The organism is Pseudoalteromonas byunsanensis (assembly GCF_001854475.1).
In the GTDB taxonomy this organism is placed as follows: Bacteria; Pseudomonadota; Gammaproteobacteria; order Enterobacterales; family Alteromonadaceae; genus Pseudoalteromonas; species Pseudoalteromonas byunsanensis.
Window position 1 is genome coordinate 95460 of the sequence record NZ_MNAN01000035.1, and the last position, 115343, is coordinate 210802.

The window sequence follows — 115343 nt, forward strand, 5'->3', positions numbered from 1 at the left end:
GTTCATCTCCAGTACGACCCACCATTTAATCACAATCAATCTCTTTTTCTAATCCCTTCCTAAATATCTATTACCAAGCATCGCCACCCTTTTAACTAAAAGGCGAAGCTCACTGGTTCATCTCCAGTACGACCCACCATTTAATCACAATCAATCTCTTTTTCTAATCACTTCCTAAGTATCTATTACCAAGCATCGCCACCCTTTTAACTAAAAGGCGAAGCTCACTGGTTCATCTCCAGTACGACCCACCATTTAATCACAATCAATCTCTTTTTCTAATCCCTTCCTAAGTATCTATTACCAAGCATCGCCACCCTTTTAACTAAAAGGCGAAGCTCACTGGTTCATCTCCAGTACGACCCACCATTTAATCACAATCAATCTCTTTTTCTAATCACTTCCTAAGTATCTATTACCAGACATCGCCGCCCTTTAAATCCTTAAATCCTCTATCATTTGTGGGTCCGTTATAAACATTTCTACGCTTTACTAAAACACCGTGTTTTATGTGCCCAGAGTATTTATGAGTTCTAGCTCGTCGTGGAGTGAAGCTCATTAAACATAAAAACTAATACTTTTTAGTGATTTGCTTTCATCAAATTACTCTAAATATTTTAAATCCATGGATAAGCGTCTAGACTTGGAACAGGTCTTTCATCAGAAGTAGCTTTAGTAAGTGAGTATTCAGCCCTTTGTTAATTCCAAAATTTTGATTGTTGAAGAGCAGCCACTCGCATTGAGTTACATGAGACGCTCCCTAGAACAATTAAGTTTCAGAGATATGCAGTTTGCAGAAAATAGCGCTGTTGCTAAAGAGCTCTGCAAGACTCATAACTTTGAACTGATCATCTGCTCATTTGACTTAACCCACGGGCAGGACGGTTACCAACTCTACGAAGAACTCAAGCATAAAAAGCTGATTAAAAAGACCACAGCATTTATTTTCGTTTCTGCCGAAACCAGCCCAACCGTTGTACACAGTATTTTGGAGCTTAACCCTGACGAGTTTTTGGTAAAACCATTTTCAATTAAAGAGCTAAAAACACGAATAGACAGAGTGCTTAGGCGTAAAAATGCTCTCAAAAACATCTATGCATACATTGATGACGGTAACGATGCCAAAGCGCTCAAGCTCATCGATAATGACTTAGACAAACAAGATCATGCATATAGTCCCATCCTATTGAAGTTAAAAGGAGAGATATTACTGCGCCTGAAACGCATTGATGATGCTAAACACTTTTATAAGTCAGCGCTGGAGCTACAAAAGTTTACATGGGCAAAAGTGGGCTTGATAGAAGCGCTTGTCATGAACAACGAAGACGCTATTGCACAAAGAATGCTTGCCAGCTTGCTAGAGCAACCAGAAACTCGCCTCGTTGCCCTAGATTTACTGGGTAGGCTTGAAATAAAATTAAATTTACTAGAGCAAGCGCAGCAACGACTAAAAGAAGCCTCACTCATTGCACCACGTAATATTGATAGACAAAAATCGCTGGGGCGTGTGGCATCGCTTAACCATGATTATGAATGTAATTATAATGCGATGAAAGACATAGCCCACTACGCTAAGAATTCGATTCACGATGGGCCAGAGGTATATTTAAACGCAGCTAGGGCCGGTATTGACTTTGCATTAACAACGGATCAGGCCGAGTTAATTAACCGTATTACGAGGCAAACCCAGCAATATCTTGGGGATTTAAAAAAGCAATTTCCAGATGCCACAAATCAAGAGCAGATTGATGTGCTCCATGCACGTATTCACTATTTAAAAGACGAAAACAAAAAAGCTCGTCAGTTAATAGAACAGTTAGATGATGAACCAAGCATTCGCTCTGTTGATGCAGCTTTAGACAAGGCTAAAGCTTTTCATGAGCTTGGTTTTCACTCCAAGGCACAAGATTTGTTCGGTCAAATAATCGAACATTGCAAGCGTCACAGGCAAGTAAGTGACCCCATCACCATGCGTTACATACAGCAGCAACAAGACGAACGACGCGACATTACCATGGGCCCTAAAGAGCTTAATAACCACGCCGTTACTCAGTTTAAAAAGGGTCAATTGGAAGTAGCTATGGAAGCTTTTGCACAAGCATTTAGAATAATGCCAAAAAACCCCAGCATAGCCTTAAACCTGCTGCAATGTATGTTAGATCATACGGGAAAAAGTGGACAAACTTTTAACTCTGCACTGGCTAAAAAATGCTACACCACATTAAGTAGCATGTCGCTTGATGCCGAACAACATACTCGCTTCGCAAAAATACTCTCACATATGCAAGAGCTAGGCCTGACGCTTGACTAAAGCTTCTTCATAGACAACGCATTCACACAATAACGCAAGCAACTTGGCGGAGGCCCGTCTGGAAATACATGCCCTAAATGCGCATCGCACACATTGCATACTATCTCAACACGTTGCATACCATGGGAACTATCACCGATATAAGCAATGGCATTACCTTGCGCGGGTTGCGTGAATGAAGGCCACCCCGAACCACTTTCGAACTTTTCGTCACCATCAAATAATACATTGCCACAACACGCACATGCATACTTTCCTGATTCAAACACACTACAACTACCACTACTAAAAGGCCTTTCAGTCCCTTTATGACGGGTAATATAGTAAACTTCCTCATCAAGTTCACTTTGCCACTGCTGTGGTGTTTTCTCTACTCTGTGACTAGGTTCGGGGTTACCATTGTTGGCAAAATTTAAAATATCGCGCCATTTAAGCATAACGGTTCCTTATTTTGTCTTACTTTGCTGCTCAGGCTCAGGCCAGTCGTTAAAGAAGCAGCCCAAATATTTGCTTTTTAGTAAGTATAGGATGACCCAAACTAACATCACCATTTGCACCGCAATATACATTGAAAATTGATAATGGCTTTGTGATGCCTGCATCGTCAGCCAAGTTAAATCCGCTATCGCAGTAAACAACAGTGGCCAACGCATATAACGCCAATATTTAGCGAGCTTTTGTGAACTACTAGGGCGACGCAGTGAAAAAAACACCGTCGGCACCAACGCTATCGCACCAATACCTAAAGACACAAAAAAATGCGTTTTTGATTGGAAAAACAAAGACATTAAATCTAAATCAGGGCGACGCGCAAGCGCTGAGAAAACCCAAAGCAAATAGGCTCGCAATAGCACAACCAAAGTTAAATTAAATCCTATCGGTGTACGATACACTCCGTACTTATCCCAGTATTCTGGGCCATACTGCTTCATTTTGTTCTCCAACCACCGACTCGTATTCAATTTGAATGTACTATTTTAGATTAATCCGAAATGGAGGCTTTTTTAACATTATTCAAGGCCATAATATGATCACTTTACCATTTATGGTTACTGATGACGAAAACTTCCCACTGGCGTAATATGAGCGCTCTCTAAGTAACGACTTTCAAATGAATATTCGGTTGACTCCTCCAAGACTTAGCCATAATGTTTGTAACCATGTTTGGTATTAGCACAAAGTTACCAAATCTGAGCACTGTAACCTTGGAGCGCCTTTTTGAAAATAGAACTATCTACCACCCCCACACCGCAACAGCTCTGCGCTATTAGCAAAGGTATCGCTGCGTTTAATGCTCAATATATGCAGTGTGATGGTGAGTTTGACTCTGGGTGTCGTTTTGTCATTACGGTGCAAAATGAAGCAGGAGACATCATAGGTGGACTACAAGCCAGTATCATCTGGAGTTATTGCTTACTTGAACTATTGTGGCTGTCAGAACACACTCGCGGGTTAGGTATCGGGTCAAAGTTGATGCAACGTTTAGAAGAGTTTGCCAGCAGCAAAGGCCTGCACCAAATCCGCACCGAAACATTAGACTTTCAAGCCAAACCCTTTTACGAAAAGCTAGGTTACCAAGTGTACGGTGAGCTTGCAGACACCCCGCCAGGACACACCAGCTACTTTTTAGTTAAGAACCTATGACCAAAACAGCCATTGAAAGAAACCCCTTCTTTTATGCTTTGCGGGTAAGCTTAAGTGTCGGCCTGTCGTTACTACCATTTTTTTGTGATCGTTGATTACTTTAAATCAGGTGAGTTAGAGGTAGCTCGTTCTTTTACAGGGAATGTGATGACGCTGACTGCATGTACCGTAGTCTGTTTCTGTGCGGGGTTAATGACAAAGTATAAAGATGCTAGAGTCACCCGCCAAAAAATGAATGAGCAACAGAAAAATTGGTATCGATTCAAATTCACCCTACTACCTGTGCTAAGTACAGTGTTAATAAACACAGTAGCAACATATGAAAATGAGTTTGGTCATACCTTAGCCCCTTTTACCATAACCGATTTCATAATTTGGTTTATGGTTGTAAATAGTGGCTTCTTTGTTATTTTTTCAGCTCTATTTTGGTATCTATCAGGAAAAGCATGGGAAGAAAACAATCACCAATAAAGGTTACTAACCCTTGCGAGGGCTGGTACTAAAAAGTGCAGACTGGGCCTTCATGCTATGCGCTTAACAGATCCTGACCTTCGTCAGGAAGACGAGATGCTTGTTTGAGCAATGCCGTCTTCCTAATGGGTCTTGCCATTGTGAACTTGTTTCAGGATCTCATCACCTTAAGCGAGTAGTGTTAAGAGCGTGTCTGCACTTTTTTAAAGCGCTCTTCGTTACTCATACTGTGCAAATAACGCTATCAGTGCATCTTCGTCGAGCACATCAATACCCAACTCTTGCGCTTTGGTAAGCTTGGAGCCGGCCTTTTCGCCAGCCACCAGCGCATGTGTGTTTTTAGATACACTGCCAGAGACTTTTGCGCCCAGCGCTTGTAGCCGCGCCTTTGCATCATTTCTGTTTAGCTGGTTTAACGTTCCCGTCAATACATAGGTTAAGCCCGCCAGCGGCTGTTGCTGCTCAGATTTTTGCTCTATGTCTGGCCAGTTTAAACCAACTTCCAACAGTGCGCTCACAACCTCTTGGTTATGTGGTTCGTTGAAAAACGCATGCAGGTGTTTAGCCACGATAACGCCAACGTCACTGACCTCTTGTAAGGCGTCTATCGAGGCACTCATCACCTTTTCAAGGGTCAAAAAGTGATTTGCTAAATTCTGTGCCGTAGCTTCACCCACTTCGCGAATACCTAACGCATACAAGAACTTGGCTAACGTAGTTGTTTTCGCAGCTTCTAGAGCCTCCACAAGGTTTTTCGCTGACTTGGGCCCCATCCGCTCAAGAGATTCAAAATGCCCTTGTTTTAACACGAATAAATCTGCGGGAGTATGCACCAGCTCTCTATCCACCAATTGCTCGACAATTTTGTCACCAAGGCCATCCACATCCAATGCCTTACGAGAGGCAAAGTGCTTAATTGCCTGTTTACGCTGTGCCTGACATACCAAACCACCGGTACAACGTGTGACGGCTTCGCCTTCGATACGCTCCACATGCGAATCACACACCGGACACTGCTCTGGAAACTCAATGTCACGGGCATGCTCAGGACGTCGGTCGATGACCACCTGTGTCACCTGAGGGATCACATCCCCTGCTCGGCGCACAATCACGGTGTCACCAATTTTTACCCCCAAACGGTCTATTTCATCGCGGTTATGTAAGGTCGCATTCGATACGGTCACACCACCTACAAACACCGGCTCAAGCCTTGCTACAGGCGTAATTGCCCCAGTTCTGCCCACCTGAAACTCAACATCTAACAGTTGCGTGATTTCTTCTTGGGCTGGAAATTTAAATGCAATCGCCCAACGTGGCGCTCGTGCCACAAAACCTAATTGTTCCTGATAAGCCTTATCATTGACTTTGATAACCACACCGTCGATTTCATAAGCCAGTTCTCCACGACGTGTTAAAATATCTTGATAATATTCAAGTACCTGCTGTGTTCCCTCAACGAGGCGAGTCTCAGGGCACATGGGGAAGCCCCACTCGGTAAGCTTTTTGAGTTGTGCAAAGTGCTCATTAGGCAATTTCGCCCCCTGCACCACTCCCATCGAGTAGGCATAAAACATCAAAGGCCGCTTAGCGGTAATTTTTGAGTCTAGTTGTCTCAGGCTACCCGCCGCTGCGTTACGTGGGTTCGCGAAGGTTTTATCACCTTTTGCTGCGGCGGTTTCATTTAACCGCGCAAACCCTGCGCTATCCATAAACACTTCACCACGCACTTCTAACTCTTGAGGAATATCCTCACCACGCAAGCGCAGTGGAATATTACGAATGGTTTTAACATTCTCGGTAATGTTTTCACCCACTTGGCCATCGCCTCGGGTTGCCGCCTGAACCAACACCCCATCACGGTATAAAATCGATACCGCCAAACCATCCAGCTTAGGTTCACAGCAAAACGCTAACTCTTGAGTACTTAATAAGCGCTCTTTGATGCGTCGATTAAATGCCGTAAATTCAGCCTCATCAAATGCATTATCTAGAGACAGCATAGGTACTTGGTGCTGGACCTGCTCAAACTTACCCAATGCTTCTCCGCCGACTTTTTGCGAAGGAGAGTCCGCAGTTAGCAACTCGGGATGGGCCGTTTCAAGGGCAATAAGTTCTCGCATTAGGCGGTCATATTCTGCATCCGGCACCGTGGGGTTATCCATCACATAATATTGGTAATTATGTTCTTCCAACTGCGCCCTTAGGCTGAGGATTTGATTATTAATTGACTCTGACATTGGCACCTCTAAAACACAAAAGCCACGAACGCACTTCAAGGCTTCGTGGCTTAAAAAATAATAACTTATAAATAATCGGGATTATGAAAATTCACGCACCCTTTCAACATAGGCGCGCACAGTGTTCACACTCAAAGGCTCACGATTGCCGTCTAAGACGGTTGCACCAAACTCATCGGCTAGCTTCTTGGCCGCACCATGTAACATGTTAAATGCAGCTAATCCATCACCGTCGCACGGCAACGTCATAAACAAACTAACCCCTGCGGTACTGAACTGTTCCATATTATCAATATCAAACGTTCCTGGATTAAACATATTTACCAATCTGAACAATACAGGGCCGTTGCCCGAAGGCTCAACATGGCGGTTAAAAAAGCCTTCTTCTGAATATTTAAAGCCTAGGCTTAGTACCGAAGGCAATAAGCGAGAGCCTGCCATGGTCAGCCCTTCCGGCATCTCGATGTGCAAAATAATAAAGTCTTGAGGCTCTTGTGCAGGCGGTGCCTGCTCATCATCTGCTTCATCATGTTGAACCGCTTGCGCTTCATTCGCGGTGGCATGTGTTAAATTGCCCTCTTCATGGTGAGGTTCTTCGTCCGTCGCAGCAAAGCTTAATTCTCCGATTTCAGGTTCATCATCAAATGTTGCTTTGGCTGTGTTTGGCTCATCGCTAGGCTCTGCTTTGCTTGTTGGCTGCATAGATTCTTCGCTGCCTTTTTTGCGTACCGACCAAAGCCCATGGATCAACAGTCCACCAATCACCAACGCGCTGATCACAATTAACGCCCATCTTAATTCTGTGGCCATCACTCACCTTTTTTATTATTACGCTTGTGCCATTTGCACTGCTTGTTCAATATCTACCGCAACCATACGAGAAACTCCAGGTTCTGCCATGGTTACCCCGGTCAACCGTCCAGCCATTTCCATGGCTATCTTGTTATGGCTAATATATATAAATTGCACCGTTTGCGACATTTCTTCAACCAGACGACAAAACCGTCCAACGTTGGCATCATCAAGTGGCGCATCAACTTCATCGAGCATACAAAATGGTGCAGGATTAAGTCTAAATATAGAAAACACCAATGATAATGCGGTCAGCGCTTTTTCTCCACCACTTAACAGATGAATTGTCGAGTTTTTCTTTCCTGGAGGCCTTGCCATGATAGAAACGCCACTTTCAAGCAAGTCGTCACTGGTCAATTCTAGGTACGCACTGCCTCCACCAAACACTTTGGGAAACAACTCTGTCAAGTCTTCATTAACTTGATCAAAAGTTGATTTGAACCGTGTTTTGGTTTCTCGGTCGATTTTTTTGATAGCCCCCTCAAGGGTATCCAATGCCGCTGTTAGGTCCGCCAGTTGGGTATCTAAGTATTCTTTTCTATGTTTTGCCTGCTCAAACTCATCAATCGCAGCAAGGTTAACTGCACCCAATTCAGACAAACTTTGGCTAACTTTGTTTAACTGTGTCTGGTGTGTTCCGTGTTGAGCATCATCACTAAGCTGATCCAACACACTTTTTAAGTTTTGTTGGAGCTCCTGCAAAGGTTCTAATGCTGCCTGTGCTTTGATCATTAAACCTTGCTCATCCAATTTAAGCTGCTGTAATTGTTCATTTAGTACTTGAACTTCAGACTGCGCATTTTTCAAACTGGCTTGTTTTTCTTGCAGTTTAGCCTTTGCCTCTGTGAGCTGTTGTTGCAACTGTTCAAGCATCTTTTGCTGCTCTTCATGAGTTGCTAGTAGTTGAGCAATATTTTCATCGGCTTCGGCCAGTGGCTCTTGCAACATCATCTGCTCTTCCAACAACTCTTGCAGACGAGTTTGTCCCTGCTCAAGACTCTGCTGAAGATGCTCAGCTTTTGATTGGCTCAACTGCCAGTCGCTGTTAGTTTGTTGCTGTACGAGCTTTGCATCATGCAAATGCTGCTGTGCCTTTTGTTTGGCGGTTGAAGCAAGCTGCTGGGCATGTTTAGCCTGCGCAAACTGCTGTGCAAAGCTCTCAGCTTCTTGCTCAAGCTGCGCCAAGTGTTCATCACATTGCATTAACGCTTGCTGACAGTCCTGCTGTTTTTGTGCCTGTAACTCTTCTTTGGCTAACGTTTGTTGCTGTTGCACCTGCAATACTCGGCATTGCTCTTGCCATTGCACAACTTGTTCGTTGAGCATATCAATTCGAGTTTGTGAGCTGGCCATATCTTGAGCTAGCTGGTGAATTTGCTCTTTGTTTTGCTGTTGGACACGCTCGCTTTGTGCAAGTGTCACGTTGATCTCACTGAGTTCATTTTGTACTTGTTCTTGCTGACGCTCAAGCTCTGGCTGTTGGTGCTCAAGATCTCGCAACTTGGCATGTTGCAATAGTACGCTACTTCCCTGCTGAGCTTCCTTTAGACTTGCTCGCCAGTTTTTCCCGTACAAAGTACCTTGCATATCAACCGCCATTAACCACTGACCATCAGGTTGATAAGGTTGACTACCTTCAAGCAACTGAATGTGATTTAGTAAAGCAGGATAACAGCCAGAGTCTACCACTTTAGCCACACTACCATCTGGCAACTCACCTTCGAAAGGCCACACCGCGTCCTGGCTTTCATAGGAGGTTTGCTTAAGCTCTGTAAGACCCATCAATGCTCGCTCAACGATGCTTTCGTAGCCTGGCTGCACGCGCAAAGAAGTCAAATAACTCTCTCCATCACTGCCGCTTTGTTCCGCCAGCACTTGCGTGAGCGCATTAATATTCGCAGTACAATTTGCATAGTCGGATTGGCAACTCTGAAAGCGTTGCTGTAGCTGCTGCTGTTGAGTTTGTAACTGAGTAAAGTGCTCAGAAAGCTCTTTTGCTTGGGACTGTAAACGGGCCATACTTTGCGCTTTACTGCTATAAGATTGACGCTGTTGCTCCAATTCCGCTTCTGGGTTTTGCAGTTCAAGCTGCGCAAGTTGCTCTAAACAGACCTGATACTTTTCTTGTTCATGGATCACAGACTGTCGAGCCTGTGATAAATTCTGCTGTGCTTGATGTTGCTGCTGCTGAGCCTTTGATTGCTTTGTTTGCAAAGCCTGCTGACGCGTTTCAAGTTCACTATAGCCCTCTAACAAAGATTGGTGTCTTTGTTCACATTCTTGGTACTGTGCTTCGTAGAGCAGTACTTCTTCAACACTTTGCTGTAGTGTATCGTGATACTCATCGACCCGCTCTTTTTGCTGTGCTAGTAAGTGTTCTGCTTCTCGATAGGCTTGCTGCTGTTTATCTACCGCTTCTTGTAACGAACGCAATTTATCCATTAAATGAATTTTTTGCTGCTCGCTACGTGTTAATTCGGTATGGGTAGCATGGATGCTTTGCTGTTGGGCACTAACCCCATCGGTGATGTGTATCACTTGCCCCTCAAGGCTTGCCAGAACATCATCATGCCCACCATGGGCATTATTTAAAAAATCCAGTTCTTGTGTGAGTTTCGCAATTTGTTCAGACTTTTGCTGTTGCTTTAGGTGTAACGTTTGCCACTTTAGCACCGCAAGTTCACCCTTTAAGGTACGCTCTTGTGCTTTTAAGCTGCGATACGATTTAGCATCCTCAGCTTGCAAAGCTAATTTGTCTAACTGTATCTGCAATTCCTGTCGCATATCCAACAAGCGCTCTAGGTTTTCTCTGGTGCTCTTGATTCGAGTTTGTGTTTCTCTGCGCCGCTCTTTGTATTTAGAAACACCAGCGGCCTCTTCAAGAAAGACTCTCAGTTCCTGTGGTTTACTTTCAATGAGCCGAGAGATCATACCCTGCTCGATAATGGCGTAGCTACGTGGGCCCAACCCTGTGCCTAAGAAAATATCAGTAATATCTCGCTTGCGACACTTACTGCCATTTAAAAAATAGAGTGACTGTCCGTCTCTGGTAACCAACCGCTTTATCGCAACTTGATTTCTATCAGCCAAGGTTCCCGGTAACTTTCCAGCTGCATTGTCAAAAACCAGCTCTACTGAGGCTTGAGAGATGGCTTTACGATTAGTAGAACCGTTAAAAATAACATCGGTCATTGCATCGCCACGCAGATTTTTTGCTGAGCTTTCACCCAGCACCCAACGCACCGCGTCAATCACATTGGATTTGCCGCAGCCATTGGGGCCGACCACACAGGTCATTGGATCTGGAAATGGGATCTTGGTGGGCTCAACAAAGGATTTAAAGCCCGCCAACTTGATACTGCTTAACCGCATATTGTTATTTTTATCCGCTACTTAAATGAAAGATAGCAAAGTACATGATAAAAATTAACTACCACGCTTAATGTTATCCAAAATAATGCCCGTTGCCATAGCAACATTTAGAGACTCAGCTCCACCAAACGCAGGAATGGTGATAGGTGAATTAACATATTTACCTACTTGTTCGCTAATACCATGAGACTCGCTACCCATGACCAAAACGCCTTTGGCCTCAAATTGAGTGTTGTGAACACTTTTTCCGTCTAGATAGGCACCATAAATTGCGCCATCATAATGCGCTAAAAACTCGACCAGATTAGTTCGTACTACATTCACTCGGACAAACGACCCCATTGTTGCACTGATCACTTTTGGATTAAGGTGATCAGCACATTCCTCGCTGAGCACAACTTGCTTAAACCCATACCAATCAGCAACGCGAATGATAGTCCCTAAGTTGCCAGGGTCTGATACACCGTCGAGCGCTAAAATCATGCCTGAGTTATCAACCGGTTGCGTGTCAGGAAATTTTACCACCGCAATTGCAGCATTGTTACTCGTTAACGTACTGGCTTTGGTTAAGCTATCACTATCCGCCTCAATGACGTTAACACCTTCTAACCGTGAACGGTATTGGGCGATGAACTCAGCGCTGGCATACAGCTGCTCGGCTGGCATATCCGCTGCCAGCAACTCCAATACATTCTTCTCCCCTTGTACCAGATACAAGCCGTGTTGTTTGCGATATTTTTTCTGTGCTAGAGCACGCAAGAGTTTTAGTTGATTTTTAGAGATCATAACAGCCCCGATAAATGAACAACGAATTATACCTGAGGCAGAGAAGATTGCGAGAACTCAGCACTACGTTCACTTTTTGAAAACACTTAATAACTTACGCCGTTGCATACATAAAAAGTCGACACCAATAGTGAGCTCTCGCTGATTCAACCTCAAATCAAAAGTAGAGATAAAAAATTAAAATTTTATTGACCCTAAAAAAGCAACGAACAATCTAAAAATGACAAAAAACCTATATAAATGAAAGCTCACTAAAAACTATTTAATTAATCAAAACAATTAATTCCTGTACCCAAAAAACATACATTGACGAACTAAAGTCAACGCGTTATTGTCCTGTGGAATTTTTTAAAAGGAGAATTAATCATGAAAAAAACCAGTATCGCTATTATTTTGTCAACATTAGCATTTTCATCATTCGCAAACGCTGCAGCTTTAGATGTAAGCATCACTGAAAAGCCACGCCCAGGTTTACCTCAGGCAAGATGGACTGATGTATATGTAGGCGAGCAAGGCACAGGTAATGCAAAGTTTGATTACACTGTTTCAAACTATTCGGTGTCGTTCAACTGGGTAACGAACGAAGGTGTAAGTGGCGGCTGTAATATTTATTATGATGTAAACAGAGACAGTTCAACTGACTTTGCTTATCAAACAGCTAAAAGAAGATATAACAACACCAAGCAAATATTAATGAATCTAAAAGCGGGTGATCATTTATTTATTCAATCTGCCTTCAGTAGTAACACTGCACCATGTGAAGTTACTTTAAAGCATAAAATTGGTCATTAATTTATTGACTAGAAAAGCGAGGCTGTGAGCCTCGCTTTTTATTTTTCTGTTATCTACAAATAATACTATCTATAAGTTATCTAAAAGTAGCAGTTACTTCTTCTGAGCAGATGTTTTCACCAACACAAATCTTATAGACATACTGCTCTTGCGTGGCTTGACGAATGAAGTCACGGTATGTGCCTGTATTATCGGTTGTATCTATCTGCACACCGTCACGGAACACATCTACAGTCTCAGATGTCGCACCTTGATACGATAGCTCAATGCGCGCGTAGCCAAGACGTGTTTTGTTGGTACGCTTCACTTTAAGTTCTAGTGCCGCATCAGCAACAGTCACTGACTGAACGAGCGTGCTTGTTCTGCCACCCTCATCTGTTACGCTAAGCGATACATCATACGTGCCCGCTGCCGCATATGAATGCATAGGGTTTTGCTCATTAGACGTGTTGCCATCACCAAAGTCCCAAGCCCAACTTGCAATATCGTTATTTGCATCTGTACTGCTGTCAGTGAATGTTACATTTAACATATCTGCTGCATAGCTAAAGCCAGCTACAGGTTCAGCAGGTGCAACATCACCTAAGCCCGTTAACGTTAATGACCATTGGTTTAGCGTACCCACATCTTGAGCATAAGTATCTTCTACACGTAACACCCAGTCACCCGTCGCCACTTCACCATTGAATGCATCTGATGCAAATGATTGATTGATGTCATCAGCACTACCACCAGCTTGATTATGCAATACCGCAGTTGTGCCCGAAGGGGATGTTAAGCTAACGATCAAGTCGCCAATATAAGTATGTGTGATGTCTAAGAAGGTGCTTGAACCAAAAATAGTTACCTCATCTGCAACCGTGATCACAGAAGTAACCCCTGCAGGGTCGTTATCTGGGATATCTGTGCTGGTGTCATTGCTGTAGTTAAACTCGCTAAGGCCCTGAGGATAGACGTATACAGAAACGGACTTAGTTTCTACTAGTTCACCACTAGTTGCTGTAACCGTGAATGTATAACTACCCCATTGTGTATCTTGTGTGGTTGGTACCGTTAGTGCAAAACTTTGTCCTGGTTGAACGATTTCTGAGGACAACATTGCACCAGGCAGCTCACTTTCTACCGTCAACGCAATCTCACCAGTCCAATCTGCTACAGACAACACATCGAAGTTGTAGTTTGCGCTTTCACCAGCGGTGATATCTTGCGAGCTTGGAGTCGCAGACAATCTAAATCCTGGCTCTGGATCTGCCGCTTCGAGGGCATTCGCCACATTTAAACGCTTACCTGAAACAACTTTACCGTTAAGCGCTGCATTGTCATCTCCTGAGTCCATTAACACAGCTTTTAACTCTGCAGTTGTAAGCGTCGGATTGACTGACAAGGTCAATGCAGCTGCACCAGCAACATGTGGTGTCGCCATAGATGTACCAGAATAAGAAGAATAACCGCCACCTGGTACTGTCGACAAGATAGCAGAACCAGGCGCACCTAAGTCAACACTGGTTAGGCCCCATTGTGAGAAACTAGACATATCATCGGTATGCGTGGTGCTTGCTACAGCTAATACTGACTCATGTTCATAACTTGATGGGTAATGTGGTGATGCATCATTATCTACCGCGCTGTTACCCGCCGCCGCAACAAATAAAATACCAGCTTCTTCAGATGCTGTAAGGGCATCAGCCAATGCTTGGCTAAAACCACCACCACCCCAGCTATTGTTTGAAACGCGAACATCAACACCCGCCTCACGCAAACCAACTAGATAATCAATACACTTGATTGCATCAGAAGTTGAACCACTGCCAGAGGCATCTAAGAATTTACAACCAACAATAGAAACTTCATGGTTTACACCCACTACACCCGTGCCATCATTACCTACCGCACCAATGGTACCGGAGACGTGTGTGCCGTGACCTTGGTCATCCATAGGGTCACCAGCGCCAGTGATAGCGTTAATGCCGTGAACATCATCAATATAGCCGTTGCCATCATTATCAATGCCATCTCCAGCAATTTCATTTGGGTTGACCCACATGTTAGCTGCAAGGTCTGGATGCGTGTGATCAACACCCGTATCAATCACACCGACGATAACATCACGACTACCAACAGAAATATCCCATGCTTCCGGCGCATCAATATCAGCATCCGCTGTACCACCTGTTTGACCTGTGTTGTGTAAACCCCATAGCTCGTCAAATCGTGCATCGTCAGGAATACCCATAACGCTAACTTTGTAATCTGGCTCAGCATATTCAACAGCAGGGTGCTTACTTAGCATTGCAATTGCTTCTTTATGTGAACGCTTTTTATCTAATTTAAATTTGGCTAAACGACCTTGTAAAACATAGCGATATGTATCGTCGATTTCATCATTGTTAAGGTCAGAGATTTTAGCTGCGACTAGTTTTCGCGCCGAAATACGCTGCTCTTTTGTCGAGTCTTTTTTGTATACAACGATAAGTGCATCTTCAGCGGCTGTGATCGACGGCTGTGTGTCCATTGAAACTGTCGCTTGTGAAAGACAAGGGATAAGTGCAAGTGTTAAAGCAGATAATTTTAATTTCATTGTTGGGATCCATAATAAGTTATAGTCGTTCAGCATTGGCTTTTGCCAAAGGCTCAACATCTCATGTAGCCTCAGTGACTGAGCCTACAGTTCATGAATTCCCACTTATCTAAAAAGTAACTATGAGTACTTGTGATCACTTCGTACGCACAATACTCAGTAATCAAAACATTAATTAAGCAACCTAATCAGAAAACACCAAAAATAGTGGTTCTGCAAGTACTTAGTCACAAAATCACAAAAACAGGTTAAAAACTTAAAATAAAACACAAAATTAACAATAATGTATTATGAATATTTGATGATGACTCACACTTTTTCGCCAGATTTCACTAAACAAAAAAAATGAAAAATATAAAGCGTTGATTTAAAACAGTTAATAATTCATTAAAATTTCGTATTTCTTATTTGGGAACACTTCTCTAATGTGAGGTACAAGGTTTGAGAATGAAGCAAAAGTGAAACAAAATGCTAACAAAAGAAAAACCCTGTTATTTAACTAAAGCGCATATCCACAATGGTGCCTTTTGTATAATCACAGCCCTTTTCCTTTGTAGCCAGTTAAGTTTTGCAAACACTTCAGACCTAGTAGAGTCCCCCTTATCTTTGAGTATAAGCCCATCGTTGCAGGTGCATGCACAGCTACAAGCAACGATTAAGCAAAATGGAACATTAAATAAAGCAACGATAAATCAAATAGGCGACGACATAAACTTGGTGTCCCTTGTGCAATTGGGTTCAAACAACTTGGCCGATATAACACAAGCGGGCGCTAACAACAGCGTTAACTTAATTCAGTATGGCGATAACAATTTTACCTCCATAGTGCAGCAAGGTGACGCCAATATCGTCAATTTAACGCAACTTGGTGAGCAATCTTTGCTGATCCATCAGCTTGGTAGTGACATGGTGCTCAACATTAGCGTTACAAAATAATAATGATTAACGAAGGAAACTATCATGCTTAAAAAGTCTCTCCTTACCTGTGCCATTGCGATGGCACTAGGTTATGGTAATGCTGCGCTCGCGACTGAGCAAACCAGCAAGAAAACTCAAAGCGCTATACAATCAGATTTTATGGCAGGTGCTCAACACAATCGTGCTGAGATAACACAAAACTCGTCAGGTGGCGCCGTAGGCAATGAAATAAGCCTGACTCAGGGCGGTGAAACTAACGGTGCCCAACTCTCAGTAACTGGTGATGCCAACACGCTAAGCAGTGAGCAAACTGGAAATCGCAATTTACAACTTACTCAAGTCAATGGTTTAGACAATCAGATCAGCAATAACCAGTCTGGAAATGATGCGCAAACCCAGTTATCCGTGACAGGGGATGCCAATATGCTCTCTCTTTCACAAAGTGGTAATGCTGGATTAGGTGACATTGGTAACGAAGTCAAAATCAATGCACAAGGTGATGCCAATACCATAAACATAAACCAAAGTTCGGGCGGACACTGGACCTATATCGATGACTTACAAGGTCATAATAATGAAATAGCTATAGAGCAAAGCGGCGAGTGGAATGAAGCAAGAATTATCGAAGCTATCGGCGATGCTAATGAATTTGAAGTTGAGCAAACTGGTTTTTGGAACATAGCTGATGTAAATGAGCTGACCGGAAATGATAATACTCTGAAAATAAAGCAAAATGGCGACCAAAACAACTTCCAAGTTGACCTGCTCAATGGTGACGATAACCGTTTAAATACAGAGCAACATGGTAATAATAGCGCCATCACATTTGCTATCATTGAAGGTGAAGACAATAACTTAGCGGTACAACAACGTGGCGATGATAACAGCTTTACCAGTGGCCTAATCGTTGGTAATGACAACAGTTTAAATGGCCAACAAAGCGGTAATGAAAATACGCTTGAAGTGGACATGGTTGGTAATGACAATTCATTCACATCACTACAAATGGGCAATGCCAATACCGCTTATATGGGTGTGATTGGTGATGACAACCAATTCACCAATACACAACTTGGTGATGGCAATGAGAGCCACTTAGCCAACTTCAATGGCTCTGATAATGTTTTTGCTATCAATCAGGTAGGTGATGCGAACCACGCAATGATACAGACATCTCACCCTGATACTAGCTTAACTACTTCATCAAATGACATTACACTTAATCAAATCGGTAACGAAAACGATACTAGTGTAACACTAAGTAGCGAAACCAGTAGCCAAAACAACACGCTTGACTTGGTTCAAGAAGGTAACCTCAATGCCATTGATCTTATGCTGGAAGGCTCAAATAACAGCATCGATATCGCCCAAACAGGAGATATGAATATGGTCGTTGGCGTCGATCAAGGTGCATTTGTGGTTGCCGGTAATGACCTAAGTTTGAATATTACCCAAACTGGAACTGGTAACCTAGTTGAAGGTGGTATGTCACAACTCAATGGAGATGTGTCTGTCACCCAGAACGGTGACTACAACACCACCACTATTGTACAACAATGATTCTCCAGCCAAACAGGAGTGGCGATTAATGCGCCCTCCTCATTTACTTCATCCATTGTGTAATCAAGCAGTTTGGCGGCATCGTAATTGTTTATGCGAGTAGTTAGTTCTATGCATAAGATGATAAAAATTTTAGCAATTATTATTGTATTTGGTTTCAATTTCACAGCCAAGGCTGAAGATATTAGCGGCTTTTTGCTGGACCAAAGTATCAGCCGTTCAGGTCATGAATTTTACCGACAACTGAGTATATTGTGGCAGGATATCCCGTCTACAGCTGGTGCTACAGTCACAATAAAAGAAGCCTTGCTGCCAAAAGCTGGCACAGTTTTAAGCGTAGAACTAAATCATCAAATTGTGTACACCACATATTTGGGAAGACGCCTATCCCCCATAGATGAACAAGTGGAGCAAGCAGCACTTATTCTTATCAAGGTACTTGCCAGTAATAACTTCAGCAAGTTTAGTGATGACTTATCAAGCAGTGGTCTTTAACTATGAAAAAATACGTACTCTTAATGTTGGTTTACTGCCAACACAGCTATGCCAGTGAATTGGTTTACACACCTATCAACCCTAGCTTTGGCGGTAACCCTCTAAATGCAAGCATGTTGATGAACAAGGCACAGGCACAAAATAAACACAAAGCACATGTAGAACCAAAAAGTTATGCAGAAAAAATGCAAGAGTCTCTGGAGCGAGCCTATATCAACAGAATCGTAAGAGAAGTCACCGACCTCGCTTTTGGCGAAAGTTCGGATGAGAATGTATTTGGACAAGACTCTGTTTTTACCAGCGGTGATTATCAAATCCAATTACTCACAAGTAACGCTGATAGCATTACCATCCAGATCACACACCTTATTTCTGGTGAAGTCACAACAATAGAAATACCGAGGTTTGGCTAATGAATATGCGAAAACTCACGACTACAGGTCTGATCTATCTGCTCCTAGCAGGATGTAGCCACATCAGTAAAACCTTGCCACCAGAGATCACACAAGCGCAAACCTTAGAACAAACAACAACCTTTTCACAGTTAAAGTCGTTACCACAGCCAATGGGTAGCATTCCTGTATCTGTCTACTCATTTCGTGACCAAACTGGACAATACAAACCCATCGCCAATGTTAGTTCGTTTTCTACCGCTGTAACTCAGGGGGCATCGGCTATTTTGGTACAGGCTTTAAGTGAAACCGATTGGTTTGTGCCAGTTGAGCGAGAAGGATTACAAAACATCCTCACTGAACGAAAAATTATCCGAGCAGCACAAGAGAGCGATAACAATAGCAACCAACTTCCTCCCCTTACTACGGCTAAGATTATTCTTGAAGGGGGCATTATTAGTTATGACTCAAACACCAAAACAGGTGGTTTAGGAGCAGAATATTTTGGGATTGGCCTATCTGAACTATATCGTGAAGATGTGATTTCAATCTATATGCGCGCTGTTGATGTGCGTACTGGCGTCGTTTTAACCTCTGTCGCCACGACTAAGAAAGTACTTAGCGTAGAAATGCGTGCTGGCTTTTTCAGATATGTAAGCTACAAACGACTAGCCGAAGCTGAAGGCGGATATTCCAATAATGAACCTATGCATATTTGCGTCAAGCAAGCCATTGAAAAGGCACTAGTAGACCTTATCAATAGCGGTATAGAAAAAGGCCTATGGTCGGCCAAACGCACTACTCTGAATAAGAGCGAGTCAGGGCATCCGGGAAAAACTGTCGAGCCCAGTTAAGTAGCTCTATACGGTTTCTAGACTTGGTCTTGCGGAATGCGCTGTACAAATGTGTTTTTACAGTGTGATCGCTAATATGTAGCTTATTGGCAATTTCTTTATTTTGCGCACCTTCGGCAATCAGTTTAACAATGGTTTTTTCTCTTTTTGTTAAGTTAAAAGAACCATCGTCCTGCTTTAACGTTGGCGTTGGTGTGCTAAAAATCGCGTGCTCTACCAATAGCTCAGAAAAAGTGCTACTGATAATACTACGCCTAAACCACAGCTCTCCGTCTTTGATGGCTTTAATGCCTTTGAGCTTTATATCCGGCTCATCCTTTTCGTATATCACCCCCTTAACACCCGAAAGTAATGCACGACGTTCGTCAACCTGACCTTCTATTGCATTGAATAGCACCAGTGACTTTCTTTTAGCTAGTACCGCCATATCAAACGAAAAGACTTCTTCACAAGTGAACCCTGTCAGATCAACAAAGACCAACTGTTCATCGGGTAATGCGACAAATGACTTCTCGCAACGTACAATGCTGCATGGCATTTGCAAAAGCTTAAGTAAGCTTTTAATACACTCTAGACTCTGCTCCTCTCCCCCATGTAAGGTTCGAGTGACTATTGTCGCTTTACAATTCACTTTGACCATGTTCAATCCTACTATACCTAGTGACAAGCCCCGTTTGTGCCTGTCTTGTTCCCATGAATCTCCAAGCTACACAAAATCCGCTTATATGTAAATATTATGTTTTATAACAAAAGCAAAATATTAACATTCCATTAAATATAATTATTAATTTCATAATATTACATGTTCTTAGCGAATTGGGTAATTAGCATGAAATTTTAACAACTTCCCTATCAGTAAGGTTAAAGTGAACTCAGCGACACCGCCTCTTTGGAAATAAATAATCATTTTGTACTAAAGAAAACTATGCATTGGCCGATTTGATGTATAGTAAAAAATCTCTGCTACCAGGTTCTCTACACGGCATAACCAAGAGTATGCCTAATATAAAAGTAAACGTGTTAGTAAGCCTAGCAGGTAGCAATAATTAGAAGTAGGCCAAAGCAGTTATGGGAATTGAATTTAATGTGGTCGTATTAAATATGATCGTTCTCACTATCGCATATGGGTTAGTCTATCCATATCGCGCAAACACTTTAAAAAAGATATCGATTCAAGACAGCATCGCGGCCTGTGCTTCGCTTAGCGTAGTAGGTTCAGTATTTTATAACACGGATATGCGCTTTAGTTTTATCGTGATGGATGTTAACTGGTTTTGGTTTACACTAGTGACTTTCTTATTGCTCGAAGTACCACTGTTTATCTGGTACGCAAGGCGCTACCACCTGCCCTTTCTTGAGCATTAAAAAAATTGCCGAGCTTGACTCGGCATTTTTTATAAACAGACTTATTTTATGGCCTATGCTTTACTGCCCAAAGGTGTAATAACTCATGTGCGATGGTCGCAGCCGCTATTGCCGTGAGTTCACTTTGATCGTACGCAGGAGATACTTCAACTACATCCATACCGATCATGTTTACACCCTGTAACGCTCGTAAAATTTTCAAGACTTTGTCACTGGTTAAACCTCCACACACCGGTGTGCCAGTACCAGGTGCAAATGCGGGGTCTAAGCAATCAATATCAAAAGTCAAATAAACCGGTAAGTCGCCCACTCTTGCTTTTATCTGCTCAGCAATTTGCTGCGCACTTAAGTCATTTGCTTGCATGGCATCAATAACATCAAAGCCATGATTTTCCTGATTATATTCTGTTCTAATACCGATCTGTACAGAGTTCTCTAAACTGATCAAGCCTTCCATCGGCGCATGATAAAACATCGTACCATGGTCATATCGAGAACCTTGGCTATATGTATCTGTATGCGCATCGAAATGAACTAGCGCCATTTTGCCATAAATTTTATGGTGCGCGCGCAAAAGCGGCAGTGTCACAAAGTGGTCACCACCTAACCCAAGTAAGGCTTTGCCTTGGGAAATTATTTGCTGCGCAGCCAGTTCAAGCTGCGCGGTAAAATACTCAGGGTCTCCAATTGGGTATGTAAAGTCTCCCGCATCGGAAACACTTAGCTTATCCCACAAAGAAAATGTCCATGGATATTTCTTCGATTCCCAAGCCAGATGCACTGATGCTCTTCTAATTGCATCAGGTCCCAAACGTGCTCCTGGTCTACCTGAGGTCGCCAAATCAAACGGCAATCCCAACACCACTACATCGGTGTCAATCTGGGTCATATCTCGCACCATCGGTTGGCGCAAGAATGTCATACCATTTGAGTACAACGAGTGATCTGTATGATCAAACAACTGGCTCATAAATTAAACATCTTCCAAATAAGTGTAACCATCTAGCCCTTGCTCTAGCTCAGCAAGACACATAGCTTGCTCAGCTTTTGGCAGTTTACTTCTTACCAGTTTCGCGTAGTTCGCTTTAAACTGATCTACATCTAAGTGTACATAGCGCATCATATCTGCGACCGAGTCACCTACATCAACATCACTTAAATGCAATAAACCATCATTGTCCAAGGTTGCAATCACGCTATGTGTATCACCAAACAAGTTGTGCATATCTCCTAAAATCTCTTGATAGGCGCCAACGAGGAAAAAACCCAATAAATAAGGTTGATCCGCATGATACTCTGGTACTGGCAAAGTGCTTTCAATACCCTGACCATCAACATAGTGCTCAATCGTGCCATCTGAGTCACAAGTAATATCCAATAATACGGCACGCTTTTTAGGCTCGGCAGTCAAACCACTTAACGGCAACACTGGAAAGACCTGCTCAATTCCCCAAGCATCAGGTAAAGATTGAAACAGTGAAAAGTTAACAAAAAACTTATCTGCCAGCTTCGCGCTTAATTCATCAATAATTGGACGATGGAAACGGTTCTTGTTGTCCATGCGTTGATTAAGTTCATAACACACTCTTAAGTTTATTTGCTCAGCCCATGCTCGTTGCTCAAGGTTCAATAGCCCCATTGCAAATTGACTGTGTACTTCAGAAAGATCACCTTGCGTGTCATGATAAATCTCTATCAAAGCACGGTCATCACGCTGACCATTAAGGGCTTGCCACGAACTCCACATGTTGTGCAATAAGCGTGGTGCTCCTTGAGCTGGCGCAACCACAACTTCTGGTTGATAACTCTCTGTGCCGATGACATCCGTTATCAACACTGCATGGTGTGCCGTCAAAGCTCGCCCAGACTCAGAAATGATTCTTGGCATTGGTTGCTGGTATTGCTTACACGTATCACCTATGGTGTATACGATATTATTAGCATATTCAGCCAAACTATAGTTCATTGAATTATGAGACTGACTACGTGTTCCATCGTAATCAACTGCTAAACCACCGCCCACATCCAAACACTGTAGATTAGCGCCTAGGCGACGTAGTTCACAGTAAAAACGCGCCGCTTCACTCACGCCAAGTCTAACATCTCGAATGTTAGCCATTTGCGAGCCAAGATGAAAATGCACTAATTGTAGTGCATTTAGCAACTTGGCCTGCGCTAGCTGGTTTATCACCGCCAAAACCTGTGACGCTGACAGACCAAACTTAGACTTTTCACCACCACTTGCTTGCCACTTACCCTTACCCTGCGATGCAAGTCTAACGCGCAGGCCTAAGCGAGGAGTCACATTCAGCGCTTCCGCTTGCTCCATAACGATATCAAGCTCGGAGCGCTTTTCTAAAACGATGTAAACCTGATGACCTAACTTTTCACCCAGCAAAGCTAAACGCACATACTCTTTATCTTTGTAACCGTTACATACGATCACAGCTGAAGTCTGTTCACTCATCGCCAACACAGTTAAAAGCTCAGCCTTACTACCCGCTTCTAAACCAAGCTGCTTTTTGTCGGTGCTCGCTTGGCTGGCTATCAAGCCTTCGACTACTTCACGCTGTTGGTTTACTTTAATCGGATACACAAGCAGATAATCTTCTGGGTATTGATAGTCCGCTATCGCTTTATTAAAAGCGTCACAAATACTGTGTACACGTTGACTCAATATTTGAGGAAAGCGTACTAACGCAGGCAAGGTATATCCTTGCGATTTAATTTGCTCGGCAATGCTTACCAAAGTTACTGCATGATCTGGCTGTGCCAGCTTAGGCATCGCAGTAACCTCTCCCTGATCATTGATACCATAAAAGCCTTGGCTCCAATGACGCACGTTATAGCAATCACGCGCGTGTTCAGAAGAGATGTTTTTGGCCATTCAAGTTCCTTAAAAAATTTAAAGTGTTCAGTGTTTATTTTTGCGCATTAGAAATAAATCATGCCCCTGTGTCTAACAAAATATTTCACTCTTAAAGAGTAATAATTTCACTCGTCCTTAAATGAATTCTGGCATGAAAAAGGCACCTTGCGGTGCCTTGATTTTCATTAACTTTATTTCATAGGAGCATCTAATTTGCTCGCTGAAAATTGACAGCAAACAAATTGGAATTTGTTTAAATTTCTGCGTGGTGCCAAAGGCTGTCGACTATTTCACTGAACGAGCCTGCTGGTTTGTATTGATTCATTACCTTGCCCGTCATACGGCTGATATCAATAAGATCAAAATAACCGCATACGCGAGCAGGAATTTGGCTAACAACCAACAGATGTTCATGACCCGCCGCTTCCATACTTTTCATAATGTCACCCACTCTAGCTGTACGTAGCGTTAACTCATTAACACTATTGAGTGACGATAAGGGGATCATGACATCAGCAACACTCATTTCTGAGCGGTTTATACCCTTTTTCGCAGAAACTCTCAGAACATAGCTACTGGTTAATCTCGCCTTAGAGATAATTCCTAGCATATTTTTTTGCTTATCTACCACAAAACTGATGCGCATATGAGTTTGCTCCATGATAAGCAAAGCATCATTCACGCTTGTACTTGTGTCTATGAGCTGTGGAGGAACCTGATGAAAGCCGTGCATGACCGCCGAAGCTGGACTGTCCAGCGAAACGATAGCATTGCAATCCAACGCGGTATCAAAGCGTGTATCAGCGGCGAGCGCTTGACTGCCAATAGTTTGGTATATAGACATAACAAAACCTGTTTTCAAATATAAGCTGACGACAAAAAGTGTGTATTTATTTGTACTTAATTGGCTTATAAAACAGGCGGGGCACGAATACTAAAGTGCAGCGATGTGTAGGAGCAAAGATGACTATCCTTGCATATGATAAGACTCGCGCCTGCAACATGAAAGTTATAATCCAATGAACCAACTAACGGCTCTTGCGGATCATGGTCTATGGGGTCTGCATCAATATAGATTGATTGTTGCTGTTCATAGTGGTTTTCAATATTGGCATAGCTCAAAGGTGCATTGATCACGCTAAGGAACAACACACACAAACAAGATATGACAAACCACTTACTAAACCGCATTTTATCTCCTGACGACTAGGCGCTATATAGCAGCGCCTAATTTTCAGTGTATGGGCACGTTAAAAAATAAGCAAGGGTTAAAGTGTGAATTCCACACTCCCTTCTTTGTGGCGGCTTACTAAAAGCTGTTCAACCCTAACCCCTTCAATATCAATAGCCTCAAATTTATAACCATCGCAAATAACGTGATCAGCGCGCTTAGGTAAACGCTTTAGGCGATAGATTAAAAAGCCCGCGACTGTTTCATACTGGTTCGTTTCTGGTACTTCTTCCCAGCCCAACACACGACATAGGTCAACCATCGGCGTCGCGCCATCCACCAGCCAAGATTCGCTGTCGCGTTGCACAATTTGTTCTTCGCCGTGAAAGGTCACTAAATCCCCCATAAAACTGCTCATCAAGTCTTTGATGGTCACAATGCCAACAATCAAAGCATATTCGTTCACCACAACTGCAAACTGTTCACTTGCCGACTTAAAGGCATTAAGTGCTTCAGACAGAGTAAGCGTTTCAGGCAAATAAAACACATCCTTCTCAATTATTTGCTCATTCAAATGCACAGGTTCTCCACGTAACAGCTGCTTTAGGAGCTGCTTGGTATCTACAAACCCCAATAGCTTATCGAGATGACCATCACACACCAAAAACTGATTATGTGGATTATTTAAAATCTTCTGATTAATCGTATCACTGTCATCTTCTACATCTAAAAATACGATTGACTCTCGGGTCGTCATGGCCATGGGTAAGGTACGACACTCCAAATCCAACACGTTCCCTATCAGTTGATATTCTTGTGCCTGTAAACTGCCACTTTTAGCACCGGCATCCATGATGGCAACAATTTCTTCAGTCGTGACTTCATCCTTACGCTCAGTTGGAAAGCCAAAAATTTTGAGCACTAAATTTGTCACGCCATTGAAAAATAGCACCATAGGTTTGAACGCTGTGGTGATAGCATTCATCAAGGTTACGACTCTTACGGCAACCGCCTCAGGCATCAACATTGCGATCCGCTTAGGCAACAGATCTGCAAACAGAATAAACAGCGAGGTAATTGTTAAAAACGACACAGCAAAGCTTATCTTATCGAGCATAGGCCCTTGATAAACCAAACCGACATAATAACTTACAGATTCTGTAAGCGCTTGCTCTCCCAAAATACCACCTAAAATGGCTATGGCATTCAAAGCAATTTGAACCATGGCAAAAAACGCGCCCGGATGGGCCTGCAACTTAAGTACTTGTTCGGCGCCATGATGTCCTTCATCCATCATAATTTTGAGTTTTATTTTGCGTGCAGCCGCAATCGCTATCTCAGACATAGCAAACAACGCACTGATCAGGATCAGGCACACAATACCAAGCAATTCGCTCACTTATTTTCTCCACAAGAAATGGGTTAGTGCTTTAAGAATCAGTCAAAAAGCGAGCAATTGTAGCGCAATCGACATGCTAAGCAACAAATATAAAACCTTTAAATTCAATAATTTAAAATATATATTTTTAGGCGATAAAGTTATGCAATAGTTTGTTACGCATTTTCATTTATTCATCCACCTATGCGGGCTTATACTATGGGCAAATTAACCATGTTATTTGAGGTATGTTGTGCAGTTGACTCAAGGTATAGAGTACTTCCTTTCAGGCTTTTCTCTTATTACGCAAAAAGGATTGAAGCGTTTTGTTTTTATTCCTCTGTTGATCAATGTATTACTATTCGGAAGCTCATTGTTCTTCCTTTACGATTGGCTAACGCAAGGATTCAATTACCTAAATAATCTTTTGCCTAGCTGGTTAAGTTGGCTTGAATGGCTTATGTGGCCCATTGCCATTATGGTGATTTTGTTTAGTTACAGTATGGTCTTCACGGTGATCACCAACTTTATTGCGGCGCCGTTCAACGGCTTACTGAGCGAAAAAGTTGAAATGCATTTAACTGGTCAGAAAATTAACGATGATGGACTAGCTGACTTGCTCAAAGATGTACCACGCATGTTAGGCAGAGAGTGGACTAAGCTATGTTACTACTTGCCTCGTGCTATCGGTTTCTTCATTTTGCTTTGGGTTTTACCGTTAATTGGGCAAATACTCTGGGTGATGTTCACCTGTTGGATGTACAACGTGCAATACAACGATTATCCATTCGATAATCATAAAATTCACTTCAAGCAAATGAAGGCTGATTTGAAAACTAAGCAAGGCTTGTCTTATGGGTTTGGTTTTGCGGTGTTTGTTTTGACTTCTATACCAGTCGTAAACCTTATCGTCATGCCCGTAGCTGTCTGTGGCGCAACCCGTCTATGGGTTGAAAACTATCGTCAACACTATCGCTAATAAGATATTCAAATAAAACAATAGAGTCATAAATCTAAATTGGCTCTATTGCCTTACTTGTCATAGAGTTATCATTCTATTGTCATGTTTCTAAAGTAGCATTTGTTTTCTATTTATAAACAAGATGATGTAAACAAATGAAGTTCAAACTATTACTCTCTATCGCCGCATTCGCAGCATTAAGTGGCTGTGACGACACGGAAATTAAAGAAGTTACCAAAGAAGTGGTAGTGGAAAAGCCCGTTACCATCATTGAAAAAGTTGAAGTACCTGTGATCGTTGAAGTACCAAAAGGGTCAGCAAACGATGTGCAATTGGGTACCAGAGTACAGTTCTTAGTGAACCAACTTGAACAGAGCGCGCTCAAATCAAAACTTCAAGCTTGTCAGAATGGGCCTTTTTACAAGACTGACTTTTCAATTGGTCACCGCGGTGCGCCGATGCAATACCCCGAACATACCAAAGAATCTTATGTTGCAGCAGCCAAGATGGGAGCTGGCATATTAGAATGTGACGTCACCTTTACCAAAGATAAAGAATTAGTGTGTCGTCATTCACAATGTGACTTACACACCACAACCAATATTCTAGCAATCCCAGAGTTGGCGGCTAAGTGCTCACAACCGTTTACACCTGCTGACGAAGCCTCGGCTACTTTAGCCAGCGCCCAGTGTTGTACCTCGGATATCACCCTCGCAGAATTTAAACAGCTCAAAGGCAAAATGGATGGTGCAAATCCAAACGCTAAAACAGTAGAAGAATACTTACAAGGCACAGCCAACTGGCGCACGGACCTTTACTCCAGTCAGGGTACACTATTGACGCACAAAGAGAGTATCGCGTTGTTTAAATCACTCAACGTTAAAATGACGCCTGAACTAAAATCAGCCAACGTCCCGATGCCATATGAAGGTATGACTCAAGCCATGTATGCACAGAAAATGATTGATGAATATAAAGCGCTTGATGTCGCTCCTGATAAAGTATTTGCGCAATCATTTAATCTAGACGATGTGAAGTACTGGATAAACAACGACGCGCAATTTGGTGCTCAAGCAGTTTACCTTGACGATAGATATGATATCGCGGGTTTCAACCCCAATAACTCCGAGACTTGGCAACCCACTATGGCCGAGCTAAAAAACGACGGCGTACAAATTATCGCGCCACCACTTTGGATGCTAGTAACACTGGATAACAACAGCAACATCATCCCATCCGAGTATGCAAAAGCCGCTAAAGAGGCTGGTTTAGATATTATCACATGGACCCTAGAGCGCTCAGGTCCGCTAGCAAACGGCGGTGGCTGGTATTATCAATCTATTAGCGATGTGATCAACAGCGATGCTGATGCACTGGTACTGCTTGATGTGCTGGCTAAACAAGTTGGCGTCATTGGAGTATTTAGTGACTGGCCTGCTACCACCAGTTTCTACGCTAGTTGTATGGGTATGGCACCGAGCATTTGACGAAGCTGGAGCTTCAAGACAACCATTAAGTAATGTCAGCTCCTATTTTAGGAGCTTTTTATTTTTAAGCGCTCCAGCGTAAGACTAAAACACAAAGATACTTAGGTTGACGAATTGGATTCAATCGCATACCGTGACCGAGATAAAACGCCAGAGACACCGTGCTTAGCCTCTGTAAAATAAGGAAATAATATGAGTATATTGACTTGTATCGCAAAGCTCACTGCAAAGTCTGAATACAAAGAAACCGTCGCATCAGAACTTCGCAAAATAGTTTTACCTACCCGCAGTGAAAATGGTTGTATTAATTACGATATGCATATCGACAATGAGAATGATGTAGTATTTGTGTTTCATGAAACTTGGCAGTCAGAACAGGATTTAGATAACCATTTACAGTCATCACACATCAAGCAATGCTTTGAAGTAATAGGCGACATGCTAGAGTCTGTTGAAATATCAAGACTTACAAAGGTCGTAAGTTAATTACCTTAAACCTCAAGTCAGGTTCGGTTACATTAACTCCATATTTAGTGTAGCCGTGCCATTTAAACCACAATTACCGCAAATCCATACCATAGATGGGCCTTTGTAAAATCCCCTTACAATAAGCTAAACACCCGTAACATCAGCGGCATTTACCTACGTAACTAAAAGTTTATAATAACCTCATCTGTGACAATAAGAACCAACACATGCTGGTAGAATTTGATAAGTTTCGTTTTAATACCGACAATGGGTTATTAACCTGTGAAGGTAAGTCCATCTACCTAAAACCCAAGCAACAAGCATTATTAACCTTTTTTATCGAACATGCAGGAACAACACTCAGCAAAGAGCGTATCTTGGAATCTGTATGGCAGGAACGAATTGTTTCCGAGCAGGTTGTGTTTCAAACCATAAGTCAGTTGCGAGCTATCATCGGCGAACGAGCAGTTCAAACATACTCCCGCAGGGGTTATAAATGGAATCTACCAGTCCAGCAAGTCACCTCAGATTCACCACCTATCCCCGCTTTGAAAAACCAGATAAAGATGCCAAAACGCACACTTATGACCGTTATTGCCCTTGGCATTTTTACACTCTGCCTCTGGCTGAGTAGAAACTTACAGCCCGCTCCCGAGTCTATTCATGTGTTACCTTTTAATGGTATCAGTGAAGTTGCGCTAACTAACAGTAGCTATGATTTTGTCCCTGCAGCTCACCCCCCAGCCTTTGCTTCTGATTTCCTAACAATGCCAATACTGGTATGGCATGAGCTCTTTGCCGACAAAACTCATTGGCTGCTTGGCGGTCGCGTTTATAGGCTAGACAAAGGCGCAGTATTGGAGTTTCGTCTACAAAACGGTGACCAATACTGGCATGACTATATTTTTAGTCTCGACCCAACACAATTCGGCGTTTTATTAAATAAAAAAATGACAGAACTACAAAAGCTTGGGTTATTTAAGAAGAACCAAACATCTGCACATTGGGTCAGTTTACTAAGAGAACAAAGCGCACACGCTTCTCAGGCGAGCATCGATTTATTTTTAGCTAACCACTTTAACGAGTTAGGACACACCGACACGGCTCTGGCTTATTTAAATAGCATTCTAGCGTTACCGAAAACGGTTGAAGATACACCTATTTATGCAAGAGCAGCATTACAAAAAGCGCTCATCTATAAGCACAGTGGTCAGTACGATAGAGCACTTGAGACCTTAAATGATGTTGATGCTAAAACAGATTTCATCGCACTAATTTGGCCACTTAAGCTTGAGCTTATCAAAGCCCGAGCATTTTTAGCCTATGCCATGCGCGACTCTGAGCAAGTAAGCGCACAGTTGAACCTTGGGGCAGCACTTGCGAAACAAAATATTGATGCCATAGGTCGTTTCCAATTGCACATTCTAGACTCAATACTGTCCGCTAAACTGGGCTTGAATGAGCGCAAGTATGTACAATTGAACGAGGCCCAGCAACTAATTACAGAGCAGCGATTACATCCTGCTAATTTGGCCTTTATCTATTTACACTACGCCTTATTCGCCAGCGATAATGATACGGTAATTAAGTATCTTAATAAGATTATTGAGCTACCTCGCACACAAAACAACTTTTGGGTATTGGATGACGCCTACGAACGACTATTTGATCTATACATTAAAGCCGATATGCTCACACAAGCACATGCCTTGTTAGTGACCAAAAAAATACAAACGGTTAATCATAACCTACTTCGTGCAAGACTCTTGCTTGCACAGAATCAAACCCAACAAGCTATTGCTGTACTGGAACAAAGTTACCAGCAATCGCAACGCGAATTCGATAAAAACGGTAGTATCAATGCTGCTCGCGCGCTCTATCAATATTTAGATAAACAAGACAGCAAGCGACAGCTCTATCATGATTTTTTGCAACGTAACGGAGAACAGAAATGGTTAGAGCGCCAGCATAATGAACAAGGCTAGCACTCTATTTGGGAGGTTTTGAAGTCTCTGTAAAATGAAAGTGGCAGACCACTTTCACTAAAAAATAACCAGCCTTGATACAATCAAGTTTTAATCAGCACCATAGTCTTTATTTGAACTCTAACCAATCAAGTTCAAACCAAAATGGAGTATCCATGCGGATTTCTAACGGTGCTTTACTCGCAACAAGCGTAGCCGCACCGGAATAAGTAGCTAACTTGTCGCCTTTTGGAATGTCATACCGTCCCACTAAGTGTGCCCCCTGCCACAATTCAAAACGCGTTGCTTGATCTGCCTGAGCTCTAAATGTTAACACTGCAAGTTTACTTTGCTTGACCTCAAAACCAAGTCTCACCCACGCTGGTTTGTGCGGTTTAATACCAGTTGGAAAATGATCGGGATTATCACTAAAGCCTGCGACTGTTGCCGTATCTCGTTTACTAATCCAATAATATTGGCCGTCAAAGAAATGCTCCGCCTCTATACGCTCATTATCTTTGAATATTTTTGCTTTACCATGAGCCACGATTTGACTACCAAGGCCTTCGCCTTGATCATTGTAAGAGAACACTTGATAGCGAACATATGCCTGCTCAGGCACAGTAATATCTGTATATTCAGGTGACTTAAGTTCATCAGCAAGTAAAGTAAAGCGCGTCGCATGGCCGTTAGCTGGATCACTGATAGCTCGATAAACAGCATACTTAACCCCATCACCTTCGACATCTAACCAGCTAATATTAATGCTTTTATTATTATCAGACCAAACCTTTACACCTACCGGTGTGGCGGGGATCATTTTCAGCTTATCAAGATGCTGGCGCTGCGCATGTTGCGCGTTTTTAAGTTGCTCTGAAAACTTCATGGTCGCTGCCGATACACTACCGTGCCCATCAGCCTCCAACACCAAGCGGATCCCCTCGAGGCCTCCTTGGAAGTCTCTGTCTATCCAATCTTGTACGTTCGCACCTCTTGGCTGCCAGTGCCATGCTTCACCTGCGACGACATACTGCTTACACTCTTTGCGCTGTGAGTCAGTATACTCATGACAGGTGCGTGTAAACTCCCTTACATTTCCCATCATGTCGTATAAACCAAATTGATTAGGCCGGTACATGCCCACTACAGTGTGGTAAATAGCACCATCATTACAGTCAGCACTGCGTTTATAACGTACTTTGTGGTGTTTTTTAAAACCTGCTATGTTGGCAATATCTTCCGTATTTTCATACTCGCAAATTTCTGTTTGCTTAAAGTCATCGGCAAAGGCCATGCGCCCGGTTTTGCCCGCTAACGCAGCGTAGCGCCACTGCGATTCACTAGGCAACTTATATGGCTTTTTGGTTTTTTCCGCTAGCCATTTAGCATAATCCAGCGCCCCTTGAATACCAGTACAGACAGCGGGTCGATATGGATTTTTGATGAATTCAGGTAAATCCCATGATGCGGGATTTTCAGGGTCGGGCCAACGCTTATCAGTAAATGCCATACAATTTTTTGGCACCTGATAGCCCGTATCCGCAACGAATTGAGAAAACTGTGCCACCGTGACTTCATACTTACTCATATAAAAGTCATGGCCTTTTAAGCCTTCACTTGCTGGAATGCGCTGTAATATTGGTTCAATAACATCATCTTTGCTCATCGCGTGAACACTCGACACACCAGTGCTTGCGGTAACAATTAAAGTTAAAAGAAAGTGTTTCATAAATGCTCCTGTGTAAATTCCTAAACACAGTATGCAATCAACGATGTGGGGTCTTATTGAACTTCTATTTTTTGAGAAATGTTTTTTTAATTTTATTATTCAGTACGTTAGGTTAGTTTCTATTTTTCTAACTTACCGCAAAGGTAATCTCACAAATGTGTGGGTTGCTGATCGTGACTGTCAATTTGAAGATATCATCAAGCACAACCAAATGTGTTTGCCCATCATGACTCAATTGTATGCACTCCTGGCGAGCCTCGTTGCGCTTTGTATCGACAGCGATACCTGACACTACTTGGCCTGTTTTTAAAGTTAAGCTAATGGGGTATTGATACATACAGACAATTTCAATGTAGTCATGCTCATCACAACTTAGCACAAACCACCTCCCATTGACGTTTACCTATGGCCAAAAAAGTCAAACCCCAACCGAAGTTGGGGTAGTGTACAATGACTAACTGTATAGCTTCTCAGGTACACGATTGACCTTGATGTGCACCGTTACTTCTTCGCGGTCATGGTACAAGTGTTTTGCCTGTAATTGATAATCCACTTCATACTTAGCTAATTCCTCATGGATCAACGTCAAGCACTCATAAACACTGTCAAAGCGCTTTTTCATCGGTAACTTAAGGTTAAATATCAGCTCTTTGGCAAAAGCATTTACTATCCAATCCAACATTAAATTAGTCACCTTCAACGGCTTTTCAACCATATCACATACTAACCAATTGATATTACGCTTCTCAGGTAAGTATTTAAAGCCATCTTCTGTGAAGTGCTTCACTTGTCCTGATTCCATCAAAGCTTCATTCATAGGACCATTATCAATGGCAGAAACGAACATACCTCGGCGCACCAACTGATAGGTCCAACCGCCAGGGCAAGCACCTAAATCCACCGCTCGCATGCCAGGTTGTACACGCTTTTCCACTTCATCTTTAGGAACGAATACATTAAAGGCTTCATCCAATTTCAAGGTAGAGCGACTCGGGGCATCTCCAGGCATTTTAAGACGTGGGATCCCCATAAAAAATGGAGAGTTATTGTTACTAAAAGAATAACCCACATAAGCTGTATCATTGGCTAAAAACAGAACATGCAACACTGGCTTTGACGGTTTGTGCTCTCGTGTTAGCTTGTTAAACTTCTCCAAGCTTTTTGCCAATGGAGTCGAAAACTTTTTACAGAATTTGGACAGCTCTTTTCCCTCGTTGGTATCAGGGGTTTCAACGCGCAAGTCACCGCACAGAGGAAAGTCACTAACAGCAGCTTTTACCTCACTCACCCTGTCTTCAATGGGCATATTACTGAGGAGTACGCCTGCAAACCACTGACGCGCAAACACCAGACTTTTAAAATCCACCTTCTTGATAAGCTCCTGCGCATCATTCGGTGAAAAGCACTCAAAAGTCACAAAGCCTGTGTTTGGTTTAGCTTTAACATAACCCCCTACGCCTTGCAAAGCAGCGTGATGGTTAATTTCAGCAGCGGCATCGTTTTCAAATCCACTGCGACAATAAATTACAACACTCGACATTGGTGCTCTCTTTTAAAATGTGTGTTTACTGATTTTAACGATCAAAACTAACCAAGCGGCAATAAAGCATAAGCCACCTATTGGCGTGATAGCTCCTAACCATTTATACCCTGTTAGCGCAAGTAAGTATAAACTACCGCTAAAAAGCATAATACCCGCTATTAACAACCAACCTGATAAACCGACCTTAACACCCCATTTTAATAATAAGGCGACCGCTATCAACGCCAAACCATGGGTCATTTGGTAATCGCTAGCCGTTTTAAAGATACTCAAAGCATAATCATCCAAATGACGCTTTAGACCGTGCGCGGCAAAAGCACCAAGCATGACTGACAACATACAAAAGCTGCTGCCAGCTAAGAGGAATACTTTAATCATTGGCATGTTCCCGCATAAATTCAGTAGCCTGCTTAGCCGCTTCAAGTAAATGCTCAGCTTCACTGTAACCGCTTTTTTTACGAGGCTTAAGTGAGTGGTCACCATCTTCAAAAAAGATGAATTCTGGAGATTTATCCAGTTTCATCTGCGCTAGCTCAATTTGATTACCAAAGGTATCACGCTCTCCTTGTAAGACTAAAAATGGGCAAGGGATATCCGAAAAATGATCAATTCTCAATTTCTCGGGTTTACCTGGTGGATGAAATGGATAACCCATGGCAATCACACCTTTTATTGGATATTTCCCTTGAGTAGCTAACATTGAAGCCATTCTTCCTCCCATTGATTTCCCCCCAATAAATAGCGGAAGTTGTTTGTTCGCTTGTTCTAACTGATTGGCAAAGCAGGCTAACAATTTTGGGGCTCTATCTGGTGGGCGACGTTTACCTTGTGCTTTAGCTTGTTGCATGTATTCAAAATCAAACAGGCCAACTAAAATGCCAAGCTCACTCAAATGTTGTGCGATAGTTTGCATAAATGGCGAGTCGCTGCCAGCCCCCGCACCATGGGCAAAAATAAACTGAGCGACGGGTTTGTTTGGTTTGAACCACTGTATTGTCATTACAATTGCTCTTGTTCTACAAGACTGAGCATCCAGTCTCTAAATGATACGATTTTACCTAATTCCGCTTGCGATTCACGCAGCACTAAGTAGTAGGCGTTTTTACTCTCTAGAACGTGGTTAAAGGGAATAATCAAACGTCCGGAGTCTAAATCAGGCTTTGCCAATACACTATTACCCAACGCCACCCCCTGACCATGCACCGCAGCTTGCAGCACCATTGATGAGTGGCTAAAGATTGGCCCCTGATTCACCTGTACATTTCTAACTCCCGCTGTTTTCATCCACGCCTTCCAGGCCTTTCTTGAGGTGTCATGAAGTAAAGTATGATGAGACAAATCACTGGGTTGATCTAGTGGCTTAGGACCATTGAGTAACAATGGACTACATAATGGTACTAAGTACTCCGTATGTAACTTATGAGTTTGTACGCTACTCCAATGCCCACGGCCATAGTAAATTGCCACGTCAACATCATCAGTTAGGGAATTTTCATCATGATCCTGCGCTTTGATCCGCACATCGATCTCTGGATGAAGTTCATTAAACTGGCTAAGCCTTGGTACCAACCATTGAATCGCAAAACTGGGCGTTAAACTGACCGTCAACGACCCCTTAGCGCCGCGAGCTAATAGTTTTTCAGTGGCATCAATCAACTGAGAGAAAATTTCTTTAATATCTAGAAAATAGCCCTGCCCTTCCTCAGTTAGCAATAGTGAGCGGTTCTTACGAAGGAATAACTTTAGTCCCAAATGTTCTTCTAATATTTTAATTTGGTGACTAACCGCAGCTTGTGTAACGTATAGCTCTTCTGCAGCTTTAGTGAAGCTCAAATGCCTGGCAGCTGCTTCGAACGCTTTAAGCGCATTCAATGGAGGAACTCTTCTGGACATAGCTAAAATGCCTTACACGTTAAGCCATCACGGCCCAGCAGATGCTGGGCTACCTGTTTGGGTTATAAGTCACTAGCACTGGTATCAAGTGCAGGGAAGCTCTTGACCAGTTCATCGACCGCTTTCATTTGCTGTAAGTAGCCTTCCAGCTTAGCCAATGGCAAAGCACAAGGCCCATCGCATTTAGCTTCATTTGGATTCGGATGAGCCTCAATAAATAGCCCAGCCAAACCAAGTGCCATACCACTGCGGGCCAGCTCAGCGGCCTGAGCTCGACGTCCATCAGCTGAATCACTACGTCCCCCCGGACGCTGCAAAGCGTGGGTGGCATCAAAAATCACCGGTGCCATATGTTTCATATCATCCATGCCCAACATATCGACGACTAAGTTGTTGTAGCCGAAACTGCTGCCTCGTTCGCACAAAATAACCCGTTCATTCCCAGCTTCTTTGATTTTCTTTAAAATGTGGCGCATCTCATGAGGTGCTAGGAATTGTGGCTTCTTAACGTTGATCACCGCGCCAGTTTTTGCCATTGCCACGACTAAATCTGTTTGACGTGCCAAAAACGCTGGTAACTGTATGATATCCGCTACTTCTGAAACAGGCTGCGCTTGGAATGGCTCATGCACATCTGTGATGATTGGAACATTAAAAGTCTGTTTGATCTCCGCAAAGATTTTTAGACCTTCGTCCATCCCCGGACCACGGTATGAGCTGATAGATGAGCGGTTTGCTTTATCAAAAGACGCCTTAAAAACATAAGGAATGTTTAGCTTCTGCGTTACTTCAACATAGTGCTCAGCAATGCGCATCGCTAAGTCACGCGACTCCAGTACGTTCATCCCACCAAACAAAACAAACGGTTTATCGTTTGCGATTTCTATGTTAGCCAGACTGATCGTTTGTGTATTCATATTTCTTCCAATTTAACTGCCAATGATACGCAGCAACTGTCCACAGAGCCACGCCATATACGTACCTAGCGCATAACCAAGTACTGCTAATAATACCCCCACCGGAGCCAATGCGGGGTGAAATGCTGATGCCACAACTGGCGCAGAAGCGGCCCCACCAATGTTTGCTTTGCTACCCACTGCGACGTAAAACACTGGCGCTTTAATGAGCTTTGCTACCAAGAATAATAGTCCAATATGGATCGCCATCCAAATAACACCAATGATCATATACTTAGGAGCTTCAACAATTTTAGTTATATCCATATGCAAACCAATGGTAGCAATTAAGATATACAGAAAGCTCGCGCCTACCTTTGAAGCGCCCACGGCTTCATATTGACGTGCTCTGGTAAATGAAAGCGCCAAGCCTATGCTAGTTACTAAAACAATGATCCAGAATAGTTTACTGTGTAAAGAGAACTTTTTCAGACCTGGGTAATATTCAACAAACAAAGGCACCAATATATCTGCGGCAAAGTGGGCAAGCCCCGTTGCTCCAAATGCCAAAGCTAGCATGATCATGAGATCACTAAGCTCAGGTTTTCGCGCATGCTGAGCTTCAAACTTCTGAACTTTATCAATTAACCGATCAATTGAACGGGTATCAGCACCCGTTCTTTCATCTATCTCTTTATGTTTTGCGGCGAGCATTAACAAAGCGGCCATCCACAAATTGGCAACCACAATATCAACTGTCACCATCACTGTGAAAATCTCTCCACCAGCACCATATATCTCTTTCATGGCGAGCATATTAGCGCCCCCACCAATCCAACTTCCAGCTAAAGCTGCCATACCGCGCCACAATGCCTCGGGTCCAGCTACGCCAAGTAATTCAGGCATGATACTTGCGACAATAAGTAAGGCAATAGGCCCGCCGATAACTACCCCTATGGTACCTGTCAAAAACATAATGATGGCTTTTTTACCCAAACCAAAAATAGCTTTGAGATCAATGCTAAGTGTTAGCAATACCAAGCATGCGGGTAATAAAAAGTATTTAGCAACGGTGTAAACATCATTGTTGTTGCCATCGACGATACCAAAGGTGTTAAGTAATGATGGCAAAAAATAGCACATTAATAAGGCGGGTACGTACTTATAAAACTTGGCCCAAAAGCCCTGCTTTAAATTTGATGTATAAAACACAAATCCAAGAATGAGCGCAAGTAGGCCCAAAATAACGGCATTATTTGTGATTAAAGCTGAACCTTCTTCCATAGCAGCCCTCGTTATTAATTTTTTTAGTGGAGTATGTTGTTATGATCGGCAAGTTCTGCGATTTGGTGCTGAATAATCTCTATGGTTGGATCATCTGGGCACTCGTCAACAAAGAATTGTAGATCTTCCTTTGCCATTTTTGGGCAATTCAGTTGGTTGAGTAAATAACCTCTATCGCGGCGTTCGTAAGGATCATCACCTATCAAATCCATCAATAACTCAACACAACTTAATGCATGACTAAACTTATCCGCGGCAATAAAGGCCCACTTTTGTTGTGCTAGATAGAGCTTAACGACTTCATCTCCCATCACAAGTTCTAATGGTTCTTCATTCTTATCCGCTTCGGTTTCATTTTCAGGTACAATATACCAGTTTTGCTGCCCATTACTTGGGTCAACCAGATAGCCTTCATCATTGCTTATAGCAACATGAATCACGACCTCGCCCTCACTTAAAGCTAAATTCGCATCAAACTCAGCACGTTGTAAGAGATAACTGAGTATCATGGCGAGCGCCGTAGGAGAGCCACTGCGCATGTTAAGTACGTAACATACACTGTTGAGCGCATATTCAGGAATATTTTGATCACTGCCACTAAATAACCAAACAGTATAAAAGGCATCTAATAATTTATCTAAACGCTCATGTTGGTGCGAGTATTGGGCACAAATTTTATCTACCAGCAATTCTAACTCTGATAGCTGACAAAAGCTGGTTTCTAGCTTGGCTTGCGCATCCCAATGCCTCTCCGCCTTTATACAGCGAAATAGCGGATCCTGAGGTATGTAATCTGTACTACCGTCTTGTTCTTCGAACCAGATATCAGTCATATATACCGAGTTAACTCACAATTTCTAATAAACGAAAGTCTAGTCTACCACTTTTTGCTACAGACCCAAATAGCGATGCCATAAGCTGCATACTTTTAATTACCACAGTCGATTAGTAGTGTGTGACAACAGCTTATTGACAGAAACTAAAAAAAGCGCATGAAAGCGCTTTTTTAACACAAACCTGTGGCGTTTAGATTACAAAATAAATGCTGATTTTGTGCCTGCTAAATAGCCTATACCCAACAGCGAAATTGTAACCCCTACAAAAGTCGCTATTTGCGTTTTTTTGCTTTTAGATTTTGCACCTATCACACCAAGCGCAATGTAAGCGATGACCAGTACTATCTTTTCTAGCAACCAAGGTTGCCCGAAAGGGTTAATACTACCAACCACTAACAGAGCTATTGCCGACACCAATAACAGCGTATCAACACTATGACTGACAATAAAAACTCCTTTGTTAGCTGCTAACTTGCCACTGGCAAAACGAGAAAAAGCACGGGTGTAAAATAATAAAATGCTGAGCACAACGAACAGCATGTGCGTGTGTTTTAGTGCTATATAATCCATATTTACTCTTTTAGTTAATGTTGTTTGTCTGGAAAATGAGCCAAAATGGCCTCTACATCATCAATATGCTCATTCAAAATATCAACCAAGCTAGGGTCAAAGTGTTTGCCCTTTTGGTTGTTGATCTCAGCCAATGCCTGTTCTTTGCTCCAAGGTTCTTTATAACAGCGCTTGTGACGCAATGCATCATACACATCTGCTAGTGCCACAATGCGACCAAAAATATGAATATCTTCGCCTTTTTTCCCTTCTGGATAGCCGGTGCCATCCCACTTTTCATGATGCTCTTTGGCGATAACCGCACCCGCATTGACGATTTCTCTTCTTGAGTCCTGCAAAATTCGATAGCCTTTGGTAGTATGTGACTTCATCACGTCCCACTCTTCTTCGTTGAGCTTGCCAGGCTTATTAAGAATGGCATCAGGGATCCCAACCTTACCAACATCATGTAATGGCGACGCCATTCTCAGTAACTCCACATCGTGATGACTTAAACCGCTATGACTGCCGAACAGTTCACACATGTATGCAACGCGCTTAACATGATTGCCCGTTTCTGTAGAGCGCTGTTCAAGTGCTTCACTTAAGCGATACACGAGTTCCTGCTGAGTGCTCTCAATTTCCGCTTGTAATTGCACATTTTCATATGCCAGTTGTACATTTTGCGAGAATATTTTTATTAGGTGCTTTTGAGTATCGGTCAAGTATTCAGGTATCCCCGACACAAAGAGCATAGAACTATGGTTGTACTCACTAGAACAGTATGCAAATAAGTAATTGTTTTTATATACAATACCTTTTTCACTAAGCGCTTGATTACAAGCATCAAGCTGCTCAGATGTTAAGACCTCTGTAATGGGTTTCCCCTCACAGCGCTCAAATTCACCGCGCCCTGTAAACACCACCAGCTGATCACTCTTTCTACTGCTTAAATTGCTGGCCACCAATGACGTGGCATACATCGCCTCATCTACGGTGCCAAGTAAAGACGTCAGCTGCTGCATGACGCCTTGAATAAAGTGTTCAATTGAATGAGTTGCAAATATATCCCTTGATGCGCAAATAATTTTTTCTAAACCCTGACGGGACTGCTCAATAGCAAGAATATCTCGATATGAACGAAGGCTCGACATCACCACAGTGAAAAGTTTTTGTGCAGTCAATTCGGTTTTAGATTTGTAATCATTGATATCGTAGTTGACGATAACTTGACGTTCAGGAGCTTGGCCCGGTTGTCCTGTTCTTAGAATAATACGAATATGGTTATTCTTCGCTTCTTCACGAATAAACTTAGCTACTTGTAACCCCGCATCATCAGTTTCCATAACCACATCAAGTAGCACAATGGCTGCATCCGGGTGTTCACTGATGACTTTACGCGCTTCTTCCCCAGAATAGGCGCTCAAAAACTCTAAGCGTTTTTTTTGAAATTCAAAGTCACTCAAAGCCAACTTGGTCACAGCATGGACTTCTGGTTCATCGTCAACGATGATCACTTTCCATTTGCCACTATGCTCTGGCTCAATGACTTCACTCGGTTCATCAGAAAACAAAAACTCATCCATACAGGGATCCTTTCAGTGCACGTCAATAGGGTTTACGAGGACTCACCCAGCCATTGGGCCAGAGTGACACGATCACAGCCTGCCATATCTTTAATTGTAAGTATATTGCTATAAGTCATTTGTGCAAAATACTGCTGCAATTTAACAGCTTGCCTATAGCCATGCTCAATCAGTAAATAGCCACCATAATTGAGATGTTGTATACCTTGCGCAATGATAATCTTAATATCAGCCATACCTTCATCATCGGCGACCAAAGCGCTCAAGGGTTCAAATCTTACATCCCCCTGTGACAGATGGTGATCATCATGCTCAATATACGGTGGGTTACTTACTATCAGATCAAACTTTTCATGCTTTACAGCCTGATACCAATCGCTTTGTGTAATCTTGACGTTACTAAAGCCTAATTTGTGCTGATTGCGCTTAGCAAGCGCTACGGCATCGTGAGAATAATCCAGTGCTGTAATTTCCCACGTCGGTTGCTCAGAGGCTAACGCCAGTGCAATAGCACCTGTTCCTGTCCCTAAGTCAAGAACCTTGGCATTCTCTGGTAAATTCAAGCTCAACGCATGTTCAACAAGCGCTTCTGTATCTGGCCTTGGGATCAATGTGCTGGCGTTCACTTCCAGCGGCAAACTCCAAAACTCGCGCATACCAGTAATATGCGCAACTGGTTCTCCCTGTCGACGCCTATTAATCAAGGCTACAAATTGTGTCTGCTGTTGTTCGGAAAGTTGTGCATCTGGCCAAGCAAAAAGGTAACTGCGAGGTTTATCCAACACATAAAGTAGTAAGACTTCACAGTCTAACTTGGCACTATCTGAAGTGGTATCTAAAAGTTTAGTAGCCCAAGCAATCGCTTGGGCAACATTGTATGTTGTCACGCTTATTCTTCACCCATCGCAGCGAGTAAATCTGCCTGATGTTCTAATAATAGCGGATCTATGATGGCACTCAGATCACCTGCCACGATTTCGTTTAAGCGATATAAAGTCAGGTTGATACGGTGATCGGTAATGCGTCCTTGTGGGTAATTGTATGTACGAATACGCTCCGAACGGTCACCACTACCAACTAGATTACGACGTTCTGAAGCTTCAGCCGCTTGACGCTTCTCATCTTCTGCCTGCTGTAAGCGTGCGCCAAGTACAGACAAAGCTTTCGCTCGGTTCTTATGCTGTGAACGTTCATCCTGACACTCAACAACCACACCCGTTGGTAAGTGTGTAATACGAATCGCAGAATCTGTTTTGTTTACGTGCTGACCACCGGCACCCGAAGCGCGGAATGTATCTATTTTTAGATCCGCAGAATTAATCTGAATAGCTTCTGCTTCTGGCACTTCAGCCATCACAGCAACAGTACATGCCGAGGTATGTACACGACCCTGAGATTCAGTTTCTGGTACACGCTGAACACGATGCGCTCCAGACTCAAACTTAAGTTTCCCGTAGACACCGTCGCCGCTGATATTAGCAATGATCTCTTTATAGCCACCATGTTCACCTTCATTGGCACTGATCACTTCAACTTTCCATTTTTGTGTCTCTGCATATCGGCTGTACATGCGGAACAAGTCGCCAGCGAAAATTGCCGCTTCATCACCACCTGTACCCGCTCGGACTTCAAGAAACACGTTATTGTCATCTTTTGGATCTTTTGGCAGCATCAACACTTGCAAGTCATCTTCAAGTTGAGCAATTGTGGCTTTAGCCTCTTTATACTCTTCCTGTGCCATTTCCCGTATATCTGGGTCTGAATCTTTGAGCATCTCTTCCGATGTCGTAACATCTTCTTGGGCTTGTTGATAAGCAGCAAACGCCTTAACGACATCTTCAAGTTCTGAATACTCTTTTGATAATGCGCGAAAACGGTTTTGATCACCGATCACTTCTGGGTCACTTAGCATCGCTTGCACTTCTTCATAGCGCTCGGCTAAGGTCTCTAACTTACGGTATACGGACTCTTTCATTAACGTCTTATTCCTGCTCAATTCCTAATGTTTGTTTAAGTTGCGCCAGTTGCTCAACGTCTCCCAATTTTGCAGCTTCTTGAATTGCTCTCGTTGGGGCGTGTGTTAATCGATTAGTAAGCTTATTGGCCAACTCTAGCAATACCTTATCTGAAGGCTTGCCTGATTCTAGTTGGTTAAGTGCTTTCTCAACCAACTCTGTTTTAATATGCTGGGCGCTGTCACGGTATTGACGAATGACATCCACAGACTTCAAAGAGCGCTGCCACTGAGAAAACTCTCTGGTTCTTTGTTCAATAATAGCCTGTGCTTGACGCGCCGCTTGTTCACGACTAGCCATATTTTCGCTGACAATGGCCTGTAAGTCATCTACTGAATACAAATAAGCCGCATCTAAATCTGCTACCTGACTTTCAATATCACGTGGCACGGCTATATCAATGAGCAACATCGGTTTGTGTCGCCTTTGCTTGAGTGCTTGTTCTACGACACCCTTACCGATTATCGGCAAAGTACTTGCTGTAGAAGAAATAACAATATCGGCTTTGTGTAACTCGTCTGGTAATTGCGCTAAAGAGATTACTTGTCCGTCCACCTCTTCAGCCAGCCCTTGCGCACGTTCAATCGTTCTATTTGCAACCGTGATAGATTTAGGATGGTGTTGGAACAAATGCTTAGCGACCAGCTCTATGGTTTCTCCCGCCCCAATTAATAGCACACGAGTTTTATCTAACTGACCATAAATGTGTTTCGCTAAGTTAACTGCGGCGTAAGCTACAGATACTGCACTGGCCCCAATATCCGTTTCAGTACGGACTTGTTTGGCCACCGAAAAGGTTTTTTGAAACAAGCGTTCAAAGGTGGGCTTAATGCCATTGTGATGCTTAGCGCTATTATAGGCCTGTTTAATTTGACCTAATATCTGTGGCTCACCGAGCACCAGTGAATCTAAGCCACAGGCCACACGCATCAAGTGATTCACCGCATCTTGGTTGTGGTGAACATAAACATTATCGCTCAGCTGAGCTTCATCTATATTGTGAAAACATGCGAGCCACTTAAGAACCACTTGGGAATTCTCACTCTCAAGGCTACAATAGATTTCGGTACGATTGCAGGTTGAAACTATCACTGACTCTTTAAACTGGGCGTGATGCGCCAGCTCAGTGAGTGCCTGAGATAATTGTTCAGGGGAAAAGGCAACTTTTTCGCGTAGTTCTACCGATGCCGTTTTGTGATTTATACCGAGTGCGATGATGGTCATAGATGCCAGAATTGCCCGAGCCCTGTTTTAAAGCCAGCAATTTTACCAAAAATCAATCGAATATGGAAAGTAAGGAACATCATTTGACACGATTTCATTTGATTTTGCTCATGTTTTTTTTATTTCTTAACGGATGTGCGCAAAAAATCTCCCCCACACAGCAGCAAAACCAAGACTGGAAGGCACTATTACAGGAACAAACCAATTGGCAAGCAAGTGGTAAGTTGGCCTTTTTAAGTGATACGCAACGCCAGTCAGCCAACTTTAATTGGCAACTCAAAGACAATAAACAGCAACTTATCCTGACCAGTTTTATCGGTACGCGAATTTTATCCTTAACAGAATTGGGAAAATACAGTGAACTTGAATATGATGGCAACACATATTTAGACCAAGATAGTCAAAAGCTTGTGAAACGCTTAAGTGGCATGGATTTACCCGTTGCCCACGCCCCTGCATGGCTTACAGGCACTGTAGAGAATGACAGTAATCAATACGATACTTATGGACGCTTAACTTCTAGCAGTTGGCGCGATGAACAAGGTCAGCTTTGGCAAGCAAGCTATACTCAATACTCCTTAATCGATGAAATGTGGCTTCCAACACGCATTAACCTGACCCATAATACTCTCAAAATCAAAATTCAGCTCAACTCATGGCAGTTTTAATATGACTTCGCTTTCGTTAATGGCTCCAGCCAAATTAAACTTGTTTCTACATATCAATGCACAACGTGCAGATGGCTATCATGAGCTCGAGACGCTGTTCACATTTTTAGACTTCGGAGATGAACTCAATTTTACCTGCACACAGCAAGACGACATAGAGATTGAGGGTGATACAGGCGCTATAGCGCTTGAAGACAACCTCATCTACAAAGCGGCTGTTGCATTGCGCCCTTTTCGTAGTGTTGAAACAGGTATTTCTATCAAACTGAGTAAAAAACTTCCCATGGGAGGAGGTGTCGGCGGTGGTTCTTCAGATGCAGCCACAACATTATTGGCAATAAATCAATTATGGAAATGTAATTTAAGTCATCAAAAATTGGCTGAAATTGGCCTAAAATTGGGTGCTGATGTCCCAGTTTTTGTCAATGGAAAAACCGCATTCGCACAAGGGGTAGGAGAAAAGTTAACCGCCGTGAACCTGCCCCAGCGCTGGTTTTGCGTGGTATTTCCCAATGTTCACGTCAGTACTGGAGCCGTCTTTACGCATCCAGACTTACCTAGAAACACACCTAGGCTGACAAGTGGTTGGCAATTGGCAAATACCAACAATGATTGTGAGGCTTTAGTTAAAAAGCTGTACCCTGAGGTTGAAAAGACCCTAGGGTGGTTGCTAAAATATGGGCCGACTCGTATGACGGGAACCGGAGCGTGTTGTTTTGTGGAACTTGATTGCGCAACAGCAGCACAGCGTGTGCTCGATTCATTACCGTCATGCTGGCAAGGGTTTGTAGCCCCAAGTACCAATATCTCGCCTGCTCATACGCAGCTTGATAGTTGGCTTAAAATGCAGAAGTAAATTGTTTAAGTTAGCCTGTTTTGACTCTGTCATTGCATGTTAGTCCAAAAATTCAGTGCCTGAGGAACCCTACCGTGCCTGACATGAAGCTCTTCGCTGGTAACGCAACACCTGAGTTAGCTCAAAAAGTTGCAAAACGTTTATTCATTGAATTAGGTGATGCTGTAGTTGGTCGTTTTAGTGACGGCGAAATCAGTGTTCAAATCAATGAAAACGTACGCGGATCGGATGTTTTCATTATCCAGTCAACTTGTGCCCCAACAAACGATAACCTTATGGAGCTTATCGTAATGGTCGACGCATTACGTCGTGCCTCTGCGGGTCGTATTACTGCTGTGATCCCTTACTTTGGTTACGCTCGCCAAGACCGTCGCGTACGTTCTGCTCGTGTGCCAATCACTGCTAAGGTTGTTGCTGATTTCCTTTCTAGCGTTGGTGTTGACCGTGTATTAACGGTTGATCTTCACGCGGAACAAATCCAAGGATTCTTTGACGTTCCTGTTGATAACGTATTTGGTAGCCCAGTATTGTTAGATGACATGAAAGAACGCGAGTTTGAAGATGTTGTAGTTGTTTCACCGGATATCGGGGGTGTAGTACGTGCTCGTGCTATCGCTAAACTACTTAACGATACAGATTTAGCTATCATTGATAAGCGTCGTCCACAAGCGAACGTATCGCAGGTTATGCATATCATTGGTGACGTTGCAGGTCGTGATTGTATCATCGTAGATGATATGATTGATACAGGCGGTACATTATGTAAAGCGGCTGAAGCACTTAAAGAACATGGTGCAAAGCGTGTATTTGCTTATGCTACACACCCGGTTTTATCAGGTGCAGCTGCTGAAAATCTTCGCAACTCTGTCATCGATGAAGTAATTGTCACAGATTCAATTCCATTGTCAGATGAGCTACGCGCATTAGATAACATTAAAGTGCTAACACTGGCTGATATGCTAGCAGAGACAATTCGTCGTATTAGCAATGAAGAGTCTATTTCAGCTATGTTTCAGCACTAATACGCTGAATAAACATCGCTATTAGCGCTATAAAAGCACCTTAGGGTGCTTTTTTTGTATCTCTATGTTTTATTTATTTCCCAGCAATGGTATAGTAGCGCGCCTTTTTAGGTAGGGTGTTTGGTCGCGAGCACCTTAAACATTAAACTAAAATTTTTGGAGACATTATGTCTAACGAATTATATACATTGAATGCCGAAGTACGTGCTGACTTAGGTACTGGTGCGAGCCGCCGCCTACGTCGTGCAGACAAGGTGCCAGCTATCCTTTACGGTGCTGAGAAAGACGCAGTTGCGCTTACTCTTGACCACAACAAAGTATTAAAGTCGCAAGAAGATGAAGGTTTCTACAGCCACATCCTTACGTTAAACATTGCTGGCGAGTCTGTAGAAGCAATTCTTAAAGACATTCAACGTCACCCGTACAAGCCTAAGATCACTCACTTAGACTTCCAACGTGTTGATGCGAACCACAAGATCCACACTAAAGTACCTGTACACTTCTTAAACGAAGAAAAAGCAACTAAAGGCGGTAACACTGTTGCTCACCTAGTTACTGAAATCGACGTAACTTGTTTACCAGCTGCACTTCCTGAGTTCATCGAAGTAGACGTAGCTGCTCTAGAAGTTGGTGCAACTTTACACCTATCTGACATCAAACTTCCAGCTGGTGTTGCTTCAGTTGAACTTGCTAAAGGCGAAGGTCATGACCAAGCGGTTGTTACACTAAACGCGCCTAAAGGTTCTGCGTCTGAAGAAGCAACTGAAGAAGCTGCAGAATAATTATTAAGGTGTAAGCACCTTGAATAATATTCAAATGCTTGTGGGCCTGGCTAATCCAGGCCCCGAATATCAAAACACACGTCACAATGCTGGTGAATGGTTCATTCTAGAACTAGCCAAGCGCTATAACTGCCAATTAAAGCCTGACGCCAAACATTTTGGTATGACGGGTAAAATCATTATAAATAATAAAGAATTCAAACTCCTGATCCCCACTACCTACATGAATTTAAGTGGTAAATCCGTAAGCAGTTTAGCAAATTTTTATAAAATTCCAGTTGAAGATATTCTTGTTGCACATGACGAAATGGATCTCGATCCAGGTATCGCCAAACTTAAAAAAGGCGGTGGTCATGGCGGCCACAATGGTCTCAAAGACATCATAGCCAAAATGGCTAACAACAAGGAATTTATGCGGTTACGAATTGGTATAGGTCATCCTGGGCACAAAGATAAAGTGACAGGCTGGGTGCTTGGGAAAGCGCCTAAAGAAGATCAGGAAAAAATTGATGCAGCAGTAGATGAAGCTGTGCGCTGTATGGAAATTCTAGCAAAAGACGGTGTGTTAAAAGCACAAAACAGACTACATTCATTTAAGCCGTGATCTAAATTTATATTGCGTTTATCTGAGACAAATTAGGGTTCAAAACTATGGGTTTTAAATGTGGCATTGTTGGTTTACCTAACGTTGGTAAATCTACCCTTTTCAATGCATTAACTAAAGCGGGTATCGAAGCCGCAAACTTTCCATTTTGTACTATCGAGCCAAACACTGGTGTGGTACCGGTTCCTGATAATCGCCTAAATCAATTGGCCGAGATCGTGAACCCTCAGCGTGTCATACCTACAACTATGGAATTCGTTGACATTGCGGGTCTGGTTAAAGGCGCATCTAAGGGCGAAGGTCTGGGTAACCAATTCTTGGCCAACATTCGTGAAACTGATGCAATTGGTCATGTAGTGCGTTGTTTTGAAAACGAAAATATCGTTCACGTGGCGGGTACAATTGATCCAGCTGATGATATTGATGTTATCAATACAGAATTAGTACTGGCAGATATGGATGCAGCTGATCGCGCTATTCAACGTAACGCCAAAAAAGCCAAAGGCGGCGACAAAGAAGCGAAATTCCAAAACCAAGTACTAGAGAAAGTTAAAGCACACTTAGATGAGGGCCTTACTCTACGTTCATTACAGTTGGAAAAAGAAGAAAAAGATGCAATCAAGCCTCTAAACTTCTTAACTATTAAGCCAACCATGTACATCGCTAACGTGAACGAAGATGGTTTTGAAAATAACCCTCACTTAGATAAAGTTCGTGAAATCGCGGCTGCGGAAGATGCAGTAGTTATTCCTGTATGTGCTGCCATTGAAGCAGAATTGTCTGAACTTGAAGATGAAGACAAACTGGAGTTTATGGAAGACCTTGGTCTTGAGGAGCCTGGCCTAAACCTTGTTATTCGTGGCGGTTATGAATTACTCAAGCTACAAACTTACTTCACCGCTGGCGTCAAAGAGGTTCGCGCTTGGACAATCCCTATAGGTGCTACTGCGCCACAAGCAGCTGGGAAAATCCATACAGACTTTGAGCGTGGCTTTATCCGCGCACAAACCATTGCTTTTGATGATTATATTCAATATCGTGGAGAAAGCGGTGCTAAAGATGCGGGCAAATTCCGTCAAGAAGGTAAAGATTATATTGTTAAAGATGGCGATGTATTGAACTTCTTGTTTAATGTCTAAGACTACGTTAAACACTAAAAGGGCCTAACTGGCCCTTTTTTGTTTGTCGTACCATATGTGTATGGTCACGACACAGCATACTTTTTATTAATCGATTAAAATAGCAGCGGACAGTGACATTTCAATGACCAATTAGGCTATTTAATCCGCAAACAAACACTCTGAGTCAGTTTTTTGCAAAAAAGGTGTTGACGTGTTTGGGGCATATCAGCATAATACGCCCCGCATCAGCGATGATGGGAAATAAAAAAAGATGGCTATGTAGCTCAGCTGGTTAGAGCACATCACTCATAATGATGGGGTCCCCTGTTCAAATCAGGGCATAGCCACCATGTTTTTATTTACTACCAAACTCATCTATATTAGCTGGTCAACCTTGCGGGGGTGGCGGAATTGGTAGACGCGCTGGATTTAGGTTCCAGTATCTTCGGGTGTGAGAGTTCAAGTCTCTCCCTCCGCACCAACTTCTCGATAAGAAGTAAAACTATCAGACGTAAGTAAACGTTGTTGGAGTATCGCCAAGCGGTAAGGCAGCGGGTTTTGATCCCGCCATTCCCAGGTTCAAATCCTGGTACTCCAGCCATGGCTATGTAGCTCAGCTGGTTAGAGCACATCACTCATAATGATGGGGTCCCCTGTTCAAATCAGGGCATAGCCACCATTTACTTACCTCCTGTGCGGAGTAGCGGAATTGGCCAGATGTCGCATTAGACGCTGGATTTAGGTTCCTCTAGAAAACACAACCTCCTGTGCGGGGGTGGCGGAATTGGTAGACGCGCTGGATTTAGGTTCCAGTATCTTCGGGTGTGAGAGTTCAAGTCTCTCCCTCCGCACCATCTCTTAAAGATGTAAAACATTAAATATAGAATTCTCGATTGTTGGAGTATCGCCAAGCGGTAAGGCAGCGGGTTTTGATCCCGCCATTCCCAGGTTCAAATCCTGGTACTCCAGCCACTTTATCTACCAATTAAAGTGATAAATCGAAGCCTTAGATAACTCTTTGGCAAGCTAGTAGCTTAACTACTAAATTATGCTTTTTGCATATCCTGTGATGCGGGGGTGGCGGAATTGGTAGACGCGCTGGATTTAGGTTCCAGTATCTTCGGGTGTGAGAGTTCAAGTCTCTCCCTCCGCACCAACTTCTCGATAAGAAGTAAAAGAATCAAACGTTGTTGGAGTATCGCCAAGCGGTAAGGCAAAAGAGAGAGGTTTTGATCCCTCACTCATTTCCCTCAGATTCAAATCCTGGGACCAGCATAAGATTTGAAAGAAATAACGTTGTTGGAGTATCGCCAAGCGGTAAGGCAGCGGGTTTTGATCCCGCCATTCCCAGGTTCAAATCCTGGTACTCCAGCCATGCGGGGGTGGCGGAATTGGTAGACGCGCTGGATTTAGGTTCCAGTATCTTCGGGTGTGAGAGTTCAAGTCTCTCCCTCCGCACCATCTTTTTTAAGATGTAAAATAAAGATTTGAATTATCGACTGTTGGGTATTGCCTCGCTGTGAAACAGAAGCGGTAATAAAGAATGAAATTCTTTTCAACCTGAGTCCTGTTTAGGTCTTAAATAAAGATTTGAATTATCGACTGTTGGAGTATCGCCAAGCGGTAAGGCAGCGGGTTTTGATCCCGCCATTCCCAGGTTCAAATCCTGGTACTCCAGCCACTTTATCTACCAATTAAAGCGGTAAGTCAAATCCTATGGTAGCCCTTAGGAAAGCTGGTAGCTTAACTACTAAAATTTTATCCTTTTAGGGATATATCCTGTGATGCGGGGGTGGCGGAATTGGTAGACGCGCTGGATTTAGGTTCCAGTATCTTCGGGTGTGAGAGTTCAAGTCTCTCCCTCCGCACCATACAGGCTGAACTATTCTTTTACATCCATTCAAAGCATTCCCTTAACAACTTTGTACGCTACTAAAACTTCTTATTTTTCAGTAAATATTTAGCACAAAAAAACGGACCTAAGCCCGCTTTTTAAATAAGTTGCTGGTCACCAACCCATTGCATGCTCTAGCACCTTGCGTTTTAATGGTCCAGCTTGATCCGCTATCTTCAAAACACCATTACGTAACAGCTTTAAAGGTGTTATATCATTAGAAAAACCAAAGTAACACGCATCCATCATGCTCATCATAGCTAAATTATCAGTTCGGCGTTTGCGCTCATAATTTTTGAGTGCTTTAGTATCCCCAAAATCATCTAGCCCCTCTAAACATTCGGACAACGCAGCCACATCTTTGAATCCCAAATTAACTCCCTGACCGGCTAACGGGTTAATAGTATGGGCAGCATCGCCTAAAAGCACCAATCGGCCCTGACTATACTGATTGGCGTGCTGACGTGCTAGCGGGAAAACAGCCTTTTTCTCTACGGTGAAATCACCTGGTAATTCGAAAAAGTGATCGACTATACGCGCTTTTAGCTGCTCATTAGACAAGCGAGACATATCAGTAAGCGTTTGTGAATCCTGATACCAGATTAAGTTTGCATAAGGCGCGCACATAGGTAAAAAGGCAATTGGCCCAGTAGGCTTAAATTGCTGCCACGTTTTATACTGTTGTGGCGCATCTAACTTTATGAGCACCCCCATACAACTTTGCTGATATTGCCACCCTGTCACACCAATTTTAGCAAGTGTTCTTAAAGGAGAGCGACCACCGTCCGCGGCTATAAGCAAATCGGTCTGATAACTTTTATCAGCATAATGCAATGAAATAGAATCTAAGTTTTGTTCAATTGAGGTGGGCAATGTGCTGACAGTTTCAACCTCAACCCCATGTTCAGAAAATTGAGCCCATAGGCTAGCTTGTATAAGTTTATTTTCTATTAGATGACCCAAATGCGTTTGTGAGACATCAGCGGCGTCAAATAATAGGCTGTTATTCGGCTGTTCATAAGCTTCAAGTTGATAGTAAGGCGCAACCCGAGCAGCTTTGAGTAATGGCATCGCACCTAACTGGTCAAGCAAAGCCTCTGAAAAGCGATTGATTGCGGAAACACGAATGTCAATCTGCGGATCGCCTAGCACACTGTGCGCATCCAGTGGGTGCTGCTCAAGTACCGTGACTTGTGCGCCTTGCTTAGCCAATTTTACCGCTGCCGCGGCACCAACCATGCCACCACCAACAATCACGACCTTGTTTTTCATAAGCTTTGCCTTACATAGTTTAGACCACCAGAATTGTATCTTAAGTCATACCCTTTTGCCCATTTGTAATCACACCAATACGCTCAACCTTGATCCAGTTTTTTAAAGTTAAAAACTATACTTGGCTAGTGACCCTAGGTCATATAAAATACGCGTCCTTTAAGCTTTGCTATTGCATAGCGAAACATGAATTGCGCGACGTTGTGCATTAGATCCGAATTGAAAACGAGGCAATATTTCAATGAGTAAAAAGTTGCATATTAAAACCTGGGGTTGTCAGATGAATGAATACGACTCTCAGAAAATGGCTGATCTACTGGATGCCACTAATGGCTACCAATTAACAGAAGAAGCCGAGCAAGCAGACGTTATCTTACTCAATACCTGTTCAATTCGTGAAAAGGCGCAAGAGAAAGTATTCCATCAACTAGGTCGTTGGAAGCTATTAAAAGACGACAATCCAGACTTAGTGATTGGTGTTGGTGGCTGTGTGGCATCACAAGAAGGTGACACTATCCGCCAGCGAGCTCCTTTCGTTGATATCGTGTTTGGCCCGCAAACACTGCATCGCTTACCGGAAATGATCAAGCAAGTCCAAACCAAGCAAGGCGCTGTGGTCGATATTTCATTCCCAGAAATTGAAAAGTTTGACCGCTTACCAGAGCCTAAGGCAGAAGGCCCAAGTGCGTTCGTATCGATTATGGAAGGTTGCTCAAAGTATTGTACTTTCTGCGTGGTTCCTTATACACGTGGTGAAGAAGTGAGTCGTCCGCTTGATGATGTATTACTTGAAGTAGCACAATTGGCAGAACAAGGTGTACGTGAGGTAAACCTACTTGGGCAGAACGTAAATGCCTACCGAGGTGAAACCCATGATGGTGAAATCTGCTATTTCTCAGACTTATTGCGCTATGTTGCTGCAATAGATGGTATTGACCGTATTCGCTATACCACATCTCACCCAGTTGAATTTACACCGGATATCATTGAAGCATACGCTGATGTACCTGAGTTGGTTGACCATTTACATCTTCCAGTACAAAGCGGCTCTGACCGTGTTTTAAATCTAATGAAACGTGGTCACACGGCAATTGAATACAAGTCGACCATTCGTAAGTTACGTAAGGTTCGTCCTAATTTAAGTATGTCATCGGACTTTATCATTGGCTTCCCTGGTGAAACAGCTGCAGATTTCGAAGCCACTATGAACCTTATCAATGATATTGGTTTTGATATGAGCTTTAGCTTTATCTATTCTGCGCGCCCAGGTACGCCGGCTGCTGATTTACCTGATGATGTCACTGAGCAAGAAAAGAAAGAGCGTTTGTACATCCTACAAAATCGTATCAACCAAATGGCACAAGACATCAGCCGCAAAATGTTTGATACCGAACAGCGTATTCTAGTTGAAGGCCCATCGAAGAAAAACCCAATGGAGCTGCGTGGTCGTACCGAGAATAACCGCGTGGTTAATTTTGAAGGTCCACATTCGGTGATCGGTCAGTTTGTTGATGTGCGTATAACTGAAGCGTTGCCAAACTCTTTACGTGGGGAGTTAATTCGTACAGAATCAGAAATGAACTTACGTAAAGACGTGGCACCGGCTGATATATTAAACCGTGCCCCGCTAGAGCCTGAAGCTGATGAGTTGGGTGTAACAACATTTACACCATAGTCAGATTAATTACGCCAGCCTTTGCTGGCGTACTTGTTATAGGAAGCCATTTTGAGTAGTCAGTTAAAAAATATTGAATTTTACCTAGAACCCGCCGACAACAATCGTCTTTCATCATTGTGTGGTCCATTTGATGAAAACATAAAACAAATAGAGCGCCGCTTAGGGGTAGAAGTCGCCCATCGCGATAATTGGTTTAAAGTAACAGGTAAGCCTGTGCAAACCAAAGCCGCAATGGATATTTTGAAGTCTTTGTACGTTGACACTCAGCCTGTTCGTGGCCAAGTCAATGAAATAGAGCCTGACAATGTTCATTTGGCAATTAGCGAAGCGAACGTGTTAGAACAGGATGCTCCTGCGGTTTGGGACCAAGAAGTCTATATAAAAACACGTCGTGGCGTTGTTAAGCCTCGCAATCCTAACCAAAGCCAGTATGTTGCTAATATTCTCACTCATGATATTTGTTTCGGTATTGGTCCAGCTGGTACAGGTAAAACCTATCTTGCAGTAGCCGCAGCTGTTGATGCATTGGAGCGTCAGGAAATTCGCCGTATTTTGCTTACTCGTCCAGCTGTAGAAGCCGGTGAAAAATTAGGTTTTTTACCTGGCGACTTAACACAAAAAATCGACCCATATCTGCGCCCACTTTACGATGCATTATTTGAAATGCTTGGCTTTGAAAAGGTAGAGCGTTTGATTGAAAAAAATGTCATCGAAGTAGCCCCTCTTGCCTACATGCGCGGACGTACACTCAACGATGCATTTATTATTCTTGATGAGAGTCAAAACACGACAACGGAGCAAATGAAAATGTTTCTAACCCGTATCGGCTTTAACTCTAAAGCCGTTATCACGGGTGATATTACACAGATTGACTTGCCTCGTGGTGCTCGCTCAGGGTTACGTCATGCTATCGAAGTGCTCAGCGATGTGGATGAGATTTCATTTAACTTCTTTAAGTCACATGACGTGGTACGTCATCCCGTAGTGGCACGTATCGTCGAAGCATACGAGAGAAAAGAAGAGGCCGAGCGCAAAGAAAAAGCACTCAAAGAACAAGCTTTTAAACAGGCTAAACAACAAAAAGAGCAAGACTGATGAGCGTTGAGTTAGATCTACAAATTGCCTGTGAGTTTGATGATTTACCCTCAGAGCAACAATTTGAGCTATGGGCTGACAAAGCATTGTCTCCTTATCTTGAACATGCTGAGTTAACTATTCGTATCGCCGATGAAAAGGAAAGCCAAGAACTGAACCATCAGTATCGCGGCAAGAATAAGCCCACCAATGTGCTATCATTTCCGTTCGAAGCACCTCCCGGTATCGAGCTACCACTAGTCGGTGATCTCATCATCTGCCCTCACATTGTCAAGCTCGAAGCCATTGAGCAGGAAAAGCCTTTTCATGAGCACTTTGCCCACATGGTGATCCACGGCTGCTTGCATTTACTTGGTTTTGACCATATAAATGAACAGGACGCCATGGAAATGGAAAGTCTGGAAAAAGAATTTTTAGCGCAGTTGGGGATAAGTGACCCCTACCGCGATGATTTGTAATTATTTAATGGTCAAATAGCATCATTATCCAATTTGTTATTTTATGGAGTAAAACACGACAATGAGCGACGATAACTCGCAGAGTAGCCAGGGTTCTTCTGGCAAAACCTGGTTGGGACGCATCACACAGATGCTGCAAGGGGAACCCCAAAACAAAGAAGAGTTGGTAGAAGTCATTGCTGATGCTCAGGAGCGAAGTCTTATAGACCCTGAGACAAAGGATATGATGGAAGGTGTGTTAGGTGTCTCTGAGCTTAAAGTGCGCGATATTATGATCCCACGCTCACAGATGATCACGCTGGACGTAGATGAATCACTTGAACAACAACTGCCAACCATGGTGGAATCTTCTCACTCACGTTTTCCTGTGATTTGTGAAGACAAAGACCATGTTGAAGGTATTTTGCTGGCTAAAGATTTGCTGCCATTAATATTGAATAAAGACGAATATTTACCTGCAATTAAAGAGTATTTACGACCAGCAATTGTGGTGCCTGAGAGCAAACGAGTTGATGCTCTGCTCAACGAGTTTCGTCAAAAGCGTTATCATATGGCCATCGTTGTCGATGAGTATGGTGGTGTTTCGGGTTTGGTTACCATTGAGGACATCCTTGAGATCATTGTAGGTGAAATCGAAGACGAACACGATGATGATGAGGAACAACAAGATATTCGCCAGTTGTCTAAGCATGTGTACGTAGTACAAGCCTTAACACCACTGGATGAGTTTAACGAGTTCTTCAAAACAGGTTACGACACCCAAGAGGCAGACACAATTGGTGGGATCATACTACATGCGTTTGGGCATATGCCTAGCCGTGGTGAAACCATCGATATAGAACAACTGCAATTTAAGGTGACTAACTCTGATAACCGCCGCATTATTCAGTTACAAGTAACTGTGCCAAAAACTGAAGATGGCGACGACGAAGCTGAGTAACCTACTTTCCTTAGTGCGAGACAAAAGCGTATGGCTGGCATTACTTGCCGGCCTTACTCTTACTTTTGGCTATGCGCCATTTAATGCTTGGCCATTGACATTTATCGCCATTGCCATAGCCTGCTATGTAACAGATACTCCAAGCCTTAAGCAAGCAGCCAAATACGGCTTTATCTTTGGTTTCGCATGGTTTTCGATGGGTATTAGTTGGGTACATGTCTCTATTGCTCAATATGGTGGCCTACCATTACCTGTTTCTTTATTGCTCATGGCTTTACTGTGTGCTTATTTAGCACTATACCCGATGCTAGCTTTTACCCTCGCTAGTCGGTTTGTAGGTAAGCCTTGGCAGCGTGTCGCCATGTTAATTATCGGCTTTGCTGTTTTTGAGTGGCTGCGAGGAAAGCTTTTAACAGGCTTTCCTTGGCTTAGCTTTGGTTACACACTAACAGATAGCCCGTTAAATACTCTGGCGCCATTAATCGGCGAGTTTGGCCTGACGCTACTATGCATATTAATCGGTGGCTGTATTTACTACGCTTGGCAAAAACGCAGTGCCACGCCTGCAATCCTTATGACGAGCTGTTTGTTACTGCTGTTCGCCACCGATGCGCTACTAGATAAACCAAAACATTCTGATAAACATATCTCCACCCTCTTAGTGCAGGGTAATATCCAGCAAAGCCTGCGCTGGGAACCTGAGCAATTTTGGCCAACCATGTCTAAATATCGCGATATGACACGCCCACATTGGCATGATGTTGACTTAGTGCTCTGGCCTGAAGCCGCCATTCCTGAAATAGAAGATTTTGCTAACTCTTTCTTGGTGGGCTTAGATAAAGCAGCTGCATTTAATAACACCGCCTTAATAACAGGCATTCCTGACTATCAGTTAAACAGCAAAACTGTTTACAATACCTTGATTGTGCTAGGGAAACAGCATGAGGAAGATAGCCAAGGGCATTACCAATACTTACACCCCAATCGCTATCAAAAACATCAATTGCTACCCATTGGTGAGTTTGTGCCATTTGAAAGTCTTCTCAGGCCACTTGCCCCACTTTTTGATTTAGCCATGTCATCGTTTACCCGTGGAGAACGTATCCAGAGCAATCTTATCGCCAATGGTTTACATATTCTTCCTGCTATTTGTTACGAAATTGCTTTTAGTGAATTGGTCAGAGACAACTTTACTACACAGTCGGATATCTTATTTACGGTGAGTAATGACGCGTGGTTTGGCGACTCCCATGGCCCACATCAACACATGCAAATTGCACGTATGCGTGCACTTGAATTGCAAAGGCCCCTTATTCGAGCAACGAACAATGGCATTACCGGCGTTTACGATCCGGTTTCAGAACAACAATTGACAATTGCACAATTTACTTCAGATGTACTCAAGGCTGACGTGCAACTAGTTTCCGGTTACAGTTTTTTTAGCCAATACGGCCAAAAACCAGTTTGGCTCATTGTTGCTCTACTGACCGTGAGTGTAGCACTATGCAGAATAAGAGCTTACTTTCTAAACCGCTTTGAGCAGGATTTACTTTAGGGCAAATCATCACACACTTGCTCTGTGCTATTCATCAAAGTCAGTGCCTCTCGTTAGTGCATATAACCATGAAGCAACTACCCTTTTGGTGCAATCCAGCCATTAACTTTTACACCTAAAACCGTAACCTACTGAATTTATTAATTATAAAAAGTTGGTACAGTTCTTCCTATATGGTATCTATCAATCACAACAAGCGAAGGTGGTTATTATGGTCGATTTATATCAAACCCTATATTTATTATGGCATTTAGACATCAGTATTTGGCAAATTCACGATGTGAAACACCCTGTTAGAGGTGTAAGGAGAAAGCTATGAGATCACTATCACTGCAACATCCTCTAATGCTTGAGGCCGTGCATAAAGTCTTAAGTGAACAGTTTTCTATTTCTGAGGCGGCACAGCAGTACGCCCTACCAAAACGCTCGCTTTATCGAGCAGTGAGATTGGCCCAAGCTAAACCAACGCAAAAAAGTGAGCGCCTAAGAGCGACCAAACAATTATTAGAGCAACACCTTCGAGATGTAGAGCAATCATTACAAGGGTTACAACGCGCATGAAGACTTCACATTTGCAGGTCACTGAGCTGACCTGCGTTGATTCCTTGTTCACACAATTGGTTGAACTACTTGGCGCATGTATTAATGATGGTGCATCGCTTGGCTTTTATAAACCAGCCCAAACTGATTTATTGCAACAGTATTGGCATCGAACTAATAATGAGTTGCGCTTAAAGCAACGTCACCTATACGCTATTTTATCAGATGACACCGTGCTGGCTTGTGTGCAACTCGTGCCATGCTACAAACAAAATGGGACTCACCGTGCTGAAATAGAAAAGCTACTGGTGCACCCTAAAGCGCAACGGCAAGGACTTGCGCGTAAGTTAATGCAATTCCTAGAGCAACAAACTATCGTACAAGGGTTTAGGCTACTGGTGTTGGATACACAAACTGGCGATAAGTCAGAATTGTTTTATCAAGCACTCAATTATCAAAAATCGGGGGAGATCCCAAACTTTGTTAGCGATGCAGGTGGTCAATTTAATGCTACTAGCTACTACTATAAGGTGCTATCACAGCCCCTTTCGTCGCTACTTTCCCCCAGCTAAATCGATAAAACTGCCGGTCACATAACTGGCCTCTTCACTGAGCAACCAAACTATGGCATTAGCAACTTCTTCGCTGGTGCCACCTCGCCTAAGTGGTAGTAAAGATGCTAGACGCTCGACCCTATCGGGTTCTCCACCATCTCGATGAATATCAGTATAAATACAACCAGGTCGCACACAGTTTACGCGAATACCATATGCAGCAAGCTCTAATGAAAGCCCCGTGGTAAAAGAGTCTATCGCCCCTTTGGAAGCGGCATAATCGACGTATTCATTGGCTGAGCCAAGTCTAGAAGCGGCTGAGGATACATTAACAATGGCACAGCGATTAGGTTCATGATGCGCCTTAAAGTGCTTAATAGCCTCACGAGCACATATAAAGTAAGGCGTTACATTGTGCATTAAGACTGAGTTTATTCGCTCAGCTGTCATCTGCTCTACGCGCATTTGGGGTTTGAGTATACCCACATTGTTGACTAAGTGGCTCAGCGCGCCTAACTCAGATTTTATCTTTGAAAACAAAGTAACAACCGCATTTTCATCAATAATGTCAGCCTGGAATATAGCAGCTTGACCGCCCATTTTAAGGATATGTTCCTTAACCTCATTGGCCGCTTGTCCGTTTTCTTTGTAGTTAATAGCAACCTTGTAGCCAAGCGCTGCTAATTTGATTGCTGTGGCCGCACCGATACCGCGACTGGCTCCTGTGACAAGAACAACTCTGTTCACGCAGCTTTCCTTAAATAGAGGTATAGAGAGTACGACAAATTAGCAAGGTAGGAAGACGGTTGTCTATCTTAAGAGCTAAAATGATGAGCATCATCTATCATTCAGGTATGCACAACAATTAATATCTACATGATAAATAAGAACTTTAAAAATAAACACAAATTTATATAAATAATTCTTGCGTCATAAAAAAACTACAACTAATATCCACCTGCTTCTTGATGATAGCCAATCCGAGTACATCACACCCAGAGTGTGGCAAGGCGATAGAGCAACTATCCAAGAGTGACTTTGACTGCGTATTTACGCGCTTATTGACGCTCAACTTTTCGAATAGTTTGGAAAGTTTGTTTCTATTTTTGGAGGCTCTTATGGCTAACTCGGCGTTGGATTTTTCTGCTTTTTCACCTTCAGCACTTAGCGTTGAAGAAACACAACTTATTGAAGCTTCTGTAGCTCAATTTGGTGCCCCCCTGTTACTTTTAGACTGCGATGTTGTACGCCAGCAATATCGTGCACTTTGCGCTGCGCTGCCTAATGTAATTTTACACTTTGCGCTTAAACCACTTCCGCATGAAGCCGTGGTGCGTACTTTACTCGCTGAAGGCGCTAGTTTTGATCTTGCCACCAGCGGTGAAGTGGACTTGGTTGCCAACCAAGGCGTACCCGCGGAAAAAACCATTCACACGCACCCGATAAAACGTGATAGCGATATTCGCGATGCATTAGCATATGGTTGCACTGTGTTTGTGGTAGATAACTTAAATGAACTTGATAAGTTTATCTCTTATAAAGATGAAGTCGAGCTGCTAGTACGCTTGAGTTTTAGAAACGCTGAAGCATTCGCTGATTTGTCGAAAAAGTTTGGCTGTAGCCCTGAACAGGCAATTACCATCATTGCACAGGCTAAGCAGTTAGGTATTCGTATTAAAGGCTTATCATTTCATGTTGGCTCGCAAACCAGTAGCCCACAAAAATATGTAGATGCGATTTTGGCATGCAAACAAGTAATGGAAAAAGTCGTGGCATTGGGTTTACCGGCTTTGAGTACACTCGATATCGGTGGCGGCTTCCCTGTTAGCTACGCGAAACAAGTGATGCCTATTGATGAGTTTTGTGCGCCGATAAACGTGGCATTAGCAAGTTTACCTGAAACTGTACAAGTGCTTGCAGAGCCTGGACGCTTCATTGTTGCACCTGCTGTGATGAGTGTTGCTTCGGTAATGGGTCAAGCAGAGCGCGAAGGCAGAACTTGGTATTATTTAGATGATGGAATCTACGGTTCATTCAGCGGCTTAATGTTTGATGAAGCAAATTATCCGATTGTCACAGTAAATCAGGATACCCTATGCTATCCAAGCGTGTTGGCAGGGCCTACCTGTGACAGCATAGATGTTGTTGCTGAGCACATTATGCTCCCTAAACTTGCCAACGGTGATCTAATCGTGGCACGCATGATGGGCGCATACACCAGTGCTACCGCCACCGATTTTAACTTCTTCAAGCGTGCACAGACCGTGGTGCTAAACGAAGAGGGCTTAGCAGAGCAAAAGTTAGGCTAGACCAAAACCTGCAAAATATATCTGGTATGCATGCCCTACCTATCCATAATAAAAAAGCCTGAGACTTGCTCAGGCTTTTTTATTTCACAAAATGTCACTTAAAGCTTACTTAAGACTCTATTGCCAGTAATTCTACCTCGAAGATCAACAGCGAACCTGGTTCAATTTTACCAGCTGCTCTATCACCATATCCCAACTCAGGACCAATGAAAAAGCGATATTTATCACCTACTTTCATTAGCTGTACGCCTTCAGTCCAGCCTGGAATAACCTGATTTAAAGCAAAGCTAATCGGGCTGTCGCGCAGTACCGAGCTATCAAATACAGAGCCATCTAAAAGTGTACCGTGATAATGAACCTTAACTTTGCTCGTCGCCGTTGGGTGTGTATCTCCACTCCCCTCAGTGAGCACTTCGTATTGCAAGCCAGATTCTGTTGTTTTGATATTTGGTTTGTCGGCATTTTGCTCTAAGAACGTCTGTGCAGCGCTACGATTATACTGTGCCGATTGCTTCTGCTGTTTAGACTGTTTGTATACAAGAGCTGCCATCACCAAAATTACGACAAGTAAAATTATGTTTGTGGTCGACATTACGCGTCCTTCTCTTTTTCGCTTTCTTTATCTTCATCTTTATCTTCACCATTGACCACATTGGCTATATGCTGCAATCGCTCAAGTGCCAAGCCATTGATACTGTCTTTTGGATAACTGCCATCTTGTATAGCTCCAGCAGGTTTATCCATCAGTAAAGTCAGCGCTTCATCTACACTTTCAACTGCATAAATATTGAAACGGCCAGTGGCAACAGCCGCCACTATTTCATCATCTAATACCAAGTTAACGCGGTTAGAGTTAGGTATGATAACGCCTTGCTCACCCGTTAAACCACGCATCTTACAGAGTTTGAAAAAGCCCTCGATTTTTTCATTTACTCCGCCGATTGCTTGTACTTCACCATGCTGGTTAATTGAACCTGTTAATGCCAATGATTGATTAATGGGTAGTTGCGTAATGGCAGAAATCAGTCCACATAACTCGGCCAACGATGCGCTATCTCCATCTATGTAACCATAGCTCTGCTCGATAGCGATATTCGCGCTGAGCGTCAGCGCAAAATTTTGCGCATATTTATTTCCTAGATAACCGGTAAGTAGCATCACCCCTTTTGAGTGAATTGCTTTACCTAACTCAGCCTCTCTTTCGACATCAATCACACCGTCAGCCCCGGCATATACCGTTGCAGTTATCCGTGCCGGTGTACCAAATGCAGTGTCACCAATGTGTAGCACAGTCAGACCATTCACTTTACCTACCGCTTTACCTTGTGTTGCTATCAGTGTGTGGCCTTCTTGGATGTCACTGAGCATATTTTCACTCAATTGACCGGTGCGATATTGCTTGCCTGCAATCGCTTCATCAATATGTTCTGAATTGATTTGCGATACTTCATCTTGTCTCGCATAAAAGCTGGCTTCTGCCACTAACTCCAACACATCAGCAAAACGTGCCGACAACTTAGTATGATGTTCAGCTTGTCGATAACTAAATTTGAGTAAGCGAGCGAATGCCTCAGCAGTAAGGGTACAATTGAGCGTCTGCAAAGCATAATCCTGTACTTTGCTAATAAACTGGTACTGCATTTTGTCGGAGCTTGGCAGATAATAGTCAAAGTCGGCCAACACTCTAAACAGCTCAGCGAATTCCTCATCATACTCACCAATGGTGTAGTACAAGTCTCGCGAGCCTAACAAAATGATTTTTACATCCAATGGGATCAACTGAGGTTTTAAAGTGAAACTGCTGCCAACTGAATTATCCTGATAGGGCAAATCATTTTTGATCTGATGAGTTTTCAACGACAGTTTCAAGCCATCCCAAACCTGAGGATTAGCTAGGACTTTTTCAGCATCCATTATCAAATAACCACCGTTTGCTCGGTGCAGCGCTCCGGCTTGAATTGAACGATAACTGGTGATCAAAGTACCTTGCGATGTCGCATACTCCACCTTACCAAAAATATTACCAAAGGTCGGATTAGGTTCATACACCACAGGAGCCGGATCATCGTCTTTATATTCGACCAGAATATTTGGCGCAAAAAAGTCACTCAGCATCCCCTTTGCGTCAAAATCATCTTTGTTTTCATCGCTGCTTGCGTCATCGTCCAACCACTCAAGTACGGCATCTACGATTTCTGTACGCAAATCCTTAAGATAACGCACTACACCAATGTGGCTAGCATACTTATGCTCTAAGGTTCTCAATAGTGGCTTGGTAGCCATCTCTACGGTGGATTTTTTTAAATTACGTAACTTTTCTGATGATTCGCGTTTCCAGCGTGGTAGTTCGAGCAGAGCTTCAATCAATGCATCTTCTAACCCTTCAATGGCATTAATGAAGTGGGCTTGAAGGTGCTCATCCAGTGCTGCAAATTCGTTATCATCTAATTGTTTTCCGTCCACAACAGGCGCAAAACCCACTAAATTGCTCTCCTCAAGCAGAGCCACGCTTTTATCAGCAGCTAATTGCTCAACCGCAGTCAGTGCTGCATTATATTTGTTGTCAAAATCTCTATCTATCGACTTTTTCTTACGTTGATAACCTGGGTTATCAAATGCCGCAGGGAAGGTATCTGCAACCTCATCTAAAAACTCGTCTATGTCATCTGCGAGCTCTTTACTTTGACCTGCTTGCATAAACATCGCGATAGGTTCGCGGTGATCATCATAGTTATTAACGTAGAGCCATTCTTTTGGTGTTGGACGTGTTTTACTGTGTGCTTCAAGTTTGTCCTTTACCATAGTAAAACGACCAAGCGCAGCTTCCCCCATTACAAACACATTGTACCCTGGCAACTCCATACCCAAAGCAAAATCCAACGCGCTTTGTGCTCGTTGTTGACCGATGAACGGAAGCGCCTCAGGGTAAGGGTTATGCATACATGATTGGACATGAGTAACAGAAACCGACGGCGCAAGCGCGTCGGTAGATAATGGCGATATTTTTTTGGTCATTCCTAACTTCTTATTTCTCAACGCTAACAACTATTGGGTTAGGTTCTATGGGGATAATGCTTTTCGCACAAACTCACCGTGCCCGCATTCTGAACATGGCATAATTTCACTGGCGTAAAACACATCCGATTTATTGCCACAATTCTTACATACTAATTGCCCCATGGCTATCCATTCTCCTTGCTTGTATGTACCTTTGTGATCAAAATCCTGCAACAACGAATGCCATTCCAATTGGGTTCTGTCCTCTAGTTGTGCCAACTCGTACCATATAGACGCTTTAAGTTCTTGCCAGGCTAAATCATCGTAATACTTGTTGTAGTCTTTTAGGTGAGCCAGATCTCGGCGTAAGTAGCGTTTGTATGTTGCTAACTTCTCTTGGGATAGGTTTTTCAATGCTTGTTGATGTTCCATGAACTTTTCAACGAGATCATCAACTTCATGCTCTTTTACATCTTTTAGCCAATCAGTAAACTGACTGAGCCATTTTTGATAATCTACCATTGCTACACTCTCCTAATCAAATGCCTCTTTTGATAAGTGTAGACCAGTTATGCTATTCAATGTATTAGGGTTTACCAAATACATTCGGTAAACCCTGTTACAGGCTAAAATTGATATTTCATACCCAATGTTACGGTGGTGCCTAATCCTTTGACATTGTAACCACCATAGGTATAGGATTGTGCACGTGCTGGGAAGTAGTCAGCATTTAATAGGTTTTCAATTCCGACGAACCCTTGCCAGTGATTGGTAAATTGATATTGCCCGCTGAAGTTTAAAACATCATAACTATCAACAGGGCCTTGATCTAAACCATATTCATTTTTGTCATTTTTCTCAAAACGCTTTCGATCACCCACATGTAACCAGCTTAGTGTCATCGACAAGCCATCTTGTGGTTGCCAGTTCAAGTTGGCTGTTAACTTTGGAGGGCTAATATGCTTTGAACCTAAGTACTCGTTCGAGCTGGTATTTTTTCCCTCTGTATAGCTGTAAGTAGCATTGAGCTGCAAAGTTGCTGTGATGGTGTAATCAACTAATGCCTCGTAGCCCCAAATTCGTTGCGGCGCTCGTACTGGTTCATAAATACCCGTTACCTTGTTAAGCTTGTTAATAGTACCAAGCTCCGAGGTGCTCTTGTAGGCGGCAAATTCAAAACGAAGTTTTGAGAGCTGAGAGTTAAAGCCAACTTCATAGCTGTCGATAATAGATGCCTCAGTTTGGATGTTAGCAATGTCTGTCACCGTAGCGCTGCGCAGTAAACGTCCGATATCAGAAATATCAGATCCCTGTGAGTAGCTTGCGAATGGGCTAAATTTGTCATCACCATTATACTTTACCCCCACATTGTAAGTGGTTGCATCATGATTAACCGTGTCACCTTTTACATCAAACGGCACAGAGCAGGTATCAGCCGTGCGGCATAGCTTCAAAGTACGATAATCTGCCACCGCAATATCTATGCTTTCTTCTCGAACTCCCGCTTTAATCACCAAATCATCAGCAATAATCCATTTGGTTTGCAAATAGCCCGCAAGGCTGTCCATATCCATTTCTGGTACCCAGTTCCTGCCATCAACGAGTGGTTGAGAGGTAACATCATTTAATGCATCCACCCCGTAGATAAACGTGGCCTGCACATTGTCATTAAAATCAATTAAGCTATTAAACGTTGCTCTAGCACCTTGCTTTTCCGAGCGGATAATTGATTGGCCGCCCGTATAACCTTCATCTGGGTTAGCAAGGCTAGGTGAGAAGAAAAATACATTCTCTATGTCCTGCTTATAGGCATCAAGCGTCAGTTGTGTGTTAGCAAAAATGGCTTGATCTGTATATTTCAAAGTCACATTTTCATTGCCCTTAGGGCCTTGCGGTTTACCCTGTTTTTGCTGGGCTGGGGGCATGTGAATAGCATATGACTTTTCACCCAAATTCATATTGCCAAATACATCACCCAAGTCTGTTTTTTGCTGCGAGCTGTAGAAGTTGTAGCTAAATTGTACTTGCTTATCTTCATCGAGGTCATAACCCAATTTAGTGAAGTAGTTTTCAGTCACGGTATCCGAAAGGCCATATTGCAAACCAAGAATATCGCCCTGTGCATCACGCTGAACCCCGTTTTCTTCATAACTGGCCGTCACTAAATAACTAAGTTGGTCAACGCGGCCGTTAATGGCTCCTGCAACTCGTCCACCGGCACTCTCTGCTATTTTTACGGCGCTAAAACGGCTAGACAAGCTAATTTCACCACTCGCTTTTTCACCGCTTCTGGCCTGTTTTGTAATATAGTTAATGATGCCTCCTGAGGCACCATTACCATAAATAGAGGTCGCACCTTTGATCACTTCGATACGCGCAATCGCACTAGGGTCTAATGTTTTTATACCCAAAGAGCCATTACGCAATGGAGTTGACTGGGGTACCCCATCAATCATGACCAATGGTGCTCTGCCCCTCAATGATTGGCCGGTATTGCTTGAACTACCGGTATCGGGGGCGAGGCCCGGCACGATTTGCGACAGCAAACTTTGCAACTCGGGATTTACCTGCAGGTGCTCTTCGATTTGCTTTTGACTGATGACGGTAATTGAGGCTGGTACCTCGTCAATACTTTCAAATACTCGGCTTCCAGAAACAACAACATGTTCCATATCTGAATTTTGAGAGTTTTCAACACGAGAGTTCTCTGCGATAGCCGCTGTACTTATAGAAACCGCTAGTATACTGAGAGTCGATTTTAACATGGGTATCCTTGCTGGATTTAGAATAATAATGATTTAAAAAGCGGCGATATAGTATGGTGGAAATCAACAAAGATCAATAGAAATAAGAACCACTCTCATTTCTATTTATGGATATCATTTAGTATTTGCGTTAATTTTTGCAATTATTGTAGCGACACCAATAGGCATTCCATTTAGGGCCACCTTTACCCCCTATGTCACTGTTCTTACACCCGCTGATAAACATACGTTCACGTACAAACAATTGGCTAAAATAATTACGCCTTAGGTGCTGTGATTGCGGGTCAAATTCGGGTATGCTATCGGGCAATTTTCTATCAATTTGCAAGAAGTCTGGAAACGTAGATGCAAGAGCAATATAACCCGCAAGACATTGAGTCAAAAGTCCAACAATATTGGGAAGAGAACAAGACATTTAAAGTCGTCGAAGACGAGAGCAAAGAGAAATATTACTGTCTCTCAATGTTCCCCTATCCTAGTGGTCGACTGCACATGGGTCACGTTCGTAACTACACTATTGGTGATGTGGTATCTCGCTTCCAACGTTTACAGGGTAAAAACGTGATGCAACCTATGGGTTGGGACGCGTTCGGTCTACCTGCTGAAAACGCAGCAATCAAAAATAACACAGCCCCTGCAAAATGGACCTATGAGAACATCGACTACATGCGTAACCAGCTTAAACAACTTGGTTTTGGTTACGACTGGGATCGTGAAATCGCAACTTGCCACCCTGAATATTACAAGTGGGAACAATGGTTTTTCACAAAGCTCTATGAAAAAGGTTTAGTTTACAAAAAAATGTCTACCGTCAACTGGGACCCAGTTGACCAAACCGTACTCGCTAACGAGCAGGTTATTGACGGCCGCGGTTGGCGTTCAGGTGCGATTGTAGAACAAAAAGAAATTCCACAGTGGTTTATTAAAATCACAGACTACGCACAAGAGTTGCTAGATGATTTAGATAAACTTGAAGACTGGCCAGAGCAGGTGAAAACCATGCAACGTAACTGGATTGGCCGTTCTGAAGGGTTAGAAATCGATTTTAAACGCGCAGACAACAACGACATTTTCACGGTATACACCACGCGCCCTGATACCTTCATGGGTGTGACTTATGTTGGCGTTGCAGCAGCTCACCCGATTGCACAAGAGGCAGCAAAGAACAACGCAGCGATAGCAGCGTTCGTTGAAGAATGTAAAAACACCAAGGTTGCAGAAGCCGACATGGCAACCATGGATAAAAAAGGCATTGATACTGGCTTTAAAGCCATTCACCCATTAACAGGTCAGGAAGTTCCAATTTGGGTCGCAAACTTCGTATTAATGGATTATGGCTCAGGTGCGGTAATGGCAGTACCAGGTCATGACCAACGTGACTTTGAATTTGCAACCGCTTATGGCCTAGAGATCAAACAAGTGATTGCACCAGAAGCAGGCTCTGAGTTAGTCGCAGATTTAAGCAAAGAAGCCTTCACTGAAAAAGGCGTGTTAGTCAACTCAGGTGAGTTTGATGGGCTTGATTTCGATGCCGCATTTAACGCCATTGCTGACAAACTAGAAGCGCAAAATGCTGGTAAGCGTAAAGTAAACTTCCGCCTGCGCGACTGGGGTGTAAGTCGTCAGCGTTATTGGGGCTCTCCTATCCCAATGCTAAGCGACGAAAATGGTCAAGAACTGGCTGCAACTGAAGATATGCTGCCAGTGCGCCTGCCTGAAGATGTTGTGATGAACGGTGTTACTTCACCAATTAAGGCAGATCCGCAGTGGGCAAAAACCACAATGAATGGTCAACCTGTATTCCACGAGACAGATACGTTCGATACTTTCATGGAATCATCTTGGTACTATGCGCGCTACTGTAGCCCACGCTACGACGAAGGCATGTTAGAGCCTGGCGCTGCAAACTACTGGCTGCCAGTAAATCAGTATATTGGTGGTATTGAGCACGCAATTTTACACTTGCTTTACTCTCGTTTCTTCCACAAACTGTTACGTGACTTTGGCCTAGTTAATTCTGACGAGCCATTTGAGCGCTTGTTGTGTCAGGGTATGGTATTGGCCGATACTTTCTATCGTAAAGATGAAAAAGGCGGCGATATTTGGATCTCACCAACTGACGTACAGACAGAAACGGATGACAAAGGTCGTGTCACTAAAGCGTGGCACAAAGAAGATGGCCAACCGGTATTCTCTTCTGGCATGAGTAAAATGTCTAAGTCAAAAAATAACGGTATTGACCCGCAAACGGTTATTAAACAGTACGGCGCTGACACAGTCCGTTTATTCATGATGTTCACGGCACCACCAGAGCAAACGCTTGAATGGTCAGACTCAGGCGTAGAAGGCGCACACCGTTTCCTTAAACGCGTTTGGAAATACGCTGTAGACGTTAACGCTGCAGGTAAAGCACAGTTGAACGTTACTGCACTAAATAGTAACCAAAAAGCGCTGCGCCGTGAAATTCACAAAGCTATTGCCAAAGTCACTGACGATTTATCTCGTCGTCAAACGTTCAATACAGCAATTGCAGCAATCATGGAACTATCAAACAAGCTAGCAAAAGCGCCACTTAACGACGAGCAAGATATTGCCCTAGCTAATGAAGCACTCAACGCAATGGTAATCATGCTTGCGCCTATCACGCCGCACATGTGTCATCAGTTGTGGTTAGAACTTGGTAATGAGAGCGATATTCTTGATGCGGCATGGCCACAGGTGGATGAAACTGCATTGGTAGAAGATGAAAAGCTGATTGTTGTTCAGGTTAACGGTAAGCTTCGAGCTAAACTCACTGTAGCCGCTGATGCAACACAAGAGCAAGTTGAAGCTCTTGCATTTTCTGATGAGAACGTGACTAAATTCACCGATGATAAGACTATTCGCAAGGTGATATACGTACCTGGTAAACTCCTCAACGTGGTAGCTAACTAAGATGCGTCTTGGAGCTTTGATTAAACACGGATTAGCGCTTTTGCTAGTCTGTGTTTTGTTATCAGGCTGTGGCTTTCATTTAAAGAAAGCCTCTTACCTGCCTATTGAGATGCGCACTATTGTGCTCAGCGGTGACGATAAACGTGCCGAACTCTACGAGTTACTCAGCAATGATCTTCAACAAGCCAAAGTAACGTTGGTCGACGATGCTCCAGCTGACAATCAACTGGTTCAATTACACCTATACCGTGATACCTTAGAGCGCCAAACACTGAGTTTGTTTAAAAATGGTCAGGTTGCACAGTATCAGCTAGCATATGGCGTTTCTTATCGTGTAACTCGACCAGACCAAGAGCCTGTAGAACAACGTTTTGAGTTGTATAGAAACTATCAAGACGACCCTGATAACGCCCTAGCAAAAGCCAAAGAACTTGAATTACTGCTTAACGAGTTACGTCAGCTTGCCAGTAAACGTATTGTTCGCGAGTTATCCCAACTATAATGCGCTGTTACGCAAATCAACTAACCCCGCAGTTAAAGCACGCTCTAGCTCCTTTTTATATGGTGTTTGGTGAAGAGCCTTTTCAAGAGGCTAATTGCGTATTAGAGATCAAGCAAGTAGCCAAAAAGCAAGGCTTTGATGAGGTAATTAAATTTACCCTGCTACCCGGATTCGACTGGCAAGAACTTATTGCACAATATAATAGTATGTCACTGTTTAGCGCACGGACCCTTATCGAGTTTGATCTAAACCAGCAAAAACCTGGCACCCAAGGCAGCCAAGTATTTAAGTCACTGAGTGAGAACCCAAACCCCGACGTAATCTTAATTTTAAAAGGCGCAAAAGCAGGTCAGGATATTCAGCGCACAGCTTGGTTTAAGGCCCTAGACAAACAAGGCCTATTTGTGCCCTGCTACGTGTTAACGGGCAATCACCTGAATCGTTGGTTAGATGACCAATGTAGACTTCTAAAACTGAATATTGCGGGCGATGCGAAGCGCAGTTTACTCGCCGCGACTGAAGGTAATCTGCTGGCCACACATCAGGAACTTGAGAAACTTTCCTTATTATATAAGTCTGAACCTATCGAGCAGTCACAGGTATTAATGGGGCTGCTAAACCAAGCAAAGTTTGATATTTTTGACCTCAACACCGCGCTGCTCAGTGGCAATGCCAAACAAGTCATTAAAGTCATGCTTAAGCTGGCTGATGATAATGTTGAACCTGCAAGTATTGTCTGGAATTTAAACAAAGAAGCTCAAACCTTACTGACGATTAAACAAGGCTTACAGTCGGGACAGAATATCTCTCAGCTGTTTAAACAACATGGGGTATGGAAAAATCAGCAAGCAAACACATCGCAAGCACTCGACCGCCTAACACTGGCCCAAATAGAGAACCTTGTTAACTTGCTGGCTCAATTTGATTCCGCTTATAAACGTGCTGAGATGGTAACTCCATATCAGGCACTCGCACATATTGCTCTGGCGTTTTGCCAACCAGTTAACTTTTCATTACCTCACCAACCATTAAGCTAACCACTTTTATGATTGCATTATTTGGCGGTACATTCGATCCTATCCACCTTGGCCACATAAACATGGCAAAACAGTGTATTGATGAACTGTCTTTGGATGCATTACATTTTTTACCGTGTGCCGTACCTGTACATAAAGCACAACCAGGCATAACCGACACACATCGCTTAGCCATGTTGTTATTAGCTACCAAAGATAACCCCAAATTTAAGATAGATCACAGAGAGCTCAAAAGACAGGGACCCTCTTACTCGCTACTCAGTTTGCAAGAGTGTCGCGTCGAACACCCAAATACGCCGTTGGTATTTTTAATGGGCATGGACTCCTTCAACAGCCTGCCAAGTTGGTTTAAATGGCAAGAAATCACCAAGCTTTGCCACATCGTGGTATATCAAAGACCGGGCGAGATACTATCAACAACAACAGAGCTCAGCGACTATTTAGCTCAATCCCATACTTTAGACAGCAGTGCCTTACATCATAAATTGGGAGGATTGTGCTACTTTTTATCAGGGCAAAAATTTGATGCTGCCTCAAGTGAAATACGTAAGCGTTTAAAAAATAGAGAAAATACGGAACATTTACTCAATGAAAAGGTCATAAACTACATTAATGAGCACCTCCTGTATGCTGAATAAGCGTGTATGCTGTGATAGAATCGCCGATTATTTTATTTAGTGAAGAGAAATACACTTGAATTCTGAACAACTTTTAGACTTTGCCTTGGACAAAGTTGACGATATGAAAGCCCGCGATGTAGTAAAACTAGACGTACGCGGCGTATCTTCAGTCACGGATTATATGGTTATTTGCTCAGGCAATTCAAAACGTCATGTACAGTCAATCGCAGAGCATGTTGCAAAAGAAGCCCGTCACGCAGGTGAAGAGCCTTTAGGGCAAGAAGGCCAAGATGTTGGTGAATGGGTATTAGTTGATCTCGGTGATGTGGTTGTGCATGTCATGCAAGATCAAACCAGAAGTCTCTATGATCTTGAAAAACTTTGGGGCTAAACTTTGAAGATTCAGTTAGTTGCTGTTGGAACTAAAATGCCTGCTTGGGTAGAAACTGGCTTTAAAGAATATCAACGACGCTTTCCCAAAGATATGCCACTGGAATTAATTGAAATCCCAGCAGGCAAGCGTGGAAAGAATGCCGATATAAAGCGCATCTTACAGGTTGAGGGTGAAAAAACCCTCGCTGCTATCCCAAAAGGTAATCGTATCGTTACGCTCGAAGTAACGGGCAAACCATGGGATACTCACCAACTAGCAAGTAACATGCAAAAGTGGCAGCTAGATGGTCGGGATATAAGCTTACTCATTGGCGGCCCGGAAGGCTTAGCCCCTGAATGTATCGCAGCATCAGAGCAGAAGTGGTCATTATCTAATTTAACTTTGCCGCACCCTTTGGTGCGAATTATTGTTGCAGAGAGCCTCTATCGTGGATGGAGCTTGAACAACAACCACCCATATCATAGAGAATAGTTATTAAACGATGTTGAAAAAAAGGCCAACGATCCGCGACCATTCAGCCGAGGCAAACCTCTTTGCCCGTCGCGCATTTATTGGCTTTATTTTCGTAGTTTCTCTAATCGGTATTTTGTTGATGAATGTCTACAACCTGCAAGTTGTAGACTTCGATACCTATAAAACCCGCTCAAATGATAACCGTATCAAAGTTATCCCTGTCGCGCCCAACCGTGGGCTGATTTACGACAGAAATGGGGTCTTGCTTGCTGAAAACCGCCCTGTTTACAATCTAGAAGTGGTCCCTGAAGATGTTGAAGACTTAACCCAGAGCTTGCAACAGTTAAGCAAACTGATCCCCATCACCGATCAGCAAACCAAAGAGTTTTTAGAAGACATACGCAACAACCGTCGTTTTAAGAGTCAAGTACTTAAATCCCGTTTGAATGAACAGGAAGTTGCCATTTTCTCCGTAAATCAGCATAAATTTCCCGGTTTTAGTATTGAAGCGCGTTTATCTCGACATTATCCATATGGCGATACACTCACCCATGCCCTTGGTTATGTCGCCAAACTCAACAAAAAAGAACTTGCAGAGCTAGAAATTGATGGGCAGGCAACCAATTACCGAGCCACCCACGATATAGGTAAGCGCGGCATTGAAAAATATTATGAAGAGCAACTACATGGCATAGTCGGTTCACAACGCGTAGAAGTTAATAATCGTGGCCGTGTACTACGCACTCTGAGTGTTGAGCCCCCCGTTCCTGGGCAAGATTTGGTGTTAACTCTGGATATTGGTCTACAACAAATTGCCCAACACGCTTTAAAAGATACCCGTGGTGCAGTGATTGCTATCGACCCAAAAGATGGTGGGATCCTAGCTATGTACTCAAACCCAAGCTATGACCCCAATTTGTTCGTACACGGTATCAGCAGCGAAGACTATAAGAAACTGCTCAATGAGGATAGACCGCTGATCAATCGTGTTACACAAGGCCGCTACGCCCCTGCTTCAACCATCAAGCCACATCTTGCTATTTTAGGCTTAGAAGAGGGTATCGTAACCGAAGAAACTGAGATCTGGGATCCTGGCTTTTTTCAAATTCCTAACGTTGACCATAAATGGCGAGACTGGCTACGCTGGGGACATGGTCACGTTAATGTATACCGCGCAATTGAAGAGTCATGTGATACCTATTATTATCGAATTGCCTACAAGCTAGGCATAAGCAAGATAGCCGACTTTATGGATCAATTCGGCTTTGGTGATCTCTCTGGTATTGATATCCACGAAGAAACGACTGCCATATTGCCTACGGTCGACTGGAAACGTGCAAGATTTAAAGAAAACTGGTGGCCAGGTGATACAATTTCAGTCGGTATAGGTCAAGGCTATTGGACAGCAACACCAATCCAAATCGCTAATTCATTGAGCATTTTGGTCAATCGCGGTGTTCACCGCCAGCCACATTTGGTGCAAGTAGCCAGACAGGAAGAAAACATCACTCAATTATTCACAGAAGAAAAGCCACCTGTACAGCTCAAAAACCCACACCATTGGCAAATAGCACTGGATGCCATGCATAACACCGTAACAAAAACCTCAGGTACAGCCCACAAAGCCTTCAAGGGTGTGACCTATGATCCTGCAGGGAAAACAGGCACGGCACAGGTTGTTAGTATCGCCCAAGGCGAAAAATATGATGCTAAAAAGCTCAAAGAGCGGCACCGAGACAACGCAGTATACACAGGATTTGCCCCGTTTGATGACCCCCAAATAGTCGTTGCTATCATCGTAGAAAACCAAAAAGCTGGTGGTGGTTCAATTGCAGCACCAATCGCTAGGCAAATCATGGATTATTACTTTTCTGCGTATCCACTTGATACGGAGGCTCAATGACCCCGTTACACAATCGACGTACAATTTGGCAAATCGTACACTTAGACTTACCTTTGCTTGTGGCCCTAATGTTAATGATGGTGGGCAGTTTAACCGTCGTCTATAGTGCCAGTGGCCAAGATGTCAATATGATGATACGCCATGGTACTCGCATGGCAGGCGCCATCATTGCAATGCTGTTTATGGCGCAACTATCTCCCATTACGTTAAAGCGTATTGTCATTCCAATGTACTTAGTTGGTCTAGCAATGTTGATTGCAGTATTGTTTGTGGGGGTAAGCAGCAAAGGTGCACAACGGTGGTTAGACTTGGGTATTACTCGATTTCAACCCTCTGAGATTATGAAAATTGCCGTGCCTATGATGGTCGCGTGGTACATAGGTCAACACCGACTTCCCCCCTCTATTTGGAATCTGGTCGTCGGTTTTATAATAGTTATAGTGCCCACGGTCCTAATTAAAGAGCAGCCTGATTTAGGCACTTCAATTCTTATCGCCAGCTCGGGTATTTTTGTACTATTTTTATCGGGATTGAGCTGGCAGCTCATCGGTATATTTGCACTGTTGGCAGGACCTGCCGGATTTGCTTTTTGGCACTATGGTATGCACGCTTATCAACAACAGCGGGTCTTAACATTTTTAAACCCTGAGAGTGACCCTCTTGGTGCTGGATATCATATTATTCAGTCAAAAATTGCCATCGGTTCAGGTGGTGTTGAGGGCAAAGGCTGGTTACAGGGAACACAGTCACAATTAGAGTTTTTACCGGAGCGCCACACTGACTTCATTTTCTCCGTCCTCAGTGAAGAATTTGGCTTATTTGGCGTAGTGATATTATTAAGCCTTTATTTGTTTATTATTGGTCGAGGTTTATATATTGCCGTCCGTGCTCAAGATGCCTTTAGTAAACTGTTAGCCGGTGCACTTACTTTGACATTCTTTGTATATGTATTTGTAAATATCGGGATGGTATCAGGATTACTGCCAGTGGTTGGTGTACCGCTACCACTGATTAGTTATGGTGGAACCTCAATGGTGACCTTAATGGCTGGATTTGGCATTATTATGGCTATCGCAACAGATAAGAGGATGCTTTTAAAATCATGAGTAAACAGCAGTTACATCTGAGCTTGAGCATTATGCTGCTTTTGCTACTCAGCGCATGCAGCAGCCGTTACCATATCAAGCACGACAAAGCCCCGCTAAGAGCGCCAACCGAGCTAGAAATGCAAGATGCAATAGTTACCAACGAAGCCAAGAGCGCCAGCACCGGACGCCCGTATGTGGTCATGGGTAAACGCTATACTCCAATGTCTGATGAACACGGCTACATAGAACAAGGCACTGCTTCATGGTATGGCCGAAAGTTCCACGGTTATCATACCTCTAATGGCGAAGTGTTTAATATGTTTGATATGACCGCAGCACACAAAACCTTGCCACTGCCGAGCTTCGTTAAAGTAACAAATTTAGATAATGGGAAAAGCGCAATTGTCAGAGTTAATGACCGCGGCCCATTTCATGATGATAGAATTATTGATTTGTCCTATGCCGCAGCATACAAACTAGGTTACCACTTAAATGGTACAGCCAAAGTTAAGGTAGAGGCGATTACCCTATCAAGAAAAGCGCCCCGCTTAACCTACATTCAAGTGGCTGCAGGCAGTCAATTAGACAAAATACAAACAATGGCGCACGCTCTTGAACAAAAAACGGCCATCACTAATGTCATCACATTAGAAAATGGATTGTACAAGCTGCGTTTAGGACCAATGCAAGATGATAATCAGGCACAATCAGTACTGAATAGTTTGCGAAAAGGCCAATTTAGCCAAGCCTTCTTGCTTTATAGTGAACAACAACTTTAGAATATTGCGGTGACGCTGACTAACTAAATTAAAATTGCGAGCATAATGACTTTATTAAAATCGAAATTTATCACTCAACTTTGCGGCCTTGTCTGTTCAGCCTCAATTTTTGCGGCTAATGCACAGATTCTGCCATCTCCTCCTCAAGTTAACGCTAAAGGGTATTTTTTAGTTGATTTCACAACGGGCAAAGTCATTGCTGAGGGTGAAGCCGACACGAAATTAGCGCCAGCCAGTTTGACTAAAATGATGACAAGTTACGTTATTGGCACAGAAATTAACGCAGGCAATATTTCTGGCGCAGATATGGTAACTATCAGTGAAAAGGCTTGGGCTAAAAACTTTCCTGAGTCTTCGAAAATGTTCATCGAAGTGGGCAAGCAGGTTAGTGTTGATGATTTAAACCGCGGTATTATCATTCAATCGGGTAATGATGCTTGCGTTGCGATGGCTGAGCATATCGCAGGCAGTGAAAGTGCATTTGCAGATCTTATGAATGCTCACGCTGAAAAATTGGGCATGACCAATACCCACTTTATCAACAGCCATGGCCTTGATACTGACGAACACTACACAACACCTCGCGATATGGCGACACTCGGTGCGGCTTTAATTCGAGATGTGCCAGATGAGTATGCTCTTTATAAAGAGAAATCATTTACATATAACGGTATAAAACAATATAACCGTAACACCCTGCTGTGGGATGCAAGCCTTGAAGTGGATGGGATCAAAACAGGCCACACCTCTGAAGCTGGCTACAGTTTGGTTACTTCAGCGGTTAAAGATGACATGCGCCTAATAGCGGTTGTAATGGGTACGGCCAGTGAGCGTGCGCGTAAAGTCGAAAGTAAAAAATTACTCAACTATGGGTTTAGGTTTTTCGAAACCATTACACCATACAAAGCTGGTGATAGCTTCGCAGAGCAACGTATTTGGATGGGTAATAAAGAGACTGTATCTTTAGGTATTTTGCAAGATACTCCTATTACTATCCCACGTGGACAGCGTAAAAACTTGAAAGCTAATTTCGAGCTAGACAAAACCCTAGAAGCGCCACTTGCTAAAGGCAGTAAAGTAGGTACATTGTTTTTACAGTTAGAAGGCGAAGAAATTGCGCAATATCCACTTGTTACCCTTGAAGAAGTAGGTGAAGGTAGCTTTTTCAGCAAAATATACGACTACCTACGTTTACAGATCATGCAATAATTTAAAAAGTATAAATAAACGCCTCCCTCTGGAGGCGTTTTTTTTTGTCACAAAAATGGTAGAATGCCGCAATTATTCAGGGTTAGAACACTAACTCGATTAGCCAAGCTTGTGATTGATACAAGCAAGTTCCAGTTGTGAGGACACCGTTTTGGTAAAGCCAGTTAAAAATACTAAGTTTGACGAGTACTTAGAATTCCCATGCCCATTCACATTTAAGATTATGGGTGTTGCAAATGTAAACCTGACGGATCAAGTGCTGACGAAACTACAGGCAATCGCACCGGGTGATTATGCACCAAAAGTCAAGCCAAGCAGTAAAGGCACTTATGAATCTATCACCGTAGTGGTAACAGTGACATCAAAAGAACATATTGAACAGATCTATAACGAGATTGGCTCACTAGAAGACGTACGTTACGTACTGTAACGGATTACCGAATCATTATGAGTCAACATACCGTTATAGTTCGCCAGTTAGGTAGACGTTGCTATGAACCTATTTGGCAAAAGATGCAAACTTATACCGACCAGCGTGATGATAATAGCGCTGATGAGATTTGGCTGGTTGAGCACCAACCTGTGTTCACTCAAGGTCAAGCAGGTAAAGATGAGCACCTATTAGCGCCGGGTGATATTCCGGTGATCAAAGTAGATCGGGGTGGTCAAGTAACTTACCACGGCCCAGGACAGCAGATGATGTACGTTTTATTTAATCTGCGACGCTTAAAGATTGGTGTAAGAGAACTGGTAACATGGCTAGAAGAATGTATCATCGATTTTCTAGCAGAGCATAATATCAATGCTTATGCCAAAGCTGATGCTCCGGGCGTGTATGTTGGCGAAAGTAAAATTGCGTCTTTAGGATTAAGAGTTCGTCGCGGCTGTTCTTTTCATGGCCTAGCACTCAATGTAAACATGGATATGTCGCCTTTTTTAAGAATTAATCCATGCGGTTATGCCGGTATGAATATGGTACAAACCAGTGAATTAAATGGCCCAGACTCTATGGTTGAGGTTGGCAATGGGCTAGTCAAACACATGTTGAAGCGACTTAATGCGCAGCATGTTGAGCAAACTGAAGGGTTTGAAAACGAATGAGTAAACCAGTAAAAATGGAGCCAGGGGTAAAGCTTCGCGATGCTGAAAAAATGGCATTGATCCCAGTAAAAGTACTCCCAACTGAACGACAGGAAATGCTAAGAAAGCCTGATTGGCTGAAGATCCGCCTGCCAAAATCAAGCGAGCGTATTGATGGTATCAAACAAGCGATGCGTAAACATGGTCTGCACTCGGTATGTGAAGAGGCATCTTGTCCTAACCTATCAGAATGTTTTAACCACGGTACTGCAACCTTTATGATACTAGGAGCTATCTGTACCCGTCGTTGTCCATTTTGTGATGTTGCACATGGTCGCCCACTTAAACCGGATGCCGAAGAACCTGAAAAACTCGCGTTAACGATAAAAGACATGAAATTAAGTTATGTGGTTATCACATCTGTAGACAGAGATGATCTTCGTGATGGTGGCGCACAGCACTTCGCAGATTGTATTACTGCTATTCGTAAGCACAATCCAGATATTACCATCGAAATTTTGGTACCAGACTTTAGAGGCAGAATGGAGCGGGCGCTAGAAATCTTGACGCAAACGCCACCAGATGTATTTAACCACAACCTAGAAACCGCACCACGTTTGTATAAGTTGGCAAGACCTGGCGCCGATTATAAGTGGTCTTTGGAATTGTTACGTCGCTTTAAAGAAGCCCACCCAGAGGTTAAAACCAAGTCTGGCCTGATGGTTGGTTTGGGCGAAGAGATGTCTGAAATAGAAGAAGTGCTTCGTGATTTACGTGAACATAATGTAGACATGCTTACCGTTGGTCAGTACTTACAACCATCAAAGCATCACCTTCCTGTTAAACGTTACGTGCCACCTGTTGAGTTTGATGCATTAAAAGAGTACGCCGATGAGATTGGCTTTACTCATGCTGCGTGTGGGCCGTTCGTCCGTTCGAGCTACCACGCAGACCAACAAGCTGCTGGTAAAGAAGTTGTGAGTTACAACGTTAAGCGCGACTAAACAACGCTATTTTGTACTACAACGATATTTTGTACTGTAAGGAAGAGTAAAGATGTCGCAAGGAATACCTAAAATTAGTGAATTTCCTTGTGACGATCGTTATTGGAGGGTCGATTGGTTTGGCGCTATTGAGCGAAACCCAAACGTGCCCTCCGAACCTTTCTTACAAATCGTAATAAGCCCTCTCATTCAAAATGAAAGCATAGACTCCACCGCTAAACATCTCGCTTCCACTCATGTCACAAATTATGATGACCAAACAGTTATAAAAATTGGTGTTGGACAGCTTCCATTTATATCTATCGGTTCGATCTGGCTAAATGGCCAATGCCAAGCAGCCAAGGCTGGTCAAACAAAGCTTTTACATAATCTTCATATCGCCGAACACACCACTCAATCCATCCCTGGAAATCATAAAGTTGAGGATAAAAACCTCATTCCGTACGAATCTTATCGAACGGGAAAAGGGTTTATGGCTAACCTTATAGCCATTGAACATGATGAAGACCCCTTTGGAATACTTGTTCCTGTTATGGAGTTAATCCGTTTCTATTACGCTGTTTCGACAGATATGGCGCATATTGTTTTTTCTGGCGATTTAAAACATCAGCCACAGAATGTGATTAATACCGAAAAGTGTGGCTTTGATGAGGGAGAGAGACGCTGCATACTGCATCTAAGGCAACACCTTTCGGACGAAGATGGTTGGGTTATTGGACGAGCACTCACATGTAAAGAAGCTTGGGAAGGCTTTACGCTGCCACATGACACAATAATGAAACACTCCTTGAATACGAAGTTTCTTCATCCCCAAAGTACATTTCCATTTTCAGGTTCAAGTAACCTAAAAGTCAGAGGTAAGTTCATTCCTGCTAAAGATGAACTTTCAAAAAGGGGCTGGCGATATCTAGTATTGGCCATAGAGCACTGTACAGCGCCATTTCCTTTTGAGCACCTTACGGCTGATAGAGACAATAACAATAATCAGGGCGAGGGAGAAAATGAAATCAATGATGGTGATAAGAAACCAGCGTTTCCTCAGCCTAAGCATAAAACGTCAAATGCTGATAAGCCCTTTCAAAGTCAAAATGAGCCAAATAAAAGCAAAACCAATGAACATGTACTATTACCAACCGACCGATTTGGCGCAATCATGGGCAAAAAAGTCGATAGGCCTAAAAAAGATCAATGTCGCTACATAAGCGCACTACGCTATGCGCCAAAAGAAGATGAACCAAAGCAGCTTGGCACTGGACAAGGTGATTCTGGTGATCTAAAGACTGGCCGTGGACACGCAAACCCAATCCGCACACGTCGTCAAGCCCTTCCTGCCAGCTTTGAAACATTTGAAGAGGCCATCCAGCTACTCACTCAAGTTGAGGGCGTAAAAGCCCGTCTACGGCCCATAGAAGAAGCCATTGAGTATATCCCGCTCACAAAACCTGCCGATAAAAGGCAATGGTCTTACTTGGACTCAAGCTCTTACTGCCGACGGCAAGTAATTATTGCGGACATTCACTATCAAAACCGATGGTATACACTGATTGAATTTGAGATGCGAAACAAAGAAAATTGCAGTGTTGCATTAGTTAATGTCGAGAACTTTGAGTATTGTTCTAACCAGAGACTGAACAATTTACTACATCAGCTTGCAATAAAAAAAGGGATCTGGTTAAACATTCCCTCAATCCCTAACATAACGATTAAAACCATGAAGCATACATGGTCAACACCGTTAGATTTTAAGAGCTCTATCTTTGATAGGCTTTGATTAAGTCTTCACTATAGTAAGGAGTACTACATTTATGTGGGATATTTACAGAATGCACCTACTTAGACTTATCTCTGAAACTGGTAATAAATTTGAAATATTTACGACATGGGAAAACGCACATAAATCACAGCGCAACGGGTTATTTTCAGAAAGTGAATACAGCAGCCACAGTTGGTTCTTTATTAAAGATGGCAAAGAGGCTTGGTATCTTGAATACAGTTCTTCAGATGGTGGATGCTGGAATTCAAAGGGGCCGCTAGTTAGCGGCTACAAAGCCCGTTATACCACTGAAATAGGTCAATACATTACCCTAATGTGTGATTTTAAAAATGGGGAAAGCTCAGCCAATAGTAACTATAGAAGACTGAAATATAAAGACAATTGATATGACAACCTTGTGTGTTTTATTTTGCCAGTACCAAAGTGCTTTAAGAACTCGATACATGAGAGGTTGTCGATAAAATTAGACATCCCTCTCACCCGTAATGTTCAATTGCTAAAATTTAAACTGAAGCCTCAGCCAACTTCATCTTTTCCTTATGCTTTTCAATAAGGTAAATTATAAATGGTTCAAGTATGATAAAGGCAGGCTTTAAGTCCATAGCTGTATAATTCCAAAAAATTCCAGAATGCTTAGTACAGTTCCCTCGAGTCGATATGTCACCGACAACTTTTTTCAATTCGCTCTTAACTTTCTTGTCCTTAGTGTATTCATTTATTTTAGTCCCTAAAAAGTCCTCAAACGAGGCTTGAGTATTCCGTCCAACTAATGCTGTTAACATCTCAAGAAATGACCAAGCACCGATGTACATCAGAACAGAGTGTTGCTTCAGAGAGAGCCTACATAAAGAGTCATATAAGTGACATGCCTTGTTACCATCTAACTGTGCTAAATACTTATTTAACTCGTTTGAAAACTCAATTTTATTTTCTTCCTTCACTTCAAAAGGAAAAGGTGTACCAGATGCTTCACTATTTTTACTACCATTGCCTTCCGCCTCACTTTTAGGTGGACTCTGTGATTCTTGCTCACCTTCCAAATTCGTAGAAATAGGTTCATTAGTTGTTGGTTTGTTAGGCATTTCAGTAGCTGGACCAGTGCCCTCCTCAAGCTTTGGTTTACTTGGCCCACCATTGAGCATTTCTTCCTCTAGCATATTTATATTTACAGCTGGCTTGAGTTTTTCAGCTTCTTGAAGAAGCTCTTTTTCTTTTTTTGGAAGATTTCTCACACGAAGCTTATCAGCTTGATATATCAGATTGACCCAGTATTCTTTACTTATCCTCTTGTGAATTTCCTCATAAAGACCCTTAAGGTTTTCATTGAAGTTAGTTTTCATGAAGTCAACAGGAAATGAATCCAGATGCAGTTCACCATATATCCTCTGAGCCGTAAATTTGTTCTTAGATTTCAAAAGTGAATCTGGGTAATTTGGCGAAATTGATGTGCCTTCTATCACACGGTTATTTCTAAGCAACCTAATACCTGGTTGTCCATATTTACCCTTTTTCCTTATCGAAACAAACCCGTGTACTTTACGTCCTTCATATATAAAGTCCAGCTCCAACAGCCACTTAATTAGAACCTTTGAGTCAATTAGGCCCTGACCATTTACTCGTGGATACTCTAAAATATTAGGAACTGAAGTTTCCAAATTTTTTGAATTAGGCTTTAATAAAACATCATCATAATAAAATTCAATCGTAGTAAAATTACTAAACTTGTGAAAAGTTTCCTCAATGAATGGAATAATTGTGTCCTGATAATGGTCAGCTGTTTCGTTTCGAATGTGATTTCTTAAAACGATCTCAGTATAGTGCTCATTCACGCCAGCTTCAGAGGGCACTACTTCAGCATCAGTCTGATTATTTTCTAATAGCTCGTCAAGATTGAAGCTAAAATCTAGCTTTTCATCAACGCCTATTGCAGATGTTCTAATTGACCAGTTATCCGAGAACCATATTGCTGAGCTTTTCATCCCTATGCCATATACGCTTAGACTATCCGCAGAATGAACAGTTCCCAAATCAACTCCTAACCTAAGAGCCCTATCCATATCATCACCAAGGATCCCCCCAGCATTATCTTTTATAACAATTTGATTTTTTGCTGTTGATATATCTACCGTTACTTTAAGTTTGGGAGATGACTCTCCGTAGTACTTTTCAATATCAGCCTTTTTATCCAAAAAAGATTGAATCGAGTTGTCAATTAGTTCAGCGAAAGCAGTTTCTAAATTGTAATTCAGATGTTGTAAGATTTTGTATATTCTCATTTCGGGCGACACATCTACTTTGAATGGTTTACCGGCCCGCTTTTCATCTCGACTCATGAAATATCCTTTTAAAAAACGTTAATACAATGTTTATCTTATGCAGTTTTCCATACTTTCAGATTACTTGCAATTAGTTCAATTACTTTAGCATTAACAGCATTGCCCAATGCCTTAAATGCCCCTACGATTGTTGTTGGTAAATTCGGTAATTCATGAAGGTTTTGCAACTTTGCTGCTTCATGTGCTGATAAATATCGGTTTTGGGATGGTATTATCGGTATTTGCGTAGGAGTCATTGATATCAATGAGGGTGCTACATTTGGCTTAAGTATTCGAATGCCTGAAGCTCTGAACTGCACTATATGCTCATATATATTCATATTAGTATGCATACCGCGCCATTCAAGGATCTGCCAACTATTGTTATTCTTATCAATTGCTTTTGCCCACTCATCACAAACTTCTTGTTTGCTTTGATAAAGCTCCCGCGAAAAGTTGACAGATCTGATTAACCAGTTTGAAACTGCACGACTCTTTTTAGTGTAACTAGGCATCTTTGCCATCACTTCGTCCCATGATTGACACTCAGAAAGGTCTGCACCATATGCTCCTTTATATTGTGTCATCTCATGTAGACTTAGCTCACTGAAATCTAAAGGGTAAGTGGCACCGAACTCGGGCGCTACAATTGAAGTACTAACAAGTCGCTCTAATGACAACTGCTCAAGTAAACTTTGCCAATGCTTTAATAGCTCGACTTTTGCAACTTCTAGTTTCTTGTGTTCAGCTCGCTCATCCAAAATATCGAGCAACGACGTTTGTGGACATTCAACGGTTTCTGGCCAAATGAAAGCACCTTCATCAAGATCATTTCTAATAGCCACAATAAAAACGCGTTTACGATTTTGAGGTATGCCTATATCTACCGGTGAAATCACTTTGTGATGAATAGTGTATCCAATCTTGGAAAAAGAGGACGTTAGATACTCCCAGAAGCTCCCCTCAGCAATGGTAATTACATTAGGAACATTTTCTAATACAACAAACTTGGGTGTGTGATGTTTAGCAATTCGTATTACATGATCTATCAGTTTACCTGAAGAAGGGCATTCCGCACCTTTCTTTTTCCCTGCGAGTGAAAATGGTTGGCATGGAAAGCCTGCACACATCACATCATGAGCAGGAATTTCTGCCTCATCAACTTTAGTAATATCACCATGTGGTTCAATACCGTAATTTTCTTTATAAAGTTTTCGCAGATGCGGTTCAATCTCACATGCAAATACGCATTCGTATCCACTATTTGCAAAACCAGTATGAAAACCACCCAGTCCTGCAAACAAATCAATAAATTTCATTTGTTCAGGAACCAAATTGGGTTCTTTAACATCTATTTGTTTTATTCCATCATTAATCATATTACTTACGCTCCTTGTACTGCAACAATCTCTGTAATACTGTGCAGTAGCTGTTTTATCTTAGGTTCAAGTTCTGGCCTTTGCTTAATAACTAGCTCAACTTGAGCAAACTCTTTCTCAAAGCATCTCTTAGGTTTTTGGTTCACGTAAGGATCTACACCCAAAAATTTGCACAAGTCTTCAACCCGTTTGCTCACCACCTTGAAATCCTTAGTTTTGACGCGTTGAATAAAGTCCTTATTCATTGCAGCCTTCAACCCTTTATCAATTTCGACTTTGTATTTGCTATTAAAAGCAGCTGCACAGGTCTCTAATGTCAACTTTTTACTTGCCATTACATTAGCTATATCAACGCCTACTTCTGCACTGGAACGCAAATTTTTTGCCATATTAAATACACCAAATTTAGTGAAAAAATGATAAATATTTATATTAAATTAGCATATTTTCAATAAATGGCAAGTGCAAATTATGAACAACTGAATGCTACTTAGAGAAAAATATGGATACATATTTTTGCTAGCTTGCTACAAGTCACAAGTAGTAGCAAAAAACAAGCTTTGAGAAAAATACAAGGATTATGGTGGTATTTCGAATGAGCTCAGTATGAACCCATGAAGTAGTTAGTATACACTGCATGCCAAAGTATCAGGAATCAGCGAGTTCCACACTGGAACTAACTTTAGTATTCGTTGTCATGAACTGCTTGGACAGTGCTTGATCGCTGTTTACTTTGACCCTAGCTACAGTAGCCATCTACGCTCGAATTGCTATACTGATGAGTGAAGGAGGAGTTTAGTGCAAATACTCCGTTATATATCCTAAAGTTAAATGATGCTTTACTTAAAGAATAAGTGCAATTACATCCAGATAGTCTTCAATACCGTACTGCAAAGACCAAAAACTGAAATTTAAGAGGTTGTTTAAAGCTTGCTCTTGCAGTGCCCTATTTTATTTGTAGGCTTGTTTATATTAGTTATTGTGATTTCGGGAGAATCAACAGTAACTAAAATAACGTCCCATTCAAATACCGATAAACTATCACTTGAAGTGATATAAGACTGGGCGACCATGCTCATCTTGCCCGATTAAAGGCAATATTAATGTGACGACTAAAGTGATTACAAAGGCAAAGTCGCTGTCATGAAGATTAAGATATCCCCAAGCACCTCCAATACCGTAGCTCCATACAATAAAAAATATGGCTGTGCATAAGCACTGCCACCAAGGTATCGATTTGATCTGGGTATCTTCAGACATTATGCGGTGGTAAGTATACGCTGGTGCTAACAAAGTCAAAGCAACCATAACAAATATTAACAGGGTAGTACTAAATGACTCTGATACATTGCAAAACAAAATATAAGCGCCAGTGAGTTCTATCGGTATATATGAACGAAGCGCTTCAAGATACCGGTTTGAACTTGCAGAAGCTGGTCCCACATTATTTTGATTACCATAGATAGTTGTCAGTTCACTTTCTTCTATATCTGTTTGCGTTTTTGTAGGTGTAACAAGTCTTAGACCCATAACATTTCCCTATCATAATATTTTAGTTATAACTGTCTGTACCTTGTGCGGTAGGTTGTTAAACAGCAGAGCATCATCAGCATAGTATATATCCTTGATGCTTAGTGCTGTTGGAGTTGGGAGCACGAAACAAACATTTGTATCATGATGAATACCCGTTGCATCAAACACAACTTCAAACTCATCATCATCGTGATATACATTCGAACCGTTAGCAACCCAAAGATACTTTGGCAGGTTCTTTATAAGAACCGCTCTTTTTTGCTCAATGCTTAAATCTTCACGTTCAAGTACATTACTTTTGTAGTTAGAAGAATTAGTTAAATTAATATCCCAAGAAAATGAAAAGCTCTTAGAACCTTTCAATAGCTTGAGACTATATATCTCATCATTCATTTTACAAACAAAGTCAAATATCTGCGAATAGCTTATTCTAATTTTATGATAAATCGGAAATACAAGATGCTGCACTACGAACATTTGACCATTCGGACAGTGGAATTCGAGGCTTGTTGCTCTGCTTGGGGAAAAGAATCTTGTTTTTTTACCGCGTTTGAGTTTGTATTCTGTAAATGGCCCTAATTGATCGTCATGCACAAATAAGGATTCTACATACCGTTGGGCTAAATTAAAGTTACCTAAATCTTTCTCTAATGTAATCCCTGATTCACCTTCAGGTAAATATTTAACTCCAACGACACTTACGACATGAAACCCAATGTCGTTACCGTTACTATTTATAACCTTTCCAAACAACAGTACAGGTATGCCTAAACACATATAACCAGAAATTTTCCCCAAGTATTTTTCTATTGGCAGCTCACTGCACGGTGCTTGAAAAAAATCAATTCCGACACTTTTTATAGCGTGAGCGAGGTGAGTAAGAGTCAGCCCTTTATTAGGAAAGTTTCTGGTATGCAACGGGTTGGTTGCTGTGGCGTTTTTAGTTATATAGTAGGGTGATAGAATTCTATGATGAAATAACTTTCCAGTTGCGTGAAAACTTGACCACAATGAACACGTAGCACACGCAGAAACGACACCATCTTGCTCTTGAAATGGCAGCGACATAAAATCGAGTTTTCTACCCCATAAATTTACCTCAATAGTCTGAAGTGTAGGAAACACACTTAGGCTTTCAGGTAAAAGTAAACGAATATTAAGGCATGTCTTGCCAATAAATGCTTCTGGAATAGGCCTTGCTACTACATAGCCTGCATAACAAGCACCTAATTCAGTGAAACCTTCATCACTGAAAAATAATTCATCAAACTCTTCTTGGGTGTATTCAGATAGGAAAAAGTGCACTCTTTTGCAATACCTACCATATGGTTCAAAGCATTTTGAATAATAAAAAGCATAATCATCCAAATAATTTCCATCGATGTACTCGGATTCAACTATCACAGTCAACTCTCTACCGTTTAGAAGGTTATAGAATTGATTCAGTACTTGCTTATCTAATCCAAATGTTGGGTTAAGTGAACGTTCACAAGATGGAGGGGCCAAACACTCTATTAGCTGGCTAAAGAAAGCGCTTTTGTCTCGGCAATTGATATTTTTTAACTGATACAACAATTAGCTTTCCTTAGCTAGCTGAACTTTAACGAATTAATCCTATAGGATCAGTCCAACCCATTTTAACCGTGGGACCACTCGCTTTCAGATTCGCTAATTTCTTCTCAGTTTTAGTCCTAGCCTTTTCCCTAGCTTTCAGATAGCTATTTATATCAAGTTCACCACAAGAAGCTTCTCTGTTGTCATTACTTGAATTGTTTCTTCTTACAGCCAATCTCATCCCAATCTCCGATAACAAACCTTGCCAATAGCGCAGGGACATTGAATTCTAATCTAGTAAGCATTATTGTCAAGTATGTTTTTTATACATCCACACTATAGTATTGATCCTGCTCTGTTTCAATTATTTTTATTAAACAGCGTATTCGTTGAGAGCATTTATGGAAATTATTTTTAAAAATAAATGGTATACAGGACTTGAGTTTGATTTAGAATTGTCGAATCAATATACCGATAACCACCTCATAGAGCTCTCTTTTCATTACAATACCAAACTAAGAGTAGATTCTGTTACAAGGATGTTGTCTTTAATTTGCCAGTTACATAAGAATGGCCAGACTGTTTCTTTAAATTTTCAGTCGACAAGGAGCCCACTCCTAAATTATTTACATACAATTGAATTTTTCAAATTTTTACCTAAAAATGGGATTCTATATTCCGAAAGAATCGCACCACAGCTAAATTCGTTATCGAAGGGCAGTAAAAAACGCAAAAGTTACTGTGCGATAGAACCCATTGTTTGTGGCCAAGAACATACCGAAGATTTAGATGCATTAGTGACTCCCTTTCACGAATATTTTTCGACAAACGTTAATGAAGTGCGTAAGTCGTACATTTATAGAGTCAAAACGATCCTTTCCGAACTTATTAATAACATTCATGAGCACAGTGAGAGCAAATTAACGGGGTATGCTGCGACACAAATGTATAACAGAAGTTTGGGAGTCATTACTGTATGTGATAGCGGTATTGGTTTGCTATCAACAATAAAAGCATCCATAGTTCAAAATTACCCCCAGCATCAAGACTTGTCAGATGAGCAAATTTTAAATCTGATGTTTGAGAAAGGCATATCTCGTCATCATGACACATTTAGGGGCCAGGGTCTTACATCTAGCGCAAAAAATGCTCTAGTATTAAATGCTAGTGTTGACCTCAGACTCAAAGAATCACACATTCACCTTGAACAAAGAAAAGTTAGAGACACTTTCAAAACGTGGAATGTCCTGAATAGATCCAGTTCAAAAATCCACCCTCTTTTGGGAACTCACTTTACTTTTCAGTTTGATTTACAAAATATAAGCTTATAGTATTATTCTGATTATCTACTTGCTTAAAATCAGAATACCAATGACACATACCCCCTCTTTTAAAATGGTTGAGATTAGTGCATATGTAGACCCTTCTAAAGCGAGGGGCGTCAAATATGGCCAACTCACATTTGCAAAACTTCGTCAAAAGATCGAAATGTACAAATGCGGCACAATTGTAAAACTGTCTTTAGCTGGGTTAGATTTTATTGATGTTTCCTTTGGGAGAGAATGCTTAATCCACTTGCTTTTGCACTTCAGAGGAAGAATCGGATTCATTTTAACAAATTTAGAGCACTCCGATTTAGAAGAAACTTTTTATGGTGCATTGTACCACTACAAAATTTGCTTATTGATTCAACAACCCGATAATTCAACTAAAATAATTGGTCCAAAGAGTGATGGTTCATTTCTCGAAAAGTATTTAGAACTTTGGAATTACATTTCAGAGCATGAGTTTGTTACAACTTCACAAATTGTCAAACACTTCCATGCTCTCTCTCCTCCAAATGGAAATAGTAAGCTTAATAAGCTTGTAAAAATGGGGCTACTACTCAAAAAGCGCCAGATTGCAACATCTGGAGGACCTGAAGATATTTTCATCCCTATTAAAAATTAGTGAGGCGTATGAGTGATTCATGTAAGTCCTTATACAACCAATTTTTTCTGAGTACACGCTTCTTTACAGCAAGCAAAATCCGCTTTGGGTATTTGAGCAGTAACCATTTAGCAAGACTGATAACATAATGCCTTTCAACTAACGCTCTCTGCTCAAAGGCGATTTTAGTATTAAGCAGCTGTAAATCTGGTTGAGCACACATACTGCATATATAACTCTGTAAGTCTGGCGCTAGGCTTTTAGAGACGATCAAACGGCATAATTGATGTAGCAATATCAACCTATCAAAATCAAACTTCCCGCAGTTAACAAATTGCCTGTCTATCGCTCTTAATTGTGCTGCCCAGCGTTCAAAAAGCACTTTGTTCCAAAAGCGTACATGATGGTTTGGAGATTGCCGTAAATCAAAGCCACACTTCCAACAACAGGCCATGTCCATGTCTTTGTATATTCCTGGTTTTCCTAGCTCGCATCTGTGAAATGAAATACTAGCGCCACACTCAGTGCATCGGTCATGCATTATTATTTGGTGATAAGGGCAAAAAGTATAAAAGCCGACTCGCCATGAAAGTCGATAGTATGGTTCAGCCCCTTCAGCCAAGCATTGCGGGCAAAACTGCATACCATAGCCGTTATGCAGTCTGTGTTTAATTACTAATGGACAGAGCCATCTAAGCTGGCCCGATAATGTAAGTTCGGGAAACAGACGTCCTTCAAAAAGTGCAAGCGTGTGCTTTACTAACTCTTCGCAGCTCACGCTCGCTTTTTCGCTTATTTTACCCAACAGCCACTGTGGTATATGCCTATCAATGTCTCGGTTCCACAGTTGATAATTTGAACCAAATTCTAGCCGACAAAACGTTTGGAGCTTTAGCCCATTGCTATGAGCACACCTGACTAGCCAAGAAGAAAGGCACTCTCCATTATAAGGTTTAGGGTGGGCTGGCCATAACTTACCAGACAGCATTTACGATACGCCATCTAGTCTACGTTTCCTTGCTGAGGGCGTGATCCAATCCAAATCATCCAACACTTTTAAAGTGATTTGTTCTATTTTATTTTCAATCGCATACACCGCAGCGTTATTCAATATTTTGCTTAGCTCTCCAATATACCCCTCTGACATGGCAAATAAACGAGATGCTAGTTTATGCTCGTGTAGTACCGATGGCTTTTTGAGTGGCAACATCCTCTCAAAGCTTGCTAACAGCCTTAAATACTCATTATCAAATTCCCACCTAGAAAGCATTACGGGTTCAAACCGATTAGCTAATTGCGGATCTGTTTGCAGTGCTCTAAATGCATCCTTGGTTCCTACCCCAACTATTGTAATTTGAAGCTCATTGCCTAAATATTTGAGTACATTTAAAAAAGCCCGTTGGCGATTAGTATTCCCCGCTAGAATATGATGAATTTCGTCAATCACTAATATCTTTAACCCAACATATCTAAGCAGTTTAATGACTTGAAACTGCTTTTTATCGACTCGCTCACTCGGTTTATAAGGTGCGAATAGCAATTCTAAAATCGAGTTATAAAATCGGCCTTCGTCAGGAACAGGCGGTGCTTGAACGAACATAACGGGTGCCAATACCCCATCACCTTCGGGGTTGTCTTCGGCGGGGTGGTTTCGACAAAACTTTTTCACCAACATAGTTTTGCCATTATTGGTATCACCCACGATGAGTAAGTTGGGCATTCTTTCTGTTCGAGGGTGTACCAGCAAATCCTCAAGCTTGTTTAATATGTTTTTCGCTTTGGAATAACCAATCCAGCGGTCTGAACGTATTTTTTCAATCCTTTGAGCATCATCTAAAGAGAGCATTCCTTTGGCACTGTCATTTAAGTGACTAAAATCGCTCATGACCATTCATCCATATCATCAAAGGGTTCAATATCTAGAGTAGAAATTGCTAATTCGCCTGGTTGCTCCTGAACTGCTGGCATTGGGTTAGGCTTTTCTGCTTGGGTATGATTCTTTCGTCTCTGCCGTGAACGTTTTGCAGCTTTAGTTTTGTTAACTGCTTCCTGTTCAAGCTCTCGCATTCGCTCGTATGCCTCAAAAATCGTGTGTTCATTGATTTTGCCACCTGACTCTTCAACACGCTTAAGGGCTTCTCGTAACTCCCAAATACTTATCGCTGGATGAGAGGTGTCTCGGTAAGGAATTTGGTAATAAGACTTGAGCTCTGGGTCAAAAAACCAAATTAGGCTAATATCCCTGGGATCACGACGCACCATAAACTTGCGCTTTCTCTTTGCATCTTGCGGATCAATCGCATTTATCCAAGGCCTTAAAACATCGTGGTAATAATAAATTTTATCAATCACAATGCCGTAATCTTGCACTGTGCGCATTTCAAAAGGCATTAGATCCAACTTAAGCTTTTCTTCATCTATTATTTTTGCTGGTAAACCTCTGCCTGGCATTTCACTATCGCCCAGTATTCCTTGCTTATATCGAGCGAGTGGTGCCATACCTAACATTGAATGCTTCTTTTGGTGGTATACATTAACAATGTAATCCGCAAGCCACTTTTCAAATTCAGATAGCGTTAAAGCTGCTGCTTTTTCTGAGTCATAATCACCTTTCTCTTTTGGGTTTGCGAATGTAGAACCGGGTAAAGCGTGAACTTCTTTCGATAATGTGCCTAAAGCTCTTTCAACATGGGCTCCATAATTAGGTCTTGCTACCGGCCTCCACTCCAAATCCATCGAGTACTGACTACAAGCTCGTTTTAGCATGTTGCCCCTGAACTCTTTTGCATTGTCCGCATGAATTTTGTCTGGTAACCCCCATACTGGCCACTCTCCGCTAACACCGAGTTTTGCTAACCATCTTTCTTTTGGCAAAATTGAGTGTGCGAGACATAACCCCGTTGTCATTGCACTCGGGGGATCAAACGATATATAAAACCCAGTCACCAATCTGCTAAACACATCAAATGACAAAGTGATCCAAGGTCTTCCTATCGGCGCTCGGTAATGATCATCCACTAAAATGATGTCTAGCTTTGTGTGATCTATTTGCACCACAGCGAGTGGCCAATCCGCGCCTGGAAATTTACCCTCTATAGGTTTAAAGTCATTGTCTGATTTTTTACGCCCATGTCGCTTTCTTGACACTAGCTCAAGTGGTAACGCTTTAACTCGGTTCCTAACTGTATTGTCATGAGGTGGCGTAAGCCCTCTTTTTAAACATTGGGCTTTTACGGCATCAATAACCTTTCGAACAATTTTCTTCTGTTTTGTGAGGTATTCTGTTGCGATTGCTTCTTTAATTATCTCTTCAACTATATGGTCGCCTTTCGTTGCTCCTTTGTCACTTCTCGTCTTTGGTAACAACGAGGTAAGTAACCCCGAACCTTCATATAAACGAAGCCATAAGTACACTGTATTCACATGCAAGTCATGCGCTTGAGCTCTTTCAATAACTTGCTTTCTCGTACGCCCACCTTTATTAACCAAAGGCTTGATGATTTCGTATCTTTGATTGGCGGTTTCCCAAGCTTCTTCTGAAATAAGCATGAGCTCTTCGTCGCATTTACGAGGTTCGACTTCAAGAGGAGGCAGCAATGATTCTGCTTTAGTTTCTAACGTTTCACCTGTTGACTCATCCACTAATATCACTTTAGACAGATTAAACACTTCAGCAATACGGTAGTTTTTACCTTCCCTTGAGACCTTTTTCCCTGGCTCTAACACTAACGACTTATTCACTTCAACAGCTCCATATTTCTCGTGTCATGGTGATCTTTTGGTTGAGATTCATGCCAATTTGGCCCGTTCCAATCAGATACCACAATGTTGGCAACAGTCTGGCTTGATTCCACGGATCAGAGTATATCTTTTCAAGTAATCCTGTTGGTGTTGCGCGCCCAAGCTTTTTTAAATTTCCAACTAGCAACGCCATATCTGCTTCTTCACTAGCACCTTGCCTTATAAAAGGAAGAAGAAACTTAACTGACTCCAGATAGGGTGTTCTAATTTCCTTTTCAGTGACGATTTTAAACCTCCACTGATTTTCCTTTGCATATTTGATAGCCATCCGGAACTTCGGCTGTAGCTTGTCCCAATTTACCTTGAGATCACTTCGATACTTTACTTCATATAAAGTGGGTTTTTCACCTTGCCTGAAGGCTAGTACATCAGGCGTATAACTACGTCGCTTGTCTTCATTATTTAGCCACGTAATTTTAACTGGCTGAACCTCAAACCGACTTATGTGCTTGTCGAATTCAAGTAGACTTATAAAGTCTCGCTCCAGTGTTGACTCAAACATTGCTTGCCCATCAGCTTTACTGTGCGCTGCAATTCCTGTCACATTGCGATAGTTTTTTGGAATGGTTCTTACGGGCATAAATACCTAATATATTTGATATACAAAGACTATTTAAAAAACCACCGCAAACATCCAGTACAATATAAAGATGTAAATTAGGTTTTAAACAGACTCAACTATGTTAATAGTAGCCTATAGCGATGTAATTTCGACTCTAAATTGAGGTTTCAGTACAAAAAAGCGATGGAATTCACAGAAGTAAAATAACACTCTTTCTACTCAGAAAAAAAGCGCTCTTCGGCGCTTTTTTTTTATCTATCACTAACGTGGTAAGACCATTTCAAGGCAGCAAGTTTGCTACATTCTGTTGCTAAATAACTTGCTCGTAAAACATAGATTACAATCGTTAACATTGATTTATGGCAAAACTATTCCAATTTATTGCACAGCAGTATATCTTGCTGGACTCTCTCACACACAAAGGGGCTATTTGTGCTTAAAAATAAAACACTGGGGAGTATGCTGATCGTAGCAGGTACAACGATAGGCGCAGGTATGCTAGCGCTTCCGATTGCATCTGCGGGATTGGGATTTACCACAGCATTGATCTTGATTGTGCTGTCTTGGTTACTTATGACCTATACCGCATTACTAATGCTTGAGCTCCACCAGTATGCCAGTGCCGACGCAACGCTCAATACCCTCGCTAAGTCTATTTTAGGTAAACGTGGGCAGTATATTGCAAACTTCTCTATGGTTTTTTTATTTTACGCGCTATGTGCGGCCTATATTGCAGGCGGCGGAGCCCAGTTACAAGAGAAAATTAACAACGCGTTAGGTATGCAAGTCGCCCCACAAGTTGGTTCCGTTGTTCTAGCTATTATTGTGGCTACGGTCGTTACCGCAGGTACCAGCACAGTTGACAAACTCAACAAGGTGCTTTTCAGTATCAAGCTTATCGTGTTAGCTAGCCTATTTTACGTGTTGACTCCTTATGTGCACGGCCAACATCTATTGGATATGCCCATCGAACAGGGACTTGTAATATCTGCCATTCCTGTGGTGTTCACTTCTTTTGGTTTCCATGGCTCCATTCCATCGGTGGTGAAGTACGTCGGCTTAGACATCAAGTCACTGCGTCGCGTCATGATGTTTGGTGCTGCACTTCCATTAACCATTTATGTGTTCTGGCAACTATTAAGCCAAGGTGTTATGAGTCAACAAAGCTTGATGCAAAGTGAAGGGCTAACTGGGTTTGTTAATAATATTTCTAACATTGCCCACAATCCGCATATTACAACTTTTGTAACGATTTTTGCCGACTTAGCCCTCGCCACATCATTTTTAGGGGTAAGCTTAGGATTATTCGACTTCTTTGCTGACGCACTTAAAAAAGGAAATGGAAACTTGGATCGAAGCAAAACGGCTTTGATCACTTTCTTGCCACCTCTTGGTTTTGCCTTGTTCTATCCTAAAGGTTTTATTATGGCACTGGGCTATGCGGCTATCGCATTGGTTGTTCTGGCAGTGTTTTTACCCGTTGCGATGGTGTGGTCACAGCGCCGTCGTGGAACACCCACGACAGGTTATCAGGTAAGAGGCGGTACTTTAGGACTCGCGATGGCGGCGCTGTGTGGCATTGCAATAATTGCAGCACAAGGTTTGCAAATGACGGGCGTCATTCCTTCTCTAGGATAAAAACAATACTCCACAAAGCAGCTATCATTAGTTGCTTTGTGGGTCCTGCCTGACTTCAATTGGGTCAGACTCCTGTGGTTTACCTTGTAAAATAGATATCTCGACTCGGCGATTGCGTCGCCTGTCTGCATTGGTTTCATTTGGCACCAACGGTCTGGTATCAGCATGACCCACCACGACTAAGCGGTTTTTATCAAAACCTGGGGCTTTAACCATTTCACTGGCAACCGCCACAGCTCGCGTTGCCGATAGATCCCAGTTGTTACTGTATAACTCATTACTAACTTGAAAATCATCGGTATGCCCTGAAACCGTAATTTCACCCGGTACGTCTTTCAATAAATCGGCTATTTCTCTAATGACAGGTGTAAATTTGGGCTGTAAAAATGCACTCCCCGATGGAAATGCACCATTTTCTTGTATGCGTATGATGATTTGCTGCCCCAGAGATTCAAGTTCAATAGCCCCATCCATGATTTGTTTTTCCATCTGCTGGGCAATCTTTTTAACTAACTCATTTACCTGCTCTTGCTCCGCCGCTGCAATAGCTTGTGTCATCGCCTGCTCTTGTGAAGTACTTTGTGAATCACCGCCACGCTTGTTGCCACGCTGCTCTTGGCGTCCCCCTGCGGAACTTTCTTCACCAGCCTGAAACTCCAACATTTGCTGGGTCATTTCTACAGTTTGCTGCTGAATAGTTTCAATCGGTGTAGGTTCCGGTTTACCCGGTGTAAACTCCATAGCGATGACACTGGTCCCTTTAGGGATATCTTTAACTTCGATTTTATTTTGTACACCAAATGCAAACTTCATTGAGCCCGCTATTTGCTTGAATTTTAATACGTCCATTTCCGAGAAAGCGAGTAACAATACGAAAAAACACATTAATAGCGACATTAGATCGGCAAACGTCCCCATCCAAGCAGGCAAGCCTGGAGGTGGACATTTACATTCTTTCTCGTCAGAAGAAGACATAGTCGCTATTCCTCTTTCTCATGCAGACGTTTAGATTCAGGTAAGTAGTTTTTCAAAATACCTTCGATAACTTTAGGGTTTTGACCATCTTGGATCCCCAAAATTGCATCTAAGATCAACCTTTGGTTCAATTCCTCTTCGTCTTTACGCAGCTCTAGTTTTGATTGAATAGGAATTGCCACAACGTTGGCCAAAAACGCGCCATAAAGGGTGGTTAATAACGCCACCGCCATCGCAGGACCAATTGCTTTGGGATCATCCATGTTAGATAACATAGCAACCAGACCAATCAATGTACCTATCATCCCCATCGCAGGAGCGATATCACCGAGCTTTTTAAATAGCAGTGCGCCAGATTCATGACGGCTAGATGTTAAGGCAATGTCTTTTTGCAGCGTAGCTCTAACCACATCCGCATCGTGTCCATCCACCAACATATCAACCCCTTTTCGCATGAACGAGTTAGGTATGTCCGCTTCCTCTAATGCCAAAAATCCGCCTTTACGCGCCGAATCAGCTAATTCTACCGCTTTTTCAATTAATTCTTCAGGTGTCTCTATTTTGAACATGAAGGCTTTGCCAACAACCTTACCGATGGCAAAAAACTTAGACATTGAAAAGTTAGCTAATACGATAAACAATGAGCCACCAAACACAATGACGCTAGAGGCAGCATCAGCAAACATGCCTATCTCACCGTCACTACTCATGAACATGGACATCACAATCAGGCCTATCGCGCCCAGGATACCAATAACGGTTGCTAAATCCACATACCCTCCAGAGAGTCTTATCTATTCTATATTGTTGCTCAGATGTCCAGTGTCATAAGACATTCAAAACACATGCCATTTTTTATTGAAACGAGTGCAAGGCGTTTACTAAGCCATTGTTTATCGGCAAGCTACTGAATATCTTAAGTCAATTATATTAAAAAGCACCGAAATTGCGAGCCACTCTTTGGTACAAAAACCTACCACTGGGTGTAACGGTATCGCAAAATAGTACTGCAAACTTTGACCTCGCACTACATTGGCCCTAGAATTGGGCTCTTAAATTCATTTAGTCTTAAATTGGTTAGGTAACGAGACATCATCATGGCAACAAAAAAACCAGAAAATCTGAGTTTTGAAGAAGCAATGGCCGAATTAGAGGGAATCGTTCACTCTATGGAGCAAGGTTCACTGACTCTTGAGCAATCACTCAAGCAATTCGAACGCGGCATAGCACTTGCTAATTCTTCGACCAGTAAACTGCAACAAGCCGAGCAAAAAGTCTCAATTCTTATGGCCAATGATACGCACAGTGAAGCTGTACCATTTCAAGGTGACGTGGAATAAACCGTGCAATTACAAGAACAACTACAAGATACACAAGAGCGTTTAGCAACATTTATCGCTAATTATTTTGCGCAACCTCTGGATACCGACGAAACAGTTAAGGCTGCTACTTACTACAGTATCAACAATGGTGGTAAAAGACTCAGACCATTCTTAGTTTACGCGACAGGAAATCTATTTGGCGCAGCTATTGAGGATTTAGACGTTGCCGCTGCAGCGATTGAATGTGTTCACAGTTATTCTTTGGTGCATGACGATTTGCCCGCTATGGATGACGACGATTTACGTCGAGGCAAGCCTACCTGCCACATTGCCTTTGACGAAGCACAAGCGATTCTGGCAGGTGACGCGTTACAAACTATGGCATTTGAACTGCTCAGCGAGCATAAATTTAAAATTGCCCCTGAACAGCAAATCAAGATGATAAATGTTCTTGCTCGAGCCGCAGGAATACAAGGCATGGTTGGTGGTCAAGCGCTCGATTTAGAAGGGACTAACAAAGCAATATCTCTTACTGAGTTAGAGCGTGTTCATCGTTTAAAAACCGGTGCCCTACTAAGCGCAGCCATTGAACTTGGCGCCTTATGTTCGCCCAACGTCGGCGACAATACCTTTAATGCTCTACGTCAGTATGCAAAAAATATTGGCTTAGCATTTCAAGTGCAGGACGATATTCTTGATATTGAAGGGGATACCGAATCTTTGGGCAAACCCAAAGGTTCTGATATTGAAAACAAAAAATCCACCTACCCTGCATTGTTAGGCTTAGATGGTGCCAAACAAAAAGCCCGCAGCTTAATTCAGCAAGCGCTAAAAGCTTTGGAAGATATAGATCAAGATACTGAAGTTCTGGCCAGTTTAGCCCACTATATTATTGAACGTAACTATTAAAAGTCGTTCTCTTAGTCTAAGTTCATGACAAATTAATGGCTAATTTGCATAAAATAAATAAAATTAACCGCAGCCTTTGTATATAATTGTGCGAAGTTTGCGTAGGACAAATAATCGATACGATGAAATTGGATAGTAGCAAGTACCCCTTATTAGCTTTGGTTGATGAACCGAAGCAACTGCGACAGTTACCGCAGCACAAACTTAACACGCTCAGCGATGAGCTGAGAGATTACTTATTAAACTCGGTGTCGCAAAGCAGTGGTCATTTTGCTTCAGGTTTAGGCACGGTAGAGCTCACGGTTGCTTTACATTACGTCTATAACACACCTGAAGATCGCCTAATTTGGGACGTTGGACATCAAGCCTATCCACATAAAATTTTAACGGGTCGTCGCAGCAAAATTCACACGATCCGTCAAAAAGATGGTTTGCATCCATTCCCTTATAGAGAAGAAAGTGAGTACGACACATTCAGTGTTGGCCATTCAAGTACTTCTATCTCTGCAGCTTTGGGCATGTCTATCGCGGCACAAAGAGAAGGTAAGGGTAGGAAAACAGTCGCCGTGATCGGTGATGGCGCTATCACCGCAGGTATGGCGTTTGAAGCTATGAACCATGCCGGTGATATTAAGTCGGATATGCTGATAGTGCTCAATGACAATGAAATGTCTATCTCTGAAAACGTAGGTGCGCTAAATAATCACTTTGCGCGTATTTTGTCAGGCAGTTTCTACACCAATATTCGTGAAGGCAGTAAAAAACTACTCTCAGGCGTCCCTCCAGTCAAAGAGCTGGCGAGTCGCATGGAAGAACATCTCAAAGGTATGGTTATACCTGGAACTTTCTTCGAAGAACTAGGACTCAATTACATCGGCCCTATTGATGGTCATGATGTCAATATGCTGGTAGATACGCTGCGCAATATGCGTAATTTGAAAGGCCCTCAGCTACTACATATCAAAACCCAAAAAGGTAAAGGTTATAAGCCCGCTGAAGCCGATCCGATTGGCTATCACGCGGTGCCAAAGTTCGATCCAAGTGTTCATAGTTTGCCGAAATCTAAACCAAGCGCACCAACATTCTCAAAGGTGTTTGGTGATTGGCTATGTGATCAAGCCGCTGATGATAAAAGGCTAATGGCAATCACCCCCGCCATGCGTGAGGGTTCAGGCATGGTACGTTTCTCAAAAGAGTATCCAGAGCAGTATTTTGATGTCGCTATTGCTGAGCAACACGCGGTAACACTGGCCGCAGGCTTCGCCTGTGAGGGATTAAAACCCGTCGTTGCTATCTATTCAAGTTTTTTACAACGTGCATATGACCAATTGATCCATGATGTTGCATTACAAAACTTACCTGTACTATTTGCAATTGACCGTGCGGGAGTTGTGGGAGCCGATGGTGAAACACACCAAGGAGCCTACGATTTAAGCTTTATGCGCTGTATTCCTAATATGGTTATCATGGCACCCAGTGACACCAATGAGTGTCGTCATATGCTCCACACAGGCTATAGCTATGATGGCCCAGTCGCAGTACGCTACCCAAGGGGCAGCGCCGGTGATGCTGAGGTACAGCTAACTATGCAGAAGCTCCCAATAGGCAAAGCTAACATAATAAGGAACGGCCAAAAGGTTGCCATACTCAACTTTGGTACCTTATTACATAACGCAAAGCTTGCCGCCCAGCAATGCGACACAACGCTGGTTGACATGCGTTTTGTGAAACCTCTTGATACCGAGTTGTTGAGTGAACTTGTCAAAACACACTCACATTTCATCACTCTTGAAGACAATGCAATCGCAGGCGGTGCAGGGAGTGCTGTTAGCGAGTTCTTTGCAAGCATTGGAGCTGCACCTAGCATCACTCATTTGGGCTTACCAGATGAGTTTATCAAGCATGGCACACAAGACGAAATGCACGCGCAAATGAACCTTGATGAACAAGGGATCTTGCAAAAAGTGCAAAAGCTAGTATAAAAAAAGGAGCAAATGCTCCTTTTTTTAACGCTAGGTCAGGTCAATGGAAAAGCAGTTTAAGACATTTCAAGAGTTTTACCCGTACTACCTACAGCAGCATCAAAACCCTTGGTGCCGAATTTGCCACTATCTGGGCAGCACTATGGTGATTGTAACCTTTTTCGCTGCTTTTTATTGGCACGACGCTATGTATTTGCTGCTTGCGCCGTGTTTCGGCTATGGCTTTGCTTGGGTAGGTCATTATGTATTTGAACATAACCACCCCGCGACTTTTACCCACCCATTTTACTCATTTGTTGCTGATTGGGTCATGTATTGGCGATGGATAACAAAACGGACTTAACGCATCCATACTTTAACTTCAGCTAAGCCATTACTTTGTAGTACTTCAAGCTGTGACTCAACATTGCTGCTTTGCTCAAACTCAAAAGCGTCAAGTTGGTCATCAAATATAATCGTTGCAGCGCCGTCGCCACCACGTTGTTTAACCTGATGAAGTGCAATGTCAGCCAGATTGACCGATGCTTCCCAGCCAATCACTTGTCCGCCCAATAATGGCAATGGATATAAAGACCAACCCATTGAGATACTCATTGACATCGACTTGCCATTTGGCAGCATAAAGTCAAAATCCGCAACCGCTTTACACAGCTCTCTAGCATAATTATCCACATCATCACGCTTAAAATCACGAAGTAGAAGTAGGAACTCATCACCACTCCAGCGCGCAACGTAGTCAGAACCCTGAGTTCTTGAATTCAGCAAGGCAGCCATCTGCTGCAAGCAGCTATCTCCACCGATGGGACCATAGGCGTCGTTCACTTTACTGAATTTATCAATATTGAGTATCATCAGCACCAGACTTTTGTTTTGCTGCTGTAACGACTGCGCGTTGCGCTGAAAGTGTTCCACATCTTTGGGTAACTGATCGAATAAGAAGCGACGGCTTCGCAAGCCTGTCAACTCATCCGTATGACTGACCAGTTTTAACTGAGTATTGACTTGATTGAGCTTTTCGTTCGCTTTTCTAAGCTCTGTTGTACGTTCAGCCACTAAGTCCTCTAGCGCCTGATGCTTGCGTCGCTCCTGCGCTCTAAATACCCAGAATATAAGATAAAATAAGAACGCAAATCCACAGGTGATCAATAGCCTAAAATACATAGTTTCATCAAATCGCCTAGGGATTGAGATGTCCACCTGCTTAGAAGTGGCGGCCAGCCAGTCTTGCCCTCGCCTTTTCGCCTGCAATTCGAATACATATGAGCCTGGTGATAAGTTAGTATAGATAGCATCTTGGCGGTTTGGCGTTTCTCGCCAATCTCCACTTGTCATGCCATTACTAAGTAGCCGATATCTAAATTCAATGCTCTGGGGCGCATAGAAATCAATTGCGGTGTACTGCACCGTCAGATCTCGTTCTGAGGTATCAAGAAAGATTTTATCTTGTAGCGCTTTACCTGCAATACGTCGCTCTGGTGTATATACAGCTTCCAGCTTTAGCATCAGTTCATCGGAGCCAAATAGTTGCATATTTTTAGGTATTCTGACTACACCTTGGGAACTTGGATACCAAATAGCCTCCATCGTTTCCATAACTGCATCATGACCAAACCCTGAACAACAGCGACTCGCTTTACCATCTAACTGCCTATCAAATTGGCTGATAACCTGATCAACTTTTAGGTTTGTGATCGGACCTTTGAACTGTGCTACAGGCATACGATATACACCTTTTTTAGTTCCGACCCACACTTGGCGAAGCTGTTTATCGAAATATAACGATGTAATAGAACCATATGGCAAGCCATTTGACGCATCTAACTGATACCACTGACCTGCTGCTGTACGATAAAATAGCCCATCACTCCAAGAACCTATTAGGGTCGCAACATCTTGAATATGGAATATACTGGTAATATAAGCGGTCTCTAACGAAGTTTGACCTCCAAGCTTTTCGATACCACGCTCGTTATAGCGATATGCCCCTTTATTCGTACCAATAAAACCAAATGTCGGGAAGTCGACCACAAAAGTGACAAATTGGCTACCTAAGAATGTGTTGTAATTAAATGGCGTTAGCTCTGAATATTCAAGTCGATACAGGCCTCGCCCTGTACCAAACCACAACCCACCTTCATTAGAAGGGCTAATTGAAAACACGGGGTTTTGTCTTAACTCTCGATGTGGAAGGCTACGAAGCTCCCCCTGCTCATAGGCTAAAACGCCTCTGTCAGTGCCCATCAACAGTGTATCCCCCTGAAACTCTAAGTCATTCACTGTAAGGCGTTGTAGGCGGTTCATATCAATCATTTGTTGATATTGATTGCTCTCATCTAAAATGCCAACACCATAGCGATTTGCCACCCAGATTGTTCCATTGGGTGCTCGAGTAATAGCAGTGATACCTTGATTGACATCATTTCCAACGGAGTACCGCTCTACTTTACCAGCATGCGCAAACCACAGCCCCTCATTCAAGCTAGCCAGCCAAATATTATTCTCTCTGTCTTTGAAAATATCTGAAAACCATACACTTTGTTCAGAAAGTACAGGACGCACGGATTGCCACTCGCCTCGACCTTCTCTAAACATCAAATTGTTGGAAGTCGACACCCAGACACCACCTTCACCGTCACTCATAAACTTGTACACGGCGGTGTTACCAATTTCGTCGTAACGGCGAAGCACTTCATCAATATCTAGAAAATAAGCGCCTAGCTCAGTTGCTAAAAACAAGCGACCATCTATCCAAGCCAAGTCATGTAGTATGGTTTGAGCAAGTTGTTGTGGTAGTGAAAGACGACTAGATAGCTCCAGCCTAAATGCATTTTCAGTAGATGAACTAGATTGTTTAATTTTTAGCAGATGACGTTCATTGACCAACCAGATACCATCCGACGCCAGAGCCATTTTGGTTACCGCACCGACAATCTGATTGATCCTAACCGCTGACAGCTTTCGAGACTGAACAGACGTCCCGCTAGCGACGGAGAGGCTTGTGTGGGAAATATAGTGCAAACCATTTGCCGCAACCCAAATACTCCCCTGCTGATCTTCTAATAAGTCCCTAACAGGTCCTTGTATATCCAGTGATTCAACCTCAAGGGTTTGCGGGTCTAAACGATGCACACCACGACGAGTGCCAATCCATAACATCCCGTCTCTACCGACTAATAACTTGTGGATCGCATTAGAACGCAGGAAATCTGTGTTTTGTGTGGTGAGATTGGTAAACTTTTGACCATCAAAACGACTCAAACCAAATTGAGTCGCCAGCCAAATATAACCCTGTCTGTCTTGTGTAATGCTTTTAATAGACTGTGAAGGCAGGCCGTTTTGTAAGTTCCATTGTTTGACCACATAATCGTTAATTGAAGCCTGTGCAAAATGAGCCATCACGCTCACCGCCACAACAAATACTAACCTTAACATTCTGTCCATAGTTGACACTATTTTCTGCCTAATATCAGCCCGTTAAAACACCAGTTTTAAACAAAGCCTGTACACAAATCAATGAAAAAATACCAGCAAGCACGTCATCGACCATAATTCCAAAGCCACCATGAAGTCTTTTATCAAGCATTTTTATCGGTCCAGGCTTTACAATATCAAAAAATCGAAACAATAAAAAACCAACAATCAAAGATTGCCAACTTAATGCAGCCCCCAACATAGTGATATAAAAGCCCGCTACCTCATCCCAAACAATGGCAGGGTGATCATGAACCTGTACATCTTTGGCTGTTTGACCACACACCCATAAGCCAAATACACTAATGACAATGGCAAATACTATTTGTAACCACAGTGGATAATTTGCGGTAATAAAAATAAGTGGTAATGCCGCTAACGTGCCAAAAGTTCCTGGGGCGATTGGGGACAACCCCAGACCAAAACCTAAACCAAAAAACTGATGAGGGCGCTTAAGATCAAATTTATACTGCTTAGCCAAAGCAACTCCTAGCTAAAATGTTCAAAGCCAACATCGGGAAGTGGCCATGTCTGGTTGTGGTAAAGTAATTCTAACTTGCCGTCATTATTAATAATTTGCCCAATACATACCGGCTCTACACCATACTGCTGTAGCTTGGCTTCAAGCAAATTCTTGTTATCGTCGCTAACGGTATATAGCAGTTCATAATCATCACCATAGGCTAGCGCCAATTTGAGACGAACATTATCGTCACTTAAACTATTCAATGCTTCGGATGTAGGCACCTTATCGGCGTGAATGACGGCACCGACGCCAGATTGTCGAAGAATGTGTGACAGATCAGCGACTAAACCATCCGAAATATCGATGGCGGAGGTTGCAGTGCCTCTGAGGACTTGGCCTGCTGCCACTCTCGGCGAAGGAAAGTTAAAACGCTCAGTTGCGCTTTTCAAATGTTCAGGTGCAATATTCCAACCCTGTTTGCGTGCTTCAATGGCAAGACCTGAATCCCCTAATGGACCTGTAACATAAATCCAATCGCCATTTTTGGCACCTGAACGAGTCAGAGCTTTACCCTTTGGCACAATACCTTTTGCACACACCGTAATGGTTAACGGCCCTTCAGTCGTGTCTCCACCGATAATTTGCACATTATAGTATTCAGCAATGTCGTGCATACCTTCAGTGAACTCTTCAAGCCACTGTTGGTCAATATGTGACAGCGTTAGACCAATTGATACCCAAGCTGGTTCTGCCCCCATTGCGGCCAGATCACTCAAGTTAACCGCCAAAATACGATGACCCAAAGCTCGTGGAGGAATATCAGCAAAGAAATGTACACCTTCTACCAAGGTGTCTGTTGTCACTGCTAATTGGCAGTTCTCTGGCACACTGATCAGTGCGCAATCATCACCAATACCCAGATCAACATCACGGCGAGTAATGCCTCTTCCTGTGAAATAACGATTGATGAGTTCAAATTCCTTCATATACAAAAAAGCCGGCCAACGCCGGCTCTCCTTTATTTGGCCTTACTTGCGAATATCTTTTACGGCTTTATCTAGGACACCATTCACAAATTTATGGCTGTCTTCCGCACCAAATATTTTGGCCAGTTCAATACCTTCGTTGATAGCAACTTTATACGGTACATCTTCTCTGAACTTAAGTTCATAGGCACTCACTCTTAGTACCGCTCTTTCGACTTCATCTAAATCATCGAAAGGTCGTGACAAATGTGGCTTTACTATTTCATCAAGTTGCTTTTGATTTACCGCTACACCACGCGCTAAATCTTTGAAGTATTCAACGTCTACTTTCGATACATCGTTCTCGATCAACATTTGTTGTTCGATGTCGGCGATAGGGTTACCACTTAATTGCCAAGAATAAACGGCTTGTAAAGCCAATATGCGTGCTTTACGTCTTGCTGCTGGTTTCACAGAGGATCCTCTTAAATTTGCTCTAGCACGTTTACCATTTCTAAAGCGCCAAGTGCAGCTTCGCCGCCCTTATTGCCCATTTTGGTGCCCGCACGTTCAATGGCTTGCTCGATGCTTTCAGTGGTTAGTACGCCAAATGCAACTGGGATATCATAGTCTAGTGATACACTTGCCAGACCTTTATTTGACTCATTTGCAACTAAATCGAAATGCGGTGTACCACCACGGATGATAACGCCTAATGCAATGATCGCATCAAACTGCTTTTTCATCGCAATACGTTTAGCTGCAAGAGGTAACTCAACGGCACCCGGTACGTAAACAACGGTGATATCTTCATCGCTTACGCCACCTGTTCTCTTTAACTCATCTACAGCACCTTCAAGCAGGCTTTTACCGATAAAGTCGTTAAAACGAGAAATAACAATGGCAAATTTCTTGCCCGGTGCATATTTGTTACCTTCAATAATGTTCATTAGATGATCCTAATCTTATAAATACCAACGCTGAAGCATGTACCGAAATCTCGGTCCAGCAATTGCCAAATTGGGCCGCATGATAGCACAATTTTAACTATCCCCAAACAACTTAAAACGGGCCTATATTGGGCCCGCTCTCTTGCAACTTTTTCTGTCTTATTGTGGCTCTACGTAATCAACAACTTCTAGGTGGAAACCTGATAGAGCATGATACTTCTTAGGCATACTCATCAGTCGCATTTTCTGAATCCCCAAATCGGCCAGAATTTGTGACCCCACACCCACTGTACGAGAAGTTCCTTGGAATTTACGTACGTTTACTTGTTCACCCTGATCTTGCGCAGCAAATGCTTTAACCATCGCCTCAATTTCTGAGCTTTGTTCTTGTTTGCCAAGTACCACCAATACACCATTGTGTTCACTGATATACTGCATAGCACCGTGCAGACTCCAACTTCTTTCTGCACCACGGTCTGAAAGTAAGATGTCATTAAAGGTGCTTTGTAAGTGAACACGGACCAAAGTGGTATCCCCTGGCTTTACTTCACCTTTAACTAACGCGTAATGTAGTTGATTATCAATAGTGTCTTTATACGTGACTAAATCAAACTCGCCATATTCGGTAGGCAACTTACATTGAGCAACCTTCTCAATCGTCGTTTCATTGAGGTTTCTGTACTCAATTAGGTCAGCAATTGTGCCGATTTTAATATTATGCTCTTTGGCAAATACTTCTAACTGTGGACGACGTGCCATTGTTCCGTCTGGATTTAAGATTTCCACAATTACAGATGCGGGCTCCAGCCCTGCTAGACGAGCTAAGTCACACCCAGCTTCTGTATGCCCAGCTCGCGTCAACACGCCACCTGGTTGAGCCATAATAGGAAAAATGTGACCAGGTTGTACGATATCTTCTGGAAGCGCTCCTTTTGCTACAGCGGCTTGCACAGTACGCGCTCTGTCTGCTGCTGAAATTCCCGTTGTAACCCCTTTTGCGGCCTCAATAGATAAGGTGAAGTTAGTCGAGAACTGAGCGCCGTTATTGCGCACCATAAGAGGTAAGTCTAGTTGTTTACAGCGCTCTTGCGTCATCGTCAAACAAATTAAGCCGCGGCCGTAAGTGGCCATAAAGTTGATCGCATCCGCTGAAATATGCTCCGCGGCAATGATCAAATCACCTTCATTTTCACGGTCTTCATCGTCCATTAAAATGACCATTTTACCGGCCTTAATGTCATCGATAATTTCTTGTGCGCTGTTTAAATTCATAATCTACCTGTCTGATTAAGGTTTTGGGGTTATTTTATAAAGCCCGCTTTGGCTAACAAGCTGGCTGTGAGAGTAGACTCGTTAGCCTGGGGTTGCGCTCCTAGCACCAAACGCTCTAAATAACGGGCTATTTGATCGACTTCTAAATTGACCTGACTGCCGACTTTTAGGTCCGCAATGGTCGTTTCTTGTGCCGTATGGGGCACTATCGTAAGTTTAAACTGGTGGCTTTTTACTTCGTTGACGGTCAAACTTATACCATCAATCGCCACCGAGCCTTTATGAGGAATATATTTCATCAATTCGGCAGGCGCTTCTAACCAATATTCTGTTGCTCGCGCATTACTTTCTATCGCGGTCACGGTTGCGATACCATCAACGTGGCCCGAAACTAAGTGACCACCCAATCTCGAAATCGGTTGTAACGCCTTTTCTAAATTCACTTTTTGCCCCGTTTTATAATGAGCAAACTGTGTTAACTTAATGGTTTCATTTGAGAGATCAGCTCGAAAACCGTCTTTGAACTTTTCAACTACAGTTAAACACACGCCATTGGTTGCAATGCTGTCGCCTAGGTTTACATCGCACATATCCAAATCAGAACTACTGACGCGAACGACTAAATCACCCTGCACAGCTCTCAACTCGCTTAATATACCTGTTGCTTCAATAATACCTGTAAACATATTGCCTCTTAAATTAGCAAGTTTTAGCCGTAATACGAATGTCATCACCAATTCGGGTCACATCTGTGAATTCCAACTGGGCCGCATCATCCATCATGGTTATTTCAGGTAAATGAAATAAACTTTTACCTTGGTGCCCGATTAGTTTGGGAGCCAAATATACCACATATTCATCGATGAGTTGTTGCTGTGCGAAAACACCCGCGAGGGTAGCTCCTGACTCCAACCACACACTGTTTATGCCGCAACTTGCCAAATGTTTGAGCGCTGCTCGGCAAGACACTTTACCATGCTCTGCTTTGAGCTCAATTTGCTCTACAAAATGAGGCCATTGGTGATTATTATCAAGGTGTGTTCGAAAAATTATTATCGGCGCATCTATTTGAAATACTGCAAGTTCAGGTGTTAAGCGGTTTTGCGAGTCGATGATAACTCTGACAGGTTGCCTCAATGCATGACCTTGTGGTAGCTCAATAGCACACTCATTTTCTCGTACGTTCAACTTGGCATCGTCCACAATCACCGTATCTGCGCCAGTTAGGATAGCGCAACTTTGTGCTCTGAACTGTTGTACATCGCGACGTGCTAATGGCCCTGTTATCCACTTGCTCTGACCGTTTTTTAATGCTGTTTTACCATCTAAACTCGCGGCAAGTTTGCAAGTGACATAAGGTAACCCTTGCTCCATACGCTTCAAGAACCCACGATTCAATGCCCGCGCTTCGTTTTCGAGTAAGCCATATGCTGTTTCTACGCCCGCTTGTTGCAGCAGGGCAAGCCCTCTACCAGCTACTTTTGGATTGGGGTCGACCATAGCGGCAACAACCCGACACACACCGGCATTTATTAGCCCCTCAGCACAAGGAGGCGTACGTCCATGGTGACTACAAGGCTCTAAGGTTACGTACGCGGTAGCACCTACCGCTTTATCAGCGGCTTGTCGCAAAGCATGCACTTCTGCGTGGGCGTCTCCGGCACGTTGATGATAACCTTGACCAACTATTTGATTATCTTTAACAATCACACACCCAACATTAGGGTTTGGCGTAGTGGTAAAACGACCTTTCTTCGCCAACGCAATGGCCATTGCCATGTAGTGATGATCTTGCTCACTGAACATACTTAATCACCCAGCCTCGCAATTTCCTCACCAAATTCTCTAATATCTTCAAATGAACGGTAAACAGAAGCAAAACGTACATATGCCACTTTATCGAGCTTTTTCAACGCTTCCATAATACATTCACCAATCAAGTGGCTAGGTACTTCACGTTCTCCAGTCGCTCGGATCTTTGATTTAATTTCATGGATCACTTCATCTATCTGCTCTGTACTGACAGGACGTTTTTCTAGTGCACGGGCAAGCCCATTGACAAGTTTGTCTTCATTGAAAGGTTCTCTAGAGCCATCTTGCTTGATCACTCTAGGCATCACCAATTCAGCGCCTTCGAAGGTAGTGAAGCGCTCATGACACTCAATACACTCTCTTCGCCTTCTAACCTGATGGCCTGAGCTGACTAAACGAGAATCGATTACTTTGGTATCTTTGGCAGTACAAAAAGGACAGTGCATATTAGTTCACTTTAGAAATCTTACGAAAAAGGCCGCTATAGCGGCCTTCATAATAACAAAAAATGCTGTTTTGTGCGTAAAATTATGCGTAAACAGGTAATTTTGCACAGATAGCTTTTACTTTCTCTTTTACCTGCGCTTGTACAGACTCATCATTGATGTTGTCCAGTACGTCACACATCCAGCCAGCTAACTCTTTTGACTCAGCTTCTTTGAAGCCACGACGTGTGATTGCAGGTGAACCAATACGTAAACCTGAAGTAACAAACGGAGAGCGTGGATCGTTAGGTACTGAGTTTTTGTTTACCGTGATGTTAGCGCGGCCAAGTGCTGCATCAGCATCTTTACCCGTAATATCTTTGTCGATCAAATCAAGTAAGAATAAGTGATTTTCTGTTTTACCTGATACGACTTTGTAACCACGCTCTTGTAATACAGCAACCATTGCTTGTGCATTCTTAACCACTTGCTTTTGGTATTCTTTAAACTCAGGCTGTAATGCTTCTTTAAATGCAACCGCTTTAGCTGCAATCACATGACATAAAGGACCACCTTGGCCACCTGGGAAAACTGCGCTGTTCAGCTTTTTATAAATATCTTCGTCATTGCAAGCTGAAATAATCAAGCCACCACGTGGACCCGCAAGTGTTTTGTGCGTTGTTGTGGTTACAACATGGGCATGTGGTACTGGGCTTGGGTATACACCAGCTGCAACTAAACCTGCAACGTGTGCCATATCTACCAGTAAATAAGCACCAACTTTATCAGCGATTTCACGGAACTTAGCCCAATCAACAATACCAGAGTACGCCGAGAAGCCACCAATGATCATTTTAGGCTTGTGCTCAAGCGCAAGTGCTTCTACTTGTGCATAGTCAATCTCACCAGTCTCTTCGTTCAAACCATATTGAATTGCATTGTATGTTTTGCCTGAAAAGTTAACGTGTGAGCCGTGTGTTAAGTGACCACCATGCGCTAGGCTCATACCTAATACAGTATCGTGTGGCTGAAGCAGCGCTTGGAATACAGCGGCATTTGCCTGTGAACCTGCATGAGGTTGAACGTTTGCGTAGTTTGAACCAAACAACTCATTGGCACGATCAATTGCCAGTTGCTCAACTACATCAACGTGTTCACAGCCACCATAGTAACGCTTACCAGGGTAACCTTCTGCGTATTTATTAGTTAACTGAGACCCCTGTGCCTCTAATACTCGTGGGCTACAGTAGTTTTCAGAAGCGATAAGCTCAATGTGCTCTTCTTGGCGCGTAGTTTCAAGCGCAATCGCTTTTGCTAATTCAGGGTCAAAATCTGCAATGTTCATGTTACGTTCTAACATGGGGTCTCCTAGGTGCACGTAAGGTATTAAAAGCCATATTGTACGCTCTAATGCGTATCATGCCTATGATCTTGGCATGAGCATATTTAAACAGGGATTGAATTTATTTCACAGTGTTAAAGTAATGATATTTTTTTATTTTAACATTTATTTTATTTATGAGTTTCAAGTATGGAATTAACTATTTTAATGTTTAAGTCAGGTGAGACCTTGCTCAGTCACCACCCGACTTCACTTTTGACTACAGCAATTTAGCAAATATTGCCGCTTTGAGTTGCTCATAATCAGCAGTCATTGGCTGCGCTAAACACACTTTGTCCAATGCGCTTTGCAACACGTCTGGCATATCAATTTGCTGCGCTAGCACTTGTTCTACCGAGTCTTTAAATTTTGCCGGATGAGCAGTTGCTAAAAATACACCGGTACTTTCGGCGTCTTTATCTAGATTTAGCCCTTCATAAGCTATCGCCGTATGTGGCTCAGCAATATAACCATTAGCAGCAACTTCTCGCATCACTTCTTGTGTACGTTGCTCACTTACACAACGTGAATAAAAATCATGTTTATCAAATTTACCACCGTCCAACATACTTTGAACTCGAGGCCAATTATTAGGTTTACTCACATCCATTGCATTCGACAGAGACTCAAGCGTTGCATTCGGTAACCATTGTCCGGATTCAATATAGCGTGGCACAGTGTCATTTTGGTTGGTCGTTGCAGAGAGCTTATCCACAGGTAAGCCGATAACCGAAGCTATCATTGCTGCACATACGTTACCAAAGTTACCACTTGGCACCGATACATGAACCGCGCCGCGCTCTTCTTTTGGTAATTGTGCCAATGCTTCGAAGTAGTAGCATACTTGAGCGAGTAAGCGACTGATATTGATTGAGTTAGCTGAGTTTAAGCCCAACTTTTCTTTCACTTCATCATCTAAAAATGCTTGTTTTACCAGCGCCTGACAATCATCAAAACTACCTGCAACAGCATAACAGTGAATGTTGCCACCTAAGGTGGTAAACAGCTTTTGTTGGGCCAGCGAAATCTTACCTTCAGGGTACAAAATAACCACATCAACGTTTGGCTTATTGTAAAATGCGTGTGCCACGGCCGCGCCAGTATCACCACTGGTTGCGGTTAGAATTGTCACTCGCTCCCCTTGACTGAACAGACCAATACACTCAGCCATAAAGCGTCCACCAAAATCTTTAAACGCCAATGTTGGACCATGGAACAGCTCTAAACAGTAATTTTTTTCATCGACCTTCACTAATTCAACGGGAAAGTTGAACGCACGTTTTACCATATCCGCCAAGGTATCTTTGGGTAATTCATCGCCAATAAGGTGTGACAATATCTGTGTGCTGCGCTCTACAAAAGGTAACTCTAGCAATGCGTCAATATCGTTCAGAGGCTTCAAATCTGTTGGGAAAAACACCCCTTGATTACGTCCTAAGCCTGTTTTCACCGCTTCTGTAAACGTCACTTTTTGATTATCATCTTTTAAATTAACCAATTGCATTTTTATTTAGCTCCTTGAGAAACGGCACGAGTACCTAGGTTATCGAGTTTACAGATATGGCTGAAGCCATGTTCATTTATATAGTGTTGTTCAAGCCATTGTTGGCATTGCTGGGCATCTTCTAACGATTTACAAATCGCAAATAATGTAGGACCTGCACCTGAAATACTGACCTGTTTAGCGCCTAATTCAGGCAGCGCTGCTTTTGCATCACTAAAACCTGAAATTAAAGCCTGGCGATGTGGTTCAGCCAAGTCATCTTGCATCATGCCCAAAGCTTCATCAAAACGACCACTTTGCATCAGCAAACAAAAGCTTGAAAGTCGCTGTGCGAATTCTACAGCACTATGCATCGACAACTGCTTAGGCAATACACCACGGGCTTTAGCAGTATTTAAGGCAAAACCTGGGTACGCCGCTACGTAATACCAGCGTTCATCAACAGGTAATGCGAGAGCTTTATTGGGCACAATATCCGCCGTAAGCTGTAGCCCCCCCAAATAACAAGGAGTAATATTGTCATAGTGACGAGCACCACTAACTTTACCCTCAAAGTCGGCCATCAATTCAATCATCGCTTCTTGTGACAATTGAGTACCTGCATACTGGTCTAGTGCTGCAAATGTAGCAACCACTGAACAAGCACTAGAGCCTAACCCCGAACCAATTGGCAAACGCTTTTCAAGTGTTAAAGCAACAGCTGGCATTTCGGGGGCTACATGTTCCCTAAAGTGAAGTAAGCATTGATATGACAAATTTTCATGGGCATCACCAGGCAGTTTATCTGCATAGGGACCCGTACAAGTAAAACTATCCTGATGTGACTGCTCA

106 protein-coding genes and 11 tRNA genes (1 of these 117 only partly in view) are annotated in these 115343 nt (G+C 42.7%); 61 read left to right on the forward strand and 56 right to left on the reverse strand.

Annotated features, from left to right (window positions below):
- Nucleotides 1–679: 679 nt before the first annotated feature.
- The gene (locus tag BIW53_RS16645; protein ID WP_070993161.1) at nt 680–2311 is read left to right on the forward strand and encodes a tetratricopeptide repeat-containing response regulator; all 1632 of its coding nucleotides are present in this window, start codon (nt 680–682) and stop codon (nt 2309–2311) included.
- Here the strand turns inward: BIW53_RS16645 and msrB are convergent.
- The gene (gene msrB, locus BIW53_RS16650) at nt 2308–2748 is read right to left on the reverse strand and encodes a peptide-methionine (R)-S-oxide reductase MsrB (protein ID WP_070993162.1); all 441 of its coding nucleotides are present in this window, start codon (nt 2746–2748) and stop codon (nt 2308–2310) included. The genes BIW53_RS16645 and msrB overlap by 4 nt on opposite strands.
- Nucleotides 2749–2757: 9 nt before the next feature.
- Nucleotides 2758–3243, reverse strand: a complete 486-nt coding sequence (locus tag BIW53_RS16655) for a DUF2919 domain-containing protein (RefSeq protein WP_070993163.1) — start codon at nt 3241–3243, stop codon at nt 2758–2760.
- 286 nt (nt 3244–3529) lie between these two features.
- Here BIW53_RS16655 and BIW53_RS16660 point away from each other — a divergent pair, with 286 nt between their 5' ends.
- Both BIW53_RS16660 and BIW53_RS16665 read left to right on the forward strand, forming a co-directional pair.
- Nucleotides 3530–3955, forward strand: a complete 426-nt coding sequence (locus tag BIW53_RS16660) for a GNAT family N-acetyltransferase (RefSeq protein ID WP_070993164.1) — start codon at nt 3530–3532, stop codon at nt 3953–3955.
- 192 nt (nt 3956–4147) lie between these two features.
- Complete coding sequence (locus tag BIW53_RS16665; RefSeq protein WP_139158879.1) at nt 4148–4426, forward strand: hypothetical protein; 279 nt, start codon at nt 4148–4150, stop codon at nt 4424–4426.
- Nucleotides 4427–4644: 218 nt separating this feature from the next.
- Here the strand turns inward: BIW53_RS16665 and ligA are convergent, their stop codons facing one another.
- From ligA to BIW53_RS16685, 4 genes are all read right to left on the reverse strand, one after another.
- Nucleotides 4645–6663: an NAD-dependent DNA ligase LigA gene (ligA, locus tag BIW53_RS16670; protein WP_070993166.1), complete on the reverse strand. Its 2019-nt coding sequence runs from the start codon at nt 6661–6663 to the stop codon at nt 4645–4647.
- Between the two features lie 81 nt (nt 6664–6744).
- Nucleotides 6745–7473 (reverse strand): cell division protein ZipA, encoded by a 729-nt coding sequence (gene zipA, locus BIW53_RS16675; protein ID WP_070993167.1) that lies wholly within the window; start codon nt 7471–7473, stop codon nt 6745–6747.
- An 18-nt stretch (nt 7474–7491) separates the two neighbouring features.
- Complete coding sequence (locus tag BIW53_RS16680; protein WP_070993168.1) at nt 7492–10887, reverse strand: chromosome segregation SMC family protein; 3396 nt, start codon at nt 10885–10887, stop codon at nt 7492–7494.
- Between the two features lie 54 nt (nt 10888–10941).
- Nucleotides 10942–11673 carry a TrmH family RNA methyltransferase gene (locus tag BIW53_RS16685; RefSeq protein ID WP_070993169.1) on the reverse strand — a complete coding sequence of 244 codons (732 nt, stop codon included), beginning with the start codon at nt 11671–11673 and terminating at the stop codon, nt 10942–10944.
- Nucleotides 11674–12039: 366 nt separating this feature from the next.
- Between BIW53_RS16685 and BIW53_RS16690 the strand changes: the two genes are divergently transcribed.
- Complete coding sequence (locus BIW53_RS16690; RefSeq protein WP_070993170.1) at nt 12040–12465, forward strand: hypothetical protein; 426 nt, start codon at nt 12040–12042, stop codon at nt 12463–12465.
- A gap of 76 nt (nt 12466–12541) precedes the next feature.
- On the opposite strand, the gene BIW53_RS16695 is transcribed toward BIW53_RS16690, so the two are convergent.
- Nucleotides 12542–15043 (reverse strand): S8 family serine peptidase, encoded by a 2502-nt coding sequence (locus tag BIW53_RS16695; protein ID WP_070993498.1) that lies wholly within the window; start codon nt 15041–15043, stop codon nt 12542–12544.
- Between the two features lie 468 nt (nt 15044–15511).
- On the opposite strand from BIW53_RS16695, the gene BIW53_RS16700 reads away from it, so the two are divergent.
- The 5 genes from BIW53_RS16700 to BIW53_RS16720 all read left to right on the forward strand — a co-directional run bounded on the left by BIW53_RS16700 (nt 15512) and on the right by BIW53_RS16720 (nt 19262).
- Complete coding sequence (locus BIW53_RS16700) at nt 15512–15979, forward strand: hypothetical protein (RefSeq protein WP_084228223.1); 468 nt, start codon at nt 15512–15514, stop codon at nt 15977–15979.
- A 24-nt stretch (nt 15980–16003) separates the two neighbouring features.
- Nucleotides 16004–17521 (forward strand): autotransporter outer membrane beta-barrel domain-containing protein, encoded by a 1518-nt coding sequence (locus tag BIW53_RS16705; RefSeq protein ID WP_070993171.1) that lies wholly within the window; start codon nt 16004–16006, stop codon nt 17519–17521.
- Between the two features lie 111 nt (nt 17522–17632).
- Nucleotides 17633–18016 (forward strand): CsgE family curli-type amyloid fiber assembly protein, encoded by a 384-nt coding sequence (locus tag BIW53_RS16710; RefSeq protein WP_070993172.1) that lies wholly within the window; start codon nt 17633–17635, stop codon nt 18014–18016.
- Nucleotides 18017–18018: 2 nt separating this feature from the next.
- Nucleotides 18019–18429, forward strand: a complete 411-nt coding sequence (locus tag BIW53_RS16715; protein ID WP_070993173.1) for a curli assembly protein CsgF — start codon at nt 18019–18021, stop codon at nt 18427–18429.
- Nucleotides 18430–18434: 5 nt separating this feature from the next.
- On the forward strand, nt 18435–19262 hold the full coding sequence (locus tag BIW53_RS16720; protein ID WP_070993500.1) for a CsgG/HfaB family protein: 828 nt from the start codon (nt 18435–18437) through the stop codon (nt 19260–19262).
- Here the strand turns inward: BIW53_RS16720 and BIW53_RS16725 are convergent.
- Nucleotides 19207–19902: a response regulator transcription factor gene (locus BIW53_RS16725; RefSeq protein ID WP_070993174.1), complete on the reverse strand. Its 696-nt coding sequence runs from the start codon at nt 19900–19902 to the stop codon at nt 19207–19209. The genes BIW53_RS16720 and BIW53_RS16725 overlap by 56 nt on opposite strands.
- A 428-nt stretch (nt 19903–20330) precedes the next feature.
- Here BIW53_RS16725 and BIW53_RS16730 point away from each other — a divergent pair, with 428 nt between their 5' ends.
- A complete protein-coding gene (locus BIW53_RS16730) occupies nt 20331–20627 on the forward strand; it encodes a hypothetical protein (protein ID WP_070993175.1) in 297 nt (98 codons plus the stop codon).
- Between the two features lie 46 nt (nt 20628–20673).
- Here the strand turns inward: BIW53_RS16730 and speB are convergent, their stop codons facing one another.
- From speB to paeA, 5 genes are all read right to left on the reverse strand, one after another.
- On the reverse strand, nt 20674–21597 hold the full coding sequence (speB, locus tag BIW53_RS16735; protein ID WP_070993176.1) for an agmatinase: 924 nt from the start codon (nt 21595–21597) through the stop codon (nt 20674–20676).
- Nucleotides 21598–21600: 3 nt separating this feature from the next.
- Nucleotides 21601–23514: a biosynthetic arginine decarboxylase gene (gene speA / locus BIW53_RS16740; protein ID WP_070993177.1), complete on the reverse strand. Its 1914-nt coding sequence runs from the start codon at nt 23512–23514 to the stop codon at nt 21601–21603.
- A gap of 235 nt (nt 23515–23749) precedes the next feature.
- On the reverse strand, nt 23750–24340 hold the full coding sequence (locus BIW53_RS16745; RefSeq protein ID WP_070993178.1) for a CBS domain-containing protein: 591 nt from the start codon (nt 24338–24340) through the stop codon (nt 23750–23752).
- Nucleotides 24341–24405: 65 nt separating this feature from the next.
- Nucleotides 24406–24687 (reverse strand): hypothetical protein, encoded by a 282-nt coding sequence (locus BIW53_RS16750; protein WP_070993179.1) that lies wholly within the window; start codon nt 24685–24687, stop codon nt 24406–24408.
- Nucleotides 24688–24764: 77 nt separating this feature from the next.
- Nucleotides 24765–26066 (reverse strand): polyamine export protein PaeA, encoded by a 1302-nt coding sequence (gene paeA / locus BIW53_RS16755; protein ID WP_070993180.1) that lies wholly within the window; start codon nt 26064–26066, stop codon nt 24765–24767.
- Between the two features lie 232 nt (nt 26067–26298).
- Here paeA and cysZ point away from each other — a divergent pair, with 232 nt between their 5' ends.
- The 4 genes from cysZ to BIW53_RS16775 all read left to right on the forward strand — a co-directional run bounded on the left by cysZ (nt 26299) and on the right by BIW53_RS16775 (nt 30946).
- Entirely contained in the window at nt 26299–27024 is a 726-nt protein-coding gene (gene cysZ / locus BIW53_RS16760; RefSeq protein ID WP_070993181.1) for a sulfate transporter CysZ, read from the forward strand.
- 137 nt (nt 27025–27161) lie between these two features.
- Nucleotides 27162–28493, forward strand: coding sequence for a glycerophosphodiester phosphodiesterase family protein (locus tag BIW53_RS16765; protein WP_070993182.1), 1332 nt, complete (start codon nt 27162–27164; stop codon nt 28491–28493).
- Between the two features lie 192 nt (nt 28494–28685).
- The gene (locus BIW53_RS16770) at nt 28686–28979 is read left to right on the forward strand and encodes a putative quinol monooxygenase (RefSeq protein ID WP_070993183.1); all 294 of its coding nucleotides are present in this window, start codon (nt 28686–28688) and stop codon (nt 28977–28979) included.
- 209 nt (nt 28980–29188) lie between these two features.
- Entirely contained in the window at nt 29189–30946 is a 1758-nt protein-coding gene (locus BIW53_RS16775; RefSeq protein ID WP_070993184.1) for a winged helix-turn-helix domain-containing protein, read from the forward strand.
- A gap of 109 nt (nt 30947–31055) precedes the next feature.
- Here BIW53_RS16775 and BIW53_RS16780 read toward each other — a convergent pair whose 3' ends face one another.
- The 14 genes from BIW53_RS16780 to hemA all read right to left on the reverse strand — a co-directional run bounded on the left by BIW53_RS16780 (nt 31056) and on the right by hemA (nt 44480).
- Nucleotides 31056–32654: a formylglycine-generating enzyme family protein gene (locus tag BIW53_RS16780; protein ID WP_070993185.1), complete on the reverse strand. Its 1599-nt coding sequence runs from the start codon at nt 32652–32654 to the stop codon at nt 31056–31058.
- Between the two features lie 127 nt (nt 32655–32781).
- Complete coding sequence (locus tag BIW53_RS16785) at nt 32782–33033, reverse strand: Rho-binding antiterminator (protein WP_070993186.1); 252 nt, start codon at nt 33031–33033, stop codon at nt 32782–32784.
- A 75-nt stretch (nt 33034–33108) separates the two neighbouring features.
- On the reverse strand, nt 33109–34194 hold the full coding sequence (rlmM, locus tag BIW53_RS16790; RefSeq protein ID WP_070993187.1) for a 23S rRNA (cytidine(2498)-2'-O)-methyltransferase RlmM: 1086 nt from the start codon (nt 34192–34194) through the stop codon (nt 33109–33111).
- Between the two features lie 12 nt (nt 34195–34206).
- A complete protein-coding gene (locus BIW53_RS16795) occupies nt 34207–34575 on the reverse strand; it encodes a DUF423 domain-containing protein (RefSeq protein ID WP_070993501.1) in 369 nt (122 codons plus the stop codon).
- On the reverse strand, nt 34568–35197 hold the full coding sequence (locus BIW53_RS16800) for an alpha/beta fold hydrolase (protein WP_070993188.1): 630 nt from the start codon (nt 35195–35197) through the stop codon (nt 34568–34570). Before BIW53_RS16800 ends, BIW53_RS16795 begins: the two co-directional genes overlap by 8 nt.
- Entirely contained in the window at nt 35197–36090 is an 894-nt protein-coding gene (locus tag BIW53_RS16805) for a transcriptional regulator GcvA (RefSeq protein ID WP_070993189.1), read from the reverse strand. The genes BIW53_RS16800 and BIW53_RS16805 overlap by 1 nt, the downstream gene beginning before the upstream one ends.
- A 62-nt stretch (nt 36091–36152) precedes the next feature.
- Entirely contained in the window at nt 36153–37007 is an 855-nt protein-coding gene (gene kdsA / locus BIW53_RS16810) for a 3-deoxy-8-phosphooctulonate synthase (RefSeq protein ID WP_070993190.1), read from the reverse strand.
- A gap of 12 nt (nt 37008–37019) precedes the next feature.
- On the reverse strand, nt 37020–38270 hold the full coding sequence (locus BIW53_RS16815; protein WP_070993191.1) for a DUF819 family protein: 1251 nt from the start codon (nt 38268–38270) through the stop codon (nt 37020–37022).
- A gap of 23 nt (nt 38271–38293) precedes the next feature.
- Nucleotides 38294–39103 carry a tetratricopeptide repeat protein gene (locus tag BIW53_RS16820; protein ID WP_070993192.1) on the reverse strand — a complete coding sequence of 270 codons (810 nt, stop codon included), beginning with the start codon at nt 39101–39103 and terminating at the stop codon, nt 38294–38296.
- A gap of 198 nt (nt 39104–39301) precedes the next feature.
- The gene (locus tag BIW53_RS16825) at nt 39302–39676 is read right to left on the reverse strand and encodes a SirB2 family protein (RefSeq protein WP_070993193.1); all 375 of its coding nucleotides are present in this window, start codon (nt 39674–39676) and stop codon (nt 39302–39304) included.
- 14 nt (nt 39677–39690) lie between these two features.
- Entirely contained in the window at nt 39691–41241 is a 1551-nt protein-coding gene (locus BIW53_RS16830; protein WP_070993194.1) for a response regulator, read from the reverse strand.
- A gap of 32 nt (nt 41242–41273) precedes the next feature.
- Nucleotides 41274–42128 carry a peptide chain release factor N(5)-glutamine methyltransferase gene (gene prmC, locus BIW53_RS16835; protein WP_070993195.1) on the reverse strand — a complete coding sequence of 285 codons (855 nt, stop codon included), beginning with the start codon at nt 42126–42128 and terminating at the stop codon, nt 41274–41276.
- 2 nt (nt 42129–42130) lie between these two features.
- Nucleotides 42131–43216: a peptide chain release factor 1 gene (gene prfA, locus BIW53_RS16840; protein ID WP_070993196.1), complete on the reverse strand. Its 1086-nt coding sequence runs from the start codon at nt 43214–43216 to the stop codon at nt 42131–42133.
- Between the two features lie 7 nt (nt 43217–43223).
- On the reverse strand, nt 43224–44480 hold the full coding sequence (hemA, locus tag BIW53_RS16845; protein WP_070993197.1) for a glutamyl-tRNA reductase: 1257 nt from the start codon (nt 44478–44480) through the stop codon (nt 43224–43226).
- A 62-nt stretch (nt 44481–44542) separates the two neighbouring features.
- Between hemA and lolB the strand changes: the two genes are divergently transcribed.
- The 17 genes from lolB (at nt 44543) to BIW53_RS16930 (ending at nt 51404) form a co-directional block, all read left to right on the forward strand.
- Nucleotides 44543–45148, forward strand: coding sequence for a lipoprotein insertase outer membrane protein LolB (gene lolB, locus BIW53_RS16850; RefSeq protein WP_084228243.1), 606 nt, complete (start codon nt 44543–44545; stop codon nt 45146–45148).
- 1 nt (nt 45149) lies between these two features.
- Nucleotides 45150–46004, forward strand: a complete 855-nt coding sequence (gene ispE, locus BIW53_RS16855) for a 4-(cytidine 5'-diphospho)-2-C-methyl-D-erythritol kinase (RefSeq protein ID WP_070993199.1) — start codon at nt 45150–45152, stop codon at nt 46002–46004.
- 74 nt (nt 46005–46078) lie between these two features.
- A complete protein-coding gene (locus tag BIW53_RS16860) occupies nt 46079–47026 on the forward strand; it encodes a ribose-phosphate pyrophosphokinase (RefSeq protein WP_070993200.1) in 948 nt (315 codons plus the stop codon).
- Nucleotides 47027–47193: 167 nt separating this feature from the next.
- A complete protein-coding gene (locus BIW53_RS16865; protein WP_070993201.1) occupies nt 47194–47808 on the forward strand; it encodes a 50S ribosomal protein L25/general stress protein Ctc in 615 nt (204 codons plus the stop codon).
- A gap of 19 nt (nt 47809–47827) precedes the next feature.
- Entirely contained in the window at nt 47828–48412 is a 585-nt protein-coding gene (gene pth, locus BIW53_RS16870) for an aminoacyl-tRNA hydrolase (protein WP_070993202.1), read from the forward strand.
- 47 nt (nt 48413–48459) lie between these two features.
- Nucleotides 48460–49551, forward strand: coding sequence for a redox-regulated ATPase YchF (gene ychF / locus BIW53_RS16875; protein WP_070993203.1), 1092 nt, complete (start codon nt 48460–48462; stop codon nt 49549–49551).
- A 255-nt stretch (nt 49552–49806) separates the two neighbouring features.
- Nucleotides 49807–49883, forward strand: a tRNA-Met gene (locus tag BIW53_RS16880).
- Nucleotides 49884–49929: 46 nt separating this feature from the next.
- A tRNA-Leu gene (locus tag BIW53_RS16885) sits at nt 49930–50014 on the forward strand.
- Nucleotides 50015–50059: 45 nt separating this feature from the next.
- Nucleotides 50060–50134, forward strand: a tRNA-Gln gene (locus BIW53_RS16890).
- Nucleotide 50135: 1 nt separating this feature from the next.
- Nucleotides 50136–50212, forward strand: a tRNA-Met gene (locus BIW53_RS16895).
- A 90-nt stretch (nt 50213–50302) separates the two neighbouring features.
- Nucleotides 50303–50387 (forward strand) — tRNA-Leu (locus tag BIW53_RS16900).
- Nucleotides 50388–50430: 43 nt separating this feature from the next.
- Nucleotides 50431–50505 (forward strand) — tRNA-Gln (locus BIW53_RS16905).
- 99 nt (nt 50506–50604) lie between these two features.
- Nucleotides 50605–50689 (forward strand) — tRNA-Leu (locus tag BIW53_RS16910).
- Between the two features lie 144 nt (nt 50690–50833).
- Nucleotides 50834–50908 (forward strand) — tRNA-Gln (locus BIW53_RS16915).
- 1 nt (nt 50909) lies between these two features.
- Nucleotides 50910–50994 (forward strand) — tRNA-Leu (locus BIW53_RS16920).
- Between the two features lie 145 nt (nt 50995–51139).
- A tRNA-Gln gene (locus tag BIW53_RS16925) sits at nt 51140–51214 on the forward strand.
- 105 nt (nt 51215–51319) lie between these two features.
- Nucleotides 51320–51404 (forward strand) — tRNA-Leu (locus tag BIW53_RS16930).
- 137 nt (nt 51405–51541) lie between these two features.
- On the opposite strand, the gene BIW53_RS16935 is transcribed toward BIW53_RS16930, so the two are convergent.
- The gene (locus BIW53_RS16935) at nt 51542–52699 is read right to left on the reverse strand and encodes an FAD-dependent oxidoreductase (RefSeq protein WP_070993204.1); all 1158 of its coding nucleotides are present in this window, start codon (nt 52697–52699) and stop codon (nt 51542–51544) included.
- A gap of 241 nt (nt 52700–52940) precedes the next feature.
- Between BIW53_RS16935 and miaB the strand changes: the two genes are divergently transcribed.
- From miaB to BIW53_RS16970, 7 genes are all read left to right on the forward strand, one after another.
- Nucleotides 52941–54374 (forward strand): tRNA (N6-isopentenyl adenosine(37)-C2)-methylthiotransferase MiaB, encoded by a 1434-nt coding sequence (gene miaB, locus BIW53_RS16940; RefSeq protein ID WP_070993205.1) that lies wholly within the window; start codon nt 52941–52943, stop codon nt 54372–54374.
- A 51-nt stretch (nt 54375–54425) separates the two neighbouring features.
- Complete coding sequence (locus BIW53_RS16945) at nt 54426–55472, forward strand: PhoH family protein (RefSeq protein ID WP_070993206.1); 1047 nt, start codon at nt 54426–54428, stop codon at nt 55470–55472.
- Nucleotides 55472–55930, forward strand: a complete 459-nt coding sequence (ybeY, locus tag BIW53_RS16950; protein WP_070993207.1) for an rRNA maturation RNase YbeY — start codon at nt 55472–55474, stop codon at nt 55928–55930. Before BIW53_RS16945 ends, ybeY begins: the two co-directional genes overlap by 1 nt.
- A 61-nt stretch (nt 55931–55991) precedes the next feature.
- Nucleotides 55992–56870, forward strand: a complete 879-nt coding sequence (corC, locus tag BIW53_RS16955; protein ID WP_070993208.1) for a CNNM family magnesium/cobalt transport protein CorC — start codon at nt 55992–55994, stop codon at nt 56868–56870.
- Nucleotides 56848–58425 carry an apolipoprotein N-acyltransferase gene (gene lnt / locus BIW53_RS16960; protein ID WP_070993209.1) on the forward strand — a complete coding sequence of 526 codons (1578 nt, stop codon included), beginning with the start codon at nt 56848–56850 and terminating at the stop codon, nt 58423–58425. The genes corC and lnt overlap by 23 nt, the downstream gene beginning before the upstream one ends.
- Before the next feature lie 315 nt (nt 58426–58740).
- Nucleotides 58741–58986, forward strand: coding sequence for a helix-turn-helix domain-containing protein (locus BIW53_RS16965; RefSeq protein WP_070993210.1), 246 nt, complete (start codon nt 58741–58743; stop codon nt 58984–58986).
- Entirely contained in the window at nt 58983–59537 is a 555-nt protein-coding gene (locus BIW53_RS16970; protein ID WP_084228225.1) for a GNAT family N-acetyltransferase, read from the forward strand. Before BIW53_RS16965 ends, BIW53_RS16970 begins: the two co-directional genes overlap by 4 nt.
- Here BIW53_RS16970 and BIW53_RS16975 read toward each other — a convergent pair.
- On the reverse strand, nt 59520–60266 hold the full coding sequence (locus BIW53_RS16975) for an SDR family oxidoreductase (RefSeq protein WP_070993211.1): 747 nt from the start codon (nt 60264–60266) through the stop codon (nt 59520–59522). The two genes, BIW53_RS16970 and BIW53_RS16975, sit on opposite strands and share 18 nt — an antisense overlap.
- A gap of 371 nt (nt 60267–60637) precedes the next feature.
- Here BIW53_RS16975 and BIW53_RS16980 point away from each other — a divergent pair, with 371 nt between their 5' ends.
- Nucleotides 60638–61828, forward strand: a complete 1191-nt coding sequence (locus tag BIW53_RS16980; protein ID WP_070993212.1) for a type III PLP-dependent enzyme — start codon at nt 60638–60640, stop codon at nt 61826–61828.
- Between the two features lie 109 nt (nt 61829–61937).
- Here the strand turns inward: BIW53_RS16980 and bamJ are convergent, their stop codons facing one another.
- From bamJ to BIW53_RS17000, 4 genes are all read right to left on the reverse strand, one after another.
- Complete coding sequence (bamJ, locus tag BIW53_RS16985; protein WP_070993213.1) at nt 61938–62420, reverse strand: BamJ family beta-barrel-assembly machinery protein; 483 nt, start codon at nt 62418–62420, stop codon at nt 61938–61940.
- Entirely contained in the window at nt 62420–64843 is a 2424-nt protein-coding gene (locus tag BIW53_RS16990) for a Lon protease family protein (protein WP_070993214.1), read from the reverse strand. The genes bamJ and BIW53_RS16990 overlap by 1 nt, the downstream gene beginning before the upstream one ends.
- Before the next feature lie 45 nt (nt 64844–64888).
- The gene (locus BIW53_RS16995; RefSeq protein ID WP_070993215.1) at nt 64889–65347 is read right to left on the reverse strand and encodes a zinc ribbon-containing protein; all 459 of its coding nucleotides are present in this window, start codon (nt 65345–65347) and stop codon (nt 64889–64891) included.
- A 104-nt stretch (nt 65348–65451) separates the two neighbouring features.
- Nucleotides 65452–67590, reverse strand: coding sequence for a TonB-dependent receptor (locus tag BIW53_RS17000; RefSeq protein WP_070993216.1), 2139 nt, complete (start codon nt 67588–67590; stop codon nt 65452–65454).
- A gap of 345 nt (nt 67591–67935) precedes the next feature.
- Between BIW53_RS17000 and leuS the strand changes: the two genes are divergently transcribed.
- The 15 genes from leuS to BIW53_RS17075 all read left to right on the forward strand — a co-directional run bounded on the left by leuS (nt 67936) and on the right by BIW53_RS17075 (nt 82752).
- The gene (gene leuS / locus BIW53_RS17005) at nt 67936–70524 is read left to right on the forward strand and encodes a leucine--tRNA ligase (protein ID WP_070993217.1); all 2589 of its coding nucleotides are present in this window, start codon (nt 67936–67938) and stop codon (nt 70522–70524) included.
- Between the two features lies 1 nt (nt 70525).
- Nucleotides 70526–71026: an LPS-assembly lipoprotein LptE gene (locus tag BIW53_RS17010; RefSeq protein ID WP_070993218.1), complete on the forward strand. Its 501-nt coding sequence runs from the start codon at nt 70526–70528 to the stop codon at nt 71024–71026.
- On the forward strand, nt 71026–72063 hold the full coding sequence (gene holA, locus BIW53_RS17015; RefSeq protein WP_070993219.1) for a DNA polymerase III subunit delta: 1038 nt from the start codon (nt 71026–71028) through the stop codon (nt 72061–72063). Before BIW53_RS17010 ends, holA begins: the two co-directional genes overlap by 1 nt.
- 8 nt (nt 72064–72071) lie before the next feature.
- Complete coding sequence (nadD, locus tag BIW53_RS17020) at nt 72072–72701, forward strand: nicotinate-nucleotide adenylyltransferase (RefSeq protein WP_070993220.1); 630 nt, start codon at nt 72072–72074, stop codon at nt 72699–72701.
- 55 nt (nt 72702–72756) lie between these two features.
- The gene (rsfS, locus tag BIW53_RS17025; RefSeq protein WP_070993221.1) at nt 72757–73074 is read left to right on the forward strand and encodes a ribosome silencing factor; all 318 of its coding nucleotides are present in this window, start codon (nt 72757–72759) and stop codon (nt 73072–73074) included.
- Between the two features lie 3 nt (nt 73075–73077).
- Complete coding sequence (gene rlmH, locus BIW53_RS17030) at nt 73078–73548, forward strand: 23S rRNA (pseudouridine(1915)-N(3))-methyltransferase RlmH (protein WP_070993222.1); 471 nt, start codon at nt 73078–73080, stop codon at nt 73546–73548.
- Nucleotides 73549–73558: 10 nt separating this feature from the next.
- Entirely contained in the window at nt 73559–75433 is a 1875-nt protein-coding gene (gene mrdA / locus BIW53_RS17035) for a penicillin-binding protein 2 (RefSeq protein WP_070993223.1), read from the forward strand.
- Nucleotides 75430–76539 (forward strand): rod shape-determining protein RodA, encoded by a 1110-nt coding sequence (gene rodA, locus BIW53_RS17040; protein WP_070993224.1) that lies wholly within the window; start codon nt 75430–75432, stop codon nt 76537–76539. The genes mrdA and rodA overlap by 4 nt, the downstream gene beginning before the upstream one ends.
- Complete coding sequence (locus tag BIW53_RS17045; RefSeq protein WP_084228227.1) at nt 76536–77300, forward strand: septal ring lytic transglycosylase RlpA family protein; 765 nt, start codon at nt 76536–76538, stop codon at nt 77298–77300. The genes rodA and BIW53_RS17045 overlap by 4 nt, the downstream gene beginning before the upstream one ends.
- A 45-nt stretch (nt 77301–77345) precedes the next feature.
- Nucleotides 77346–78509 carry a serine hydrolase gene (locus BIW53_RS17050; RefSeq protein ID WP_070993225.1) on the forward strand — a complete coding sequence of 388 codons (1164 nt, stop codon included), beginning with the start codon at nt 77346–77348 and terminating at the stop codon, nt 78507–78509.
- Nucleotides 78510–78660: 151 nt separating this feature from the next.
- Entirely contained in the window at nt 78661–78939 is a 279-nt protein-coding gene (ybeD, locus tag BIW53_RS17055; RefSeq protein WP_070993226.1) for a DUF493 family protein YbeD, read from the forward strand.
- A gap of 17 nt (nt 78940–78956) precedes the next feature.
- Nucleotides 78957–79610, forward strand: a complete 654-nt coding sequence (gene lipB / locus BIW53_RS17060) for a lipoyl(octanoyl) transferase LipB (RefSeq protein ID WP_070993227.1) — start codon at nt 78957–78959, stop codon at nt 79608–79610.
- Nucleotides 79607–80593, forward strand: a complete 987-nt coding sequence (gene lipA, locus BIW53_RS17065) for a lipoyl synthase (protein WP_070993228.1) — start codon at nt 79607–79609, stop codon at nt 80591–80593. Before lipB ends, lipA begins: the two co-directional genes overlap by 4 nt.
- Nucleotides 80594–80645: 52 nt before the next feature.
- Nucleotides 80646–82364 (forward strand): hypothetical protein, encoded by a 1719-nt coding sequence (locus tag BIW53_RS17070; RefSeq protein WP_070993229.1) that lies wholly within the window; start codon nt 80646–80648, stop codon nt 82362–82364.
- 34 nt (nt 82365–82398) lie between these two features.
- The gene (locus tag BIW53_RS17075) at nt 82399–82752 is read left to right on the forward strand and encodes a hypothetical protein (RefSeq protein WP_070993230.1); all 354 of its coding nucleotides are present in this window, start codon (nt 82399–82401) and stop codon (nt 82750–82752) included.
- Nucleotides 82753–82870: 118 nt separating this feature from the next.
- Here BIW53_RS17075 and BIW53_RS17080 read toward each other — a convergent pair whose 3' ends face one another.
- From BIW53_RS17080 to BIW53_RS17100, 5 genes are all read right to left on the reverse strand, one after another.
- On the reverse strand, nt 82871–84700 hold the full coding sequence (locus BIW53_RS17080) for an ATP-binding protein (RefSeq protein ID WP_070993231.1): 1830 nt from the start codon (nt 84698–84700) through the stop codon (nt 82871–82873).
- Nucleotides 84701–84738: 38 nt separating this feature from the next.
- The gene (locus tag BIW53_RS17085; protein WP_217495718.1) at nt 84739–86061 is read right to left on the reverse strand and encodes a DNA cytosine methyltransferase; all 1323 of its coding nucleotides are present in this window, start codon (nt 86059–86061) and stop codon (nt 84739–84741) included.
- 5 nt (nt 86062–86066) lie between these two features.
- Nucleotides 86067–86450, reverse strand: a complete 384-nt coding sequence (locus tag BIW53_RS17090) for a hypothetical protein (protein WP_070993232.1) — start codon at nt 86448–86450, stop codon at nt 86067–86069.
- A 652-nt stretch (nt 86451–87102) separates the two neighbouring features.
- Complete coding sequence (locus tag BIW53_RS17095; protein ID WP_070993233.1) at nt 87103–87591, reverse strand: hypothetical protein; 489 nt, start codon at nt 87589–87591, stop codon at nt 87103–87105.
- 12 nt (nt 87592–87603) lie between these two features.
- Entirely contained in the window at nt 87604–89169 is a 1566-nt protein-coding gene (locus BIW53_RS17100; RefSeq protein ID WP_070993234.1) for a hypothetical protein, read from the reverse strand.
- 380 nt (nt 89170–89549) lie between these two features.
- Between BIW53_RS17100 and BIW53_RS17110 the strand changes: the two genes are divergently transcribed.
- Nucleotides 89550–90479, forward strand: a complete 930-nt coding sequence (locus tag BIW53_RS17110) for a hypothetical protein (RefSeq protein WP_070993236.1) — start codon at nt 89550–89552, stop codon at nt 90477–90479.
- Nucleotides 90480–90519: 40 nt separating this feature from the next.
- Nucleotides 90520–91098, forward strand: coding sequence for a hypothetical protein (locus BIW53_RS17115; RefSeq protein WP_070993237.1), 579 nt, complete (start codon nt 90520–90522; stop codon nt 91096–91098).
- Here BIW53_RS17115 and BIW53_RS17120 read toward each other — a convergent pair.
- From BIW53_RS17120 to BIW53_RS17135, 4 genes are read right to left on the reverse strand one after another with little or no spacing between them, the layout of a single operon-like run.
- Nucleotides 91088–92065: a TniQ family protein gene (locus tag BIW53_RS17120; RefSeq protein ID WP_070993238.1), complete on the reverse strand. Its 978-nt coding sequence runs from the start codon at nt 92063–92065 to the stop codon at nt 91088–91090. The two genes, BIW53_RS17115 and BIW53_RS17120, sit on opposite strands and share 11 nt — an antisense overlap.
- A complete protein-coding gene (locus BIW53_RS17125; RefSeq protein ID WP_070993239.1) occupies nt 92066–92962 on the reverse strand; it encodes a TniB family NTP-binding protein in 897 nt (298 codons plus the stop codon).
- Complete coding sequence (locus tag BIW53_RS17130; RefSeq protein ID WP_070993240.1) at nt 92959–94818, reverse strand: Mu transposase C-terminal domain-containing protein; 1860 nt, start codon at nt 94816–94818, stop codon at nt 92959–92961. Before BIW53_RS17130 ends, BIW53_RS17125 begins: the two co-directional genes overlap by 4 nt.
- Before the next feature lies 1 nt (nt 94819).
- Nucleotides 94820–95458 carry a heteromeric transposase endonuclease subunit TnsA gene (locus tag BIW53_RS17135; protein ID WP_070993241.1) on the reverse strand — a complete coding sequence of 213 codons (639 nt, stop codon included), beginning with the start codon at nt 95456–95458 and terminating at the stop codon, nt 94820–94822.
- A 414-nt stretch (nt 95459–95872) separates the two neighbouring features.
- On the opposite strand from BIW53_RS17135, the gene BIW53_RS17140 reads away from it, so the two are divergent.
- A complete protein-coding gene (locus BIW53_RS17140; RefSeq protein ID WP_084228229.1) occupies nt 95873–97078 on the forward strand; it encodes an aromatic amino acid transport family protein in 1206 nt (401 codons plus the stop codon).
- 27 nt (nt 97079–97105) lie between these two features.
- Here BIW53_RS17140 and BIW53_RS17145 read toward each other — a convergent pair whose 3' ends face one another.
- Together BIW53_RS17145 and pomA are read right to left on the reverse strand one after the other, a co-directional pair.
- On the reverse strand, nt 97106–98053 hold the full coding sequence (locus BIW53_RS17145; protein ID WP_070993242.1) for a flagellar motor protein MotB: 948 nt from the start codon (nt 98051–98053) through the stop codon (nt 97106–97108).
- A 5-nt stretch (nt 98054–98058) separates the two neighbouring features.
- Nucleotides 98059–98826: a flagellar motor protein PomA gene (gene pomA / locus BIW53_RS17150; RefSeq protein WP_070993243.1), complete on the reverse strand. Its 768-nt coding sequence runs from the start codon at nt 98824–98826 to the stop codon at nt 98059–98061.
- A gap of 324 nt (nt 98827–99150) precedes the next feature.
- Here pomA and BIW53_RS17155 point away from each other — a divergent pair, with 324 nt between their 5' ends.
- The 4 genes from BIW53_RS17155 (at nt 99151) to BIW53_RS17170 (ending at nt 102609) form a co-directional block, all read left to right on the forward strand.
- Entirely contained in the window at nt 99151–99393 is a 243-nt protein-coding gene (locus BIW53_RS17155) for an exodeoxyribonuclease VII small subunit (RefSeq protein ID WP_070993244.1), read from the forward strand.
- A gap of 3 nt (nt 99394–99396) precedes the next feature.
- Nucleotides 99397–100284, forward strand: coding sequence for a (2E,6E)-farnesyl diphosphate synthase (gene ispA / locus BIW53_RS17160; RefSeq protein ID WP_070993245.1), 888 nt, complete (start codon nt 99397–99399; stop codon nt 100282–100284).
- 122 nt (nt 100285–100406) lie between these two features.
- Complete coding sequence (gene dxs / locus BIW53_RS17165; protein ID WP_070993246.1) at nt 100407–102266, forward strand: 1-deoxy-D-xylulose-5-phosphate synthase; 1860 nt, start codon at nt 100407–100409, stop codon at nt 102264–102266.
- A gap of 43 nt (nt 102267–102309) precedes the next feature.
- Complete coding sequence (locus BIW53_RS17170; RefSeq protein ID WP_070993247.1) at nt 102310–102609, forward strand: Mpo1-like protein; 300 nt, start codon at nt 102310–102312, stop codon at nt 102607–102609.
- Here the strand turns inward: BIW53_RS17170 and BIW53_RS17175 are convergent.
- From BIW53_RS17175 to thrB, 12 genes are all read right to left on the reverse strand, one after another.
- Nucleotides 102606–105698, reverse strand: coding sequence for a ligand-binding sensor domain-containing diguanylate cyclase (locus tag BIW53_RS17175; protein WP_070993506.1), 3093 nt, complete (start codon nt 105696–105698; stop codon nt 102606–102608). The two genes, BIW53_RS17170 and BIW53_RS17175, sit on opposite strands and share 4 nt — an antisense overlap.
- A 34-nt stretch (nt 105699–105732) precedes the next feature.
- Entirely contained in the window at nt 105733–106218 is a 486-nt protein-coding gene (locus BIW53_RS17180) for a phosphatidylglycerophosphatase A family protein (RefSeq protein ID WP_070993248.1), read from the reverse strand.
- A gap of 8 nt (nt 106219–106226) precedes the next feature.
- Nucleotides 106227–107189 carry a thiamine-phosphate kinase gene (thiL, locus tag BIW53_RS17185; protein WP_070993249.1) on the reverse strand — a complete coding sequence of 321 codons (963 nt, stop codon included), beginning with the start codon at nt 107187–107189 and terminating at the stop codon, nt 106227–106229.
- A gap of 42 nt (nt 107190–107231) precedes the next feature.
- Nucleotides 107232–107642 carry a transcription antitermination factor NusB gene (nusB, locus tag BIW53_RS17190; protein ID WP_070993250.1) on the reverse strand — a complete coding sequence of 137 codons (411 nt, stop codon included), beginning with the start codon at nt 107640–107642 and terminating at the stop codon, nt 107232–107234.
- Between the two features lie 11 nt (nt 107643–107653).
- Nucleotides 107654–108118, reverse strand: coding sequence for a 6,7-dimethyl-8-ribityllumazine synthase (gene ribH / locus BIW53_RS17195; protein WP_070993251.1), 465 nt, complete (start codon nt 108116–108118; stop codon nt 107654–107656).
- A 159-nt stretch (nt 108119–108277) separates the two neighbouring features.
- Nucleotides 108278–109390 (reverse strand): bifunctional 3,4-dihydroxy-2-butanone-4-phosphate synthase/GTP cyclohydrolase II, encoded by a 1113-nt coding sequence (ribBA, locus tag BIW53_RS17200; RefSeq protein ID WP_070993252.1) that lies wholly within the window; start codon nt 109388–109390, stop codon nt 108278–108280.
- A gap of 29 nt (nt 109391–109419) precedes the next feature.
- The gene (locus BIW53_RS17205) at nt 109420–110076 is read right to left on the reverse strand and encodes a riboflavin synthase (protein ID WP_070993253.1); all 657 of its coding nucleotides are present in this window, start codon (nt 110074–110076) and stop codon (nt 109420–109422) included.
- A 13-nt stretch (nt 110077–110089) separates the two neighbouring features.
- Nucleotides 110090–111196, reverse strand: a complete 1107-nt coding sequence (gene ribD, locus BIW53_RS17210; protein ID WP_070993254.1) for a bifunctional diaminohydroxyphosphoribosylaminopyrimidine deaminase/5-amino-6-(5-phosphoribosylamino)uracil reductase RibD — start codon at nt 111194–111196, stop codon at nt 110090–110092.
- A gap of 2 nt (nt 111197–111198) precedes the next feature.
- A complete protein-coding gene (gene nrdR, locus BIW53_RS17215) occupies nt 111199–111648 on the reverse strand; it encodes a transcriptional regulator NrdR (RefSeq protein WP_070993255.1) in 450 nt (149 codons plus the stop codon).
- 82 nt (nt 111649–111730) lie between these two features.
- Complete coding sequence (gene glyA / locus BIW53_RS17220; RefSeq protein ID WP_070993256.1) at nt 111731–112987, reverse strand: serine hydroxymethyltransferase; 1257 nt, start codon at nt 112985–112987, stop codon at nt 111731–111733.
- A gap of 241 nt (nt 112988–113228) precedes the next feature.
- Entirely contained in the window at nt 113229–114512 is a 1284-nt protein-coding gene (gene thrC / locus BIW53_RS17225) for a threonine synthase (RefSeq protein WP_070993257.1), read from the reverse strand.
- Nucleotides 114513–114514: 2 nt separating this feature from the next.
- On the reverse strand, nt 114515–115343 hold the 3' portion of the coding sequence (thrB, locus tag BIW53_RS17230) for a homoserine kinase (RefSeq protein WP_070993258.1). 113 nt of this gene lie beyond the right edge of the window; the window shows 829 of its 942 coding nt (coding positions 114–942); the start codon falls outside the window, past its right edge; its stop codon occupies nt 114515–114517.

Excerpts from the sequence above, each read along its gene's own strand:
- BIW53_RS16935 (WP_070993204.1), bottom strand. The coding sequence starts at position 52,699 with ATGAAAAACAAGGTCGTGATTGTTGGTGGTGGCATGGTTGGTGCCGCG.
- speB (WP_070993176.1), bottom strand. The coding sequence starts at position 21,597 with ATGAGCCAGTTGTTTGATCATACAGATCACTCGTTGTACTCAAATGGT.
- BIW53_RS16825 (WP_070993193.1), bottom strand. The coding sequence starts at position 39,676 with ATGGATTATATAGCACTAAAACACACGCACATGCTGTTCGTTGTGCTC.
- BIW53_RS16730 (WP_070993175.1), top strand. The coding sequence starts at position 20,331 with ATGGGAATTGAATTTAATGTGGTCGTATTAAATATGATCGTTCTCACT.
- BIW53_RS17155 (WP_070993244.1), top strand. The coding sequence starts at position 99,151 with ATGGCAACAAAAAAACCAGAAAATCTGAGTTTTGAAGAAGCAATGGCC.
- ligA (WP_070993166.1), bottom strand. The coding sequence starts at position 6,663 with ATGTCAGAGTCAATTAATAATCAAATCCTCAGCCTAAGGGCGCAGTTG.
- leuS (WP_070993217.1), top strand. The coding sequence starts at position 67,936 with ATGCAAGAGCAATATAACCCGCAAGACATTGAGTCAAAAGTCCAACAA.
- bamJ (WP_070993213.1), bottom strand. The coding sequence starts at position 62,420 with ATGTCGACCACAAACATAATTTTACTTGTCGTAATTTTGGTGATGGCA.
- lipA (WP_070993228.1), top strand. The coding sequence starts at position 79,607 with ATGAGTAAACCAGTAAAAATGGAGCCAGGGGTAAAGCTTCGCGATGCT.
- BIW53_RS17120 (WP_070993238.1), bottom strand. The coding sequence starts at position 92,065 with ATGCTGTCTGGTAAGTTATGGCCAGCCCACCCTAAACCTTATAATGGA.
- BIW53_RS16995 (WP_070993215.1), bottom strand. The coding sequence starts at position 65,347 with ATGGTAGATTATCAAAAATGGCTCAGTCAGTTTACTGATTGGCTAAAA.
- BIW53_RS16685 (WP_070993169.1), bottom strand. The coding sequence starts at position 11,673 with ATGATCTCTAAAAATCAACTAAAACTCTTGCGTGCTCTAGCACAGAAA.
- BIW53_RS16700 (WP_084228223.1), top strand. The coding sequence starts at position 15,512 with ATGCTAACAAAAGAAAAACCCTGTTATTTAACTAAAGCGCATATCCAC.
- BIW53_RS17075 (WP_070993230.1), top strand. The coding sequence starts at position 82,399 with ATGTGGGATATTTACAGAATGCACCTACTTAGACTTATCTCTGAAACT.
- zipA (WP_070993167.1), bottom strand. The coding sequence starts at position 7,473 with ATGGCCACAGAATTAAGATGGGCGTTAATTGTGATCAGCGCGTTGGTG.
- speA (WP_070993177.1), bottom strand. The coding sequence starts at position 23,514 with ATGGCCAAAAACATCTCTTCTGAACACGCGCGTGATTGCTATAACGTG.
- BIW53_RS17085 (WP_217495718.1), bottom strand. The coding sequence starts at position 86,061 with ATGATTAATGATGGAATAAAACAAATAGATGTTAAAGAACCCAATTTG.
- BIW53_RS16800 (WP_070993188.1), bottom strand. The coding sequence starts at position 35,197 with ATGACAATACAGTGGTTCAAACCAAACAAACCCGTCGCTCAGTTTATT.
- BIW53_RS17070 (WP_070993229.1), top strand. The coding sequence starts at position 80,646 with ATGTCGCAAGGAATACCTAAAATTAGTGAATTTCCTTGTGACGATCGT.
- miaB (WP_070993205.1), top strand. The coding sequence starts at position 52,941 with ATGAGTAAAAAGTTGCATATTAAAACCTGGGGTTGTCAGATGAATGAA.
- ybeY (WP_070993207.1), top strand. The coding sequence starts at position 55,472 with ATGAGCGTTGAGTTAGATCTACAAATTGCCTGTGAGTTTGATGATTTA.
- ribH (WP_070993251.1), bottom strand. The coding sequence starts at position 108,118 with ATGAACATTATTGAAGGTAACAAATATGCACCGGGCAAGAAATTTGCC.
- corC (WP_070993208.1), top strand. The coding sequence starts at position 55,992 with ATGAGCGACGATAACTCGCAGAGTAGCCAGGGTTCTTCTGGCAAAACC.
- BIW53_RS16820 (WP_070993192.1), bottom strand. The coding sequence starts at position 39,103 with ATGACTGATATCTGGTTCGAAGAACAAGACGGTAGTACAGATTACATA.
- thiL (WP_070993249.1), bottom strand. The coding sequence starts at position 107,189 with ATGAAGGAATTTGAACTCATCAATCGTTATTTCACAGGAAGAGGCATT.
- thrC (WP_070993257.1), bottom strand. The coding sequence starts at position 114,512 with ATGCAATTGGTTAATTTAAAAGATGATAATCAAAAAGTGACGTTTACA.
- hemA (WP_070993197.1), bottom strand. The coding sequence starts at position 44,480 with ATGACCATCATCGCACTCGGTATAAATCACAAAACGGCATCGGTAGAA.
- rodA (WP_070993224.1), top strand. The coding sequence starts at position 75,430 with ATGACCCCGTTACACAATCGACGTACAATTTGGCAAATCGTACACTTA.
- holA (WP_070993219.1), top strand. The coding sequence starts at position 71,026 with ATGCGCTGTTACGCAAATCAACTAACCCCGCAGTTAAAGCACGCTCTA.
- ribBA (WP_070993252.1), bottom strand. The coding sequence starts at position 109,390 with ATGAATTTAAACAGCGCACAAGAAATTATCGATGACATTAAGGCCGGT.
- nrdR (WP_070993255.1), bottom strand. The coding sequence starts at position 111,648 with ATGCACTGTCCTTTTTGTACTGCCAAAGATACCAAAGTAATCGATTCT.
- BIW53_RS16830 (WP_070993194.1), bottom strand. The coding sequence starts at position 41,241 with ATGGATGAGTTTTTGTTTTCTGATGAACCGAGTGAAGTCATTGAGCCA.
- BIW53_RS17050 (WP_070993225.1), top strand. The coding sequence starts at position 77,346 with ATGACTTTATTAAAATCGAAATTTATCACTCAACTTTGCGGCCTTGTC.
- prfA (WP_070993196.1), bottom strand. The coding sequence starts at position 43,216 with ATGAAAGAGTCCGTATACCGTAAGTTAGAGACCTTAGCCGAGCGCTAT.
- BIW53_RS16775 (WP_070993184.1), top strand. The coding sequence starts at position 29,189 with ATGCTGGTAGAATTTGATAAGTTTCGTTTTAATACCGACAATGGGTTA.
- BIW53_RS17045 (WP_084228227.1), top strand. The coding sequence starts at position 76,536 with ATGAGTAAACAGCAGTTACATCTGAGCTTGAGCATTATGCTGCTTTTG.
- BIW53_RS16710 (WP_070993172.1), top strand. The coding sequence starts at position 17,633 with ATGCATAAGATGATAAAAATTTTAGCAATTATTATTGTATTTGGTTTC.
- BIW53_RS16865 (WP_070993201.1), top strand. The coding sequence starts at position 47,194 with ATGTCTAACGAATTATATACATTGAATGCCGAAGTACGTGCTGACTTA.
- BIW53_RS16715 (WP_070993173.1), top strand. The coding sequence starts at position 18,019 with ATGAAAAAATACGTACTCTTAATGTTGGTTTACTGCCAACACAGCTAT.
- lipB (WP_070993227.1), top strand. The coding sequence starts at position 78,957 with ATGAGTCAACATACCGTTATAGTTCGCCAGTTAGGTAGACGTTGCTAT.
- BIW53_RS16980 (WP_070993212.1), top strand. The coding sequence starts at position 60,638 with ATGGCTAACTCGGCGTTGGATTTTTCTGCTTTTTCACCTTCAGCACTT.
- rlmM (WP_070993187.1), bottom strand. The coding sequence starts at position 34,194 with ATGTCGAGTGTTGTAATTTATTGTCGCAGTGGATTTGAAAACGATGCC.
- BIW53_RS16815 (WP_070993191.1), bottom strand. The coding sequence starts at position 38,270 with ATGGAAGAAGGTTCAGCTTTAATCACAAATAATGCCGTTATTTTGGGC.
- BIW53_RS16765 (WP_070993182.1), top strand. The coding sequence starts at position 27,162 with ATGAAGTTCAAACTATTACTCTCTATCGCCGCATTCGCAGCATTAAGT.
- BIW53_RS17135 (WP_070993241.1), bottom strand. The coding sequence starts at position 95,458 with ATGCCCGTAAGAACCATTCCAAAAAACTATCGCAATGTGACAGGAATT.
- mrdA (WP_070993223.1), top strand. The coding sequence starts at position 73,559 with ATGTTGAAAAAAAGGCCAACGATCCGCGACCATTCAGCCGAGGCAAAC.
- ispE (WP_070993199.1), top strand. The coding sequence starts at position 45,150 with ATGACTTCGCTTTCGTTAATGGCTCCAGCCAAATTAAACTTGTTTCTA.
- BIW53_RS17010 (WP_070993218.1), top strand. The coding sequence starts at position 70,526 with ATGCGTCTTGGAGCTTTGATTAAACACGGATTAGCGCTTTTGCTAGTC.
- BIW53_RS16725 (WP_070993174.1), bottom strand. The coding sequence starts at position 19,902 with ATGGTCAAAGTGAATTGTAAAGCGACAATAGTCACTCGAACCTTACAT.
- BIW53_RS17145 (WP_070993242.1), bottom strand. The coding sequence starts at position 98,053 with ATGTCTTCTTCTGACGAGAAAGAATGTAAATGTCCACCTCCAGGCTTG.
- BIW53_RS16750 (WP_070993179.1), bottom strand. The coding sequence starts at position 24,687 with ATGCGGTTTAGTAAGTGGTTTGTCATATCTTGTTTGTGTGTGTTGTTC.
- lnt (WP_070993209.1), top strand. The coding sequence starts at position 56,848 with ATGGCGACGACGAAGCTGAGTAACCTACTTTCCTTAGTGCGAGACAAA.
- ribD (WP_070993254.1), bottom strand. The coding sequence starts at position 111,196 with ATGTTCAGTGAGCAAGATCATCACTACATGGCAATGGCCATTGCGTTG.
- BIW53_RS17110 (WP_070993236.1), top strand. The coding sequence starts at position 89,550 with ATGGAAATTATTTTTAAAAATAAATGGTATACAGGACTTGAGTTTGAT.
- BIW53_RS17170 (WP_070993247.1), top strand. The coding sequence starts at position 102,310 with ATGGAAAAGCAGTTTAAGACATTTCAAGAGTTTTACCCGTACTACCTA.
- BIW53_RS16805 (WP_070993189.1), bottom strand. The coding sequence starts at position 36,090 with ATGTCCAGAAGAGTTCCTCCATTGAATGCGCTTAAAGCGTTCGAAGCA.
- msrB (WP_070993162.1), bottom strand. The coding sequence starts at position 2,748 with ATGCTTAAATGGCGCGATATTTTAAATTTTGCCAACAATGGTAACCCC.
- BIW53_RS17000 (WP_070993216.1), bottom strand. The coding sequence starts at position 67,590 with ATGTTAAAATCGACTCTCAGTATACTAGCGGTTTCTATAAGTACAGCG.
- BIW53_RS16795 (WP_070993501.1), bottom strand. The coding sequence starts at position 34,575 with ATGATTAAAGTATTCCTCTTAGCTGGCAGCAGCTTTTGTATGTTGTCA.
- BIW53_RS16745 (WP_070993178.1), bottom strand. The coding sequence starts at position 24,340 with ATGTCTATATACCAAACTATTGGCAGTCAAGCGCTCGCCGCTGATACA.
- BIW53_RS17080 (WP_070993231.1), bottom strand. The coding sequence starts at position 84,700 with ATGAGTCGAGATGAAAAGCGGGCCGGTAAACCATTCAAAGTAGATGTG.
- BIW53_RS16705 (WP_070993171.1), top strand. The coding sequence starts at position 16,004 with ATGCTTAAAAAGTCTCTCCTTACCTGTGCCATTGCGATGGCACTAGGT.
- BIW53_RS17175 (WP_070993506.1), bottom strand. The coding sequence starts at position 105,698 with ATGTTAAGGTTAGTATTTGTTGTGGCGGTGAGCGTGATGGCTCATTTT.
- BIW53_RS17090 (WP_070993232.1), bottom strand. The coding sequence starts at position 86,450 with ATGGCAAAAAATTTGCGTTCCAGTGCAGAAGTAGGCGTTGATATAGCT.
- BIW53_RS16655 (WP_070993163.1), bottom strand. The coding sequence starts at position 3,243 with ATGAAGCAGTATGGCCCAGAATACTGGGATAAGTACGGAGTGTATCGT.
- BIW53_RS16990 (WP_070993214.1), bottom strand. The coding sequence starts at position 64,843 with ATGACCAAAAAAATATCGCCATTATCTACCGACGCGCTTGCGCCGTCG.
- BIW53_RS17205 (WP_070993253.1), bottom strand. The coding sequence starts at position 110,076 with ATGTTTACAGGTATTATTGAAGCAACAGGTATATTAAGCGAGTTGAGA.
- BIW53_RS16690 (WP_070993170.1), top strand. The coding sequence starts at position 12,040 with ATGAAAAAAACCAGTATCGCTATTATTTTGTCAACATTAGCATTTTCA.
- BIW53_RS17095 (WP_070993233.1), bottom strand. The coding sequence starts at position 87,591 with ATGGGTCTAAGACTTGTTACACCTACAAAAACGCAAACAGATATAGAA.
- BIW53_RS17125 (WP_070993239.1), bottom strand. The coding sequence starts at position 92,962 with ATGAGCGATTTTAGTCACTTAAATGACAGTGCCAAAGGAATGCTCTCT.
- lolB (WP_084228243.1), top strand. The coding sequence starts at position 44,543 with ATGGAAAGTAAGGAACATCATTTGACACGATTTCATTTGATTTTGCTC.
- BIW53_RS17115 (WP_070993237.1), top strand. The coding sequence starts at position 90,520 with ATGACACATACCCCCTCTTTTAAAATGGTTGAGATTAGTGCATATGTA.
- glyA (WP_070993256.1), bottom strand. The coding sequence starts at position 112,987 with ATGTTAGAACGTAACATGAACATTGCAGATTTTGACCCTGAATTAGCA.
- ychF (WP_070993203.1), top strand. The coding sequence starts at position 48,460 with ATGGGTTTTAAATGTGGCATTGTTGGTTTACCTAACGTTGGTAAATCT.
- nadD (WP_070993220.1), top strand. The coding sequence starts at position 72,072 with ATGATTGCATTATTTGGCGGTACATTCGATCCTATCCACCTTGGCCAC.
- BIW53_RS16970 (WP_084228225.1), top strand. The coding sequence starts at position 58,983 with ATGAAGACTTCACATTTGCAGGTCACTGAGCTGACCTGCGTTGATTCC.
- BIW53_RS16680 (WP_070993168.1), bottom strand. The coding sequence starts at position 10,887 with ATGCGGTTAAGCAGTATCAAGTTGGCGGGCTTTAAATCCTTTGTTGAG.
- BIW53_RS16695 (WP_070993498.1), bottom strand. The coding sequence starts at position 15,043 with ATGAAATTAAAATTATCTGCTTTAACACTTGCACTTATCCCTTGTCTT.
- BIW53_RS16770 (WP_070993183.1), top strand. The coding sequence starts at position 28,686 with ATGAGTATATTGACTTGTATCGCAAAGCTCACTGCAAAGTCTGAATAC.
- BIW53_RS16720 (WP_070993500.1), top strand. The coding sequence starts at position 18,435 with ATGCGAAAACTCACGACTACAGGTCTGATCTATCTGCTCCTAGCAGGA.
- kdsA (WP_070993190.1), bottom strand. The coding sequence starts at position 37,007 with ATGAATACACAAACGATCAGTCTGGCTAACATAGAAATCGCAAACGAT.
- BIW53_RS16780 (WP_070993185.1), bottom strand. The coding sequence starts at position 32,654 with ATGAAACACTTTCTTTTAACTTTAATTGTTACCGCAAGCACTGGTGTG.
- BIW53_RS16965 (WP_070993210.1), top strand. The coding sequence starts at position 58,741 with ATGAGATCACTATCACTGCAACATCCTCTAATGCTTGAGGCCGTGCAT.
- BIW53_RS16665 (WP_139158879.1), top strand. The coding sequence starts at position 4,148 with ATGACAAAGTATAAAGATGCTAGAGTCACCCGCCAAAAAATGAATGAG.
- dxs (WP_070993246.1), top strand. The coding sequence starts at position 100,407 with ATGAAATTGGATAGTAGCAAGTACCCCTTATTAGCTTTGGTTGATGAA.